Source organism: Blautia sp. KLE_1732_HM_1032, assembly GCF_025147905.1.
Classification (GTDB): domain Bacteria; phylum Bacillota; class Clostridia; order Lachnospirales; family Lachnospiraceae; genus Blautia_A; species Blautia_A fusiformis.
In genome coordinates this window covers 551,146-666,488 of the sequence record NZ_CP102266.1, presented here as the reverse complement: position 1 = coordinate 666,488, position 115,343 = coordinate 551,146, and the positions used below count along the sequence as shown (strand labels likewise).

Genomic DNA, 115,343 nt, shown 5'->3' with positions numbered 1-115,343 from the left:
CACTTAAGTGTTTCTAATGTTTCTCCATCTAAATTATAATCACTATTTTTACTGCTATCACTATGATCATTAATATATAATGTTATAATTACATTTTTATAATCATACTCTATCAAAGCATTGCCAATATCCGTGTTAATTTCATAGCTTTTAAATTTAAGTCCAACTGGTCTGTACATAAATTGGGGAATTGTATTTAAATTTAATTTATTTTTCACTTCATCTAACGCCATCTGCTCATCCTTCTGCGCTCTCTCATTTTCTTCATCATTTTCAATTGAAATACTCGTATCATCCCCAGCCCAATACCTCACAGAATCAATAAAATAACTCCTGTTCGCCTGGCTGGTCATGCTTGCGGCGAAGATACCGGCTGAGCATACAAGTACTGCTGCCGCTACGCGAGCTGTTTTATGACTTTTCTTTTCGGGCAGATAAACGATTTTTACATTCTCTTTATGATCATCAGTTTTAATACTGTCAGTTTCGTCTTCTTTGTAAACACCATCTGCTTTCAGTTTTTCTACAAGCCTCTGATAAGCAGCCTTTGCCTCCTCTTCTGTTTCTCCATCATCAGGAATCACTCCATCTGGAAACAGGATTTTTTCCATCTCTTCGGTTTCTTTTTCATATTCTTCTGCCAACCATTTTTTCAGTTCGGCATCCCTGAAATTTTCCATTATTTTTCTCCTGTAATCCTATCTTTCCTTGACAATTCCTCCGTTAGAGTTCATATTTAATGATAGTATATGACTATTCAGGAGGAATCCAAATGAAACACATCGTACTTACCGGCGGTGGTACTGCCGGACATGTAACTCCAAATATTGCCCTGATTCCAAAGCTCAGGGAGCTTGGTTATAAGATTTCCTACATCGGTTCCTACGAAGGAATCGAAAAAAAACTGATCGAAGAACTTGGAATCCCATATTATGGAATCTCATCCGGAAAGCTGAGACGTTACTTCGATCTCAAAAACTTCTCTGACCCGTTTCGTGTACTGAAGGGATTCAGCCAGGCCAGAAAGATTCTGAAAGAGCTGAAACCGGACGTTGTTTTTTCTAAAGGCGGTTTCGTTACGGTTCCCGTTGTGATCGCGGCCAAACGTTTAAAAATCCCCGCATTGATCCACGAGTCCGACATGACTCCAGGTCTTGCCAATAAACTCTGTCTCTCTTCTGCATCCAGAATCTGCTGTAATTTTCCTGAGACAGTCGCCAATCTTCCAGCTGACAAAGCAGTTCTTACAGGAACTCCGATCCGCCAGGAACTTCTTTCCGGAAATGCGGAAAACGGTCGTAAATTCTGTGGTTTCACTGCTGACAAACCGGTACTTATGGTTATCGGTGGTAGTCTGGGAGCTGCTTCTGTCAATGATAATGTCCGCAAGATCCTCCCTGAACTTCTGAAGGAATTCCAGGTTGTCCATCTCTGCGGAAAGGGAAAAACCGATAAATCTCTCAACGGTACTGCCGGATACGTCCAGTATGAATATATCCAGGACGAGCTTCCGGATCTGTTTGCCATGGCTGATATCGTGATCTCCCGCGCAGGCGCTAACGCGATCTGTGAGATCCGCGAGCTTCATAAGCCAAATCTTCTGATCCCGCTTTCTGCCAAAGCCAGTCGTGGTGACCAGATCCTTAACGCACGATCCTTTGAACGCCAGGGCTTCAGTAAAGTGCTGGAAGAAGAGGAGATCACAGAAGAAAAGCTTCTGGAAACCATCCGCCAGCTCTATACCGATCGTCAGAAATATACAGATGCTATGGCAGGAAACGGCCAGGTAGATTCCATCAGTAAGATCACTGATCTTATTGAAGAATGCGCCAGAGCCTGACTATATTTCCACAACAGCCATATGAAAACTCTGCCACTCCCTTCCGGGCTGGCAGGGTTTTCTTTTATTCGTATACTTTGCGAAATTCTTCCTGCAGCCAGCGCTTCGCTTTATATATCCTGTTATTGACACCACTTTTCGTCAGACCATATTCTTCTGCAACTGTTTCAACGGAAATCTCCAGATATTTGACCTGAATTAAGATCTCATAATTTATCGGCTGTTTCTTTCGAAATCTTCTCAGCACCATATACATAAATTCTTTCTTCCCTTTACGCAGAAATACCTCTTCCGCATCGACCGAATTCTGTTCTTCCAGAAATGCCGCAACTTCTTCCTGACAGACAAACTCATGCTTGGAGCTTGATTTCTTTATATAATCCAAAGCCTTATTCATAGATGCCCTCTTGATCAGAGAAAACATCATCTTTTCATTATCAATATTCAGGCCATCCTTTATAGTATACATTTTGTAAAGTACATCCTGACTGACATCATCAGCAATACTCCAGTCATGGAGAACCCCATACGCATACCCTCTGGATATTTTTCGGTATTTAAGATAAAACTCTTCAAATGTCTGATTATTCATTTTTCCTCTTTAGTGGCTATTTGTCATTCTTTAATTTTCTTTAAGATTTCATCTCTCACCTCATCGCTGAGTTCTCCGGGTTTCCAGGTTAAACCAACACCATCTCCCTCATATCTCGGAATCAGATGCATGTGAAAATGAAACACAGTCTGTCCTGCGATCTCTCCATTGTTCTGCACAACATTAAATCCATCACAGTTCAGTGCATCTCTCAGCTTTCCTGCCATTTTTTTAGCCAGGATCATTGCTTTTCCGGCAGTCTCATCCGGAAGCTCATAAATATTCGCTGCATGCTTTTTCGGCAGGATCAATGAGTGTCCTTTGCTTGCCGGTCCCAGATCCAGAATCACGCGAAATTCCTCATCCTCATAAAGTGTTGCTGATGGAATCTCTCCATTTGCGATTTTACAAAATATGCAATCTCCCATTATTTTGTCCTCCTTGTTTGCAAAATTATTTTATCTATATTCTTATTTTGTCGTATTTTCTCGAATTTTTCAATACTGTTCTTGTTGATATTTGAAATTTCTGATGTTAATATTTTTTCGAGGTGATAATATGTGCAACGATACTACAGTCAGTAAATTGAAAAACGATTTTCATTATACACTTTCAAAATTTTCACATGAACTCCGGAATCCTCTGACTCTTATTAACAGCGGACTCCAGATGATCGCATCTGCACATCCTGATGTCAAAGAATATGAGCACTGGGATGATGTTATGGATAATCTTGATTATGTAAAAGAACTTCTTGATGAACTTTCTGCATTTAATAATGCAGGCCATGTCAAAAGAGAAAACATTGACACCTGCAGCTACCTCCAAACGATCCTTTCCTCCATAAAACCTACTCTGGATTATCTGGAGATCACACTTGAAACAGATATTCCGGATTCATTGCCATCGATGGCTCTTGACCGGATCCGTGTCCGGCAGATGCTTCTGAATCTTCTGAAAAACGCATGGGAAGCCGTTCCTATTCCCGGAGGAAAGATTTCTTTTTCTGTCATTCCGGAAAATTCCGGCATCCGCATTGATATCCGGGATAACGGATGTGGAATCTCAAAGGAACAGCAGGCTACGATATTTCAGCCATTTTTTACAACCAAAGAATCCGGGACCGGCCTTGGCCTTGCTGTTTCAAAACAGATCGCTCAGGCACACAGTGGAGACATCACGCTTGAGAGCGCTCCCGGTCAGGGAACTGTTTTCCATATTTTTCTGGGATGATAAAGAATTACAGCGATCAGGAAACCACTCAACAAACCGCCTATATGCGCTACGTTATCCACGCCTTCACTTGCAAATCCGAAATACAGTGAAAATGCGGCCATGATCAGCATCTGTCTGACAGTCAGATCCGCCACTCTTCCTCTGTGCCGTATGATCACATAGATCATACCGCCCATGACTGCAAAAACAGCTCCGGAAGCTCCTGCAGATAAAGAAGCGTTTCCTGCATACATATCAAAAAACAAAGAGAGCATATTTCCGCCCAGACCACCAAATATATAGATCAGAAAAAATTTTATCTTTCCTGTTACCGGTTCCAGCCTCTGGCCAAGCACAAACAGAACCAACATATTATTGATCAGATGCGGCGCACCAAAATGCAGAAACATACTGCTAAACATCCGATACCACTGTCCCTGTTCCAGGATCAGCGGTGCATAAGCAGCACCGCATTCCAGCATATGCTGCCCGTTCTCCGAGCCGCCGGTAAATTCCACCACAAGAAAGATCAGCGTATTTATGAGGATCAGTAAAACTGTCACAGGTTCTTTTTTTATTTCTTCCAATTCCGGCCTCTTTCCACAGCGGTTCCGGAAATATTTCCCATAACTCGCTGTTATAATCTGAAAATTCGAATTTATTTCATTATTTTAACAGATTTTCATCAGGCGGACAACCTACTGTCCCATGTTAATACGATACAAAACTGGATTTTTCGCTCTGTTATTTCAAAAAAATATAACGGGCCTGTGCAAAATCAACTTCATCCTCATCCTCCAGCAAGTAATCTTCTCCTGTTTTCAGAAGCTGTCCATTTACAGAAGTCCCATTTCTGGAGTTCAGATCTGCCAGATAATATGCCCCCTCCCTTTTTCGGATCTTGGCATGGATTCTGCTGACAGTTGGTATATTGATCACTGCATCCGCCGCAGTTTCCAGTTTTCCGATCACTGTGATATCTCTTTCCAGATAAATGGTAGCCAATTCCCCCGGTTCCCGGCTCACCAATGTAGCAGGACCTTTGGATGCACCTGCAGAAAGAACTACCGTTTCACCAAATCCATCTAAAAAATCTTCCGCTTTTGTCGGAATATTTTTTTTGATCTGTTCCAGTTCTTTTCTGCTGTCATCGGCATTGCACCCGGACAGCGCACCAGATTCTTTCTGATCTTCAGCATATACAGCTGCCTCTTTTTCCGCCGCACCATATTTCTGTTCAGGCACCGGCGTATCCAGTTTTTTCTTTTTTCCACAGACTTTTTTGATCAGAATATAGCTCAGCATCCCCAGTATCATTGCTGCAAGAATTCCCAGAAGAAAAATTTCTTTGCTTATTCTTGGAATATATCCGCCGGCCATTCCTGCCGTAATTCCCAGAAGAAGCACCAATGCTGCACCAAATCCAGCCACTGGCTTCCATATTTTGTTTGTTTTCCGCTTCTGTGAGTCCGCTGAAGATTTTTTCTGTTTTTCATTTCCGGACACACTGGCTCTTTCCCAGCCTTCCACCTGCCACAGATCCTCTGCTTTTTCCTCCTCTGTCATCCTGTTTTCTTCCTGGACCACTGTTTTCTTTTTTTCATATGGAGAAAAATCTTCCTCGTCGCTGTTACATATTTTATATAACTCTTCCTTGATGTATTCCAGATGAAAGCTGTCCTCCAGTGCACGTCTGTATACATTATATCCCAGCATAACCGCTTTTCCGTCTTCATGATCCAGCTTTGGAAGGATATACTCCGCAAGACTCTGAAACTGTTTCTGTATTTCCCCATGAAATCCCGGAAGATAACAAAATCGGACACTTTTTCTTTCCGCATCCAGATAGATATATTCCGGTTCCAGGATCAGCTGACAGGGATTCAAAAGATACTCGGACATTTCTTCCATGATCTGTATAAAGCCTCCCAGTATCACCTGAAGCGACTCCAGATCCATCTTTTTTTCCTCAAAAAGCGCAGTCATGGAATGCCTGGAAGTTATATCATAATACACCATGAATTTTCCGTCGATTCCCTGTATCCGACACTGAAGAAGATCAGGCACAGCATTGGCCACGATCATCCTTACCTGGTAAGAATCTGTATCGATTCTCTCATCTCCTGTCAGGATCAGATAATTATGATTCATATCTCTTTTATATTCCGTTCTCATTTTATGGCGTCACCTCTCCCAGCATATCCACAGTTCCTTTTACCTTGCGGATCCATCCCACAGGCCGCAGAGGCTTTGCCTTACCACTGACTTCCAGCTTCCATTTCTGCCCCAGGAACCCGGCAGGTACTTCCAGTCTGTAAGTTACTTTCACAGTTTTTCCTGCATTTGTCTGCATGCTCAGATTCTCTCCTCCCGGCAGCCCGATATCTCCCAGCATTCTACCCTGTATATCCGCCTTTTCATATATGTTCCCTTTCTTTTTATATCCTTCCATACTGCCACTGACTGCTGCCTCATAAGCTGCCGCAGTGAGATATGCTCTGTCATGTACAAAAAAATCCAGATACAGCACTCCGATCAGTATCATAAGCACCAGAGGCATGAGCAATGCAGCTTCTATTGTAAAGCTCCCCTTTTTTATTTTTCTCACAAAAATATCCCTCCCAAATATCCGATCAACAGAAACGGTACAAAAGGAATTTCCTCACTTCGACTCTTTTTTAGCATAAGATACTCAATGCCTGAGTAGATTCCGCACAACAATAATGCACCACAGAGGATCCCTGCCAGTTCTCCGGCTCCCAGCACAGAGCCCATTGTCAGTATCAGCAATCCGTCTCCAAATCCGACCATTCCTCCACTGATCAAAGCGATCAAAATTATAAATACTCCGATTCCCATGGAAATAATCCCTGCCGGCCAGAGAAGCCCCTGCCTGATCTGCCACAGGATCCCGCCTGCCAGAAAAATAAAAAGCACCGGTAAACAGATTTCTTTTTTTCGGATATCTGTCCAGGTATTAATTACAAGAAGTACAGTCATGCAAATTTTTACACTGCTCATGATCTCTCCCTTCAGCCACATCGTCCGCAGGCACTCATTTCACCGGAAACCTCCGTTTCTTTCACCATCCGTACAGATCGTTTCAATGCGCTGCAACTTTCCCTGTTATGAAAACGGTTACTCTTTTTTGTGATATATACCACTCCGGCCGGTTCCTGCCCACGACTGCACAGCTCACAGGCCTGATACTTTTCTCCATATGCATTTTTTAAAGCTTTAACCGAAGAGCCTGATATCTGCTGAACAGACAGATTCAGATAACTGCACCCCAGTTTTCTGTGATACACACTTCCTGATTCTGTCACATACACCATAGGCTGGCTCTCCACTGTATCCTTTCCATTTTCGTATACCACACCATTCCACGTATGGACCTTTACCGTATTATGGAACCATATTTTAGGAAGCGGGATCAGACCGCCTATGGGCTGATAGGAATATACGTCCGGCAATGTGATCGTTTCTGTACCTGAACCGCCGGCACCATACGCATACATACCTGCTTCCTTTGCTTTCTGGCACAAGCCAGTCAGATGCTCCGTCTGTACCTTGTAAATATCCATAAAAGAAAGCAGCGTGAGCACTCCGAAAAAAAACAGCGGCAAAGCCATCGCAGTCTCCAGAGTGAGACTTGCTTTTTTCAGAAAGGTGCACAGGGATACTTTTCCAGAAAGCGTTTTCCGGCTTATCGGGGAAAGCAGGAAAAAAGCTCTTCGAGAGCGCCTTTCTCTTTTTTGATCCAGTCTGTTTATCTGATTTTTATCTTCTTTTTCTTTCTGAAAAAGCATCCCTGTACACCTCTCTTTCTATTCATACGCATACTGACGTGTAACTGTAAATATTTTCCGTCTGTTTGCTTTTACATCTGCAGACGCTTCCATGGCAGTGATGCAGTGATCCATCTGAAAACCCGGTCTTTTTCCCTTTTCACGTACAGAGCACTCGATCATGTCCATTCCTCTCAGAATTTTATCCTGTTTTCCTTTCGCCATAAGCAGAACCTGAAGATAATCCTCATAAGACATTCCATTCCCTGCATCCTTTCTTGAAGAATCCAGTTTGTCCAGGATATTGGGCAGATTACTCAAAGACAGCTGCCAGTCTGAGGAGTTTTTTATAAGAGGTACATGTCCTCCTGCAAAAAGTTCCCGGACATCCAGAATACTCTCCGCAAATGCCCAGCAAAAGATCAGTGCCGCTTCGATCACTGCTGCCGCCGGTGGGATCAGAAAACCTGATGCAATCGCCAGCGCCAGTGTTTCGACCTGTATCCGTTTTCCACTATCTGAAAGCAGATACGCCATGTTAACCCCCTGACGGATCACCAGAAGTTTTCCTGCCACGGACTTCAGATTTTCCCGATCACTGTTCTTCCCTCCAAGAATATATTCCACCTGATAATTCAACCCCGCCGCTGCCGGTCTTCGATAATTTCCCAGTTTCTTTAGCAGATACTGTCCAAACAATATTCCGGACGTATACGAATTATCGGATCGTATATCCGTATCCAACATTAGTCCTGTCTGGAGCTTTCTTCCGGATGTAAGGCTTTTTCTGTCTGTAAACGCATCCGATATTCCCCGTTCGGATGGTACTACCAGATCAAGAAGTCCCATTTTACGGACTCTTCTGATGATCGGAATAGGATTTTCCACGCTTTCATCAACACCGCCGGTAAAATCATCCCCATTTCCTGCATCCGAAAAATCTCCCTGGTTTTTTTGTTGTTCCTGTTCTTTTTTTGCTTCTTCGCTCTTCTGCGCGGCGTCCGTAATAGCAGAATCATAGGAATCCAACGTTCCTTTATTTTCTGCCTGTTCTCCTTTTTTCTCTGCATCCTCTGTCTTCTTTTCCTGATCCTTCAGTCTTCCGAGAAGAGTCTGTACCCCCTGGCTTCCCAGAGTTTCACGCATATACTGAACAGCCTGCTGGTAAAAAATCTCGCCTTTTCCGTCGCTCAGAAGCTGATAACCATTGAATCCGCCCTGGAGAAGCTCCAGTTTCTGACTGTTCTGTTTCAATACAGGTTTCATATAAGTCTGAAAATCATCATATACAGAAGCCATATCCAGTTCTTCTTTTCCACCTGCATACAGTGCAAACAGCTCATAATCTTCCAAAAGCGTTCGGTCATACTGTCCAAATAAGGAATATAAGCCAATATCCATACTGTTAAGTATCTGTGTCCTGGCAGCTGCCATGCGTACAGATTCAATGCTGGCACACACAAGAGAAAGAACCAGGCTCAAGATCAGAGCCAGAAAGATCGTAATGCTGCCTTTTTTCACATTTCCTGCCAAGGGGTACCTCTCCTTTCCAAAACGAAAATATCAGCAGATATCACCGTTTTTTCTTATTTTCAGATCGTATTGCTTTGTTTTGTGATTTTTGTAAGGATTTTTTTAACAAGTGCTGTAAGCTGTTCCTTAAAGATGATGACCAGACTGATCAGAACCACCAGAATCAGGATGATCTCCACAACACCCACCGCATCCTCTTCCATCGCAAATTCTTTTACATACTTCCACATATTTTCATTTGTCACCTCACATTTCCTTTCTCTGTTCTCCAGTCCTACCCTCCGTAAAAGGAAAGGCATGCCGGAAGCATGATCACCGCCATCACCACCAGGAGCATCAAGACCATCGGAAGAAGCAGTTTTGTTGCTGCTGTATCTCCCAGCACTCTTGCTTTTCTTTTTCGCTCCTCCCAGGCTTCCACGGATTCCTTTTCCAGCAGATCGGCCAGATACCTGCTTCCTTTCTGGAGGTTCTGGATCAGTAGTGTTGACAGAGTTTTATACTTTACCTGTCCGCACCGTTCTCCAAATCTCCGGTAAGCCTCTGCTTCGGAAATCCCACTGTCCATCTCATAACAGGCTACTCGGATTTCTTCGTAAGCCTCACGTTTTTTACCATCTTCTCTCTTTCCGTAATCCAGTGCTATTTTCTGGAACGCTTTTCTGGCAGTTAAGCCTGCCTGCACCAGAAGGGTAAATTTCATGATCAGTCCTGGGTAATCCATCAGCATCTGTTCTCTTCTTTTTATCTGAGCATTCTGTTCTTCCCGTTTTTTTGCAATGACAGCTGCTGCCGCTGCTGCCAGACCAAGAGCTGAAAGCAGGTTTCCTGTTTTGTCTTTTGGCTGCTCCCATTCAAGATGTTTTCCATTCCATTCATCTGGAAGATAATAGTACTGCGGATCGTTTTTTTTCTGATTATATTGTACGATCATGTCCTGCAGCTCTTTCTCGCGCTGCTGTTCTTCGCTAAGTTCTGTTTCCGGTTCTTCTTCGGATCCTTCTGTTTCTTTTTCCGGCACCTGCACATACAGGGAACCGGCTTCTTCTCCGTCTACAGATACTTTGAATTTCTCTTCATAAGCACCTGTCTCCTCTTTTTCCATACGGTATCCGGATGAATAAACCTTATCTCCGCCACTTTGAAATGTCAGGAGCATACCGATGATATTTCCGGTAAGCGCTATCCGTATAAACAGTTTCTTTTCTTCCGGATTTCCGGCTTCCGGAGGCAGCCGCCCCATTTTTCCTGCCAGAAACACCCCAAGGATCACCATAAATATCAAAATATGTATCCACATTATCCTCACCTACACTTCTATGTCTACAATCTTCACACCCAGCCAGTAAGACAAGCCATAGATCACCATGCAAACTGTCATGGCACAGATTCCGAAAGGATTCCCATAAAGTACATCCAAAAATCCCGGCGAAGTCAGTTTCAGATAGCAGATGATACCGGCCGGCATGATACTCATAACCATCTGTTCCGATTTCTTTGCGGCCAGCGTTGCCTCGATCTCTTTTTTTACCTCGATCTTATCACTAAGCATTCTGGCTACTTTCTGGATCACCTGCGTCATATCCCCGCCTGTTCTTTTTGCTGTATAAAATACTGCTGCGAAATTTTCAATATCTTCCACTCCGCTGCGTTTTCCCAGATCCAGGAACAGCTCTTCCACCGGAACACTCAGACGCAGCTGGCTTTCGATATACCGAAATTCATCCAGGATATCACTTCCCTTTTCATAAAGTCTCCCCAGATCCTTTACACTGGCACGCACCGCATTCTCCGCGGAATAGCCGGCCTGTACCGCCACATTCATGGCCGTCAGAGCATCCCGGAACTGGTAATTCAGCTCCCTCTGCTGCCGTGCAGTGCATTTTTTCCTCTGCATTTTCAGAAAAAGCACTGGTATTGGAAGCATAAACAGCAACACAGGAAGGCTCTGATAAAACAGATAGTCGGCTGCAGCGCATACGGCAGCTCCCTCCAGAAGATACTTTGCGGTCTCCTTCCCCGTAAAATGATACATCCTGTAATCTTTCCTCGTAGATCTCCATTTCTGATTCTTTCCTTTCCGCTCTTTCATAGTCTGATTCCTGCCCGTTTCATTTTTTCACAATGCAAAAGTTCTCCGGTTTTTACAAGTCCCTTTCCTTCTTCCCAGCGATACAGCGGCCTGGTCTGGATCTCTCCGTTTTCAAATCCACATACTTCTGTGATTTCCAGCAGCTTTCTGCTTTTATCCCGCATACGCCCGAGATGTACCAGAATGTCTACCCCGGAAGCGATCTGCCTTCGGATTGCTTCCAGGGGAAGATCGATCCCCATCAATGTCATCGTTTCAATTCGGGAAAGCATATCCTGACTGCTGTTTGCATGAAGTGTTGAAAGGCTTCCATCATGTCCCGTATTCAGGCTCTGCAGCATATCCACTGCCTCTCCTCCACGGACTTCCCCTACAATTATCCTGTCCGGCCTCATTCGAAGGGCTGACCGGATCAGATCTCGAATCGTTACTGACACCGCGCCCGCCATATTGGCCATTTTTGCCTCCAGACATACCAGGTTATCAATTCCCCGGATCTTAAGCTCCGCATTATCTTCAATGGTGATCAGGCGCTCATCTTTTGGAATATATTCTGTAACAGCTCCAAGGAATGTTGTTTTTCCACTGCCTGTACCTCCACCGATCACAATAGAATATCTTGCCTGAACAAGTTTTTTTAAAAACTGTGCACATTCTTCGGTGATGCTTCCAAAAGCGATCAGTTTTTCCATTGTGATAGGATCATCCGGAAAACGACGGATCGTCAGGATCGGACCATTCAGAGCAACCGGATAAACCACTGCATTCACACGTGCTCCGTTTTCCAGCCTTGCATCTACAATGGGCATGGACTCGTTGACAACCCGGTTACAGCGCCCTACGATCTGCTGGATCACATCCTCCAGCTTCTCTTCTGACGTGAAGACCTTATTCCATCTGGTCAGTTTTCCTCCACGTTCCACAAAAATATGATCCGGACCATTTACCATGATCTCCGTAACACTTTCATCATCGATCAGTTCCTGCAGAACATCCAGCTTGCGCACAGAACAGAACAGCTCCTGTCTGAGCTCTACTTTCTCCTTCAGTGAAAGAAGCAGTTCCCTTGCCTGAGTTAATATCAGTTCATCGATCACCCCCAGGATCTCATCATCGGACAGCTCTCTGGAAACATCCAGCTGTTCCATGAGCAGATCATACATTTCCCGGAATTTTTCTCTGTTCATGACCGCTCCTTTCTCAAAAGTTCACGGATATAATCTCCCAGTTCACTCCAGACCAGCTGTTCTACGTAAGCGTCAGAAGAGATCCTATCCATATGAAAGGGCAGATGCACCTTTTCTGTTTTTTCCAGGATCTTTTCTTTATTCCAGATACGCAGAAGATTTTCGAATTGTGTCACCTTACAGACAGAAAGTGTGTCATTCAAAACCGGCATATAGATTTTTCTGCACATTTCCAGAAGCCGGAAATCCTCATCTCCATTTTCTCCCATATCCAGGATCAGCACTTCATAGGAACTGTGAAGTACGATCTCCTGCAACAGCCGCTCCCAGTCTTCCCAGTCCACGGTCCGGATATCTGAAGGTGTTCTTACAGGCGGTATAAAATCCAGATTGTTTACTGTCTGGATCATTCCGTTCATTCTATGGATCAGGTTTTCATTTCCCTGGCGAACATAATAAAACAGATCACTCAGATTAGCCGGAAATTTTTTCCCAAGAAGTTCTTCAAAACCAGAATAGGATTCCAGATTCAGATAAAGAACGGCACGTTCTTTCGCCAGTATCTGTCCCAGCGCAAGTGCAAAGGATGTCTTCAGACATCTGCCCAGAGGAGAAAAAACACCGATGATCTCCATTGTCTTTTTCAACACAGGAAAAGTTACCGGATCAAGAGACTTCTCTTCTCCATAGCAGGCCATCACCTCCCTTATCACATCTGAGGAAGATTGATATTTATACACACTTGAATACTGATCCAGTTCCGGAGGATGCACACCCTCTGAAAGAATGATGATCTTTCCGATGCCAAGGTCACGGACTTCTTTTCGCATTGCTTTATCGGAAATCAGCAGCAACTCAATATGATTTTCTTTTCCGTAAGCAATGAGACTTTCCGCCGTGGTAAATGCCTGGATCTCAAACGGAAGATTCTTTTTCTGGTTCAGATAATCCATAAAATTGAAAGCATAATCCACCTCCAGATCACAGACTGCAAATATGTTTTTCTTCAATACACACCTCCTGCATAAAGCACCGCACTCAAAAATATGGGTACCGTAAAATGAAAGTTCTCCGGAAAGCTCATCCCCTTTCTGTAATAAGGACGTATCTCACCGGTACAGTAAAACTCATTCATATACTGATATAAATAAAGGAATCGTCGGCGGATACCGCCTGTAGAAATAAGAATTGCCAGAGAAATGCCTGCACCTGCAAGCAGAGAATAAACAATACATTCCATAACTGTCCGCGGCCCCATGATCCCGCCAAGTGCGCACAGAAGCTTGATATCTCCGGCGCCGATCATATGGAATATAAAAAGAATTCCCAAAAGAAGCACCGGCACAGCCACTCCTGCCAAAAAGATCACTCCACCTTTCGGCCCGTTTTCTGTGATCTGGATCAGGAAACCGATCATAAAAGAAAAAAGGATCCATCCATTGTCTACAGATGCATCTTTAAGATCCATCCAGACCGCCATCGCAGATATCACCACGGATAATTCTCCATAAAGAAACATACACGCCCCCTTTCCTTCTTAAAATATATGTTTATTCAGTTATGATAAAAATGGGATTTCCCGCCTGACCTGGCGGTGATCGATACCAGAAGATCTCTGGTGAAATTAATTATAGAATTTCAGGAGCATTTTGTCCAGCATTTTCGTTCGACAAATTCTGACACGAATTTTGCTGTCATCTGCTCCTGAAATTCTTTTTATCTTTTTATTTTTTATCGCTTTATCTTCTATGAGCTTATCGGATCTTTACTCCGTCCTTGATCACTGCTTTCAGTTCCAGATCCTGATCCAGCAGTACCACATGAGCTTTTTTACCTGCTTCCAGAGATCCGTACTGTTCTTCCACACCAAGGCTTCTGGCCGGATTTATGGTCGCGCAGGCCACGGCTGTTTCCAGCGGAAGCTCCATCTTTTTAACAACTGTACGCATACAGTCCATCAGATTTGTGGCAGATCCTGCGATCGCACCGTCAGATACCAGCGTGGCAAGTCTTCCCACAACCTTAACATCCAGTCCGCCCAGTGTATACTGGCCGTCCGGCATACCGGTAGCTCTCATACTGTCGCTGATCAGGATCATCCTGTCAGCTCCCATCATCTGAAAGGTAGCTCGAACAACAGACGGATGGATATGGATCCCGTCACAGATGATCTCTGCCATAACATCCTTATTATCAAAAACAGCCCCTACGACACCTGGTGCACGATGCGTAAACGCAGGCATTGCGTTATACAGATGGACTGCATGGTTTGCTCCTGCTCTGCATGCTTCCATTGCTGTATCGTAATCTGCATTGGTATGTGCCAGAGAAACATTGACCCTTTCATGAACTTCCCGGATAAATTCTGCTGCATGCTCACTTTCTTCAGGTGCAATCCCTATAAATTTTACCAGACCTTCCGAGGCCTTTAAAAAACGGTCACAGATTTCCACATTACATGGCAGGATATTCCTCGCGTCCTGTGCCCCTTTTTTCGCCGGGCTGATAAAAGGCCCTTCCATATTGATCCCCAGAAAATCCGCCTTACGGCAGTCCTTTGTTTCTTTTTTATATTCTGCAGCTGTATGGAGAATCTGCTCCAGTTCCTCTACCGGTAAAGTCATGGTAGCCGGTGCGATCGCTGTAACTCCTACCGATGCCTCATATTCCGCGATCCTTCCGATCGCAGCCTTGTCTCCGTCGCAGAAATCATCTCCCTTGCATCCATGAAAATGCAGATCGATCAGTCCCGGAATGGCGTAGCAGCCTTTTCCGTCCAGAACATCCCCGTTAAGCTGCGGCGCATCCTTTTCTTCATAAACCTGTCGGATCTTATCCCCATCCAGGATAATCCCGCCTTTTACAAATGCTTTGTCCGGTGTAAAAACATACACATTATCAATGATCATAGTAAAACCTCCCAAAATCCCCATTTGTGATCATAAACAAAAAAGCAACCAGAAACATGTTCTGATTGCTTTCAGTTAATAGCCAGTACGGGAATCGAACCCGTGTTTCCGCCGTGAGAGGGCGGCGTCTTAGCCCCTTGACCAACTGGCCATATTCTTTTGTTTCTGTCGTTTGATTTCGTTTTTTGTTGTTTCCCTCAACCGACTTCGTTAGTATATAACACTTTCTTTCAAAATGCAAGTACTTTTTTTAATTTTTTTAAAAAATTTTCATGTTTTTCACGTTTATTCGTTTTTTACCCATTTTCCGGTATTTCGTACGCTTGACCACTGCTGGTGTAAGTGCTACTATCAAAGCACCAATACGAAAATAATCGACTGCGGATAATTATCCGCCCGGTATAACAGAAAGAAGGAATTGGATGACTCGCATTTTGTGTCTCGGAGACAGTATCACAGATTGCGGACGGCTTTTCTCCGCAGATCCTCTTGGAAAAGGATATGTGAAGCAGCTCTCCTGTCTGCTTCATAACACAGATCACCGATTTTCCATTGAAAATAGAGGTATTGATGGTTTCACCCTGGAACGGCTTCTTCAGAACACAGATTTCTGGCTGGAAAGCTCTGATCCGGATATTGTTACCGTCCTGATCGGGATCAATGATGTGGGGATCATGATGAACACCCGCCGTTCATCTGCACAACAGCAGGATCTGATGAACAAATTTGTCACCCGTTATGAGCTCCTTGCAAAAAAGCTATCCTGCACAAACTCCCGGAAACGAAAGCTCTATTTCCTGGAACCCTTTGTTTTTCCATGGCCACGCTGCTACGCTTCCTGGGCTCCCCTTCTTTCACAGATGTCCGTGCATATTAAAAAGATCAGTCAGGATCATGGAGCCGTTTTTCTCCCGCTGCAGAACGATCTGGATCAGGAAGCTGCACGGTCCGGGCCTGCATCAATAACTTCTGACGGTATCCATCTCACACCACAGGGGCATCAGATCCTGGCAGATAAACTTTATAAATTGATCATATCAGAAAGGTAATACTATGGAAACAACGATCAAAAAAATCGAAGATATGTCACTGAACGCATGGCCTTCCCATAAAATGGAACTTTATGACGGATGGATCTTACGTTTTTCTTATTTCTATACGCACAGGACCAACAGTGTGGAACAGTTCGGAACCTCCACACTTCCATGGCGCGAAAAAATCCCCTACTGCGAACAGGTCTATAAGCGTCTGGGAACTCCTGCGATCTTTAAGATCAGCCCCCTTGTATCCCCGGATTTTGACTATATGCTGGAAAACAGGGGCTATTCCGTTCAGCACATAACAAATGTTATGACTGTAGACCTGGACAATGCCGTTCTGGATGCGCCTGTCACCGATGTGCTTTTTTCCAATGAAATTCCTGATTTCTGGATCCACAGCCTTTTTGACTTGAAAAGAACTACAAATCCGATCCATCGAAGCGTCGTTCCTTCCATGTACCGTGCCATTCTTAAGGAAACTGTCTGCGCTTCCATAACAAAAAACGGCGTGATCATTGCCACAGGTCTTGGAATCCTGGATCGCGACTACATCGGTATCTATGCCATTCATGTACGTGAAGATTATCGCCGCAGAGGATATGCCCGTCAGATCTGTACCGGTCTTCTCAATGAGGGCAAAAAAAGAGGCGCCAGCCACGCTTATCTTCAGGTGGTAAAAAACAATACTTCCGCAGAAAAGCTTTACAGCTCTCTTGGATTTCAGTATTCCTATACCTACTGGTTCCGTGTTCAGCCTGTAGGAACACGTTTTCAGTAAATGCATGGATTTTCCGTAAATCCCTGTAGAAATCAAAAAATCTTTTTGCTATAATACCCTTAATATGTATAAAATCTTTCCTGCCTTCATATACTGATCCTTATCAATCAATAAGGAGACTGATCCGATGAACGATCCGCAGGAAAAAAACACCCAAAATCCCTATCATATTTATTACGATAATTATCTGGATACCAATGCCTGTACTGAATGCACGGGTCTGATCAACCATGGAATCGACAGCCGTGAGCAATGGGATTCTTTCCGCCAGATCTTTGACTTTATACCGGCGTCGGAAACCCATGATCTTACAGATAAACAGGACTGACCGTTATCCCGGGTCGGAGGACACAAATGAAAAAACTGTCTGCTGCATGTATGATTCTCGGCCTTTCCCTTTTTGCGGGAGGCTGCAGCAATGATCAGATCGATGATCATATTATTTCTCTTCAGGATAAAATTTCAGACGTTACTGCTTCAGATTCCACAGAACAGGAAGATCAGGAGCCTTCCACGGAAGAACGTGTTTATATGGATGAGCTTACCGGCACACTGCTGGATTTTGACGGTACACACCTGACGATTTCCAGCAATGGAGAAACCTATGTATTTGATGTTTCCCAGACAAGGCTTGAATGCAAATACGGCGTTGTATCCAGTGATCAGGTCAGTGTGATCTACCAGGGACAGCTTTCCGGAACGGATATCAGCACCATTTCCCCCATCAAAATAACCGACAAATATCATAATGAAACTCCTCTGGAGGACCGCACTTTAAAGGGCAAAGTGAAATCACTCACCTCCAATGCCCTTGTGATAGTTACAGAAAAGGGAAATACCGTAACCTTCCCTGTCACCGGTGTCAGACAATACTACAAAAAAGGCATCAAGGCCGGCAAGTGGGTCTATGTCCATTTTCGCGGTAAATTCATCAACGAAACACTCGTGGATGACAAACAGTATGACGGCAGTTTCACAAAAGTGATCAGTGTCTCCGATACGGATCCACTGAAAGTACCTGCAGCAACTCCTACGCCTTCCCCTGAACCGAAGAAAAAAGAGCAGCATCTCCGTGCAAAGATCGTAAATGTCAGCACCGGCACAATGACTGTCATTCCGCAGACCACAGGATCGGAACTGACTGTTTCGCTTTCCTCGGTTCCTGTATATTTCAAAGGAGGAATGGCTCCGGGATCTTATGTAAACATTATCTATACCGGTAAATTTAATGGTGAATCCACCAGCGGCATGAAGATCCGTGGAATCACCGGGGAGGATCCGGACATACTTTCAGTACGCAACATTACTTCTACTGTAACCGGCACGATCCTGGGCACAACCGCCAATACCGTGCTACTCCAGACATACGACGGCGTAAAGATCCTCTGCAGCCGTGAAAACGTTCCGGACCTTTCCTCAAGCGGAATGGAAGAAGGTGCCGATCTCCGGGTTACTTTCAACCCTGCGAAATCACGCACCTCCAATATTTATACCTGTATTAAATTCGAAGACCCGTGACGGAAGATGGTACGGATCCTTTTTTCTCCATCTTCCATCCAGCTTCGTACTGCCTGCGTATCACCCAGTATATCAAAAAAAGCTCTGCTTTCATCCTGCACACCCTGGCCGTGAAGAACCTGATATGCACCGGCATCGCTTCCTACTGCCACATGAACCTTCTTTTCAAAAGCTTTCTTCAGATTCTGCTCGCCTGTCTTTATAATAGATGCAAGGATCGTATCTTCAAATCTGCCGCAGCCTTTAAGATTCCGCACAGTTACAAGTGTCGGAACCCACACGCTTTCGCTGTCTGCCAGCATGGAAATCGTCTCATCATCCATATAGTTCCCATGTTCAATACTGTCAACACCAGCCTCCACTGCTGCCTGTACGCCATAGCATCCATTTGTATGGCTCATCACGGCAAATCCCTCTTCATGAGCAATATGTACCATTTCTTTCACATCCGTTGCTGAAAGCGACGTTCCCGTAATTTTCCCGTGATCTGCAAAATCCAGAAGCCCTGTAGTCATGATCTTGATAAAATCCGCACCTTCAGCGGCAGCTTCCAGAACTCTTCTGTGATATTCCTTCATGTCTGAAAAGCTTTTTCCAACGATCTTCCCGTAATGCCCCTCTTTATAAATGGCAAAAACCGGTGTGCGATAGTCAATTTCATATTCAGGGGCCAGTCTGGCAGCCCGTTTTGACACACCGTAATGATCTCCTCCGTCTCTCACAAAACGGATTCCTCTTTTCCGGTATTCCTCAAAATGAGCACGGATCAGTGCATCCCGGGGCCCGTTTTTCTGTGTCTCAACGGCTTTCCGGTAATCATAGCCATTGAGAAATATATGTGCATGACATTCCCCAAACATTTTCATCACTGCTCAAAAAAGTTTCGGATCTCTTTCTCAGATGCCTGCACCGACCCCTGTACAAAGAACGGCTTTCCACCTCCGCGTCCGTTTAATTTCGCATTCATCTCTTTTGTAAACTGACGGAGATCGCCGTCTTTTTCACCCATTGCATACTTGTAGCTTCCGTCTGCATTTCCGGAAAATACCGCACAGCAGCCCTGGCAGGTCTGTGTCACGGCGTCTGCAAGCTTCCGCACACTGTCTGCATCCATTCCATCCATAAAGATGAGAACGCTTCCGCTTCCTGCATAACGCTCTGCCTCTTTCCGGCACATGTCGTCTACCAGCTGCCCAACCTGTCCTTTCAGTCGGAAATTCTCTTCCTGAAGGCGTTCCACTGCCTGCGCAGTCTTATCCATTTTTGCGGAAAGCTTTACAGAAATCTGGTGGTTCTGGTCATTGACCATGTTCAGATAATCCAGCACACGTTTTCCGCAGATCATCTCAATACGGACACCTTCACGAAATTTTTCCACGGAAAGAAGTTTCACCATTCCGATCTCTCCGGTATGTGTCACATGAGTTCCGCAGCATGCACAGATATCCACCCCTGGAAATTCTACGATCCGCACCTGACCGGTGAGCTCTTTTTTGCTTCGGTAGTCGATTTTTTCCAGTTCCTCCGCTGTAGGATATATGATCTTTATCTGCGTATCTTCCCATATCTTTTGGTTTGTTTTCCGCTCGATCTCAGCAAGCTGCGCCTCATCCAACGGGCCATTCAGATCTATGGTAATGGTATCGCTTCCCATATGAAAGCCTACATTATCGTATCCGTAAGCCTCGTGGATCAGTCCGCTCACCATATGCTCACCGGAATGCTGCTGCATCAGATCAAATCTTCTTGCCCAATCGATGCGTCCCTGTACTTCTGTTCCGGCTTTCATCGGCTGATCTGTATAATGAAGAAGTTCTCCCTCCTTTTCATGCACTTCCTTTACTTTCACATCGTTGAGATATCCGGTATCGCTTGGCTGTCCGCCGCCCTCCGGGTAAAAAGCGCTCTCATCCAGAATGATATGAAAACCTTTTTTTGCTTCTCTGCACTCCAGGACTTTGGCTGTAAATTCTTTTTTATATACATCTTCATAATATAAACGTTTCGTCTCTGTCATTTGTCTCATCCTTTCTGCATCTCTGCTTTGACGACTTATAGTATAGACCAAATTTTCTCTCCCCGCTATATAAAAACGGCATTTATCCAATGATTTACATATTTTTCTATAAAAGCTGAAGGCTTTCCTTCAGGTTCCGCGTTATAATAAATGAAGCGGGAAGAGAAGGGAGCTGATTGCATTACACGGGAAGAATATCTGGAATATCTGATACATACATACCAAAACTTAATATTTTCCATTTGTCTGAAATCGGTGGGCAATCCCTTTGACGCCGAGGATCTGACACAGGATGTTTTTCTTTCCGCCTACAAAAATCTCTCCCGTTTTGATGGCACCTACGAAAAAGCCTGGCTCAGCAAGATCGCAGTCAGAAAATGTCTGGATCATCTGAAAGCAGCCGGCAGACGTACCATTCCCACAGAGGACACCTATTTTGAACAGCTCCATGATAAAGAGTTTTCCCCGGAGGAGGCATTTCTGGACAAAGATTTCAAGGATCGGATCCGGCATTTATGTGCAGCGCTGAAAAGCCCCTACAGGGAGGTTGCCCTTGAGCATTTCTGCGAAGAAAAAACCGCCGCAGAAATTGCAAAAGCGCAGAATAAAAATATCAAAACAGTCCAGACGCAGATCTACCGGTCCAGATCTATGCTGAAAGCACTGCTGGAAAGGAGTGATTAGATGCACATACCACAAGATGAATTACAGAAATTCCAGGACGGAACCATGAATACGGATGAAATGATCCATTTTCTGGAGCATATGGAGCAATGTGACTTCTGTCTGGATGAACTTCTTCAGAATGAGGATGCCGCTTCTGAGTATGCTCCATCCTATCTGCAGGATGAAATTCTGAAAAAAGCAGCTTCTCCGGAAGTTCAGGTTTCCAGAAAAATACATGAAACTGCTTATTGGATGAAGCTTCTCTGTGCAGGCTTACGGACTGCCGTAGGCATGGGTGTTGCGCTGATCATGCTTTTTTCTGTATCTCAGACAGATTTTACGGCTCTTCATCCTTCACCGGAAACAAAAGTTAAGATTTCTTCATCCCTTGACATTGGTTCCGGCCTAAACCAGCTTTCCATGCAGGTAGGTTCCCAGCTCAGTGAACATTCTCAGAAGATCAGTAATAATCTGAACGATCTTACGAATAAAATTATAAACGGAGGCAAGTAAATTTATGAAAAAACAAAAACATGGTTTCTGGGTATTTATCTTTTCCCTGATCCCCGGTGCCGGGGAAATGTACATGGGATTTAAAAAACAGGGACTTAGCATTATGCTGCTATTCTGGGGATCGATCGCACTGGCATCCATAACCGGTCTTGGATGGCTGGCCATGTTTCTCCCGGTGATATGGTTCTATAGTTTTTTTAATGTCCATAATCTGAAATCCCTGTCAGAAGAAGAATTCTACTCTGTAGAGGATAATTACATTCTTCACATGGATCAGTTTTCCGGTGATATGGGAAAATTCTTACAAAAACATCAGAGTGCAGCTGCATGGGTTCTGATCCTGTTTGGTATCTGCATCCTGTGGAGTCGTTTCACAAGTCTTCTGTACTTCATTGTACCGAATAATATGGCCGACTATGTATACAATATCTGCAACAGCCTTCCGCAGATCGTCATTGCTGTAGGTATCATTGCTGCAGGTATTTATCTTCTTACTCAGCAGAAAAAGAAACTGAAACAGGAAACCGAAACAAAAGATGAACATTACTGGGAACCCTACCGTCCATATCAGCAGCTGACAGAAAAGCCTGTTCATACTTCTGATAACTCAGACAAAGATACAGCTTCTGAAGCTTCTTCCATTACTGATCCGGAAAATACCGAATCTGATCCTGCTTCATCCACAAAATAACAGAGAAAAAAAAGATCCACTGCCAGTTTCCTGACAATGGATCTTTTTATATGATTTAAATTTACTGCTTATGTGTTACTTTAAGACGTGTCATCGCTCTCGCAAGTGCCATCTGGTTCATATGATACTCCTGGATGCTCTGTTTCTGACGAAGCTGCTCTTCTGCACGTTCCTTTGCTTCCTGAGCACGGCGGATATCAATCTCGTCCGGACTCTCTACGCTGAGGCAGAACAGCTTGGCACGGTTATTGATCATCTCAACAAATCCGCTGCTCACAGCAAACACATACTCATTACCGTCAGCATCCTCAAAACGCATCTCACCGGGAATGATGGCAGCTACAACATTCGCATGATGGGCAAGAAATCCCTGCTCACCATCCACTGCCGGGATAATAAGCTTCTGAGCACGTCCTGCATAAGCCAGTTTATTGCTGGCATATATTTCCAGGCCAAATGTCTCACTCATAGCTGCTCCTTACTGCCGGTTCTCCTCGGCTTTTGCTTTTGCAATTACATCATCAATGGTTCCAACATTAAAGAATGCGTTCTCCGGATAATCATCCATCTCGCCGTCAATGATCGCCTTAAATCCGCGGATCGTCTCTTTCAGAGGTACATATTTACCTTTGATACCGGTGAAGTTCTCAGCTACATGGAACGGCTGGGAAAGGAACTTCTGGATCTTTCTTGCACGGAATACTGTCTGCTTATCTTCCTCTGAGAGCTCCTCCATACCAAGAATAGCAATGATGTCCTGAAGTTCTTTATATTTCTGAAGGATCTCCTGTACTCTACGTGCAACCTCGTAATGTTCCTCACCAACAATATCTGCCTCCAGGATACGGGAAGTAGACTCAAGCGGATCTACGGCCGGATAAATACCCTGCTCAACGATCTTACGGGAAAGAACGGTTGTTGCATCCAGATGGGCAAATGTTGTTGCCGGAGCCGGGTCAGTTAAGTCATCGGCCGGTACATATACTGCCTGTACAGATGTAACAGAACCTTCCTTGGTAGATGCGATCCTCTCCTGAAGCTCACCCATCTCAGTTGCCAGTGTAGGCTGATATCCTACTGCGGATGGCATACGTCCAAGCAGAGCGGAAACCTCAGATCCTGCCTGTACAAAACGGAAGATATTATCAATGAAAAGAAGTACATCTCTGTGCTCCTGATCACGGAAATACTCTGCCATGGTAAGTCCTGTCTCAGCAACACGCATACGTGCTCCAGGCGGCTCGTTCATCTGTCCGAACACTAAGGCTGTCTTTTCAAGAACACCGGATTCCTTCATCTCTGTCCAAAGGTCATTACCCTCACGGGAACGCTCACCGACACCGGTGAAAATAGAATATCCACCATGCTCGGTAGCGATATTCTGGATCAGCTCCTGGATAAGGACTGTCTTACCAACACCGGCACCACCGAACAGACCGATCTTACCACCTTTTGCATATGGAGCAAGAAGGTCGATAACCTTGATACCTGTTTCCAGGATCTCAACTGCCGGTTTCTGCTCTTCAAATGAAGGCGGATCACGATGGATGACCCAATGCTCTTCACCGTCCAGGGAATCACCGCCATCTACGGTATCTCCAAGAACGTTGAACAGACGACCAAGTGTTTTATCTCCAACCGGAACCTTGATACCGCTTCCGGTAGCTGTTACTTCTCTGTCTCGCTGCAGGCCCTCGCTGGCTCCCAGCATGATGCAGCGTACGATATTATTTCCAAGGTGCTGGGACACCTCCATAACGCATCTCTTACCGTTGTTCTCGACTTCAAGGGCATCCTTGATATCCGGAAGCTGTCCGTCTTCAAAAACAACGTCTACAACAGGTCCCATAACCTGTACGATCTTACCTTTATTCATAGTCATCACTTCCTTTTTTGTGCTTTAGCACCGCTGATAACCTCAGTGATCTCCTGGGTGATCGCAGCCTGACGTGCACGATTATACTGAATGGAAAGATCCTTCAGCATCGCCTTCGCACTATCTGTAGAGGACTGCATTGCTGTCATTCTCGCACTGTTCTCACTGGCATATGCCTCTACAAGACATCCATAGATCACACCTGTAAGGTAGTTGGGGATCATAGTATCCAGAAGCACATCTGCAGACGGAGATAACACGATCTCCTCCTGATAAATATCTGCCGGGATCTGACCCACCTTAAAATCAGCCTTTTTCAGCGGTAAAAGCTGCATATTCACATTTTCCATTGCCATCGCATTCAGCATCTGTGTATAGACAATGTGAATTTCATCCAGCTCTCTTTCAAGAAATGCCCGTACGATCTCTTCCGTGATAAGGCGTGCTCTGTGCATAGTCGGCTTCTGCACGGTATAATGAAAACTGCCGTCCATATCCACATCTCTCTTGCCGAAATACTGACGCCCTACCATACCAAGGACATACAGCTTGTGATGTCCCGGTACCTCTTCCATGAAATCTTCTGTCATTTTCTGTACATTATGATTGTATGCACCAGCCATACCTTTATCACCTGTAATGACAATGGTACCTACCTTTCTTTCATCCTTCGGAACAAGATGACGCTCACTGAAGAAAGGATGCTGGATGTCCGGCATATGACGGAGGATCCTGGCAATGGCAGCCTGCATATTATAGAAATATGGTTCCGTGTCCTGCAGGATCTTCTTGGCCTTCTGCATCTTGGAAGAAGAAATCATGTACATCGCATTGGTGATCTTCATGGTGTCCTGAATGCTTTTCATACGAGTCTGTATTTCTTTTGCATTTGCCATATCAACACCTACCTGCTCTTATCTCTGAATTCTTCTGCCGCCTTTACGATTTTCTCTACAAGCTCATCAGAGAGCTGCTTTGTAGTCTCGATCTCTTTGCCGATCTCAGGATATACATTATCAAAGTACTCCAGAAGATCCTTCTGATATTTCTTGATCTCTTTCTTTTCTACATCTACCATCAGCTTGTGAGTCGCAACGCAGAGAGTAATTACCTGCTGATGAAGACTTAACGGGCTGCAGAGCGGCTGTTTCAGAAGCTCCATCAGACAGCTTCCGTATTTCAGCTGTGCAGTTGTAGCCTCATCCAGATCTGAACTGAACTGGGTGAACACTTCCATCTCTCTGTACTGTGCCAGGTCGATACGTACACTACCGGAAGCTTTCTTCATAGCCTTGGTCTGTGCAGCACCACCAACACGGGATACGGAAAGACCAACATTGACTGCCGGACGCATACCTGAGAAGAACAGATCACTTTCCAGGAAGATCTGACCATCTGTGATGGAAATTACGTTTGTAGGAATATATGCAGATACATCACCGGCCTGTGTCTCGATGATCGGAAGTGCCGTAATGGATCCGCCGCCTGCCTCTTCACTCAGACGGCTGGAACGCTCCAGAAGTCTGGAATGAAGATAGAATACGTCACCAGGATATGCCTCACGTCCCGGAGAACGCTCAAGCAGAAGTGACAATGCACGATATGCCACTGCATGCTTGGAAAGATCATCATATACGATCAGTACGTCTTTACCCTGATACATGAAATACTCTGCAAGAGCAGTACCAGCATAAGGAGCAATATACTGAAGCGGTGCACAGTCGCTGGCTGTTGCGGAGAATACGGTTGTATACTCCATTGCACCGTATTTTTCAAGATTGGAAACTACCTTTGCAACGGTAGAAGCTTTCTGTCCGATAGCAACATAGATACAGATCACATCCTTACCTTTCTGGTTGATGATCGTATCGGTTGCGATGGATGTTTTACCTGTCTGTCTGTCGCCGATGATCAGCTCTCGCTGTCCACGGCCGATCGGGAACATGGAATCAATGGAAAGGATTCCTGTTTCCAGAGGTACAGTTACAGACTTACGGTCGATGATTCCAGGAGCCGGGTTCTCGATCGGGCGGTATTCCTCTGCCTGGATCTCTCCCTTTCCATCAATAGGCTCACCAAGTGCGTTCACGATTCTTCCGATAAATTTATCCCCTACCGGAATACCTGCCTGCTTGCCAGTTCTGGCAACCTTGGTACCTTCCTTGATTCCTGTATCCTTTCCGAAAAGAATACATCCCATGCTGTTGGCACGGACATCCTGTACCATACCTTTCAGACCATTCTCGAAGGTCACGACCTCACCGTACATGGCATGATCGATGCCATAAACAGTTGCGATACCATCTCCCACGGAGATGACAGTGCCTACTTCCTGGTCCTTGCTGATTTCGTCATAGTTCTTTATTTCTTCCTTGAGAATCGAAATGATTTCATCTGGATTTATTGCACCCAATTCAATTTCACCTCCGGGTTAATTTCTGTTTCAGTTTCTTATAACGTCCGATGAGGCTCCAGTCGTACTCACGATCTCCTGCCCTGAGAACAAATCCACCTACAAGGCTTTTATCCTCTGTAAGGGTAAGTTCCACTTCTCTGGCAGAAAACTGGCTACGGAGAAACTCCTTCATCTTATTTTCCTGCTCTTCGGCAGGACGTGTTACATAAAGAAGCTCTGCCTTGAGAATTCCTTTCTGTTCCCGGCTGTAAGCATCATAAGCTTCAAGGATCTCTCCGATTCTGTCAATCTTCTGATACTTACACGTTACTTTAAGAAAACTCTTCATTTCCTGCGGAAAAACCCGCTCTATTACCTGTTCTTTTTCTTTGAGGGAAACAAGTGGATTTTCAAGCATCTTACCTATCTCAGGTGTATTCTTAAAAATCCTTCCTGTTTCGCAGATTGCCTCCCCCGGGACAGAAAGACCGTATAATGCTTTTGCATAATTAATGGACGTCTCTGTCATGAGGATCACCTGCTCCTTCTAAAAACTGGTCATATAGGGACATATCCTGTGCTTCGTCGTTCTTTTTTCCCATGATTCTGGATGCTGCATCCATTGCCAGCTCAGCCACTTTGCCTTCCATCGCTTTCATAGCAGCTTCCTGCTCAGTGCTGATATCTCTTCTTGCTTTCTCAAGAATCTGACCAGCCTGATCATTAGCTCTCTTCACGATGCTGTCTGCCTGTACTTTTGCCTCGTCCTTAGCCTGCTCTACAATACTGAAGGATTCCTCCTTCGCAGATTTCAGTGCATCCTCATACTGTCCTTTCAGCTGGTTTGCTTCAGTAGTTGTCTTCTCTGCTGAAGCAAACTGCTCATCGATCATAGCTTTTCTCTTCTCCATAACACCAATGATCGGGCCGAAAAGGAACTTCTTCATTAAAAGATAAAGAACGATCAGGTTTATAATAGTAAAGACAAGGTTGATATCAATTTTAATCACCTGGTCCACCTGCCTCTCTTAATCCTGAATTAGTATCTCGTCTTTACCTATTAGCCAAGCATGATGATGATCAGAAGACCGATTACGAAACCGTAAATAGCTGTTGCCTCTGCAAGAGCACATCCAAGAAGAAGCGCTTTACTGATCTTGCTCTCTGCCTCTGGCTGTCTTGCGATAGCTTCTACTGCTTTAGATGTTGCAAGACCGATACCAATACCTGCTCCAATACCTGTAAGAACTGCGATAGCTGCACCAATTGCGATTAACATAGTTTTTTCCTCCTGTAAAATACAATTTTTTTCATTTTTAGATCAAGCGAATCTTCCGCTTCACTACTCAATTGCTTCCTTAATGAACAAGGATGTTAAGAATACAAATACATACGCCTGTATGAATCCGTCGAAGAAATCAAAATACAGGCTGAATGGTATGGGAAGAATGGCCGGACAAACAAACTCCAGCAGCTTCATAACTACGAAGCTTCCCAGAACATTACCGAACAACCGCATGCAGAGAGATGTAGGTCTGATCGCTATTTCCAGAATGTTGATCGGAAGCATGATCGGAACCGGCTCCGCAAAGCTTTTCAGGAAACCCTTCAGTCCCCTTTTATGAAAGCCTGCATACTCGATCAGAATAATGCTCATCAGCGCCAGCGCAATGGTAACATTCATGTCCTTCGTTGGTGGTGTAAAACCAAATACGCCTGCGATATTGGCTATTCCGATGTAAATTACGGTTGACATCAAATAAGGCACATACTGTTTGCCTTCTTCTCCAAGGATACCCATGAAGAAATCCTGAAGAAAACTTACCCCGGTCTCCAGAAGCAGCTGCTTCTTACCCGGATTTTCCACACTGAGATTCCGAACTAAGATCAGAGACAGAATCACAAGAACTGCCATGATGACCCATGTGACTACCACGCATTCTGCAATTGGTATTCCACCAAACGCCGGAATGGTAAAGGCTGTCTTACTGTTTAGTTCTTCTGCCAGTGTACTTGATAAATCTCCCGTTTTTCTCCCTCCTTTTCTCTTGGCGCTGATCGTATCTTTTTATAATTGGTATGACCACGCCTTGTAGTTGACTTTATTTTACTCCGCATTTCCAGAATGTCAATATTATTTTTGCCTGTTTTGCACAAAAAAGGATCTGTTTTTTATACAAAATATACAATTCATTTCAATTAACCTTGATCCGACTTCCTGCGTACAGATACTTCTCCATAAGAAAGCAGGGTTTCTGAACCATCCTGTTCTCTCACAAGAAGCCTTCCATCTGGTGCTATGGATTCTGCATAAGCTTCCCTTGTACACTGTCCGTCTGTGATCACGATCATGTTTCCAGGAATGATATTATTTTCTGTATATTCTCTGGAAAGTCCCGGAGTCTCCACTTCCATGAGAAGCTGATTGACGATCTCCGCCACAAGAATACTGCAGTTTATATGCTCTGCGTCATTCCTGTTTTCAAATAATGCTCCAGCCGTTTCCTGTATATCTTCAGGAAACCCATCTTCCGGCATATACAGATTCAAACCAATTCCTACAACTGCAAACTCAATGTTCCCGCTTTCAAAGTCTGTAACAGCCTCTGTCAGTATCCCACACACTTTCTTATTATGAAAATACAGATCATTGACCCATTTGATCCCAAGGTCGATCCCGCAGATTTTCTTCACTGCACGGCACACTGCAGTTGCCGCCGCTGTAGTGATCAGGAGTCCTTCCTTCAGAGTTCGGTCAGGTCTTAGAACGATACTCATATAAAGTCCTGCATTTTCAGGAGAATAAAAACTTCGGCCTCTTCGGCCTCTTCCGCTTTTCTGTCTGCGCGCCAGTATCAGTGCACCATGACCTGCTTCTCCTGAAAATGCAGTCTCCTTGGCTGCCCGGTTTGTAGAATCCAGTTCTCTGTATATTTTTACAGGGACATCCGGATGATCGAGGTAAAGCCGTATTCCTTCTTCCGATAAACGGCTGCCTCCTCGAAGCACATAGCCTTTGTTTGGTCCAGCTTCTATGGTATATCCCTCTTCACGAAGGGATTTCACAGCTTTCCAGATGGCTGCCCGTGTGCAGTTTAGTTCTGCTGCTGCCGCCTCTCCGGATATCAGTTCATTCTCGTGCTGCTCCAGAAGCTTCAGCATTCTTGCTTTTACAGTCATATCTTCACCGTCCGTAATCTGCCTGAAATGGCAAAATTTATTCCCTCCTAAGAGTCGAAAGCATTATAGCACTTAAGCATCGCGATGTCTATTATCTTTTTTATATATGCTATCTATATTATTTTTATATTTCAGATGCAGCTATTATATGATTTTTCTCATTTTTGTCTGTTTTCATTTATTTTTTTATATATTATTTCTGTTGAAAACCTGCAGACTCAGGAGTGAATTTTCCTGAATCTTTATTATATACAGATTTTCTTTATCATATATTTATCATTTGTAATTAGAAAGACTTTTCTCAAGAAATTCCCGGTACTTATCGCGAACCTCATCCGGTGACGCGATCACCGCATCCGGGCCAAGACTGGCTATCCAGCCAAAGAACTGGTCACTGATATTTACACGAACCAGTGTTTTGAAATGTTCAGGATCCTTCCTGTGTATCATAATATCTCTGCCAAACCGATCCAGCACCACCCCGACCAAGCGGTTATGTGCTTCCAGACATATGGTTACTTCTCTGCTGCCAAACATCCCGAAGGTCCTGAATGTCAGCTCCCCTATATCATAATTCTCAAAAAATTCTCTGCCGCGTCGCACCTCCTTCTCTATACGGATCTGCTGGAGCTTATCTACCTGATACTGCTTAACCCTTCCACACTTCTCATCGTAAGTGATCAGATAATACTCCTCATTCTGCCATACAAGTCCCCAGGGACTGACCGAATATCGTTCTCCCTCATTCTCCGGACGCAGCTTCTTCTCCACAGTCCATTCACAATATTGAAAAGAAATCTGCCTGTCCTCAGTTAATGCACGCTGGATCATATCAATACTGTAATACACATTCTCATTTATAGTCCGGATACGGTTCTCTGCAAATCCCTGTCGCCGCAGCTGTCTGGACTCATAAACACTGGCAAGGCTCTCCAGCTTCCTGATCAGCTGTCGGGATTTCCCATTGGTGATACATCTGGAGGACTGTACTGCATCCACCAGAAGTCTCAGCTCCGGAAGCTCAAATTCCCGACTGGCAAGATAAAAACCGGCCGGGTGCTCCCGACGGTTCAGGATATCCATTCCAAAATTCCGCAGGGTTTCAATATCATCATAGACAGTCTTACGCTCTGCACTGATCCCCAGACTATTCAGATAGGCGATCAGCTCCTTCACGGACATCGGATGCTCTTCGTCCGTCTGCTCCAGAAAAATGCGCATCAGATATAAAATTTTAATCTTCTGGTTAAAGACCCTTGGCATCCTTTCTCCTCCGTTCTGCTACTTGTCTGTCAGTGATGCTACCACTGCAAAATATAATACCATGAATGACAATACAACAGCAACGATATCTGCTCCGCGGAAATCAAAATTAAACAGCATCGCCCCGCCAAGCATGATCTCCATTGTAAGAAGTGCGCCCAGTACCATTGCCATTCCTGAGGAAAGCTTCTGTCTGCCGCAATGTCCTCTCTCAGCTTCCACATATCTTCCTTCTGCCAATACTGCCTTCCTGCTGCTCTCTGTATTCCACATAAGATCCATCCTCCCTGTCCTATGTTCGTCTCACGATTTATCGAACATATTTTCCAAACATATTTTCTGTATGTTTGCATTATAGCTCATTTTTAGTCCAATAAAACGGTACAAATATGGTTTTTCCGAACATTTGTTTATTTTATACAAAAATATGTTCGTCTTTAAAATCCACAAAAAAAGCCTGCCGTAAACGACAGACTTGTAAAATGTAACACTTTGAAAGGGCATTTGAAATCCTATGATATCTGCTTTTACATCATTCCCGCAAACACAGACGCTCCTACAACCGTAAGCAATCCGGCTACGGCAATGGCAAGGCTGCTCATAGCTCCTTCTACCGGGCCAAGCTCCATGGCTTTGGCAGTTCCGATGGCATGGGCAGATGTTCCAAGTCCAAGGCCTCTTGCGATCGGCTCCTCGATCTTTGCGATCTTGTAGACAACCTCTGCAATCATATTTCCCAGAACTCCTGTGATGATGATCACGGCAACGGTGATGGTCACGATACCGCCAAGCTCCTCGGAAACACCCATTCCGATAGCAGTTGTGATAGACTTCGGAAGCATGGTGACATATTCCTGATGATCAAAGCCAAACAATTTCGCCATAAGCAGAATGCTGCAAAGCCCGGCCAGCGTTCCGGAAAAGATCCCGGCAACCACTGCCTTGAGATTTTTTTTCAGCAGATGGATCTGCTCATAAAGGGGCACTGCCAGACAGACTGTTGCCGGGGTCAGCAGATAGCTGATATATTTTCCACCTTCATTGTAATCATCATAATCAATATGGAAGATCAAAAGAACACCGATAACACAGATGATCGAGATCAAAAGCGGATTAAAGATTGCCATTTTAAACTTCTTTTTCAGGATCAGACCGATCTCATAGGCGATCAGACTTATCATTGCTCCGAAAAATGCGGAGTTTTTTATGAATTCCATCATTTTTCAGTTCCTCTCTTTCCCATACGGATCACTCCCTGTGTTACTTTTCCTGTTACGACCATTACGATCACCGTGCTGATAAACGTCATGATGAGAACCGGTACACAGATCGGTTTCAGAGTACTCCAGGCTGTGATCAGTCCCGCACCAGCCGGCACAAACATCACCGGCATGATCTCAACCAGAAAATCTGCCGCACCTTTGACCTGATCCAGCTTCAGAATACCTGTGAGCAAAGCCACCAGCATAATGATCAATCCATAGACACTGGCCGGTACCGGAAGTGGAAGAAAAGTTTTCAGTAATTCTCCAATGACGGAAATCAACAGGATGATGCTGAACTGCTGCACATGCTTCATGTTGCATCCCTCCTGATTCATGTAAAGCGCATATTCACATTTTGCTTTACTGCATACTCATGAACGCAGCTGCGTTCAAATTCTGCGCTCAAACGAATTTTTCAAAAGTGGTAAGACCACTTTTGTTTTAAACGTTTTTTAATTATACGCTACAAATCCAAAATTACAAGGATTGTATCCAATAAAATACAAAAAATCCTTTTATGCATCAGCGTATTCCAGTAATCTACAGAAACGGATCTGCATAAAAGGATCTATAAACAGGGTTATGATTATTTCCTGAAATTTTCCGCCAAAATGATTTTTTCCACCTGATATTTGCCATCCTCCACAGTCATCACCGCCATGGTAACCTCTCCGCCAAAGCGGCTTCTTCCACAGCTTCCCGGATTCAGCCACAGTCTGCCATCGATCATCTTCTCAAAATATTTGTGAGTATGTCCGAAAATGACCACCTGTGTGTCCCCCAGCTCCCACGCAGCGTCTTTTTTGTTATGGACCATAAAAAATTTCACGCCGCCAATGGTAAAGCTTAGACTGGTGCGGAGATTTTCCGCCCAGTCTTTATCATTATTTCCACGGACCACATAGAGATTTCCCATGGAACGCAGTACATCCAGGATCTCGTCTTTATTGACATCTCCGGCATGAAGAATGTATTTGCAGTCTTTTAAGATTTCCAGTACCTCCGGCCGCAGAAGGCCGTGAGTGTCTGATATGATGCCGATTTTTTCTTTCATGATCTCTATCCTGCTCCAATCCTTTATCATTATCGCCTTTTACCTTTTGCAGTTCACGCTATGACCGGCAATACTCTTCACAATACATAAATATTTAACAGCTGCTTCTTTTCACACCATTTCAGAAATTTTCTTAATTGGATCAAGCCGATATTCGCACCCCCGCAGAGGACTTACCTGATTCGGTTAAAACAATTCTATTTTTCCATATTCTCCGTCAGATCCCGGTTTCCGCACCACTTCTCCTGCACGGAGCCGCCGGATGCCTTCCGCCAGAACTTCTCCGCCGGCTTTTCGGATATCTTCCGGCGGAACCTCTCTCAATATGGTAAATTCCGCACCCAGTCTTTCAAGCAGCGCCTCGTACTGTCCCTGAACTTTTTTGCTTGCCGTGGAAAATCCCACGCAGGCGGAGATCACCTCCGGTAGCGGCATCAGGCTTTCATAAGGACGGCCGCTTTCCGGCATGGCCACTGAACTCTCGTCACGATCTGATAACTGCAGGATCCTGTGATCCACACCCATGGTCAGCTTCTTTCCGCAGACCGGGCAAATACCGTTATACCTCTCTGCCTCTTTCGGACTCAGGCACACGCCGCACTTCCGATGCCCGTCAAAATGATATTTTCCTTCTTCCGGAAAAAATTCAATCGTCCCTTCAAGCCCCTTACCTTTCTGCACTGCATTCCAAAGTCCCTGATAGGAAAGCTCTATATCCAGAAGATCCGCTTCCCTTCCCAGCTTCGACGGTGAATGTGCATCCGAATGGGACACCAGCTGATAGCCATCCAGCGCCGAGATCTGCCAGTTCATCGCCGGATCTGAAGAAAGTCCTGTCTCCAGGGCATGGATGTAAGGTGTCAGTTCTTCAAAGCATTCTTCTATGGTATCAAATCCGGACTTCGCCCCGAACAGAGAAAAATGTGGGGTCCAGATATGCGCGGGGATATAGATACCCTCCTCACTGACCTCCAGCATCATTTCCAGAAGATCATGACAGGGCAGCCCCAAAATAGGACGTCCGTCTGAATGGATATTTCCGATCTTTTCCAGCCTTGCGGCAAAAGCATCTGCCTCATTGAATCCCGGAAGCAGGATCAGGCTGTGCACCTTCCTGGTTTTTCCGCCTTTTTTATAGATGGAACTGATCTCACCGGACAGTACGAACCTGGGTGCTTTTCCAGGATAGCGTGACGCCTCCGGCAAAACATATTCCTCTTTCAGCCGGAACAGTCCCTGTTCCGCAGGGATCAGCTTATCCTTCAGCTCCTGCCGCCAGATGGGATGTGTCATATCTCCGGTTCCAAGGAGTGTGATCCCTTTTTTCCGCGCCCAGAGATCCAGCATCTCCGGCGTGCCATCTTTACTGGTTGCCATGGAATATCTGGAATGTATGTGCAGGTCTGCGATCTGTTTCAAAATTTTTCCTCCTGTATCATCTTTTCCTCTGTCCACATGTACATCCTGTCTTTTTTAACAAAAACGCAAACAAAGAAATTACCGTCTTCTTTGTCTGCCTGAATGACCGGATCGTATATAACTCACCAGAAATCCATCTGTAACATGATCAGATATCTTTATAATAAGCCGGTGATATCACATCATACTCCCTGCAGGAGCATCCGTTCTCATAGCTGTCACAGCAGTCACAGTTGGAACAATACATATGCGCATCATTAATATAAAATAAACCGCCGTACTGCATGGAAGTGCGCTGATTCTTGGATTTCTTCTTGCTGTTGTCGTAGTAGGCTCCGTTGGGGATCATCATATTCTCCGGGGAGAAGCTGCTGAAATCAAAGAAATGGGATTCCGTACCATGATGTGGTACCTTAATACACCAGTAATGCTCATGAAGGGGAATCCTGCCATCATAGTTTTCTGCGATCATCCTCATGTACTGTGGCTGTACATCTCCGGTAAACAGAAGATTCAGCTCGCCGTCGCCGGTATTCTGAAATGCCAGACTGATCTTGTGGCGGAACTGACGCAGAAAATGCCCCTGTTTTTCCGCACTTTCCAGAAGTGCCTGAAATTCTCCGGTTGCCTGTAATTCACGGAATTTCTTTTCCAGCTTTTCCGGTTTAAGGCGACGTGCTCTCTCTTTTTCGGCTTCTTCCGGAGCCTCTGCTGTATCCTCAGCTGCTGCGCCTGTATCTTCCATTATAAGCTCCAGCTTCTCCTGCGTATATCCTTCGTTTTCCCCACCAGGCTCTGTCTGTCCTGTCAAAGAGCGCTCGGATCCATCTGTATCCTCTTCCACCAAAGATGCCTCAGACAGTGGAGCAGATTTCTGCTCTGCTTCCGGCATCTCCTCTGTCATGGACAGGAACAGCTGACGTACCTCCTCCGCAATGTTCACAAGCTCGGTCATTGCGTTTTCATGATTCTCGATCAGGGAATTAAATACGTCCTCCGTTTCCCGGCTGACTTCACTGAGATCCGGCCAGAGCGCTGTATATTTCCCCTCAAACTCTGAGCCTCTGGATAAAAGGTCGATCTTTACCCTTCTGGCGCAAAGAGCTTCTGCAAGGGCAAAAAGGCTGACACGTCTTCCGGGAAGACTGGCCTTTTTTGTCACATCCGCAAGGAGCAGAAGCGCCAGTGTGTATTTCATTTCCGGACCGGAAAATACATCCGGAAGATAGATCTTTTCAAATTCATAGGCATCTCTTCGGTAACGCATCATATAAAGCAATCCGGAAACATGGTCCGGATGAAAATGTGTCAGAAGCAGATTTTTTTTGCGGATAGTGGTAAGGTCTGAGATGATCACATCAAAGACCTCTCTCCGTGGCCGCCCTTCGATCTTGCTGTTGGCTGCCCCGAAATCCACAAGCAGGCTGCTTTTTCTGTCACGGATACAGAAACAGTCTCCGAATCCCACATTGTACATTCGTATTCTCATTTATTTTTCCTCTGGTTTCTTATTCAGCTGACCTTTGTTTCTGCAGCTGACTCTTCTTTTTTCTTCTGTTACTGTCTTCATTTCTCAGAACCAGATCTGCATATCATACCAGGTTGCTCCGCCATGACAGGAATCTGCCACACCCAGCTTCTTCAGTCCGTGGCACTCATAGAATGGGATCATATGCTCCTTGCAGGTAAGGATCAGGGCTTTTTTTCCGCGCTCTTTCGCAAGCTCCTTGAAATATTCCACAAGCTCTCCTGCGATCCCCTGATGACGGTATTCCGGGATCACATTCAGTCCGAATACCGTCTGGATCTCCCCGTCCTTTCTGTGAAGCGTGATATCATGATAAAATTCATCCGGGAGTACTGGTTTATCTGTGGTTCCTCCGTTGATAAAGCCTACGATTTGCTCATCCTTTACTGCTACAACGAAATTCTCCTGGAATGCTCCCATACGCTTCACAACTTCCTCATGACTTGCTGCCTCCGCAGGTGGAAAACAGATTGCCTCGATCTCTGCCAGACGGTCCGCCTCACCAGGATCTGCCAGTCTGATCTGTAAATTTTCTGCCATTTTTTGTGTTCTCCTCTATATTTATTCCGTTTTCATCCGGTTTCGATTCTTTTTTAATTATATCGGGTGAGGGAAAATGCGTCAACGTGTAACCTGCAAAAAAGCCCTCAGTATTCGCACTACTGAGGGCTTCGTTCTTTTGTTTTTATCTGTCATTATCACAGCACTGACCGGATCAGCTGCTCCGTATACTCTGTCTTCGGATGCTCAATGATCTCTTCCGGTGTCCCTTCCTCTTCCACATGTCCGTCATGCATCACGATCACCCGGTCGCAGAACAGCTGGACAAGGGCCAGGTCATGGCAGATAAAAAGAAAGGACAGCTGGTTTTCTTTTTTTAACTTCTGAAGCAGCTCCATGATCTGTTTCTGCACAGTCACATCCAGGGCGCTGGTTGCTTCATCACAGATCAGCACTCTGGGTTCCACAGCCAGGGCTCTGGCAATAGCCGCTCTCTGGCACTCCCCTCCGCTGACCTGATGGGGATACCGATCTGCATATTCCGGAGTCAGTCCGCAGGTAAGCAGAAGCTTTTCCACACGGTTCCTGGTTTCCTTCTTACTTATCCCCATATTCCGGAGACTTTCCCCGATTCCGTCCCCAAGAGTGCATCTGGGGTCAAAGGATTCTGCCGGTGTCTGAAAAATCATCTGCATTTCCCGGTAGATTTCCCGGAGATTTTTTCCCCTTGCATGTGTGATATCCCTTTCCATGAGAAAAATTTCTCCGGCGGTGGGTTCTGTCAGATGTGTGATCATCTTCGCCACAGTGCTTTTTCCTGAGCCGGATTCACCTACGATTCCTAATACCTCCCCCGTTTTCAGAGAAAAGCTTACGTCTTCTACAGCCGTGAAGGATTTTTTACCGGTGGTGAAGCTTTTTTTCAAATGATGTACTTCCAGAATGTTTTTGTTTTCTGTCATCATCTGCCTCCATTTCCGGTGCCTGTACGTTTCAGACGAGGTACCGAACTCATAAGCTCTTTTGTATAAGGATCCTCCGGAGCTGTCAGAATCTGAGCTGTTTTTCCGTATTCCCTCACCTTTCCGTTTTTCAGTACCAGAACCTTATCTGCCATTTTTTCCACCACACCGATGTTGTGTGTGACAACGATCATGGCTGTTCCGTATTCCTTACGCATCAGCAGCATTTCCTCAACTACCTGTTTCTGTATGGTTACATCCAGGGCACTGGTAGGCTCATCTGCCAGAAGAAGCGACGGATTCTGCAGCATGGAAATACAGATTCCCACACGCTGATTCATACCGCCGGACAATTCAAATGGATAGCTTTGCAAAACACGTTCCCCATCCTTGAGGCCAATCTTAGCCGTCATCCGGACGGCGCGCTCCGCACACTCTTTACGACTGATCCTTTCATGCTCCCGCATACTCTCATAAATCTGATCGCCCACGGTACGGATGGGACAAAGGGCTGCTCCTGAATCCTGAAAGACCATGGCGATCTCAGGACCCAGAAGTCTGCGTAATTCTTTTTCCGGCATATCCACCACATTTTTTCCCTTGTACCAGATATCCCCTTCTGTTACCATGCCTTCATTTCCCAGAAGTCCCATGATTGCCTTGATGATGGTACTTTTTCCGCTTCCGGATTCACCTACCACCCCCAGGATCTCCCCTTTATTCAGTTCCAGATCCACATCATGTACAACCAGTTCTCCGTTGTAACAGATCGTCACATGCTCAAGCTTCAACAATGATTCCATCTTATTTCACTTCCAGATCTGCCGTGATCTCGTAATAATCACATGGGTGAGCAGTCAGCCCTGACACATTTGACTTTGACACAAGTCCCATATTCAAATGAGAAACAAAGAAATACGCATCATCATCCAGAATGGTCTGCTGTGCTTCCACAGCAAGCTTGCCTCTCTCATCTGTATCAAAGGTCTCATGCAGCTTCGCTACGATATCATCAAGATCTGAATTGCTGTATTTGCCATAATTTTTGGCAGCATCAGATACAACTGTACTTGTGAAGAAATATTCCGGATCACCGGTAGGTGCCGTTGTAAGCGAGCTTACATATACATCAAATTCTCCATTCTTTGCATACGTCGCATGGTCTGCTGTATTGTTGACATCGACCTCAATTCCGATGTCCTTTAAAGTGGACTGTGCATATTCTGCAAGCTTAGGCTGTTCCAGACGGGTCGGATAGGTCAGCCATGTGATGGACAGCTTCTTTCCGTCCTTATCTGCATAGCCATCTCCATCCGTATCTGTCCATCCGGATTCTTCCAGAAGCTTTTTCGCCTCTTCCGGATCATAGGACGGTGCCTTTACTGCATCGTTTCCATAGGAAAAGCTGCTTGGGAAGGCTCCCACTGCCGGAACACCTCGTCCTTCCATGATCACACTGCAGAAGCCGTCCTTATCGATTCCCATCTCAATGGCTTTTCTCACATTCTGATCCTGCATCAGTTCAGACTTCATATTAAACTGTCCGAAGAAACATCGGCTTGTTGCTACAGAGCTGATCTGATAGTCCGGATTTCCGTCAAAAAGCGCATAGTTATCATACTGAAGTCCATAGGTTCCCTGTATATCGCCTGTCTGTAATGCTGCTGTCAGGGCACTTCCGTCTGAGAAGGATTTTACGATAACGTTGTCTACCTTTACATCTCCGCCCCAGTAATCCTCATTTTTTACCAGCTTAATCTCTGTTGGAGATACCTCTGTTGCAACATAAGGGCCTGTTCCTGCCACATTTGCAGAGCCGCCCTCTCCCTGTACGCCATAATCCATATCAATGATAGCACCATATGGATCACCGAGATAATTGATCAGTGCCGGACATGGTTCGGAAGTATGGATCGTTACTGTCATTCCATCTGCTTCGATCTTGTCGATCTTCATATCGTAAGGTGCACGGTCATGGTTTGCGATCAGATCCTCCAGGCATTCCTTTACCGCTTCTCCGTCCATGGTTCTTCCGCTGGAAAATTTCACACCATCACGAAGGGTGATCTTTACTGTATTATCGTCTGTAAATTCATAGTCTGTAGCAAGCCATGGCTCTACCTCCATGTTGTCATTGTACTTAAACAGTGTTTCTCCTACGCCATAACGAAGACAGCTCCATCCGGAATAATTGTCGTGAGGGTTTAATCCTGCATCTCCCATTTCTTCACTATATCCGGTAGTTCCATAAACAAAGGTAGTTCCTTCACTCTTTTCTTTGCTTTTTGCTGCTGCCGAAACTCCTGTCATGCTCATGACCATTGCCGCTGCAAGCACTGCTGCCAGAATCTTTTTCTTCATAATCTCCGCTCTCACTTTCTGTGTTATGCTTATTTATAAGTGCCTGTTATCCTCTTCTCCTGTTTCGTTCCTTCGGATCCATATAATCCCGGATCGTATCTCCCAGAAGATTAAAGATCATTACTGTAATAAAAATCGCCATTCCCGGCGCAAGTACCATCCACGGTGAAATCTGCAGCATACTTCTTCCATCGTTGATCATACTTCCCCATTCTGCCATTGGAGGCTTTACCCCAAGCCCGAGAAAGGAAAGTCCTGCCAGCTCCATCATCATGGTTCCGATATCAAGAACTGACGTAACAAGGATGGGGCCTGCGATATTGGGAAGAATATGTTTGAACAGAAGCTTTCCTGTACTGCTTCCGGAAAGCTTCGCCGCCATAAGATATGCGGAGTCCTTCTGAGTCAGAGTAAGCCCTCTGGCAAGTCTTGCAAACTTCGGCCAGCTGATCACTTCCAGGGCAATGATCGCATTCTGGATACCGCCTCCCAGAACACCTGCTACTGCCAGGGCAAATACCAGTCCCGGAAAAGCCAGGAACAGATCGGAGATACGCATCAGAATGGTATCTGCTTTGCCGCCCTTCCAGCCACAGAAAATACCAATAGCCGTTCCCGCCACAGTGATCACCGCAACCAAGAGCAGCGTTGCATAAATACTGGTCGTACTTCCTATGATCACACGGGAAAGCATATCTCTTCCATAACGGTCTGTCCCGAGCAGATGCTCCAGTCCCGGCGGTTTCTGGGCAAGTGCCAGATCCTGGGCATAAGGATCATAAGGGCAGAGATATTTTGCAAATGCCGCTACAAACAGAAGCAATGCTGTGAGCACAAGAAAAAAGACAAGCTTTGCTTTTGTATGATTTTTCCGGATCTTCTGCTTCCGGACTGTGATATTATTTTTTCCACTCATGCTCTGTCACCTCCAAGTCGTACTCTCGGATCCAGATAGTGGTAAATAATATCTGTCACCAGATTTACCAGAACATAAATAACCGCCATCCAGGCCACATAAGCCTGGATGATCGGATAGTCACGCATGGTGATCGCATCTACCGCCAGTTTTCCGACACCATCCCACATAAAGATATTTTCCACAATGGCAGTTCCTCCCAGAAGATTGCCGATGGACAGAGCCAGCAGTGTGATGATCGTCAGCATGGAAGCCTTCATTACACTCTTCCAGATGATCACACGACTGCGGATCCCTCTTGCCCGGGCTCCGGTCACATAATCCTTATTCAGTTCTTCCAGAACCGTGGCACGCACCTGTCTGGTATATTTTGCAGCCATGGAGATTGCCAGTGTCAGTGTTGGCAGAATGATACTCTGTCCGAGATCTGTATTTGTGACTACCGGTAAAACGCCCAGCCTGATGGACAGAAAATACATCAGGACCATGGCAGCAAAAAAATTCGGCATGGAATTGCCGATAAAGCTTAAAAATCTTATCAGATAATCTACCCATTTGTTGTGCTTTACTGCTGACAGGATTCCCAACGGGATTGCAAGAACAATTGTAAAAAGGATCGATGACAGAGTCAGCATCATCGTTGCCGGAAGCTTTGAAATAAAGGTTTCATAGACATCTCTGTGAGACACATAGCTCTCTCCCATATCTCCGGTTACCATTCCTGCAAACCAGGCAGCATATTGTACAAGGAATGGTTTATCAAGGCCATATTCTGCCTTTGCCTTATCAATGACCTCCTGAGATACTGCAGAGCCTGCATTTTCATACATATAAGTTACTGCATCTCCGCCGGCAAGCCGCATCATGGCAAAAGAAAGAAATGTGATCCCGATCAGGACCGGGATCAGCTGCAGCAACCGTTTTATTATATATTTTCCCATATTTTCCTCTCCGCACTTTGTTTCTCAGTATTTCGAATAACAAAAGTTTAACAACACGGCTGTTCTGCCACAACCCCGGCGGGGGGATTTTACATATTCCATTTTGTCATGCATATGTATTCCATCATGTTCTTATATTCTCACACAGTGACATACGGATAATTCTTTCCAGCCCTCTCCAAGAGACTGTGGCTCTTCATACTCGATCAGCCTCCGTTTTCTCTCTTCCAGCGGATCCGGGATATGGATCGCAGAAAGCAGGGACTGTGTATAAGGATGCTGCGGATTTTCAAAAAGCTCTTTTGTAGGTGCCATTTCTACCAGCTTTCCGTTTTTCATCACACCGGTTGTATCACTTAAAAAACGTACCATGGACAGATCATGAGCAATAAAAAGAAAAGAAAATCTTTTTTCCTGCTGAAGCTTTTTAAAAAGCATGACGATCTGTGCCTGGATAGAAATGTCCAACGATGCGATGGGTTCATCTGCAATGATAAGACGTGGTTCCATGAGAAGGCTTCTTCCTATGGCAACTCTCTGTCTCTGTCCGCCGGAAAGCTCTCCCGGCTTTTTCGACAGAATGCTTTCATCCAGTCCTGTCTCCTTCAGGATTTCCCGAAGCCTGTTCTCCAACATTTCTCTGTCACGGATCCTGCGGCTGATCTTTACAGGCTCCAGCATGATCTGCCGTATGCTCATTCGGGGATTCAGTGCAGCGCCCGAATCCTGAAAGATCATCTGGATCTCAGTCTGCATTTTCTTCCGCATTCTGAAAGGATCCTTTTTATCCGGCACTCTTGCTCCCTGATAAAAGATCTCCCCGCCTGTAGGCCGGTAGATTCCTGCAAGCGTTCTGGCTGTCGTGGATTTTCCGCAGCCGGTCTCTCCCACCAGTGCCATGATCTCACCTTCCCGGATACTGAAGGAAACATCATCCACTGCATGGATCGTATAATCGGAACGGATACGGAAATGCTGCTTCAGATTTCTGGCTTCGATCAGTACAGGCGCCTGTTTCTGTTCTGTTTTCTGTAAAAATGACGCTTCCTTTTTATCCGATTTCTGTTTACGGCCGCTATTTTCCTGTAATCTGTCCTTCAAAATGGAGGGCTTTTCTATTTTCGGAGCTCTTTCATCCAGAAGCCATGTGGCGGCATAATGCGTATCACTGACTTTAAACATCGGAGGAGTCTGTTCATAATCGATTGCCAGTGCCTGGGGATTTCGAACGGCAAACGCATCTCCCGGCGGAGGATCCAAAAGAGAGGGCGGCATTCCGGGAATCGGATTCAGTTCCCCTTTTTCACCTGCAAATACAGGCAGAGAAGACAGAAGTCCCCAGGTATAAGGATGCCGGGGATCATAATAAACATCTTCCGCTGTCCCGATCTCAATGATCTTTCCTGCATACATAACTGCAACTCTGTCTGCGATCCTTGCAACAGCTCCCAGATCATGAGATATGAACACAATACTGATCCCTGTTTTTTCTCTCAGCTCAAGAAGCAGATCCAGAATCTTTGCTTCCACGGTTGCATCCAGTGCCGTAGTCGCCTCATCGGCAAATAATATTTCCGGATCACAGGCCAGTGCAATAGCCAGCACACAACGCTGACGCATTCCTCCGGAAAAAAAATGAGGCTGCAGTCCATAGCGCTGTTCTGCATCCGGAATCCCTACCAGCTTCAGCATTTCCACAGCTCTTTTTTTCGCCTCATCCCCGGATACTTTCTGATTTTTGATAATAGCCTCTGTGATCTGTTTGCCAACAGGGATCGTCGGATTCAGCGTCAGCATAGGATCCTGGAACACCATGCTTACCTTACTTCCGCACAGCTTTTCCATTTTTTTTCTTTTATAGGCTGTGATATTCTCTCCGCAGAGACTGATCTCTCCGCTTTTTACATGTGCATTCGGTGGCAGAAGCTTCATCACGCTACGGCACATAACGGTTTTTCCACATCCGGACTCACCTACGATACAAAGTATCTCTCCTTTTTTTACCGTGAGATCAACATTCCGGACGGCCTGTACCTCGCCGTCCGGTGTGTCAAAGCTTACCGAATAGTTTTTTAATTCCAAAACGGTTTCCTGCATGATCTTTTCCTTATTTTGTAATGGTCCAGTCTTCAATATTCCACATAACACCTACGGAATGATGTCCCAGAACACGTGTGGTATCCAGTCCGTCAAGTCCGGAAACGCCTACATAATCTCCCTGAAGATAAGCAACCAGAAGGATTCCAGGTGCCTTGGCATATGCCTTTTCGAATTCACTATATGCTTCTTTTCTGGCTTCCTCAGTCTCACCGTGACGGCCTTCCTCAAGATATTTATCCACATCTGCATTGGAATAATGCATGTTGTTTCCACTTGCGTCGGTTATAAAGTTTACATATGCCATATCCGGGTCAAACTGTGTTGAATAGCCGGCAAGAAATCCATTGTATCCTGCATCCCAGTCAAATTTGGTAACAAGCTTTACTTCCATTTCCACACCAGCCTGCTTCAGCATATCAGACATGACATTGGCAATATCCACACGCTCTTCTTCGTAATCACGTACCTGTATGGTAAAGTGGAATTTCTGTCCGTTTCTCTCATAGATCCCATCATCACCTTTTTTCCATCCCAGCTCTTCCATCTTCTTTGCAAAGGTATCCAGATCATAGGAGTAGATATTGGCTTCCTTATCTGTTCCGAGAGGGTTTCTCTGGATCGGGCTGTATGCCGGCTCTCCCTGTCCTGCAAGAACACCTGCAATAATGGAATCCTTATCCATCGCATAATTCAGAACGCCGATAGAATCTCCGTTTTCCTTCCAGAAATCTGTGCTCATATCCATGGCTGCTCCACGGTAATCTGCTGTGGTGAACTCCCAGTAATTATATCCGTCCTTATCCTTGAACTGAGAAGCGTAGTTGGAATTCAGCCATGCAAGATCCGCCTCACCGGACTGGAGCATGGTTGCCTTTGTAGTCTCATCCGATACTGTACGATATACAACGGTTTCAATATTCGGAACCTTTCCGTAATAATCTTCATTTCGTTTCAGTGTGATCATTCCACCGGTAGCATCCCAGTCTTCAAATTTATAACGGCCTGTTCCCACCGGATTCTGGTTAAAGGATGTGGTATTCACGTCCTCTCCTTCCAGAAGATGCTCAGGAAGGATTCCCATGGTAAAGTAATCCAGCATGGCAGCATCATATTGATCCAGTGTAAAGATCACAGTCTGATCATCCGGTGCCTCAATACTTGTGATGTCCTGATAGTTGCTGGTGATGCTGGCTCCCAGGGTTTCATCCTCTGTAAGCTCCTTATAGGTGTATACAACATCCTCTGCATTGAAATCTTCTCCATCATGCCACTTAACACCATCTCGAAGCTTAAAAGTATAGGTATTGGTATCCTTGTCAAAGGTATAGCTCTCTGCAAGATCCTCTACCGGCTTTCCATTGGCATCATATTTCATCAGTCCTGAAAAAATAAGATCCGGAAGTTCATCATGGTTATTCAGAAGGGGATTGATCGTACTTTCTGACTCACCTGCATATACCAGAGTTTTGTTTTCTTCTGCCGCAGCTACGGTTACCGCACTGCCTGCAGCTGCTCCTGTACATGCTGCGGTCACTGCTGCCAGTGTTATCGCCGCATATTTTCTTCCATAGTTGATTCCTGTTCTCTTTTTCATTTTGTTTTCCTCATCTTTCCTTATTTTCAAACCGGTTATCCACACTTCGGAATGTTTTATCACGGTTTGCGTCCACATATTTTTTCTGACTGCATCAGAGATTGCTGTAATGGTTATTTACCTCACTTCTCACAAAGCTTCCCATACTGGTAATGCACATTAAAGTAATGACCAGAAAAACTCCCGGGATCACGATCACCCACCAGGTATTCATGATCAGTGCTTTATTTGCCAGTGAGAGCATACTTCCCCAGGAGACTACATTTGCCGGAAGCCCGAGGCCAAGAAAACTTAATGTAGATTCCATGGTAATACAGCTGCTTATCGAAGAGATCACCACAAACATGATCGCCGAAACAAAATTCGGTATCAGATGGTGATACATCACATATCCAAAACTTCCTCCGCAAAGTCTTGCATACATCACATAATCACTGTTTCTTATCTGCCGCACTTCACTTCTTACAATACGTGCCAGTGCAAACCACCCGGTAATACCGATGATCACAGATATGCTGATCACATCATTGGCCTGAAGGACCGCAGACAGGATCAGGATCAGCAGAAGCGTCGGAATACTTCCGCACATTTCCGTAAACCGCATCAGAACTGAATCCACCTTTGGACCTGCTGTTCCGCTGATGCATCCGTAGGTAACACCGATCACAGTAATGATCGCAGCTCCCAGAAGCCCGATCACCAGAGAAACCCGTCCACCATACCAGATCAGTGAATAAATATCTCTTCCAAGCGAATCCGTTCCAAAGATAAACTCCTTTCCCGGCGGTGTATTCAGATTCTGGAGATAAAAACCTGAGGGATCATGATTTGCAACAACATTTGCAAATACACAGCCCAAAACGATCAGAAAAAGCAGGACCATGGAAAATACCGGTTTCCCCTTCAGCTTTTCCCGAAATGTTTTTTTTCGTTTTTCAGATCCTTGCTGTTTCCACCCGGCACCAACTACCTGAAAAAGCTCAGCTTCTGAAAGCTTCCGGTCAGCTACCATACCCTCACCTCCGAATCCTTCATTCTTGGATCGATCTCTTCATTGACAGTCTGTGCAACAAAGCTGCTTAAAAATACGATAAATCCCGTGATCAGCACATCGATCATCAGCAGATTATAATCATGATATTTTGCAGATTCCACTGCAAGGTTTCCAATTCCCGCATAATTGAAAACAGCTTCCACAGTTACAGTCCCACCGGTTACATGGGGTACCGAAACTGCCATGATACTCACGATCGTCGGCATTACATTTCGAAGACAATGCTTCCACAGGATCTTTCTTTTGGAAAGTCCCTTGGATCTGGCAAGAAGTACATAATCCTTCCGCACCTCATCCAGAAATTTGTTACGTATCATATATGCGTAATACCAGAGATGGCTGAAGATCATTACTACCAGCGGAAGGATCATATGCTTCATACGATTGCCGATACTATCTGCCATTCCCACATCATAGGCACCGCTGCTTGGGAACCATCCAAGATTTACACTGAAGATCAGGATCAGTACCACACCAAGCCAGAAAGCCGGCACATAATAGGCTGCTGTTCCGATCTTGCAGATCAGCCGGTCGATCCACTGATCCTCATGGAGCGTACAGAATATGGCGATCAGAACTGCCAGTATAAAGATCACAATATAAGCAATTCCTCCCAGCACCAGAGTATTTCCGATCAGCGGTTTGATCACATTCATAACCGGCTGCCTGTATTTCAGCGACAATCCGAAATCACCATGGACTACATTGGTAAACCACCTTACATACTGCACCCCGATCCCCTGATCCAGACCCAGTCTCGTTCTGGCCGCAGCCACTTCCTCGCTGGTCATCATTTCCAGGGAATCTCCGTAAAAGGACTGCAGGGGATCTCCCGGTGCCAGTCTCGCCAGCCAGAACACCACCACAGACAGCAGAAACATAACCACAGCAAGCAGAAGGATCCGCTTCAGGATCCGGATGACGAGTTTATTTTCTTTGTTCATAATTTTCCTTTCCCACTGCCCTTTACAGTTCAGACAGACATTCGTATTCCGCTCTGCTGCATGCTCATGAACACAAATCGTGGAGCGATTTGTGTTCATATTTCAAAAGCAGTTATGGCATCCAAAACCATAACTGCTTTTGAAAGGGTCGTGTTATTATTCAACAAAACATTTGTATGCACAAATAGGAGTGCGCGGAGGTTATGTGCATCACAGTGTTTTTATATTCAGCACGCGGAGTGTGCTGCTGATATTATTTTATCATTTAACAGCTTTCGGACAACCCCGGTACGGGGATATTGGACAGTCGGTTTTAGCATGGATGTGTATTCCATATAAAAAACGGGACTTTTCTGTATCAGGAACCTGTGTCCCGTGCAGAAAAATCCCGTCTGGTCTTTTGCTTTATTCTTTTATCACTTCCCGGAAATCTGAAGTCTTTCCTTCACGAATCCCAGAAAATCCTTTCCCTGTTCACTAAGCTCTTCACCTCTCCGGCAGATGCACCCGTAAACAAGTTTCTGGCCTTCTCCCGGAAATGTATATTTCACGGAGGAATATCCCGGATCACGGCCGGAAAGATCCGCACCACTGATATTACACAACTCTCCGGACCCAAGAAGACGTTCCACGATATAATCACTGTTTGTTACGACTACAGTCTCTGCCTCCACTGCGGAATGACCGTTTTCCTCTACAAGGTTCCGGTAATTATCCGGGGAAAATTCATCGGGAAATCTCTGGATCAGCCTGAGCTGGGACATATTAAAATCTCCCTCATCTGCTGTATCTGCTTTCCCTTTCCCGGTATAAATATTTACCTCGGTTTCCGTCAGCAGCTCAAATTCCAAGTAATTCCGGGAAAGAAAATACTGGAACGCCGCCAGCTGATTCTGCATCACATAGGCGAATCCCATATCATCCTGTCTGCCTTTCACACGTTTTATGATCTCATGGGTATCTGCTGCGTAAACCTGATAATGAAGATCATCGCACTTATGTGCTTCATAATACGTTACGAAGATATCCGCAAACCAGGAGCTGGGATGAAAGCATACACACAAGCTGCTTTTTGCAAGTGGCTGTGCCTGCATTTCCAGTTCATCTATATTTTCCAGGATCCTCTGCACATGGATATATGCACGCTCTCCTTCCGGTGTCAGCTCTATGCCCTTTGCATGACGGACAAACAGCTGGGTACGCATATCATCTTCCATGGAACGGATTACCTTGCTTACATTTGACTGCGTGGTAAAAAGCAGCTCTGCAGCCTGGCTGAAGGAGCCTGTTTTGGCACAGGCCGCAAAATACTGGATCTGTTTGATATTCAGCATGCTCCTACCTCGGTTTCTTCGCAAAGATCAAAAACATCGGGGTCGGATTATAAAACTCGTCTTTTTCTGTATAAATACGTTTGCTGATACCAAGATCAAAGGAAAATTCTTCCACACCTGTACGGCTCAGCGTTTCCAGATCCCATGCCGGACGCAGAAAAGAGCTGATAGGCAACTGCCGCTTGATATCCTCACATTCCTGCATCAGTTCATCCTGAATCTGATGATGGGCATGATTCTCCGGAAGATCCGCAGTGTCCGCAAAGTCTGCTGCCCCGTAATTTGCATCCAGATTTATCATCACTCCGCCCGGTTTCAGTACGCGGAACCATTCCTGATAAGCATGCTCCGCGTCCGGAAGTGTCCAGGTAAGATTCCGGGATACGATCACGTCAAATTCCTCATCCGGAAAATCCGGAGCTTCTGCATCCATCACCATAAACCGGCAGTCTGCTTTTTCTTCCTCAGCCAGCTCTTTTGCATGGGTGATCATATCCGGTGTCAGGTCGATTCCGGTTACCTGATGGCCTTCTTTTGCAAGAAGAATGGTGAAAAATCCGGTTCCGCATCCCACATCCAGGATCCTGAGATTCTTTTTCTCCGGCAGGTGCTTCTTAAGCTCGGTCATCCATCTGCCTGCAAGGGCGCTGTGAAGTTCCGCTCTTCTCTGTTCCAGAAAGCTGTCGCTGCGCCTGGTCCAGTACTGGGCGATCCTTGTTTTCCGCTCGTCTTTTTCTCTTACGATATTTCCGTAGGTGATCACAGGGCCGCCTTCCACAACCTGAAGGCTTGATACCTGATAAAGGATCACACCATCCATATCTGCACGACAGATTTCCTGAACATTTCCCTCATAATCACGGATCTCTCCAAGATACTCATCCTGATGAACGATATCGCCTGGTTTCTTCACCGGATACCAGAGACCGTTGACACTGGCGCACTGATAACGCACATCATCCATTTTCAGCGGATAGTACGTACTGTGGGAACGGATTCCGTTATAGGCTCCGATGCTGCAGAGGATATTTCTTACATCTCTTCGCATGGAATCCACTTCCTCCCGTTCCCAGGTTCCCATACAGCCGCGTTCCAAAAGGACCGCCGGAATATGGAAGGTACTTGCCGCATAATTGTAGGCGCCGCCTGTACTCACATTTGACTGTACCATATATGGGACATCAACCTGCTCTGCCATTTTTCGGGAAGCTTCCACGATCTCCGGCTTTGCCACGCCTGCAAAATATACATACGGAGTCAGCTCCTCATAATCATCACCGCCGTGAAGATCGATATAATAATCTGCCTTCCGGATCAGGGATTCTGTGATGGCCGCTGCCAGTCGTTCCATTTTTGTGCCATCTTTTCTGCCAGGGAAAACACGGTTCAGATTTTTTCCGTCTTCCCAGCTGATGCTGCCTGCACGCTTCTCAAAATCTTCCCGGTTCAGCACCTTTACCAGAACCAGCTGGCCCTTTACCTTTTCCGGCTTCAGCCGCTTCGACAGCTCGATCAGAGTCTGGATCCCCACATACTCTCCTGCATGAAGACCTGCTGTGACGAGAACGGTTTTTCCAGGATCTTTTCCACGGATGATGGTTGCAGGAAGGACAAATTCTCCATCTCCGAGCTCGAGAAAGCCTTCTGTTTTTTCTCCTGCCACAACCGGAAGATTCAGGAAATGATCCGGCTTTACACCAGTTACCATAAACATTGGTGTGGACTGATAATTTAATCTCTCCTCCTCACTCCAGACCGTTTTCCATATTTCTGTGTCTGTGCGGATCCCAAGAAGTCCTGCTTCTCTGAGAGTTTTTACATCCCACTGGGGACGACTGATCTTTGACAGCGGTACCTGGAGGGCGATCCGCTCCATGCGCTCAATATCCGTACAGAGATAGTGATCATCCAGGCTGTTGTTTTCCACATTTTTCCGGTCGTTTTCGTATGCCTTACGCTGCTCTTCCTCATAAAGATAACCGTACCAGTTGGCATCAAAATTCAGAAGTCTTCCTCCTACCTTCAGTACACGGACCCACTCTCTGTAAGCAACATCAGGATGCTCCAGATTCCAGGTAAGATTTCGGGAAATGACCACGTCAAAGGTATTATCCTCAAAATCCAGCTTCTGTGCATCCATCCTCAAAAAGCGGATATTCCGGCAAAGGTCTCCTGCATTTTCCTTTGCCTTTTCCAGCATTCCTTCCGTATAATCCACTGCATCTACATGATATCCGGCTTCTGCCAGGATCACAGGAAAAAATCCGGGGCCTGTTCCGATATCCAGGATACGGATCTCTTCCTTGGGTTTGTCCGGAAACTGACTGGTCAGCACCTTAAGCCATGCGTTTTTCTGCGTTCCTGCAAGCTCTTTATGATTCACTTCGGAGTACCCTTCTGTACGGGTGCTCCAGTAAGATTCGATTTCATCGAGAAGTTTTTCCACGTTGATTCCTCCGCACTTTTCTATTTACGTGAGGGAGATCAGGTCCCTCACAGGTCACGTTTAATGTACCAAATTGTCAGGGTATTAACAAGCCCCTGGGGGGGATTCCCAAAATTACTCTGCTGATAAAATTCCCAAATGCCACTCACTGCTTCTGTACTCCTGTCCACCTTGTAATTCTCCGAATGCTGTGGTATCATCCTGGCTGTAGTAATTCAGTAATATAACCGAAATTGAAAGGATGGTTCATATACAAATGACAACACAGGAACTGGCCTATGAAGTTATCAGCCGTTTAAAAAAGGAATATCCGGATGCAGACTGTACACTGGATTATGATGATGCCTGGAAGCTTCTTGTAAGTGTCCGTCTGGCAGCTCAGTGCACCGATGCCCGGGTCAATGTAGTTGTTCAGGATCTCTATGCAAAATACCCGGATGTGGCAGCCCTGGCAGCAGCAGAGCCGGAAGCGATCGAAGCCATTGTACGTCCCTGCGGCCTTGGAAAAAGCAAAGCCCGGGACATCAGCGCCTGTATGCGCATTCTCCACGAACAGTATCACGACAAGGTGCCGGAAGACTTTAACGCACTTCTGAAGCTTCCCGGTGTGGGCCGAAAAAGCGCAAACCTGATCATGGGGGACGTATTCGGCAAGCCCGCCATTGTAACAGATACTCACTGTATCCGCCTTTCCAACCGCATCGGCCTTGTCCATGACATGAAGGATCCGAAAAAGGTGGAAATGGCTCTCTGGAAGATCATCCCTCCGGAAGAAGGCAATGATCTCTGCCACCGTCTTGTCAATCATGGAAGAGAAGTCTGTACAGCGCGGACAAAGCCTTACTGCGACCGCTGCTGTCTCAATGATATCTGCGAAAAAAATGGGATCTGAATGTATGCAGTTCTATAAACCTTCAGACCTCGGAAAGGAAAAACATAATGAATTTCAAAAAACTGGAAAATAATCTCCTGGATATGATCCAGGAACAACAGGTAAAGATCGGATACATGAGCGGAGTTACCCGTTTTTATTATCCGCTGCAGTCTCTGAACCGTCTTCTTGGCACAGAGCTTACGGAAGAAGAAATGCAGCATGCAATGGAAAAATTCTCAGATCATGCCTGTGACCGTCTTGGAAAAGTAACGGCTTCTTCCAAAAACGGGCGTTTCTGCATCACCCTGCCGCCTCAGGCCTCGGACTACGTTCACGAAAACCGGAAGCCGAGTGAATTTCTGGTACGCTTTATAGGCACGGTTGCCCGTCATGGCTGTACTCTGGATGAAGTGATGGACGTTTTTCATGCTTATTCCGAACATGTACACGTGGAAAAAACAACCGGAACCGGATTTGATTATCTCGTATATTTCGAAGACGGGATCCCGGATGACTACCGGTATTGTCTGTCCCTGGAGGGTGAGCATATGATCTATCATAAGTTTACACCGGAGGACTATGAAGATTTCGGATTCTGATCTCCGAACACCGAACAGGTTCCCACCCACTGCTTATTGCTTTTCGCAACCCTGCAGGAGACTCCCTTGATTTGATCAAAAAACCGCCGATCTGCAGACAGATCTTTAAAAAATCCTCTGCAGATCGACGGTTGTTTTTATTTTCTATGCACGGAATTTCTTCTGCATCTCCCGCACCATATCTTTCCTCTTAAACAGGAACAGCCATATCAGCATCAGAAAGCTGACGCATATACAGATCAGCGACGGATACAGCACCGTTACCACACCGGCAGCCAGCAGGATCACAGGGATCACTCCTCCGAAAGCTCCTGCTTCCAGAAGATAGATCATATATTCCGCCACCTCCAGCTTCTGTACCGCAGTGATCACCCACATGGAGCAGATCACAGCAAGCGAAGCCAGAGGAAGCAGATAATCCACAGACCAGCCACGCCAGCCGGTAAACACATCCCAAAGCACTCCTGCAACAGCTGCGATCACCAGCTGCCACATCTCATTCTTCAGAAGATTCCGCCGCTTCACATAAGCCACTGAAACCATCAGCCAGGTGCAGAACGCCCCTGCAGTCACAAACCAGGCCCAGCCTATATGACCATCCAGCAGATAATCGATCAGATTACATACCACAGCCAGCACAATACACAGAAACGTAAAGCTCTCAAAAAGCTTCATCTGCTGCTTCTGCTCCTCTTTTTGTCCCGGAAGATCATTCTCCCGAATTGTACAGGATACCTGCTCATTTTTCAGTCTCTCCACAAAATTCCGCTCAATATTTCCATTGGGGATCTTGGACGTAAAGCTTAAAACCATCTCATCTCCAAAAGAACAGGAACACAGCTGCAGACTGTCCGTGCTTGCAAAAAGTCCGAATCTCTGAATATATTTCCGATATTCCTCCGGCATCCGGATGATCCCCACATTGGAATAGATCGCCGTGATAGACCTCCCTCCGAGAGTCGTCCCGGCAAGAAGGAACGGGGTTTTGATCTCCAGTGGTACCAGACGCAGGATCGGATTTTTCTCCAGGCTTACCAGATCATTCAGCTTTGCTTCGATCACGTCCTTACTCAGTTCCTTTGCAAACTGTTCCTTTACGGATCTCAGAATATCCTCAAAGGCTGTATCAGGCTGAAAATAACAGCTGATCTCGATCCATCCGAAAAAATTTGCCATAGACCGGGACGGAAAATAATTTCTCAAATTTACCGGGATCATCAGACCAATGGGCTTTTTCGCCTGATTCTGAGGTACTTCTTCATGGATCGCCCAGATAAGTGCTGCCGTAAGAAAAACCGTGATCGATACACCGGCCGCTTTTGCACGGGCGTGGATCTCTTTTACCGGAACACAGACTTCCGTGATATTCATATCCTCCTGCCTGAGCTTCTCGCCTTTTAACTGGAAAGCAGGCTTCTTGGACTCTCTCTTTCTTGGCGCGTCGGAGGAATAATACTGGGAAAAGCTGTCCTCCTCCATATCCCTGCCCGTAATGTTTTCATCCGGAAAAAGCTCCGGAAGCTCTGCGGATGGGTGCGTCTCCTGAAGATAATTTTTCACCAGCTCCATCAGAAAATGCATGGCTCCCGTTCCATCCGTCAGCGCATGAAATACCTCGAAATTGATCCTGTTCTTATAATAGCTCACCCGAAAAAGAAGCGTTTTTTTGTCCGGAATATAAAGTCCGCTGCAGGGTGCACCTGCTTCTTTCTTTACCACTGCCGGAATATCACGTCTCTCCAGATAAAACCAGAACAGTCCCTTTCTTAAAACTGCACGGAAAAGAGGATATTTTTCCAGTGTCCTCTCCAGGGCTTCCTGCAGGTTTTCTTCTTTTATCTCTTCTTTCAGTTCACAGTAAAAACGAAATACCCTGGTGTCATTCTTTCCTGTCACCGCCGGGAACGCCAGCGCCGCATTGTCAAGTTTTCTCCACTGTGCATATTCGTTCTTCATGATGCTTTCCTTCTTCCTGTTCCTCTGTTTCCAGAAAACGATTTACATATGCAAAGCTCTCCTGCACATGCAGAAATTTGATCCCCAGTGCAAAATACCCATGAAACGCACCTGCGATCCTGTGCACTTCCACACGATTTCCCGCTTCCTTCAGTTTTTCACCAAATGCCTCACCTTCATCCCGAAGAGGATCGAACTCAGCGGTAAGTATCAGTGTATCCGGCATATTTCGAAAATTCTTCTCCAGGATCGGCGCAAAATAGGGATTCCTCCTGTCTTCCGGACAACTCTCATAGAATTTCAGATAATCTTCCATCTTCTCCGCTGTGAGAAGATAACCGGTTCCATTTGTTTTTACGGATTCAAAAGGAGAGTCTTCCGTATAACAGTTGTTCAGTGCCGGATAAATAAGGATCTGTTTTTTGGGAAAAAAATCTCCGCGATCTCTGGCCATCATACATACAGCCGCTGCCAGATTTCCGCCTGCACTATCTCCCATAATGGTGATACGATCCGGATCCGTATTCAGAAGAAAACGATTGGTGTAAAAAGTCTTCGCAGCTGCATAACAATCCATCAGTCCCACCGGGAAACGGTATTCCGGTGCCAGCCTGTATTCAACAGACGCCACGATCTGACCGGTAGACTGTGCCATTCTAGCACAAACCCGCTGATAATTCTCTACACTTTCCGTAACCCAGCCACCGCCATGGAAAAACAGAATCACCGGTGGTTTTTTTCCGGAGGCGGCACCGTTTTCCATGTCCTCTTCTGTTGGAAAAAACAGACGGATCGGCACTTTATAGTCTCCGTTATAAACTTCCGCATCCAGTGTCCTGTAAAAGATCCTCATAGGATCCATCTTCTTAAGATCTGCCAGCTTTCTGGAAGCCTCCACTTCGATCCCGCCATAGGAAAGAGCATGGAGCACTGTCCGCACGGCACGTGGCATAGCCGTTTCTCTCCCGGTCGGAATGCCCGGAACTATGACTGGGCGGCTTCTTCTGTTTTCTTTTCTTGTATAGATATATTTTGTTTCTGTTTCATATCTTCCAGGAATGCAGACTTGTTTCACGCAGGTACGCCTATAGGCAATCCTCTTCAGGATCTCATGATCTGTACGGATGATCACTTCCGTTCCCTTATAGCCCCGGATATAATATCTGTTTTCTTTCTTTTTTATACGTGGTTGTCTCAATCGCAGTAAATATTTTCTGATTACTTTTTCCTCCGTGGATTTTTCCTTTATTTTCACCTATGATAGCATCCGCAGTCTATGAGTACAAGTCATAGTAAAAAATATACTGCTGCATGATCCCACGCATTCCTCTGTATCTGCGGTTGGGAAATCCTCTTTTGTAATGCACGTCCATGACCTGACGGATGTGGGTATCTATGGGAAAAGCATCCATATGATGCAGTGCAAACAGGCAGATACATTCAGCTACCTTTTCTCCCACACCACAGAGCTTCATCAGCTCCTTCTTTGCCTGAGGGTAACGCATATCATAGATTTTTTCCAGAGAGATCTGACCGGATGCAATGGTCCTGGCCGTTACTGCGATATATTTTGCCCGGTATCCCAGGCCGCATCCTCTTAACTCCTCTTCCGTTGCCTGACTCAGCGCCTCTACAGTCGGAAAAGCGTAGTATTCCACACCTGCAGATGAATTTTTTCGCTCTCCGTACTTCCGGCAGATGGTTTCGATACATTTGCGGATACGCTTGATATTGTTCTGCTGAGATATCAGAAACGTAACGATCATTTCCCAGAGATCCTGTCTTAATATCCGTATCCCGTCTCCTGCCTTTATTGCGGCACCTAGATATTTATCTCGTGGATTAGCAGCATTCATGTAAGCTTCATAATCCGTATCCAGATCAAAATACAGCACCCAGTAACAGATAAATTCCTCCTGAGAGCAGCAGAAATCCACCACTCCGTCTTTCTGATACATTTCCAGATACTGGTCTCCCGCCACCATGGAAAAATGTCCGTCTCCAAGCTTTCTCATCCGGAAGCACTGTCCGGAATCGCATATTTTATCAAGGCTGAAATGTTCCAGCTCTACTGTGATCATGTCTGTTCCTCTCGTAAATATTTTTCCTTATATAATGTTCTGTATTCTCTTGGTGTCATCCGGTACCGTTCCCGGAATACCCGGTTAAAAGTCCTCTGACTTTCAAATCCCGGGATCTGCACATACGCCTGTTCCACTGCAAGATTATCATCCTTCTCCTTGCGGTTTGCCCTGAGACACCGTACCGCATTTAGAATATCCGGATGCACCTGCTCCTTTTTTATAACCGGGTCTTCCGGACAGCTGTTCTGGATGATATCCGCAAACTGACCAATCAATACCGGCTTTGCCCAGAGATAGACTGCTTTGTTTTCTCCCGGAGAGAACACCTGATAGTGATGGATCACATCCGGAAAGATCACTGCAAAATCTCCCTCTTCCATATGATAAAGCTCCTGTCACATACCAAGCTCCAGAGTTCCCTCTGTGATATCGATAAACTCTATGGAGTTATGAAGATGGGGTGAAGCATGGGCTAAGGTCCGCAGATGAATATGGAGATTCTTCTTTTTTTCTTCGTATACTGGAAACATGGATTTTTCTCTCCGCAATATTTGACTACTTTTTCTGTGTTTTTGGCACGTAATATTTCCGAGAGTTTATTATAATGCATTTGTAAGTTAAAGAAAAGAGGAGGAAAATAAAATGAAAAAAATCATAGAATTTATCAAATATGCGATCAAATGCTACATAGAGATCAATGCAAGAAATCCATACTTCCACTAAGAAGATCCACAATAATATCTGAGGTCACGGATATTTTGTGTGGATCATGCGCATGAAAAAACTGAATAAAAGTCAATAAATGACTTGTGCGAAAATAATATCACCTGGCATCATGAAGTATCTCCAAAGCCCGTTTATATCTTCCATGCAGCCGTGATATCTGTTCAGCAGACATATTTTCGCAGTCAGAAAGACGTGTTACATCAGAATTGTGGAGCAGATCAGCCTGCTTCACTTTTTTTGCGATCGGATTCTTCCGAAGCTTCCGGATATAATCGAAATAATTCATATTCTTATCTCTTGTAAGACAACGTAATGCCTCCACAACCTCTTCCGGAAATTCTCCGGTAAGATCCTCAAATGTGATCTCTGTATCTTCTATCACATCGTGCAGAAGTGCCGTACATACACTGAGTTCATCATCCATTTGCTCCGCTACATAAAATGGATGAAAGATATAAGGTGTCCCGCTTCGATCTGTCTGTCCATGATGTGCCTCGTATGCCACCTTCATAGCTTTTTTCGTCAAAGCTGTATAAATCATAGCTGTGCCTCCCGTCAGGTCTTTCGAACCCCCGTTCATACTCTGTATTACACAGTATAGCATCTATATTTCCTACATACAAGGATAAAAAGTTTTATATATCTATCATTTTTACTTATATACGACAATTTTCTGATTATAACATTTTCAAAACTCTGCTGTTCTTATTTAGATCTTTCATTGGATCATGAACTCGCTTGCCCTCATTCTGAAATTGGTATATACTTACTAGTACAGCGAAAATTAAGTTTCTGCTATATTGACGCAGGATGATTTCTTCATCTGCAAGGCGGAGGAATGAGGCGTAGCGGTGGCTACGACGATTGACGACAACGCAGCAGATGAAAAATCAGACAAGTCAATATGGCGGTTACTTAATATTCGCTGTACTAGGTCAGGTAAAACTATCCATATTCATGGTATTACACGAATCACTTCATTTTAAAAAAGAAAGGAATCTTACCTATGAAATTTATATATCCCGCAGTTTTCCGTCCCACAGAGGATAAAAAATACAATGCTTTTTTCCCGGATCTTGCCTGCTGTGAAGCCAACGGTGACACGCTGGATGATGCCATCGAAAATGCCAATGCAGCTGCATACGACTGGATCTACACAGAGCTTATGGAATTTGAGGGAAAGCTTCCTCCGGTTTCCGATGAGAGCGATCTGGAGCTTCAGGAAGGAGACGTTGTCCGCAATATCTCTGTAAATATCCGCTTCCAGGATGGCTGGGACGAATAAACTCTCGTATCACAAAAACAAAGGCGACATTTAATATCATTTTCAATAAATGTCCGTGTCGAAAATGCCTGTTATGCAAAAAGCATCCGGATCGGTAATTGTCCTTTATTACCGATCCGGATGCTTTTATTATACATTTCTTCATTGTTCATGATACTGTCTGAAAAATTTACGCAGTCCGTCCAGTGCTTTTACCAGCACGTCTGTCTCATTCTCATTCAGCTCTGCGATCACCGCTTCTGTCATCTGCCTGTGAAACTCCGCATGATGATGATATGCCATACGTCCCTTATTTGTAAGCTGGATAAATACCACACGCCGGTCCTTCTCACTTCGCTCTCTCTTCACATAGCCTTTTTTTACAAGACTGTTCATAGATGTTGTGAGGGAGCCTACGGTGATCTTAAGCTTGGCTGCAATGGAGGACATGTTCCCCCCTCCAAGACCTACAGCCTCGATAATGTGCATATCATTGTTGGAAATATCTTTATATTTATCTGTGATGATGGCTTCCTCCTCCAGTCGGAGGATCTCATTGAACAGATTCACCAGCACGTCATTTATAACTTCCCGATTGTCCACTCTACCCGCTCCTGTTTCTCCGGAGCAAAAAGGCTTCTCCGGTTCTCTGTTTATGAAGCCATCGTAACATAAATATGGCATTTTTTCCACTGGATTTTTACTTTGCGGGCTACAAAATCACTGCACTTATTGCTTCTACATTTTCCGGAAACGTTCATAGCGATGTTCCAGAAGCTTCTCCGGCTCTTCTTCGCCATATTTCTCAAGAAAATCCGCAATTCCGTTTTCCAGATAACCTGCGATATCATTTATGTTCTCACGGCTTACAGGCTCTGCTTCCGGAATCACATGCTCGATCATCCCCATCTGGTAAAGGTCTGCAGCTGTGAGCTTCATCACTGCTGCTGCTTCCTTTGCCTTTTTGCTGTCTTTCCAGAGAATGGAGGCAAAGCCCTCCGGGGACAGGATGGAATAAACGGAATGCTCCAGCATCCATACCTCATCTGCCACCGCCAAGGCAAGGGCACCTCCGCTTCCGCCTTCACCGATCACAACGGAAAGCACCGGCACTGTGAGACCTGCCAGTGTATAGAGATTTTTTGCAATGGCTTCACCCTGTCCACGTTCCTCTGCTTCCAACCCGCAGAATGCGCCTGGTGTATCTACAAGGCAAATCACCGGACGGTGAAATTTCTCTGCCTGCTGCATCAGGCGCAGGGATTTCCAGTACCCCTCCGGAGATACCATTCCGAAATTCCGGGTAATGTTTTCCTTTGTACCCTCTCCTTTTTCCTGTGCAAGGACAGTTACCGGCTGTCCGTGGAAAAATGCCACACCACCGATCACTGCCGGATCATCCCCGCAGTGACGGTCTCCGTGAAATTCCATGAAATCGTCAAAAAGCGCTTCGATGTAATCCTTTCCTGTAGGGCGTGTTTTGGCTCTGGCAAGCTGGACATGTTCCCAAGGAGTGAAATCTCCGGATGGGACGAAGTCCGGCCAGATCCTATTATCTTCCTCAACAGTTTTCATCGATTCCTGATTGTCAGACTTGAACCCATTTTTAATATCCTTATTATTGGACTGTACATTATTCAGGACTTTATCCTGATGTAATCTCAGAATATCCGCCAATACGATCCTCTGCTCCTCACGCTTTACAATCTTGTCCACAAAGCCGTGTTCCAGAAGAAATTCCGCTCTCTGGAAGCCTTTGGGAAGCTTTTGCCCGATGGTCTGTTCGATCACTCTGGGACCTGCAAAACCGATCAGCGCTTTCGGCTCTGCTAGGATAATATCTCCCAGCATAGCAAAGCTTGCCGTCACGCCGCCTGTTGTCGGATCTGTGAGGACCGGCACATAAAGAAGTCCGGCATCGCTGTGCTTCCGGATGGCCATACTGGTTTTTGCCATCTGCATCAGGGAAACCAGGCCCTCCTGCATTCTGGCACCGCCGGAACAGATATAGAGGATTACCGGCAGCTTCTCCTCTGTGGCACGTTCAAAAGCCCGCGTGATCTTTTCCCCCACGACTTCTCCCATACTGGACATCATGAAACGACAGTCACAGACACCAAGTACCACAGGTGTCCCTTTTATACTACACTTTCCGGTAACTACAGCCTCATCAAGCCCTGTCTTTTCACGAAGCCCCTGAAGCTTTTCTTCGTAGCCTCTGTACTGAAGGGGATTCTGTTCTTCCATGTGAGCATCCCACTCCACAAAGCTCTTTCTATCTGCGATCAGTTTGATCCGACGATAAGCGGGTACATGGAAATAATTTCCGCAGTGGGGACAGATGTATTGATTCTGCTTTACCTCGTCTACAAAAACCGCCGCTTTGCAGGCGTTGCATTTACGCATCAGGTTATCCGGCACCTCCGGAATGTTTTCCTGTTCCTCACCCCGGATATCCCTGACTGTTTTTTTGAACATGTGCTTAATTCTCATTGATCTTCACTCCCGCAATGATATGGCTGGCAAGAAAGCCAGTGTCAAAGTTTCCGGACTGATAATCCTCATCTTTCAGGATTTCGTACTGATAGTCAATATTTGTATCGATTCCGTCAATGATCACCTCACCAAGAGCACTCTGCATTTTTGCAATGGCTTCTTTCCGGTTACCTGCATGAACGATCAGCTTCGCAAGCATGGAATCATAATATGGCGGGATCTTACAGCCGTTATACACACAGGTATCCACACGGATCCCGTTTCCTCCCGGAAAATGCGCTCCCTGGATAGTTCCCGGCGAAGGGCGGAAATTTTTCTGAGGATTTTCAGCATTGATCCTGCACTCAATGGCGTGTCCCTGGATCCGGACATCCTCCTGAGCGATCTCAAGAGGCATTCCGGAAGCGATCTTCAGCTGCTCCTTTACAAGATCGATACCTGTTACCCACTCTGTCACCGGATGCTCCACCTGGATCCTTGTATTCATTTCCATAAACCAGAATTTTCCATCCGGTTCCAGAAGAAATTCGATCGTTCCCGCATTTACATAACCGGCTGCTTTCGCCGCCGTCACCGCCGCATGCCCCATTTTTTCTCTTAATTCCGAAGAAACTGCAGCACTTGGAGATTCCTCGATCATCTTCTGATGATTTCTCTGGATGGAGCAGTCACGCTCTCCCAGATGGATTACATTTCCGAAGCTGTCTGCAAGGATCTGAAACTCAATATGTCTCGGATTTACCACGAAATGTTCAATATACATGGTTCCGTCGCCAAAAGCGATCTCAGACTCTTTTCTGGCAGTTGCATAGGCTTCCGGAAATTCCTCCGGTGTGTTTGCCACACGCATGCCTTTTCCGCCGCCGCCAAGAGCTGCCTTGATGATCACCGGATAACCGATCCTCTCAGCTTCCTTAAGACCGGTTTCAATATCCTCCACATCCCCTTCGCTGCCCGGAACTACCGGAACACCAGCTGCGATCATGGTGCTTCTTGCAATTTTTTTATTGCCCAGCATACGGATGACCTTTGATGGAGGACCCACAAATGTGATCCCGCATTTTTCACAGAGCTCCGCAAATCTGGCATTTTCAGAAAGAAAGCCAAATCCCGGATGAATGGCATCCGCACCGGAAACCATGGTTGCACTGATGATCTGTTCCATATTCAGATAGCTCTGTGCAGATGGTCCCGGTCCGATACAGATTGCTTCGTCCGCCAGCTGTGTGTGAAGGCTTTCCTCATCTGCCTCAGAATAAACCGCCACTGTGGCAATTCCCATTTCTCTACAGGCACGGATAATACGCACCGCGATCTCGCCTCTGTTGGCGATCAGTAACTTTCGAATCATACAATCACCTTACCCGATCATAAATGTAAGCTCAGCCTCTACGGCAACCTCGCCATCCACAGATGCCACTGCAGAACCAATGCCTACAGGACCCTTTCTGCGGATGATCTTTGTTTCAAGACGGAGCTTGTCTCCCGGAGCTACCTTTCTGCGGAATTTACACTTGTTGATGCCTCCGAAATAAGCGGTTTTTCCCTTCATGTCCTCCAGGGAAAGAATGGCTACCGCACCCACCTGTGCCAGCGCTTCTACCATCAGAACACCCGGCATTACCGGCTCCTGGGGAAAATGTCCCCGAAAAAAATCCTCGCGGAAGGTCACACATTTATATCCGACAGCAAATTCACCCGGCTCATAATCTTCAATATAGTCCACAAGCAGAAACGGATGTCTGTGTGGAATGATCTCCTCGATCTGTTTTACATCAAGATGCTTCATTCTCTATCCTCCTGAAACAATAATTTTTCTTATTCTCTGATTCTGATCTGAAGGTACTTATCGGATACGGAAAAGCTTCTGACCGTATTCTACCGGCTGTCCGTTCTCCACATAGATCTCTGCGATCTCGCCGTCAAAATCACTTTCGATCTCATTCATCAGCTTCATAGCTTCCACGATTGCAAGAACCTGGCCTTTTTTTACCTTGTCTCCCACCTGAACGTAAGGCGGAAGATCCTGGGACGGTGCAGCATAGAAGGTTCCTACCAGCGGAGATGTTACCAAGCTGCCTGTCTGATCTTCCCCGCTCTGTGGTACGGTTTCCGACTGCTCAGTACCTTTCACTCCCTGTGCTTCTGCCACAGTTTTTCCTGTCACTGTCATTTCATCTGTTGAAGCCGGTACCACAGGATCTTTGCCCGCCACCGGTGCTGTATTCACTGCCCTGCGGACTTTTCCACCGGTCATTCCTACTGCCGGAATGTTTTCCACAGTTTCTCCTATAACCCCCTGGATGATCTGTGGCTTTCCATGCTCCATACTTAAGGTCAGATCTGCTGTCTCATATGTAAAGGCAGTAAGCTCTGATGCAGATACGTGATCAATAAGTTCAAGGATCTGGTTAAATTCCATAGCTTCAGTCCTCCTCATACTTCTTTACAAGCAATGTTCCGTTGTGTCCTCCAAATCCAAGGGAATTGCTCATTGCATAACGAACTTCCTGTTTTGCCGGAGCGCCGATCATATAGTTCAGATCAAGCTCCTCCTCTGTTTCTGTTGTTCCCACTGTCTGATGGATAAATCCGTCCAGAATGGATTTTACGCATACGATAAACTCAACAGCTCCTGCTGCGCCAAGAAGATGGCCCACCATGGATTTTGTGGAATTGATCTTTACATCCTTGGCAGCGTCCTTAAACGCAAGCTTGATAGCTCTTGTTTCAAACAGGTCATTGTGATGTGTTCCGGTTCCGTGTGCATTGATATAATCTACCTGCGCCGGTGCAACACCTGCTTCCTTCATGGCATTTTCCATAGCACGTGCGGCGCCGCTTCCGTCCTCGGCCGGAGATGTGATATGGAAAGCATCTGCAGTTGCACCGTATCCCACAACCTCTGCCAGGATATTGGCATTTCTCTTTTTGGCATGCTCAAGCTCTTCCAGAACAACCACACCTGCACCCTCGCCCATAACAAAACCGCCTCTGTCTTTATCAAACGGAATGGATGCACGCAGCGGATCCTCACTTGTGCTCAGTGCAGTAAGGCTTGCAAAGCCTGCGATACCGATAGGGCAGACAGCTCCCTCTGTACCACCGGCAAGCATTACATCTGCATCACCATACTGAATGGCACGGAAAGCATCTCCGATACAATGTGTTCCTGTCGCACATGCCGTTACCACGTTGGTGCATTTTCCTTTTGCGCCGGTAGCGATAGAAACATTTCCGGCTGCCATATTTGTGATCATCTTCGGAACAAGAAGCGGATCCACTCTTGAAGGACCTTTTTCCATAAGCTTCTTCTCATTGGTCTCGGTAGCCTGAAGACTTCCCACACCGGAGCCGATGATAACGCCTACCATGTACGGATCTTCCTCTTCCATCTTAAGCCCGGAATTTTCCACTGCTTCCAGTGCTGCTGCTACCGCATACTGGGAAAAAGGCTCCATTCTTCTTGCAGTTCTCGGATCCATGCGATCCTTTGCCACAAAATCTTTAAGCTCTGCTGCCAGTGTTGCCTTGTATCCGGTCGTATCAAAACGGGTGATCGGTCCGATCCCCACCTTTCCTTCTTTTACTCCGTTCCAGAAGCTTTCCACATCATTTCCGATCGGTGTTACTGCTCCAAGTCCTGTTACTACTACTCGTCTTTTCATCAATCTATCCTCCTGACTCCGGGGAGCCTTCTTTACATTGCCATTCCGCCGTCTACGCGAAGTACCTGTCCTGTGATGTAACGTGCACCGTCTGATGCCAGAAATGCAGCTGCCTTTGCCACGTCTTCTGTTGTTCCCATGCTTCCCATGGGGATAGATGCCGCAATATTTTCTTTTACTTTGTCAGAAAGCACGTCCGTCATGTCTGTTTTGATAAATCCCGGTGCAATGGCGTTGACCGTGATCCCTCTGGATGCCAGCTCCTTTGCAGCGGATTTTGTAAGACCGATGATCCCGGCTTTGGATGCCGCATAATTGGCCTGTCCTGCATTTCCACGAAGGCCTACCACCGATGAAAGGCTGATGATCCGGCCGCTTCTCTGCTTCAGCATCATTCTGGACACATGACGGATGCAGTTGAAGGTTCCTTTCAGATTGATGTCAACAACTCTGGAAAAATCTTCCTCACTCATTTTCATGAGAAGTCCGTCCTTCGTAACTCCGGCATTATTTACCAGGATATCAACACGTCCGTATTTTTCTGCAACAGCTTTGAAAAAAGCTTCACATGCATCAAAATCTGCCACATTGCACTGCAGGATATCTGCCTGGCCGCCGGCTGCCTCAATCTCTGCTTTTGTTTCCCGGGCTTTTTCTTCTGAGCCGTTATAATTGATCACTACAAGGTTTCCTGCTTTTGCAAGCTCCAGGGCGATGGCTTTCCCGATCCCACGTGCACCGCCTGTTACAACTGCGATTTTTTTCTCTGACATATGAATTCCTTTCTGATGTTATGCGGTCATCCGTGATCCGCATTTGTTACCTGACATTTCTGTCTGCTGCACTATGCCTGCTTTATTTTTGATTCTTTATCTTTTTTTCCAATATTTATACCAGTTCCTGGCAGACCTTCTCTGCATCTTCTACGGTCTGGATGTTATATACTTTTACATTTCTGTCGATCTTTCTCATAAATCCGGCAAGGGTTCTTCCCGGTCCGATCTCAACAAATGTATCTACTCCCTGACGGATCATATTTTCCACACTCTGCTGCCAGCGCACGGAAGAAGAAATCTGTTTTTCCAGAAGTGCTTTTGTTTCCGCCGGATCTTCCACATACTCTGCGGTCACGTTTGTCACATACGGGATTTTAAGTTCATGAAGTGTGACACCCTCCAGAACCTTTCCCAGTTCTTTTCCTGCATTGGCAAGCATTGCGGAGTGGAACGGTCCGCTGACATTTAACGGGATCACTCTTCTTCCTCCGGCTGCCTTCAGCTTTTCAGAGGCTTCCGCAACTGCCTCCGCAAGGCCTGTGATCACGATCTGGCCGGGACAGTTGTAGTTTGCAATGCTTACATCTGCAATGTCTGCAAGCACTTCCTCGATCTTCTCTGTCTCCATTCCCATAACTGCTGCCATGCTTCCCTTACCTGCCGGAACTGCCTGCTCCATAAGGATTCCCCTTTTTCTCACGGTAGTAACAGCATCCTTCAGCTCCATGCCGCCGGCAGCTTCAATAGCGCAGTACTCGCCAAGGCTTAGTCCTGCAGTTACATCTGGATGAAGTCCCATCTCCTCTACCACCTTCTCCATGGCAAGACAGGTAGTGACCAGTGCAGCCTGTGTATATTCAGTCAGGTCAAGCCTGTCATTTTCTTCAAAGCAAAGTGCTTTCATATCCAGATCCAGCCACTCACCGGCAGAGTCGAAAACATCCTTTGCTGTATCGTATTTCTCATAAAAATCTTTTCCCATTCCGGCCTTCTGTGCACCCTGGCCCGGAAAGATGAATGCTGTTTTTCCCATTTATTATTCCTCCACAAGAAAACTGTTTTTCTTTACAGTCTCTTTTGTCTCTCTGATCAGTCTTGCCATCAGCTCCTTACAGGTCGGTACATCCTTTACCATACCTGCGATCTGTCCGGACATAACGCTTCCGGTTTTTACATCGCCGTCAACAACAGCCTTCCTGAGGCCACCAAGTGTCAGCATTTCCAGTTCTTCAAAGGATGCACCTGCAGCTTCTTTCTCCAGATATTCCTTTGTCATAGGGTTTCTTAAGGTACGGACCGGATGACCTGTGGTACGGCCGGTTACTCTTGTGTCGATATCCCTGGCTTTCAGAAGGAATTGTTTGTAATTCTCATGTACGTGACATTCCTCTGTTGCCACAAATCGGGTTCCCATCTGTACGGCTTCTGCCCCCAGCATAAAGGCTGCCGCGATCCCACGACCGTCTGCAATTCCACCTGCTGCAATTACCGGGATCTTTACTGCATCCACGACCTGCGGTACCAGCGCCATAGTGGTTGTCTCACCGATATGTCCGCCGGACTCGGTTCCCTCTGCTACCACTGCATCTGCGCCACAGCGCTCCATTCTTCTTGCAAGAGCTACAGATGCAACAACCGGGATCACCTTTACTCCGGCAGCTTTCCATGCTTCCATGTATTTTTCCGGGTTTCCGGCACCGGTTGTTACTACCTTGATCCCTTCTTCTACTACGATCTTCGCAACCTCATCGGCACTTGGACTCATCAGCATGATGTTTACACCAAAAGTCTTATCTGTCAGTTTTTTCGCCTCACGGATCTGCTCACGCACCCACTCTGCCGGTGCATTTGCCGCTGCGATCAGTCCCAGGCCGCCTGCCTCGGATACTGCTGCCGCAATGTGATGATCTGCCACCCAGGCCATACCGCCCTGGATGATGGGATATTCAATACCAAGTAATTCTGTAACTTTTGTTTTCATCTTTTACCTCCGGAAAATTAAATCAAGCGGATAAAAGCATCCGCGGTTTATTTGGATCAAACGGATAAAAACATCCGCATTCACTACGTAGCCTTATTTTAACAATTCATTAACAGGGGCTTTAATACTCGATCAGGCTTGCTCCGTACGTCAGTCCGCCGCCGAAGCCTGCAAGGACCATTCTGTCACCCCGCTGCAGTTTTCCACTTTTTTTCATCTCATCCAGGAGGATAAGAAGACTTGCGGAAGAAGTATTGCCGTATCTGTCCATATTCATAGGGAACTTGGAAATGTCTTCGCCCAGCCGCCTTGCTGCAGAACGGATGATGCGCTCATTTGCCTGGTGGAGAAGATAATAACTGATATCTTCACAGGAAACCTGCTCTCGGGAAAGAAGCTCCTTCACAGCCTCCGGTACCTTGCTCACGGCAAAGCTGAACACTTCCTTTCCGTTCATCTGTATGTAGGTTTCCTTTGCCTTCGGATCATTTTCATAACGGATCTGATTTCTGCTCTGTAAGGTAAGTGCACCGCCTTTTTTTCCAATGGAATGGGTTACCTGTGCATAGCTTCCACCCTCTTCTGCTCTCAGCACGACTGCTCCCGCACCATCCCCGAAAAGAATGCAGGTGCCACGATCTGTCCAGTCCGTTAAACCGGACAGTTTTTCCGCTCCGATCACAAGGGCATTCCTATATATTCCCTGGGCCAGGTATGCCTGCGCAGTGTTCAGTGCCAGAAGAGATCCTGTGCAGGCGCCGTTCAGATCAAAGCAGGTAGCCTTTTCCGCTCCGAGCCGCTCCTGCACCCCACATGCCACACAGGGCATGATCTCTGTTGGAGAAATGGTTGCCACAAGGATCAGATCGATTTCTTCTGCCTTCATTTCTGCGTCTTCCAGAGCTTTTAATGCTGCCCCCGCTGCCATCGTCACAGTATCTTCGTCCTCTTTTGCAATATGTCTCTGTACCACACCGGTTCTTTCCCGAATCCACTGATCACTGGTTTCCACCATCTTTGCCAGATCGTTGTTATCCCACACTCTGTCCGGTGCCCACGAACCGGTTCCACATATTTTACCTGTCATATTTTTCTCCATGATATCTGTCTTAAATCAGTCTGTATAAATCTGTACTGCTGTTCTCTGAATTATCTTTTATCTTAAAATATTTTGATTATCAAATTATATCATCATAAAAGTATTTGTCAAGAAGGAATTTTTGAGCATCCTTTTATGAAAAAAATAACAGCTGCCCCAGGCGTGGAGTATTGGTCTCTCCTCTGTCCTGTGACAGCTGTCTTATTTTTTTCAGACAGGTATTGTATTTATGGTTATTGCATTTATAGTTATTGCCTTCATAGTTTTACTTCATCACCCACTGTACCAGGCACACCACACCAATCTGCACCAGCAGTATCACCGGTACACCAATTGCAAATCTGGCTTTTCGGGTTTTGTGGTGAAAAAATCTCATGCCAAGGATCGCCCCGACGCTGCCACCGATGACAGCACTTAAGATCAAGGTCTTCTCCGGGATCCGCCATTTATTACGACGGGCTTTCTGCTTGTCAACTCCGAAAAGCACAAAGGCCAGGATATTGACTGCAAGCAGATAATAATATATGTAATCATTCATGATAGCTCCCTCCAGGCTCTGTGTCCTGTATTTCGGACAGTAACCGATTTATGTATTCATTGCAGTTTGATGATCAGCACCGGTATGGGCGGATCATTAGGCCGGTTTGCATATTCCGACAGGATCACCAGATATTTATGAGGATCCAGCTGACGGATAAACGCAAGCATCTCATCCCGTTCCTGATATCCTGTATCCCCGCCACTGTAAATACAAAGTGTCATAAGTCCGCCCTTTTTCAGAAGCTTAAGTCCGCTTTCCACCGCTCTTATGCTGCTGTCTGCTCTGGTCGCCACCGAATGGTCTCCGCCGGGAAGATATCCCAGATTAAAGGTGATGCAGGACACGGTTTCTTCTTCTGCATAAACATCCATATTCTCATGAGACTCCAGAAGAAGCTGATAATTTTCCGGACAGTTATCTCTTTTCAGTCGCTCCTTCGTATGTTCCAGTGCCTGCTTCTGAATGTCAAAAGCCAGAACCCGTCCTCTTTTTCCTGCAAGCTGGCTTAACAGAGCCGTGTCATTGCCATTTCCCATTGTTGCATCGATACAGATGTCTCCCGGCATGACCTGCTGCCGTATAAAATGCTGCATGTATGCAGTGATCTGAAGATTTTTCATTTAAAAATCCTTTCAAAATTCTCTTACAGTTCATGATAATACGGACAGATATCCTCATAATGTCCATCCTTCATACGGAACCCCTTCGGGATCACGCCAAGCTGGGTAAATCCAAGTCTCTCATAAAGATGTCTTGCAGGAACATTGCAGGCCACAACCGCATTAAACTGCAGGACACCAAAACCATGCTCTTTTCCCCGGGTCAGACAGTCGGATACCAGCTTTTCTCCAATGTGAAGTCCTCTGGAATCTCTGCTTACCGCATAGCTGGCGTTACAGATATGACCGCATCTTCCGATATTATTCGGATGAAGAATGTAAAGTCCGTAAACTTTTCCGCTTTCCGCATCTACTGCTGCAGCTGTATAGGTCTGTTCTGAAAAAAAAGCTTTTCCTGTCTCTTCGTTAAGGCATTCTTCCTGTGGAAAAGCCACACCGTCTTCTACAACCTCATTCCATATCCGGATCAGATCCGGAAGATCTTTTTCTTCGTATTTTCTTACTGTAACATTCATGATGATCTTCTCCTCTATTTAAGCAGCTCCACATTCCGTCCGTTTCTTCGGATCACACCCTCATCCGAAAGATTTTTGATCTCCCGCATCATGGCACTACGGTCCACACTTAAGTACTGGGCCAGTGCGGTATAGGACATGGGCAGCTTGAATTTCCCGGCATTTTTTTCCGCAGCCAGAGAATGCAGATAAGCTATCAGCTTCTTTCTGGTGGAGGATCGTGAAAGCATGTATATCCGATCCGTCTGCTGCCTGGAACGGAGGGCTGTCATCTGCAGAAGATTACTGACCATCTGGCTGTGATGATGACAGGCATTTTCACAGCGCTTGATCACATGCTCATAATCAATAAACAGCACCTTCGTCACGGTAGTGGCACATACATAATAATGCTGGGAATCTGACGGAAGCAGAAACGGTTCGCCAAATACACTGTCCCTATTCAGTTCATCGATGACATACTCATTTCCATCCTCGTCGCAGCAGTAGAGAACTGCTCTTCCCTCCTGGATCAGACCGATCTTTTTCATGGAGCTGGAATATTCCATGATGGTTTCTCCATTCTGAAAAACTTTCTCCCGGACTTTAAAGCAGACACGCATTCTTTCCTGTTCTTCGGGCAAAATATCCGTAAATAAAGTGATATGCTCCATAAATTTTCCTCCCACCGGCAAAATACTCTTCCGCATATCTGTACTTTCCTCTTTGTATACAAGACTATGTAAGAGGACTCTCAAAGCAACTATCCGCATTTTATTTTGCTGCATGTTTCTGATTTTATACCAGCACGAAAAAAATGTAAAGTCTGGAAATTTTTCCTGTTTTGTTGTATTTGCAACAGTTTTTGCCATCAATTTCTGTTATATTTTTATCAAAGTTAAGAAACAAACAAATCACTGAAGCATATAAATAAATCCACCATAGAAAGAAAAGAGGAATCGCTCATGAAAATCACAGATACCATCAAATATGTAGGCGTTAATGATCATCAGGTTGACCTTTTTGAGGGCCAGTACAAAGTGCCGAACGGCATGTCCTACAACTCCTATGTGATCCTGGACGAAAAAATTGCGGTTATGGATACGGTAGATGCAAATTTTACTCACGAATGGCTTGATAATATCCAGAAAGTTCTGGGCGACCGGAAACCGGATTATCTGATCGTACAGCATATGGAACCGGATCACGCAGCCAACATCGCAAACTTCCTGAAGGCTTATCCGGACACCATCGTTGTTTCCAACAAAAAAGCCTTCGCCATGATGCAGAACTTCTTTGACCTGGATCTGGAAGGTCATCAGATCATCGTAGATAACGGCGGAACCCTTTCCCTTGGAAAACACGATCTGACTTTTGTATTTGCACCGATGGTTCACTGGCCGGAGGTTATGGTCACTTATGACAGCACAGAAAAGGTTCTTTTTTCCGCAGACGGCTTCGGAAAATTCGGCGCCCTGGATGCAGAGGAACCATGGGACGATGAGGCAAGAAGATACTATATCGGCATCGTTGGAAAATATGGTGTGCAGGTGCAGAATCTTCTGAAAGTAGCCGCAGCTCTGGATATCCAGACCATCTGCCCACTCCACGGACCGGTTCTTACTGAAGATCTTGGACATTATATTAGCCTCTATGATACCTGGTCTTCCTACACACCGGAGGATGACGGAATCGTGATCGCCTACACTTCTGTATACGGTCATACAAAAATGGCCGTTCAGCAGTTGGCCGATAAATTCCGCAGCAAAGGATGTCCAAACGTTGTTGTCTATGATCTTGCAAGAGACGATATGTCCCAGGCACTGAGCGATGCTTTCCGTTACTCCAAGCTGGTTCTCGCAACCACCACATATAATGCAGGCATCTATCCGTTTATGAACGACTTTATTACCCGTCTGACAGAGCACAACTTCCAGAACCGCACGGTAGGACTGATTGAAAACGGAACCTGGGCACCGCTGGCAGCGAAGGTTATGAAAGAAATGCTTTCCAAATGCAAAAAGATCAGCTGGCTGAATACCACAGTTAAGATCATGTCTGCAGTAAATGAAGAAAACCGCAGGCAGATGGAAGCTATGGCTGATGAGCTCTGCCAGGAATACATTGCAAAAAGCGATGATCTTGCCAACAAGAATGATATGACTGCTCTGTTCCGCATCGGTTACGGCCTCTATGTGGTAACCTCCAACGATGGCAAAAAGGACAACGGTCTGATCGTCAATACCGTTACACAGCTTACCGACAACCCATATCGCGTGGCTGTCAACATCAACAAGGCAAACTACTCTCACCACGTGATCCAGCAGACCGGTATCATGAACGTAAACTGCCTGTCCACAGATGCTCCGTTCTCTGTTTTTGAGCAGTTCGGCTTCCAGTCCGGCAGAAGCACCGATAAATTTGCCGGACAGAAAGTAAACCACTCCGACAACGGCCTGGTATTCCTGGACAAATATATCAATGCTTTCATGTCCCTGAAGGTAGAAAACTATGTGGATCTCGGCACTCACGGAATGTTCATCTGCAGCGTCACAGAGGCCCGTGTCATGAGCGATCAGGATACCATGACTTACACCTACTACCAGAAACATGTAAAGCCAAAGCCACAGACCGAAGGCAAAAAAGGCTGGGTATGCAAAGTCTGCGGATACATCTATGAAGGCGATGAACTTCCGGAAGATATCATCTGCCCGCTGTGCAAGCATGGCGCTGTGGATTTTGAGCCGATCGAAGGATAAGACTGAAATCCCCATAAATTGATTTAATCCGGTTACAGCTCCCTTATTTTTACAAATTATAAACCACAAAAAAGACAGGCTTCTGAGGTGGCCTGTCTTTTTTGTATTATCATCCAATGTCTTCGCAGCGTCTTTCACCAAATTTATTCTTACAGCAGATCAGACACTCACGCTCTGTATTTCTGCAGGAATCCTGAAATTTACGAATCATATGCCTTTTATTTATTTCATCAGTCTGATAACCTGCTCTGTAGTATCTGCCAGATTCTGCTTTGCATTCTCATTTTTCATGGCCTCCTCCAGAGTTACCACTCCGCGGAGGATCGGGAAAAAGGCATCGATCCCTGCATCGTTGCAGGCTCTTGCGTCACGCTGTACGGCACCTGCAAAGGCGATCACTTTTTTGCCATATTTCTTTGCAAGCTTTGCAACACCTACCGGCGCTTTTCCCATGGCTGTCTGTCCATCCATACGTCCCTCACCTGTGATCACAAGATCCGCGTCTTTGATGTAGTCCTCAAGTTTTGTCTCATCCAGCACGATGTTGATCCCGGATTCCAGGACTGCATCGGTAAAGGTCAGGAATGCAAATCCCATTCCGCCGGCAGCACCTGTTCCCGGATACTTTGGATCTGCTTTCGGAAAACGCTCCTTTGCAAGCTCTGCGTAAGCACCCAGCCACTGATCCATGTCCTGGATCATCTCCGGCGTAGCACCCTTCTGCGGTCCGTAGATGGAACTGCATCCAAGCTCTCCGCAAAGAGGATTTGTGACATCACAGGCAACACGGAATTTACATTCTGCAAGCTCCGGGATCACATAGGCAGCTGTGATCTCTGTGATGTCTTTCAGGCCCCTTGCTCCCGGAAGGACCTGCTTTCCGTCTTTATCTAGAAATGCATAGCCAAGTGCCTGAAGCATTCCCACACCACCGTCATTGGTGGCGCTTCCGCCGATACCCACAATAAATCTGCGGCAGCCTTTTTCGATGGCGTCCTTGATCACCTCACCGACACCGTAGGTTGTGGTATAAAGAGGATTTCTTTTTTCGTCCGGCACCTGCGTGATCCCTGCTGCACCAGCCATTTCGATCACTGCGGTCTTTGTGCTTTCGATGATGCCATACTCACAGATCACCGGCTCGCCAAGAGGCCCCGTAACCTTTACGTGCTCTGTTTTTCCGTTCATTCCTGCGACAAGGGCTTCCACGGTTCCCTCTCCACCGTCTGCCAGTGGTCTTACCTGAACTTCTGCGTCCGCATCCACACGATGGATACCTTCAGCAGCTGCAAAGCCTGCCTCCATGGATGTCATACTGCCCTTAAAAGAATCGATCGCTGTTACTACCTTCATTTTATTTTCCTCCTGTATAATTTTTATGTAAAACTGATATCCGTACTCTCCGTTCTATCATTCCGTGTACCTGAAACGTGAAATGTTCCTTTACGTGTCAGGCGGATATTCTCTGCGCAGCTCTGCAGCCAAATAACTGTTCTGCTGTTTGGTTATCAGCTGTCCCCGGATGAAAAGAACCTTCTGCGAACTTATTTTTCCCTGGAAATGTCTCTGGCTGATGCCGCAGAGAAGCTTTTTCTCCACAAAAATACTCTTCAATATAAATTAAACCACATTTATAAAAAATGTGGTCTCAATCCCCGAAAATTCCGGGACGCTGTTCTGTTGTATCTGGCACTGGAGCTGGAATGAACCGGCCATTTCACTATCCTCTCACATGAAAGCCAAACTCCTCCTCCAGTGGAATTTCCCTCTCTTCAATCCCCTCGATCTCCACAAAGCTCTGCTGAGAAAGGCGTTCTACCATCTCCCGGATTTCTTCTCTGGTTCCCTGTACTTCCATTTCCACACGATCATCCCAGAGATTCCGTACCCAGCCGGTCAGTCCCATGGACTGTGCAATATAATAGGAGCGGTAACGAAAGCCTACTCCCTGTACTCTTCCTGAAAAATAAAAATGTTTCCGAATCTTTTCCATCTGGCACCTCATATTTTCTGTCTTAACTATTCTGTCTCTGTATCTTCACCCGAAATTCTCCCGCATCCGCCGCAGGAATATCATAACCAGATTATATAATATTTCTTTATAAATTGTAAAGTTATATCCTTCTATCTATTGGAAACTATAATCATCTGCGTTATAATGGTTTTTATCAGAATAAAAAGAAATTTACTTTCTTTTGCAGAAAATATTTTCAACAAAATTTAACATCAGGAGGTAATGATCATGAATGAAAGCATCAAAAATCTGTTAGAGCGCAGAAGCATCCGCGCCTACAAAAAAGAGCTTGTTCCGAAAGAAACTCTGGATACGATCCTGGAGGCGGGAGAATATTCCCCCAGCGGCATGGGACAGCAGAGCACTCTTATGGTAGTGACACAGGATCCGGAGCTGGTTGCAAGGCTTTCCAAAATGAACGCAGCTGTTATGGGCAGCACCTCAGATCCGTTCTACGGCGCCCCAACTGTGATCATTGTCTTTTCCGACAGCAAAATGGGCACCTGTGTGGAAAACGGAAGTCTTGTGATGGGAAATCTCATGAATGCCGCACATGCTCTCGGCGTGGACTCCTGCTGGATTCACCGTGCAAGAGAAGTTTTTGACTCCGAGGAAGGAAAAGAGCTGAAGAAGCAGTGGGGTGTTCCAGAGGAATATATCGGCGTAGGCCACTGTGTTCTTGGATACCGTGACTGTGAGTATCCAACAGCCAAACCGCGTAAGGATGGTTTTGTGATCCGTGTGTGATCGGCTTGCAGAATAAAATTTCCACTGCCAAAAACTTTTAATGTAAATAAAAATCTGACAGATTCCTGCATGATACGCATCGCTACGTATCTGAGAATACACAGGGAAACAACCCTCCGGTATCATAAATACCAGAAGCTTTTCCCGTCTTCTCCAGCAGTGATCTGTCAGATTTTATTTTCTTTTATTTCAGTGCTTTATCCTTATATCTGGAAATCTCCTCCAGATATTTTTTCCCAAGGGCACTGATGTTAACACCCTTTCTGGCAACATAACCGATCGTCATGATCTCATCGGAATCCAGCTTCACAGCACAGTAATCGGAACCATTAAGATCCTCACAGATAATACCGGAGCATAAGGTATATCCATTCAGTCCTACCATCAGGTTCAGCATAGTAGCCCTGTCATCGGCTTTGATCAGCCGTTTGTATTCATAGGTGCTCAAAACCTCCTCAGCAAAATAAAAAGAGTTATTTCCTCCCTGTTCAAAGGACAGACACGGATATTCCTTCAGTTCTTCCAGCGTGATCTTCTCACGCTTCGCTAGAGGATGCCCCTTCCACATATAAACGTAGATCCGACAATTGAGAAGTTCGTGAAACTCCAGACCATACTCGTGAAACATTTTTGTAAGTACCTTACGGTTAAAATCATTTACGTAGAGGATCCCGATCTCACTCTTGAAATTACGGACATCCTCGATGACCTGATGCGTCTTGGTCTCGTGGACCGCAAATTCGTACTCATCCATGCCGAATTGCTTTACCAGCTCCACAAAGGCATTAACTGCAAAGGTATAATGCTGCATGGAAACACTGAATTTTTTGCGTGACTGTTCCTTGGAAATATATTTGGCTTCCATCAGTTCGTACTGTTCCACCACCTGCCTTGCATACCCCAGAAATTCTTCGCCTGCAGGCGTTACGGCGATTCCTCGGTTCGTTCTTCGGAAGATCTCAACACCGGTTTCTGCTTCCAGCTCCCGGATTGCCGTGGAAAGACTGGGCTGAGAAATATAAAGGCTTTTTGCTGCCTCGTTCATAGATCCGGCTTTTGCAATTGCTATGGTATATCTGAGCTGTGCCAGAGTCATCTTTCTGCCTCCCCGTTTCTTGTTCCGGCTTTCTGTTCCTCTTCAGGCAGATCCGGCAACAAGCATCCTTTATCTTTTTATTTAAGGTAGTTCTTATCTACATATCCTTCTTTTCCAAGCTTCGGAACATATACATACCAGTAAGTACTGTCTTTCTTCTCAATGACTTCTACAGTATCTCCGTTATTCAGCTGGGCGATCTCATTGTCCTTGTCATACGCCTTTGTACTGCGCAGAGCCAGATAGCCGCTTTCCACTTTAACAGTCATGGATGGAGTTGTTGTACCTGAGCCTCCGGTAAGATAATTCCTGTCAACATAACCGGTCTTATCCAGCTGCGGAACATATACATACCAGTACTGATCGTTGCTGGTGTCCTTCACCTGAACCGTGTCACCGGTATTCAGCTGTCCGATCTCATTGCTTTCATTATAGGCTGCCTTGTTGCGAAGGGCAAGATAACCAGTTTCTACTTTAACTGTCCACAGACCACTGTTGTAAATATACCGGTTATCCACATATCCGGATTTATCAAGCCCCGGAGCATATACGTACCAGTAAGTAGAATCACTGCTGTCCTTTACAAGAACGACATCTCCGGTATTCAGACGTCCGATCTCGTTACTGTCATTGTAAGCTGCGGTACTTCGAAGAGCCAGATAGCCTTTTTTTACCTTTACTGTCCAGGAATCGTTGGAAGCTGTGGCGTTCTCTGCTATCTGGATATAGTTTTTGTCCAGATAGCCGGATTTATCCAGTCTTGGCACGTATGCATACCAGTAAGTAGCGTCCTTCCGATTTGTAACTTCCACAAGATCTCCTGTATTCAGCTGTCCGATCTCATTGCCTTTGTCAAAAGCCTTCTCACTCCGAAGAGCCAGGTATCCATCTGTGACTTTGACTTTAAAAGTGGTTCCTGCTGCTGCCTTTGTCTCCCGGATCGTCGCCGGAAAAGCTGCTGCCAGTATAAGTGTCAGAAGTACCAGCCTTTTTACTGCCTTTATATGGGACAGAAGAGTTCTTTTTCTCATATTATACGCCTCCTTTTCTTTTTTGGATCTTTCTCTGATCTGCTGCTCTCTCTGTTTTTTATTTACTGAGCAGACCGCACCGGAATTTATGGTAGTATTATATCATATTTTTAGCTGATAGCTGTAAGAATCATATCTCTTATTTCAGTCCAAAATGTTCTTTTTCACAATGCAGGTATTGACACTTTTAATTAGCAGTGTTATATTACATGTAGAACAAGATAAAAGTAATGCCCCCGGGATTTTTCCCGGGGAATTTTATACGCATACGTTCAATATATGACAGTCCGGGAGATCTGTCCTCTGAGAGGACAGATCGATCATCCGGGACGCTGCAGACTATAATATAAGGGAAGGTGAATACCATGGCAGTAAAAAGAGATTATTACGATGTTCTGGGCATTGACCGGAACGCAGATGAAAAAACAATAAAAAAAGCCTATCGTAAACTGGCCAAAAAATATCATCCGGATACAAACGCCGGTAATGCAGATGCCGCAGATAAATTTAAAGAAGTAAACGAAGCCTACGATGTCTTAAGTGATCCAAAGAAGAAAAAAATGTATGATCAGTTTGGTCATGCCGCATTTGAAGCAGGAGCTGATCCTGGAGCCGGCGCAGGTGCCGGTGGATTCGGCGGATTCCAGGGTGGCGGCAATGGCAGCTATCAGGAATTTCATTTTAACGGTGAAAATATGGACGATATTTTTGGTGATATCTTCGGAAATATGTTCCACGGCAGTCACGGCGAAAGCCGCGGTTTCGGCAGCAATGGCACATATGAGCATTTCACCGGTAACGGTGGCAGCTTTCACAGTGGATTTGGCGGAAGTGGCTTTCACAGCGGCAACGGCTTCGGCGGATTCCATCAACAGGATTTTCCGCAAAAAGGCTCTGATGTGAAGGCCAGCATCAACGTTACCTTTGATGAGGCAGCTTTTGGTGCAGATAAAAGGATCTCTCTGTCCGGTCCGGACGGAAGCTCCGGTGCACCGCAGACACTTCAGATTCATATTCCGGCAGGTATTGATACCGGCAAGAGTATCCGTCTGAAAGGAAAAGGCATGCCCGGAACCGGCGGCGGTGAGCCTGGTGACCTTCTTCTGAAGGTTACCGTAGGAACACGTCCTGGCTATGAACGAAAGGGATCAGATGTTTATACCACCATTTCTATTCCTTACACAACCGCTGTTTTCGGCGGTGAAGCCACCGTTCCCACCCTTTACGGAAATGTTATCTGTAAGATCAGGGAAGGTATGCAGTCCGGTTCCAAGATCCGCCTGAGAGGAAAAGGCATTGTTTCCATGAAGAACCCTTCTGTCCGCGGTGATCAGTATGTAACCATTCAGATCCAAGTTCCTCAGGATCTGAATTATTCCGCAAAAGAGAAACTCCATGAATATGCAAGGGCCTGTGGACTGGAACGGAGTAATGCCACCGGATCACATGTAGCATAAAAGTTAAAATAAAAGAGTATCACAAAGCTCATCACTATCAATGAGTTCCTGTGATACTCTTTTTTGATTTTAAAGTAAGATCTGATATAGCTTATGACAGCGTCATATCTCCATCTTTCACCCATCCGAGCTTACGTACAAACATATTGATCAACGGGCAGAGAACTGCCGGGAGAATAAAAGAGATCAGGAAAAGTCCTGCCCAGTCCATAGCTGTAACAGCTGTCTTGGTTCCTTCTGCAATATCATTCATCCATCCTGTATACACACCGATCTGACCTACAAAACCGCAAGTACCCATTCCTGAGGATACAGCAGTTCCGTTCATCTGAAGCCTGAACAAGCAGGTTGCAATAGGTCCTGTGATAGCAGATGTTACGATCGGAGCGATCCAGATCCTTGGATTTCTGACAATATTACCCATCTGGAGCATGGAAGTTCCAATTCCCTGAGAGACAAGACCACCCCATTTGTTTTCCCTGAAGGACATGACCGCAAAACCTACCATCTGCGCACAGCAGCCCGCTACTGCAGCGCCGCCTGCCAGTCCGGTAAGTCCCAGAGCCGCGCAGATCGCAGCAGAAGAGATCGGCAGCGTTAGTGCGATTCCAACAAATACAGAAACCAAGATTCCCATAAAGAATGGCTGCAGATCTGTTGCCCACATGATCACGCTTCCTACCTTCATGGCAGCTTTTCCAAGAGCCGGTGCCCACCATGCGGAAAGACCTACGCCCACACCGATGGTTACAAGAGGCGTTACAAGGATATCGATCTTTGTTTCCTTTGAAACTGCCTTACCGATCTCAGCTGCAACAATGGCAACAAACAGTACAGCCAGAGGACCGCCTGCTCCGCCAAGTGCGTTGGAGGCAAATCCAACGGTGATCAGCGAAAACAATACCAGCGGCGGGCAATGCAAGGCGTAACCGATGGCTACTGCCATGGCAGGGCCGCTCATGGCAGATGCCAGAGAACCTACTGTATACTGGGTATCATTGACTGTGGCAACTGCCATAGTCAGAAACGGAATGTGAAACTGTGTGCCAATGGTGTTGATGATCGTACCGATCAGCAGGGAACAGAAAAGTCCCTGTGCCATAGCTCCCAGTGCATCGATACCATATCTCTTCAGAGAGATCTCGATATCCTTCCGTTTTAGAAATGCTTTGAATTTTTCCATTTTTAAACTCTCTCCTTACCCTGATCCGCTTCCTGCCGGATCAGTTCCTTTATTTGCAAAAAGCCTCGCTTACTTTCTCAAGTTCCTCGCGGATGGAAATATGCTGCGGACATACTTCCTCACACTGTCCGCATTTTATACATTCATCTGCACGCTTTCTGCCATGACTGACTACCAGCCAGTCTTCCTGATGCGCTGCGGCGGCTTTATTTCCGTACAATGTCAGATAATTCATTGCTGTAAAAGAACCGGAAATTCCAATTTCCATCGGACAGACCTTTGCACAGTAGTTACAGGTTGTACATGGGATCAGAGGAATTTTGCTCATAGCCTCTCTTGCCTTATCAAGAGTCTCCTTCTCACTGTCAGTAAGGCCATTGAAATCCTTCATAAAGGAAAGGTTATCCTCCATCTGTGCAACATTGCTCATTCCGGAAAGTACGGTGATCACGCCTTCCAGATTTGCCGCAAAACGGATCGCCCAGGATGCTGTGGATGCTTCCGGCTCTGCTTCCTTCAGAAGCTTTTCCACTGCTTCCGGCGGAGTTGCAAGCATGCCGCCTTTTACAGGTTCCATGATAATGACCGGTTTTCCATGTTTTCTGGCTACCTCGTAGCAGGCTCTTGACTGGATCACCGGATTTTCCCAGTCTGCGTAATTGATCTGCAGCTGTACAAATTCCATTTCCGGATGTGCAGTGAGAAGTGCATCCAGCTCCTCCGGTGTGGAGTGGAACGAAAATCCTGCATGTCTGATCAGACCGGCTTCCTTCTGTTCATGGATCCAGTCCCATAAACCGTACTCATCAAAATATTTTGTTCTGTGCTCTCCAAGATTGTGGAGAAGATAAAAGTCGAAATATCCTGCCTTTGTTCTCTCCAGAGATGTTTTAAACTGTGCAAGAGCTTCATCTCTTGTCTTGCAGTTGATCCAGGCTGCCATCTTGGTGGCTAACTGATATTTTTCTCTCGGATAACGCTCTACCAGCGCTTCGCGGATAGCATCTTCGCTTCCTGCATAAGCCCATGCTGTATCAAAATATGTAAATCCGGCTTCCATAAATTTGTCCACCATGACTTTGGTCTGCTCCACATCGATCACACCTTCTGATTTCTGCGGAAGTCTCATAAGGCCAAAACCAAGTTTTTTGATCTCTTCACCTAAATATGCCATATCTTTCTCCCTTCTTATTACATACCGGAAAATTCCTCATATCATCTGATATATCACCGGATAAGCAATATTTCTGACACAGATATCTCCCGGACCGTTATATTTTTGCCGCAGAGAAACTGCGTTTCTCCTATTATAACGATATTTTTCCTGGTGGTAAACCTTTTTCTTTTACAAGTGTCAAGACAATGCCTGCATTACGTCTGAATTTTTGCAGAAAACAGAAAAACAGCTGCCACACGTTTATCGCACGGCAACTGTCTTTTGTCCTATCAGTTCATCTTTGTTCTTTACACCTCAGATCAAATATTTTAAACTGATATTACTTATAATAACCATATATCGAAAGGCAGAAAACTCTCATGAAAAACAAGCAGGTCATGAACCGCCAGACTTCATCAAAAGAACTTCATCTTATTTCCTGCGGCTGGGAAAAATGTACACCGGAACAGTCCTACGGCCCTGGTGTCCGGCGATATTACACCATCCATTTTGTGCTGAGCGGACAGGGATATTTCTATATGAACAACCGGAAATATACCTTGAAAGCCGGACAGTGCTTTTTCATTCCTCCTGTGACCAGCTCTCTCTACAAAGCGGAACCTTCTGATCCCTGGACTTATATCTGGATCTGTTTCAACGGGGAAAACGCTCCAACGCTTTGCGAACACTGCCATCTTACCGGGGAAACTCCGGTCCAGCAGCTGAATTCGGTTCTTCCATATCAGGAAACTATTCTTGAAATGATGGCTCATCCACAACTGACGCCTTCCGGTGAGGCCTATATCCAGAGCGGTCTTTACCGGATCATTGCCCTGCTGGAGGAAGAATTTCATGCGTCCTACACCACCATGGAATCCAATGAGAATTTTTACATCACACAGGCTGTTGATTACATCAAAAAAAGTCCGCTACAGAATATCACTGTGACAGATGTTGCTGACTATCTCCATATCAGCCGCAGCCACCTTTACGGACTTTTTAAAAAACATCTTGGAACCACACCCCAAGCATTCCTGACTTCAGCCAAGATCATCAACGCCCGGGAGCTTCTGACCATCACGGATATCCCTGTCTCCAGCGTGGCGTTCTCCTGCGGATATCAAAATCCATTTGCCTTTTCCCGTGCCTTCAAAAAAGAAACCGGCATGACGCCACGGGAATACCGGGAAAAATATCATCATGCCGAGGATCTTCTGGATTGCTGAACCACTTTTCCTGATTTACGGAACAACTACCTTGGCATTATAGTACTCCACCGTAGCATCCATGGTCGGACCTTCGTTGTCAAACCAGTCATAAGTGATAGTTTCGCCGTTTTCTCCCCATACCTCCGGGCAGTCGATTTCTTCCCAGTCAAGCGGAACAAAATGCTCTTCCTGTTCTGATGCACGCAGCATGATCTGATGCAGCTCCTCAAATTCCTCCGGATTCAAAACTCCAGGTTTTGCGGATACAAACAGTGGTGTACCGCTCTTTGCAAGAACGTCTGCCCACTGACGATTTTTCTCCCATGGGATCATTCCGAAAATACCGACACAGTCTGCATCAATATGGTAAAACGTATTGTGCTGCGGAAGACGGAATGCCAGCGTATTTACGCCCATTCGTCTGGTACGCTCCCAGATACGTCCGCTGGTATCGTCACCGGTCCGGTTCAGATGCATCAGGCCTGCGCCGAGATGTCCGATGGTATTGCAGCCGATGATCATTGCGTTGTTGCTCCGGGAAGCATCATAAATCTCCTGATAAAGCATTTTTACGATTTCTGCGCTGGTTTTGGTCTGATCATAAAAATGCCATTTCTCCATGGAATTGTCTCTTAAATTCGCCTCAAATCCCCATTTCCCAAAGAGATCAAAGGTAGAAAAATCATGCTTGATCAGCGTGTATCCCCAATCACAGATCCTCTCGATATCTTTACGGATATATTCCAGTGCATCCGGGTGGGACGGATCGAGACAGTCATTATAGGAAATTCTCCACTCATCCGGGATATTCTCATCTTCATTAAGAAGCAGACGGACCCAGATACCCGGGCGGACACCTTTTTTCTCCAGCTTGTCTGCAAGACCTTTCATATCCGGAAATCTGGCATTGCCTTTTGTCCAGGGTCCACCGTTGTATTCATCCAGGCGGTGATGCTCCTGCCAGCAGTCATCAATGACCATGAACGGAGGATTTTTTACACCTTCGGTCAGTTTCAGGATATAATCGGTATCACTTAAGATCTCCTCTTCGGAGCTGTCACCGTAAGCATAATACCAGTTATTGCTTCCATATACCGGAAACTCCGGGAAGATCGGATCTGTACACATTTTTTCACAGAATTTCTGTGCAGTTTCAAAAGTATCTGCTCCTTCTGCTTCCATGCCGACGATCTGTGCGGCACACAGCTTTCTTCCTTTCAGCTGTACTCCTGTATTTCCGCAGCGAACATCCAGAAACAAAGTAATTCCTTTGGTATCCACCTGCCAGCAGCACATAGCAGAAGGACGGACCTTTACACCAAAGCAGAGAACCTTCTCAGAAAACTTCGCCAGAAAATACCATGGCAGATAACGGTTTCCGCTCATTCCATGCCATTCCGCATCACCATAGGTACGTTCCCAGGCATCTCCCAGAAATCTGGCTGATTTCGGGATCTTATAGTTCCATCTCAGTTTCACACATCTCACTGCATCCTCGGATGTGACAAATATATCCTCATGTTCACCTGCGTCCTGAAATTCCACAGTAGTTGCACCGGCAGCTACTGTCGTCTGCCCTCCCTGGCACACAAGTCTCTCCTCTTCTGTTTCCACTGTTACATAATCCGGTACCCCAAGCTTAAAATCTGCATATTTTTTCTGCATTATTCTCTCCTCCTGTACTTTTTCATTTACATTTTGCTTTACCTGCATACTCATGAACACTGTCTTTCTATCGTCTGTTCAACTCAGAAGAATGTACGAAAAATTTTTTTAATACATTTTGTCTATATGCCTTATTATATTGATTTTTTTGGTTTTTTCTATGCTTTAAAGTTATTATAACATTGCAGAATGTTCAATCTGCATAAGCTTTTCAGACCTTGTCCGATTCGCTTTTTAATATAAGAACATAAAGGGCTAAAGGTGGAAATTAGTTTTTCATTTTACGGAACACAAATTCTTCACAACTTTTTAGCACTCGCCTCTTGACTTTGCTAGCAACAGGTGTTATATTACATATAGAACAAAGGAGAAGATAAAAAAGAACTTCCAGATGTTCAGAATAAAACCAAACGATCACCACTGCGGAATAACCCGAAGTGGTAACTATATACCGGCAACAGTTGGATTTCTTGATCCACCGGAACGGCTTTTCAATTTGAAAGGAGAAATGACTTATGATGTTCCCGAGTGTATTTGGAGAAAACTTATTTGATGACTGGATGGATGATTTTGGATTCAGAGATAATTTCTTTAGCGGAAAGAACCCTCTTTATGGCAAACATGCAAAAAATATCATGAAAACTGATGTACGTGAAACAGATAAAGGCTATGAGCTGGATGTAGATCTTCCAGGATTTAAGAAAGATGAAGTACAGGTACAGCTGAAGGATGGTTATCTTACCATCTCCGCTGCCAAGGGTCTTGACAAAGACGAGGAAGACAAGAAAGGCAATTATATCCGCCGTGAACGTTATGCCGGCAGCACAAGCAGAAGCTTCTATGTTGGTAATGGTGTAAAAAACGAAGATGTCCATGCAAAATTTGAGAACGGTGTTCTGAGACTTTCTATTCCGAAAAAAGCAGCTGAAGAGATTGAAGCTGATAAATATGTATCTATTGAAGGCTGATATTGACTCACTCTCACAGGGGGAGGATCCTTAGGGATTCTCCTCCTCTTTTTTATACGCAATAATACATATGACACTCTCTTTCCAATTTACTACGTACTCACAAGTACTTTCACTCTATAGTAATGATCCTATTGTCAAAGTTTTCATGATATTGGATATTTTTTAACAAATACGCTTGATTTTTTGAATATTTTTTATATATTTTGCATTATATTATTTCATTTTTTTGAAATTAATGGTATAATATGCACAGCTAATCGGATATTTGCAATCCGCATTCGGTTAAATAAATCTGTTTCGTAATCCTTCAGGATAATTCTCCTGAACAACCACGTAAAACACGATCACGACAGGAGGTTTTTATTATGGATCAGGACAACATCATAAAAATTTATGCACGCACTGACAACCGCATACAGCTTAAAATGATTCCGGGACACTTCGTAACATCCCAGTCCCATATCACACACTACCTGGATCTCACTACTATGAAATCCAGATGCGCTGAAGCACAGCGTATTGCATCCGCTCTCGCAGCAAATTACGAAGCATCCATTCCGGTAGACACCATCGTCTGCATGGACGGACTTGAAGTGATCGGTGCTTATCTCGCCGAAGAACTGACCAAAGCCGGCGTCCTTTCCATGAACGCACACCAGACCATCTACGTCATCACCCCTGAGTTCAACAGCACCGGGCAGATGATCTTCCGCGACAACTATGAACCAATGATCAATGGAAAAAACATCCTCGTCCTAAATGGTTCCATCACCACCGGATCCACATTGAACCGAGCTATCGAAAGCGTTCTGTACTATGGCGGTAAAATCCGCGGCGTGGCAGCCATCTACAGCAGTGTAGACAGTGTAGCCACACTCCCTGTCCACTCTATCTTTCAGGCCAGAGACATCCCGGACTATCACTCCTACCGCTCTGACAACTGCCCACTGTGCAAAAACCGCCAGAAGATCGATGCTATTGTCAGCAGTTACGGATATTCTGTATTATAAGATTCAGATCAATCAACGAATCCCCCATGGATAGCAAAACCAGTGGGGGATTCTCTTTATCTTTTCTTATTATAATTGATATTCTCTGTACATAGCTTCACGCATTTCTTTATCTGTAACAACCTTCTGAATCTCATTACCACGATTATCAAGTATAAGCCTGTTGATCAGAACACTAAGTCGTTCTTCCCCCTGGGCCATTCCCTGAGCCATTCCCTGAGCCATTCCCTGTTCTCGCCCCAGTGCTTCAGCCTGTTCTTTAGCTTCCGCCATCAGTCTTGCCCTTTTCTCAGATTCCAGTTCCAGAACATGTCCACCCATAATCTCACCTATTCCTTTCCGGACTTTCTCCTCATTTCTGAAAATATGATCAGATATCCGAGTTATCAGTCCAATCAGATCACTGAACAGTTCAGACCTTCCAGATTCAGTGATCTCTACCTCCAGTTTACTCCGGATCACTTCATATTCATTCAGTAATTCCTGAAAAAGTTGTGGATTCTCACTCATCTCATGCCCTCTTTTTTCATATCGCATGATATAAAAAGGAAGCAGCATAAGAAGACTCTTTTCAAATATCTTATCTTTTGTATAATTCTCTACTTTAATGGCAGGCACTCTGTACAAATGACATCCTCCATCCGGAAAAACCACATCCACTTCCAGAAAATCCGGCGTATTCCTACTATTTCTCAGATACAACACACAAGAACGTGGAAACTCCATCCGATACCTCCGTCCCTGCTTTCTGGCAAACTCAACAGCAGTTGCAAAATCATACTCTATCATCCGTACAGCCATTGTCGTGTCATCCGTACTCTGACATTCTATATGATAAATCCTGTTTCCGATCAACAGCCGCGAATCCGTAATAATCTCACCATCCACCCGCTGATACTCATTACGCAGCTGCACAATCTCCACATCAGCCGGGTATGATGTATGAAAAACATCATTGATCAAAGGCACGACCAGAAACGTCATTTTCTCCATCATAGTACGAAAAACATCATCAAAAATCGTATTATCTCTCAAACAATACTCCTTCTGGTATATACAATTATACCATCAACCAAACACTTCAGAAACCCTGTATACAGTTTTTATAAATATTTTTTGAAAAAACGCTTCAGACATTGAAGCAAAAAGAAACCAAATAAATGGATAGATCTTATAAGATATACAAATCATACCACACATCCCACCACAACACCACAAAAAACCATCTCCAAATTTCGACACCACCTTCCAGCGTCCAGCAACGCACCGACATTCACAACCTCCCTCCAAACCACATGGAATCTCAACCTTCCAAACTACAGGCGTCCAGCAACGCGCCGACGCTCACAACCTCCCTAACAAACACATAGAATCTCAGGCTTCCAAACTACAGGCGTCCAGCAACGCACCGACGCTCACAACCTCCCCGGCAAACCACAAGGAAACTCAGCCTTTCCTCCCAGCCATCCAGCGCAGCGCTGATGACTCATCCAACTCCCGTCAGACCACTCTATCCCTCCCACCATGACCGCACAGTGTGAGGTTTGCAGCAGAAGTCCGGGTGCTTTGGAGTGAGCCTTGGTCCATACTTAGCGTCTGAGGTGGTTCACGGAGAGGTACCCGGCGGCCACAAGCCGCAGGGTAAGGCCCATCTGTCTGAGCCAGGTACGCATCAGCGTACATGGCGAGTTATGGGCCGGCCGCTCCGTGAGACACCTCAGACGCTTAGTATGACCAGGCGAAACGACGGCACCCGGACTTCTGCTGCAAATCTCACACGTCCGTCCGCGTCATCTTGCCCCCACCAAACACCTGTGCTATAATCAAACTAATTAAAAAACCGAGGTAAACCACACATGAACAAAAAAGAAATCGCAGAAATAAAAAAACAATTCACCCCTGACCGCTGCTCCATCACCCGCATCTGCGGCTGCTACGTAGACGGTGAAAAAAACAAAAAAACCGAACTCAAAGAAGCCTTCTTATCCTTATCAGAGGAAGAAACCTTCAAATACTTCGACATCTTCCGAAAAACCCTCACCGGCACCATCGGAAAAAACCTCATCAACATGGAATTTCCTCTGAATCAGGAAACCGAAGGCGGAACCCAAAACTTCCTCATGAAACTCCGCAAAAGCAAACTCACCGACGACACCCTCACCGAAGCCTTCTACGACAGAATCATAGAAAACTACGACTACGGTGAAAACTACTACATCATCCTCATCCACGCAGTCTACGACATCCCCGGCAAATCCTCCGACGGTGCCGAAATGTTCGACGCTTCCGATGAGATCTACGATCACATCCTCTGCAGTATCTGCCCGGTCAAGCTCTCCAAAGCAGGCCTGCATTACAATGCAGAGACAAACAATATTGAAGACCGTATCCGGGACTGGCTGGTAGAAATGCCTGACTGGGGCTTCCTTTTCCCACAGTTCAACGACCGCAGTACCGATATCCACGGACTTCTCTACTACACCAAAAACGCCGAAAATCTCCGCTCCACCATGATGGAAGAAGTCTTCGGCTGCACCACACCACTATCTGCCGGAACCCAGCGTGACTCCTTCAATGCTCTGGTGGAAGAAACCCTTGGTGACGACTGTGCCTACGACACAGTCCTTGAAATCCACGAAAAACTCAACGATCTCATCGAATCCCAGAAGGACGAACCGGAACCTGTTGTCCTCACCAAATCCGAAGTCAAACGTCTCTTCGAAGAATGCGGCGTAGAAGACGAAAAGCTCCTGAACTTCGATGAACAGTATGAGCTTGCCGCAGGAGAAAAATCAGCTCTGGTAGCATCCAACATCACCAACACCCGGAAATTTGAGATCAAAACCCCTGACGTGGTGATCCACGTAGCACCGGACCGGGCAGAACTGGTAGAAACCCGCATCATCGATGGTCGAAAATGCCTTGTGATCCCCATGGAAAGTGAAATAGAACTCAACGGCATCCGTGTCAGCACACTGAACTCTGTTGAAGATACATCCGCAGAACCGCTTCCTGTTAATGATATTACTGACATTGATAACAGTAACACCGAAGAAGAAATCCCATTTTAAAGGAGACCTTATGAACGATAAAAAAATCCTGTTCTTCGACATAGACGGCACACTGCTTACGCCTCACCCCTTCAAGGTTCCGGAGAGCACCAGCCGCGCCCTCACAAAAGCCCATGAAAACGGTCATCTTCTTTTCATCAACACCGGCCGCACCAAAGTAATGATGCCCTCTGCACTCTCAGAGCTTCATTTCGATGGCTATATATACGGCTGTGGAACCCACATTTATATGGACAACAAATTGCTTTTTTTCCGCACAGTCCCAAATCTTCTGTGCAAGGAAACCGTAGACCTTCTCCGCAAATGCAAGATCGAGGCAATTTTTGAATCCAACACTGAGATCCTGTATGATGGCGCATCTCCGGCCCAGTCCGAATTCGGAGTCAAAATGCGAAAAGAAATTCCAATGGTCGACATCACGAAATTCAATCGGGAGGATGCCTGCACTTACTCCTATGACAAATTCCTGGTACATATGCTGCCGGATTCCGATGTCGAAAAATTCCGCAGCTTCTGTAATGATCATTACACCTATTTTGATCACGGAGACGGAATCTGGGAAGTCACACAAAAGGGTACCAGCAAAGCCACAGGCATGGAATTTCTCCTGGACCGCCTTTCCATCCCCAAGGAAGACTGCTATGCATTCGGAGACAGTCCCAACGACCTTCCCATGCTGAAAGCTGCCGGAGTCGGCGTTGCTATGGGAAATGCTTACGGAGGCATCGAAAAGCACTGCACATACCAGACAAGCGCAGTCGACAGGGACGGGATTCTTCACGCACTGGAGCATCTCGATCTGATCTGATGATCCGTAAAGCAGGCATGAGCATTACAAAAAACGAGCCGTGTACGATAAATCCGTACACGGCTCGTTGTCTTTTCTCTTATCATTCCATTGTAAACATTGTATCTTATTTCTCAGCTTCCGGTGTAGCAGCTGCCTCAGATTCTGTACTGTCTGCAGTCTCCTCATCAGCCTTTGCAGAATCTCCCTCTGTCTCCGGTGTCTCAGTCACATCGGTCTGCTCCTCAGCTGCCGGTGTCTCGGTTGCCTCAGCCTCTGCAGAATCTGCTGTCGGTGTCTCAGTTACATCCGGGTCCGGTGTCGGAGTTGGAGTCTGGATCGTAAAGCTGTGATTATCTGTGATCTTGATCTTCTTGATCAGTTTTTTCTCTTCTTTGATATCTGCTTTCTTCTTCCAGCCATCTGTTGTATCATTATAGAAATCATCCTTCTTAGTGTTTGTCAGAGACTCTTTCTTACTCTCCGTTGCAGTTTTATCATTCTTGGAATCCAGTCTCACAACATACCATACGGAATCTGTCTTTATGATCTCCTCGTTCAGTGCACCTTCATCCAGCTTTCTTAAAGCGGTACGAACCTCATCCGGATAAGTAGTTCCATTGGCAGCACTGTCATCACCTTCCTCATAGGTAGGGCATGTTCCGGTTGTTGCGGTCATATCCTTGGAGATCTCATCTCCAAGAGTATTGAAATCTGCAGCCGGATCCTCTTTAACCTTGTCATAGAACTTCTGAAGATTCTCTTTATTCTTCTTGATATCATCATCGGAAAGATCATCTCCGCTGACCTTTGCACTTGCATAGCTGAAGGACATCTGCTGATATTCTTTCTCATCCAGCTTCACGTCCGCTTTGGCTTCAATGGCATCCTTCATCTTCACATCGTATGTTTCAAGCTCGAGGAAAGTCTTCACCATATCTTCATCAACTGCAAGCTCTGCAATTGTCTCATCGGAATTGGCAGCCATAAAGTTCTTGGCAGCTTCCTCAAGAGCCTTCTGCTCATCATCTGTGATTTCAACATCATACTCGGAAGCGTGTTCTTTCTCCAGACACATCTTTTCAACAGTTTCAACAGAAGTTGTTACCGCATTTTCACCGTAAGTCTCATCGGAATCATCATCCATTTTGGTACTCCAGATAGACATATCGCTTCCGCCGCCAAGATACATCTTGTACATTGCCTCAGCCTGTGCCTGCTGCATACGTGCTGCCAGACTTACAACGCCAAACGGGATTTCCTGCTTATTGACTGTCACTGCGATCTTTGTACCATCGAGTTTTTTATTTCCGCAGCCTGCCATCATTCCTGCCGCTGTAACGCAGACAAGAGCAGTAACTGCCGCTTTCTTTACTGAATTTCTCATTTCATCCTCCATCTATCCGTCCATAAGAATCACGGTCCGGCTCTTATTCCATAATACTTGATTATAAACGTTTTCACCTTTAAGAGCAAGGAATTTCACGAACTTACACGACATTTCACAAATTATCCACAAGTCTTTCCGGGAAAATATCCGGTATCCACAAACCGGATGTTTTTTCCCGTGGATAACCCTAAGCTTAGCTGATTCTTCCCTTTACTCCAGTGGCTCTGCCAGTTTTGCCAGCTCCCCCGCAAACTTCATCAGCTCTTCGATCAGCCTTCCCTGTGGTGTCAGGATAAATTTCGGCTCATGATCAGCCTTAAACTGCAAACCTCTCCGGTACTGCGCCATAATAGCTGGAATACCTGCGGGATCCAGCTTGGCCTTTTCATAGAGCGTGATCCGGACATCTTTTCCAAGCTGCTTGATCTCCGTCACATATCCCTGATGGGCAAGAGCCTTCAGCCTTGCAATGGCAAGAAGATTCAACACAGCTTTTGTCGGCTCACCAAAACGGTCGATCAGCTCCTCCAGCATGTCATCATACTCCTGCTGGCTTTCAATACCGGCAATACGCTTATAAATATCCAGCTTCTGGAACTCGTTGCCGATATAGGAATCCGGGATAAATGCATCAATGTTGAGATCAATGGTCGTCTCAAAATCATCCATAGTCCGGATTCCCTTTGCCTCCTTGACAGCCTCACTGAGCATCTTACAGTAAAGGTCATAACCAACTGCGTTCATATGCCCATGCTGCTGCGCACCGAGAAGATTTCCTGCTCCACGAAGCTCCAGATCCTTCATAGCTATCTTAAAACCGCTTCCAAGGTCTGAATACTCCCGCATGGCGCTGAGCCGTTTCTCCGCGGTCTCCTGGAGCATCTTGTTTTTGGTATACATCAGGAATGCATAAGCAGTCCTGTTGGAACGTCCTACACGCCCACGGAGCTGATAAAGCTGGGAAAGGCCATATCTGTCCGAATCATGGATGATCATGGTGTTTACGTTGGAAATATCCAGTCCTGTCTCAATAATAGTGGTGGAAACCAGTACATCCACATCTCCATTGATAAAATCATACATTACCTGCTCCAGTTCCCTCTGACTCATCTGTCCATGTGCAAAATCCACTCTGGCCTCCGGCACAAGTCTGGATATCCGAAGGGCTACTTCGGCAATGTCATTGACTCGATTATATACGTAATACACCTGTCCACCCCGGCGAAGCTCCCTGCGGATGGCTTCCCGAACAGTCTCCTCATCGTACTCCATAACGTATGTCTGGATCGGCACACGATCCATCGGCGGCTCTTCCAGAACGCTCATATCACGGATACCGATGAGACTCATATGAAGAGTCCTCGGAATCGGCGTTGCCGTCAGCGTCAGTACATCCACATCTTTTTTCATCTGCTTGATCTTCTCCTTGTGAGTAACACCGAAGCGCTGCTCCTCATCAATGATCAGAAGTCCAAGATTTTTAAATTCCACATCTTTTGAAAGAACTCTGTGGGTGCCGATCACAATATCTACCTGCCCCTTTTTGATCCCTTCGATGGTCTTTTTCTGCTGGGCAGATGTCCGGAAACGGCAGAGAAGCTCCACCTTCACCGGAAATTCTTTCATACGCTGTACAAAGGTATTGTAATGCTGCTGGGCAAGAATGGTAGTAGGGACCAGATAAACCACCTGCCGGCTTTCCTGTACTGCCTTAAACGCAGCTCTTAAAGCCACCTCCGTCTTTCCGTAACCAACGTCACCACACACAAGACGGTCCATGATCCTGGTGCTTTCCATATCTCTCTTGGTATCCTCAATGGCTGCCAGCTGATCCTCTGTCTCCTCATAAGGAAACATCTCCTCAAATTCCTTTTGCCATACGGTATCCGGTCCGCAGACATACCCCTCTTTCTCCTGGCGGACTGCATAAAGCTCAACCAGCTCTTTTGCGATATTTTTTACTGCACCCTTAACACGGCTCTTGGTCTTATTCCACTCCTGACCGCCAAGCTTGTTCAGCTTGGGCGTTTTTGCGTTTTCGGAGGATCCTGAATATTTCTGCAAAGCATCCAGCTGGGTTGCCAGGATATAGAGATTACTGCCGCCCCGGTATTCGATCTTGATGTAATCCTTCACAACACGATCAACCTCTACCTTTTCGATTCCACGGTAAATACCCAGTCCGTGCTTTTCATGAACAACAAGATCACCAATGGAAAGCTCTGCAAAATCCTGGATCCTGTTTCCGCTGTACTTTTTCTTTTTTTTGCGCTTTTTCTGCTCTTTGCCGAAAATATCGGTTTCCGTCATCACTGCAAATTTGATCAGCGGATACTGGAAGCCACGTCTTGCGTGACCATAGACCACCATGATCTCCCCGGGACTGATGATACGATCCATGTCCTGGCTGTAAAAAGCATTCAGTCCTTCCTCTGAAAGATCCTTTGCCAGACGCTCCGCCCTGGTCCTGGAACCGGAGAGCAATGCGATCCGGTATCCCTGACTCTTATACTGAAGGAGATCCTTTACCAGAAGTTCAAAGCTGCTGTTATAAGAATCTACAGACTTCACCGTAAGATCAAATTCCTCATTGATCTTCCATCCGGAACGTCTGGGAGAAAGTGCGGATACAGCCACACAATTCCGTCTGTTCAGCTTCTTCTGCAGTTCCTGAAAGCCACATAGCCACTGCTCCGGAAGATTTGCCTCGCCTTTTTCCTCTCTGTGCATACGACTCTGACGGTACTCTTCCTCCACACCCTCGCCGTTTTCTGCCAGGTGGTTCAGTTCATCCAGAAATACCAGTGTTTTTTCTTCCGGAAAATACTCCAGAAAGGATACCATATCTTCTCCGTCCATCTTTTCTGCGGCCGGATAAATCGTAATTTCATCTACATTTTCCAGAGATCTCTGACTTTCCGCATCAAAGCTCCGGATAGAATCCACCTCATCATCCCACAGTTCAATACGCCAGGGATTATCCTCTGTCAGCGAATAGATATCAATGATTCCTCCACGCACAGAAAACTGCCCCGGAAGCTCTACCTGACCAGTGCGTTCATACCCCAGCTCTACCAGCTCTTCCTTCAGCTGATCCAGATCGATCACACTGTCACTTTTAAAATGAAGAAGTCTGCTTCTGATCTTTTCCAGCGGCATCAGGAAATCCATACATCCGTCGATGCTGGTAACAACGGTCACTTCTTCCTGTTCCAGAAGTGCCCGGATCACACGCATCCGCTGCCGGATCAGAAGATTTCCGTGAATATCTGCCTGAAAAAACAGAAGATCCTTTGCCGGATAAAAATATACATTTTTGTCATAGAAGCGGTAATCCTCATAGATTTCCTTTGCGTTGCGCTCATCATCCGCAAGGATCAGATGATATGGAAAAAGCCCGGAAAGTCCATACATCAGATGGACCTTCTGGGACTCCATGCATCCGGAAACATTGAGAATTCCGCAGTTTGCGCCACAGCGCTTTTTTATTCCTTCAAACTCTGCAAGACCCTGCAGAGGATGCAAAAATGCTTCCATACAAACCTCAATTCTTAGGCTTTTTCCTGTTATATTTATTCATCGCCGCATCTACGCCCTCGGACAGGATCATCTCCACAGCCTCTGCCGCATCATTGATCCCTTCATCCACAAGCTTGCGGTCACTGTCCGAAAAATGACCCAGCACAAAATCTGCCAGATCCCAGTCTTTCGGTTTTGCACCGACACCAACACGGATGCGGATAAATTTTTCAGTTCCAAGGCGGCGGATAATATCCTTGATCCCGTTATGTCCGCCTGCACTGCCTTTTTTGCGGATACGAAGCTGCCCAGGCTCCAGATCGATATCATCGTAGATCACGATCAGCTCTGTCTCCGGATCGATCTTGAAATAGCCGGACATCTCCTGGATCGGACCGCCGCTTAAATTCATATAGGAAAGCGGTTTCATCAGAATAGCTTTTTCACCGCCGATGATACCTTTTCCATACATGGCATTAAATTTTACGCCGCCCTGCGGGATATTATGCTTCTCCACAAGACAGTCAACGGTGTCAAAGCCCATATTGTGGCGTGTAGCCTCATACTGCTTTCCCGGATTTCCCAAACCTGCAATTAAATACATAAAAACTCCTCAGCTGTAATCTACCTGTTTCAATGTCAGGCCTTCTTATGCCTTAAGGCATACAAATGCTCTGATCGTATCAGTTGAAATATACCATCTCATCAGCAAGTGGCTCACAAACTTCTACATGCTCTGCGTAAAGTACGATTCCCTCTCCCTGATATTCCATTCTCTTCTCAAACGCAACCTTCGCAGTAACATCCACCCACTGGCCTTCTGCGATCTTCGGAGCAAAAGCGCTCTTGCAGATGTAACCAAGGAATGTGGTATCATCTGCACAGCATGTCATGGCTGTTCTTCCGGGAACAAAGAATTTGCTTCCCATTCCACGCGGCTTCAGGGCACGTGCTTTAAAGTGAACGGTTTTTCCGACATAACGGTCCGGATGATCCATGGAATCCACAAACCAGATACCATAATCCTCCGGAAGGATATCGATCACCGGGGCATCAATATCAAATGGCATCTCATCCTCAAAAAGATCACCAAGCTCACCCTCTTCATCCTCAAAGATGATCTCCGCACGCTGGTTCACCACCTTGATGCTTCTTCTGTAAGAAGGAAGCGGATCGTTCTCCTGGCAGCGGTTAAAGATAACCATATCCGCATTGCGGACCATGTCCATAAAAAGGGACTTCATATTCGCCATATAGACCTGGAATGTACTTGCATCCACACAGGTGATATGCTGCTCCACGCCCCAGCCTTCCGGTTTTTCCATTTCTTCGAATTTACTTACCAGCCACATGCCATTATACTCAATGATCACCCGCTCCGGCTGATGCAGGATCTCCATTGCCGCAAGTCGTTCCGGTGTAAGCTCTTCCTCGCTGTCAATGCTCTCCACAACAGTATTGCACTGTTTCAGTGCTTCCTCATCATATTCTTCCTCACCCTCTTCGCAAAGGATCAGCAGTGTTTTTCCATCGATCTGAAAGTAATCCTGCTGCAGGGTAAAGCTCAGGAAAGAGGTCTTGCCGCTTTCCAGAAAACCTGTGATCAGATAAACGGGTACTCTGGTCTCTTCCATAAATCCATCCTATCAGATACTGTACGATTTAATGTATAGTATCTGTTTCCTTTCTGTAACAATCTATATCTGTATTCCGCTTTGGCTTTGCGTCAAAACGGACATTTATTTTATCATATGCTTTATGCGATCCCGAAAAGCTCCTCCAGTGCATGCTCGTCAAGCTTAGAACCGATCACGCACAGACGGCCTGTATATTCCGGTGCACCCTCACGGATCTCAGTTTCTTCCGGAACCATATCAAAATAGATCCATGTTCCGTCTTCTGCCGGAAGCATTCCCTTTGCACGGAGGATGATACCGTATTTATCAGACTCGGAAAGTGCCTCAAGGATCTTCTCAAGTCCCTCACGTGTATATTTTTTAATAGTCTCACGGCCCCAGCTTGTGAAGACCTCATCTGCATGATGATGGTGGTGGTCATGTCCACAGCCACACTCTCCGTCGTGGTGATGGTGATGCTCATGCTCTTCATGATCATGGCCGCAGCCGCACTCTCCGTCGTGGTGATGGTGATGCTCATGCTCTTCATGATCATGGCCACAGCCGCACTCTCCGTCATGGTGATGATGCTCATGCTCTTCATGATCATGGCCACAGCCGCACTCTCCGTCGTGGTGATGGTGATGCTCATGCTCTTCATGATCATGGCCGCAGCCACACTCTCCGTCGTGGTGATGATGATGCTCATGCTCCTCCTCAAGCATCTCCTGCTCCAGGGATACCGGATGCTCCATAACCTCTACCAGTTTCTTACCGTCAAGATTCTCGATCGGAGTTGTAATGATAGCAGCATCCTTATTCAGGCTGCGGAGAAGCTCCAGGGACTCCTGAACCTTTTTCTCACTTGCAATATCGGTACGGCTCATGATGATAGCACCTGCATACTGGATCTGATTATCAAAGAACTCACCGAAGTTCTTCATATACATTTTGCATTTTTTTGCATCAACAACAGTTGTATAGCTGTTCAGTTTAATGTCAACCTCGTCCTGAACACCCTGTACAGCCTTGATAACATCAGAAAGCTTACCAACTCCTGACGGCTCGATCAGGATCCTGTCCGGATCATATTTGGTAACAACCTCTTTCAGAGAGGTTCCGAAATCTCCTACCAGAGAGCAGCAGATACATCCGGAGTTCATCTCACGGATCTGGATCCCTGCCTCTTTCAGAAATCCGCCGTCAATACCGATCTCACCGAACTCGTTCTCGATCAGAACTACCTGCTCACCCTGAAATCCGTCCTTCAGAAGCTTTTTGATCAGAGTTGTTTTTCCGGCGCCAAGGAAACCGGAGATAATATCAATTTTAACCATTTTGTATACACTCCTTTTAACGTAGTTTGACCAGGAAGTATTATACCCCCTGGTTGTATCCTGTTATGCTCATGATGACAGAGAAAAAAATACCTGTTTCTGTATCTGCTGTCATTATATCCATTTTACAAAACAGACATTCCTATTCTGCTTTATATTCAGATTAATAGAGGGATGTGAAAAGCTCACATCCCTGAAAATCGTTCTTCCTATCAGCCGTTGATCATAAAGCTCATAAGCTTGTCGATATCCTCTTTCTCTGCTGCAACGATCTCAAGCTCCGGGATCTCACCAGCGGAAAAGATGTTTGCAAGAGATACATACTGGGAAAGCTTGGATTTCAGGTTCAGTCTGTCTCCCTCTCCTGTTACAAGCTCTACTCTACCCTTGCAGCTGTCAATTACCTCAAAAAATTTATCAATATCTGTAATATGTGTTACTTTCATTTTAAAAATCTCCTTTCTTATTAAAGGGCTGTTCTTAACTCTTTCCGTTAGATTATACCCCAGTGTTTTTAAAAAAGCAATCCCTGCCGGGCAAAAACACTTCACAGATATTCTCTACGGATCTATATATATTTCGTCATATTTCTTCAATTTCAACGGTACAGTCTTTTCTTCCCTTGTTCCATTTCATGAGATAAACCTTAAATCCCAGAGAATCTCTGGCAATGGTAAACGGTTCTTCCCTGAGTACTTCGGATCCCATACCCTGCTCGTTCAGCTCTGCCTGCTTTGTCCTGGCTTTTTCTGTAAGAACTCTAAGTTCTTCATCGGCTTCTTTTCCAAAAGAACGATTCCCATATCCGGATGAAGCTTCCCGCAGCTTTTCAGAAAGGCACATCGTTACCTGGATGTGTTTTGTACGGTGAAGCATTCCTGCCAGTTTCCGTGCTACCCATTTAAACGGAAGTTTCCGGTAAATTTCAAGCCACCTGACAAAGGTACGGTCTCCTGCCTGCCTTGCGATCTCTCCCATTACCTCAAATGCCTTTTCCGAGGGAATCCACGGATTTTCCCTGGGAACAATATACTTTTCCGGAACAGCAGGATAACAGCAGTAATTCAATGGCGGAAATTCCACCAGTGCAGAAAGCTTCTCCTCCAGAGCGTTGCAGCTGTCCCCGCCTATATAATCATATTTGTCGCGGAGGATCGCCAGCCGATATTCCAGCTGCCGTAAGTATTCATACCCTTCTACCCAGAAATGACCGATCCGGCTGTAATCGTAGAGATGTTTTTCCAGAGACAGAGTTTCAAAAAACAAAGTCACCACCGAATCATCCTGGTGGACCACAAGGATATATTCTCTCCCCTGCCGGCTTAAATCTGCCAGGATCTCGCCCTCGTAATCCGGTTTGTATACACCTGTCATACGGGCATTTCCAAAAACAAGAAAGCTTTCTACCGCATCATTCATAAGATACACAAGACGGATTTCGCCGTTTTTTACATAAGAATCCACTCTGTACATATTGTCATCGGACTTTTCCGCAATTGCTTCCGAAAAAGCACTTTCTGAAGCTGCTTTCTGATCCTGCGGATCTTTCTCATCATTCACTGCCACCAGTTCAAACTGATCTTCTCCAAGCAGCTCTGCAAGCTTCTGAAAGGTATCTGGCAGCTCTTCAAAGGCCTTCTCTGAGACATATCTCTCCGGTGCTGTTTTTCCTGCAGTATTATTTCCAGTATCCATCAATTACCTCTTTATTCAGTTTCTCCCCAATAACGATCATGATCTCCTGTCCCAGCTTTGCCGGCCGGATGCAGATCTCATGGCGGGTAGCATTCAGCTCCAGCCACTGTCCATCTTCTTTTCTGAGAAAACCTTTTACGCGAAAAACATCTCCGCAAGATGGATCATTCAGGATCCTTTCTGCAGTTTCATGAAGTTCCTCCTCGCTTTTATGAACGTTCATAAAAAACAGAGAATCAAATCCGCCGCCTTCCGCATAGGATTCCTTCACGTAATCCTCTGCCACATACCCGCAATCCAGGATCTTTTCCAGGTCTGTGTCTGTGAGATCATCCCAGTTTCCGGTGAGAATCTCACTGTCCAGACGGCGCCTGCACTGAATCTGGCCAAGTGCACGGTTGAGATGCTCTTTTGTGCTGCTGATCTCTTCCACCGTGGCTTCCTGGCTCCTGCTCAGTAATACATAGCCTGCATCTGCCACCTCGGAAGCCAGCAGATAATCCGCTTCCGCAGAAAGATCCTCTGCCAGCTTCGCATCCACAATGGCGATCACATTTCCGATCTCATACCATTTATCCAACGGTTCCTCATGGAGGGCGTCAAAGAACTCATCCACATCAAAGATTCCGGATGGTTCTACGATGACACGGTCGTAACCGCACATTCCCATGGCGATCAGCTTTGTCTTAAATCGCCGTCTGTGACAGTCCGCATCACAGCCCCCGGAAACCATCTCCAGCTCACAGTTGTCTCCCATTAGATCCTGAAGCAGCATCATATCCACATTCACTGCCCCGAAATCATTTTCCAGGATCCCGATGTTCATGCCTTTTTTCAGAAGATAGGAGGCATATTTTTTTATAAATGTTGTCTTTCCGGATCCGAGAAATCCGGTTATCAGATCGATCTTTATCATATTTCTTCCTTTACCTTATCAACTCTCCGGAGCATACAGTAAAATAAATGCAAATATATGCTTTACTTATGTTCCGGTCATATTTCAATAATCTCCTGCCCAACAAATGCCGGACTGCTATCAGTATATAATCTTTTTTCCGCAAAGAAAAGAGGCGGTCCTGAAAAATCCTCTCAGAACTACCTCTTTCCGGCTATTTTATCTTTTTATAAACATATATGAAGATTACTTTGTAAACAGATCTACCAGATCCTGACCATCATTATAGCCCTGTTTTTTCAGTTCCTGAACAAACCAGTCATCTACACCGTCTACTGCTTTCTTAAAGGAATCGATATCCATGTCCTTTTTCTCTGTGAAGGTCACACTGTTTTTGTCTGCCCAGCGTGCTTTGATCTCATCATCACTGGAACGGTTGATGTAACGCTCATACTCAACAGCTTTCTGACCACACTCGTCAACAACAGCCTGCTGCTCCGGTGTCAGCGCATCATAAATATCCTGGTTGATGCAGAAGAACAGGCAGTCATAGATTGCATCCCACATGGAGCAATATGGCTGTACCTCCTGTACACTGGCTGCATCGATGGCGGGCAACGGATTCTCCTCGCCCTCTACCGTATTCTGCTGAAGTGCTGTGTAGGTCTCGGACCAGTTCATATTTGTAGCATCTGCCCCCCATCTCTTATAACACTCCATAAGAAGATTAGAGCCGGCTACACGAACCTTCAGATTCTTCATATCATCTACAGATTTTACCTCATGCTTGCTGTTTGTCAACTCACGAAATCCGTTCTCTGCAATACCCATACAGTGAAGTCCGTAGCCGTTAAGGATCTCCTTCAGCTTGTCTCCGGCCTCTCCGTCAAACTTCGCATCTGCATCATCATAGGAATCATAGATGAACGGCAGGGATACCACATTGAAGCGTGGATCAAATGCAGAATAGATCAGATTGGAATGCATGGAGATCTGTACCGGGTCTCCGTTCATCAATGCCTGGATTCCCTCGGACTGATTTCCGTTTGTCAGCTGATCCGCTGCGTAAATGTTAACCTTGACCTTTCCTCCGGTAGCCTTTTCCATGAGTTCACCGAACTTACGTCCTCCATCAGCCCAGGTACTTGTCTCCGTTGTGGAGCATGCAAAGTTCCAGGTTGTCTCAGGCCAGTTCAGATCACTGTAATCCTCCACGGTATCTACCGAATCCTCTGTAAACAGATCTACAAGATCCTGTGCATCGTCATAGCCTTCACTCTTAAGCTCCTTTACAAACCAGTCGTCGATTCCGTCTACTGCTTTCTTGAAGGAATCGATATCCATATCCTCTTTCTTTGTAAAGGTCACACCGTTGCTCTTCTCCCAGCGGCTCATGATCTCCTCGTCGCCGGAACGGTTGATATAACGCTCATACTCAACGGCCTTCTGGCCTGCCTCATCAACAACCTGCTGCTGTTCCGGTGTCAGGCTGTCATAGATATCCTGGTTGATACAGAAGAACAGACAATCATAGATTGCATCCCACATGGAGCAGTACGGCTGTACCTCCTGTACACTGGCTGCGTCGATCGCAGGCAACGGGTTCTCCTCACCCTCTACCGTATTCTGCTGAAGTGCTGTGTATGTCTCAGACCAGTTCATATTTGTGGCATCTGCCCCCCATCTCTTATAGCATTCCATAAGAAGGTTGGAACCGGCCACACGAACCTTCAGGTTCTTCATGTCGTCTACTGTTTTTACTTCATGCTTGCTGTTTGTCAGCTCACGGAAACCATTCTCTGCGATTCCCATACAATGAAGTCCGTACTCACCAAGGATCTCTTTCAGCTTTTCTCCGGCCTCACCGTCAAATTTTGCATCCGCGTCATCGTAGGAATCATAGATAAACGGCAGGGATACTACATTGAATCTCGGGTCAAATGCAGAATAGATCAGATTGGAATGCATGGAGATCTGTACCGGATCTCCATTCATCAGTGCCTGGATTCCCTCGGACTGATTTCCGTTTGTCAGCTGATCTGCTGCGTAAATATTAACCTTGACTTTTCCGCCGGTTGCTTTTTCCATAAGCTCACCAAACTTACGTCCTCCGTCAGCCCAGGTACTTGTTTCAGTTGTAGAGCATGCGAAGTTCCATGTCATCTCCGGCCAGTCAAGATCACTGTAATCCGCGATGGTATTAAAGGAATCACTTCCGTCTCCGGAATCCTTGGAGCTCTGGCTTTCTGTGTCAGAAGACTGGTCTCCTGTATAGGAGCCCTCTTTTGCAAGAGCCTTCGGAAGAGCTGTGGAAACAGCCGGAATATAAGTGATGATCAAAAGAACTGCAACGGATGCAGCGATCATCGGCATAACTGCTCTGGAGATCTGCTGAAGAGTAACCTCCAGACCTTTTTTGATCTTGATACTAATGGCAACGAAAAGATTTACACCTACCGGAGGTGTTACCTGTCCGATCGCAAGGTTAACTGTTGCCATAACACCGAATGCTACCACATCATAGCCCAGAGCCTTACATACCGGAAGCATGATCGGTACAAAAATGTACATTGCAGAGTTTGCATCAATGAAGCATCCTGCGATCAGGAAAATGATGTTTACGATCAGAAGGAAGGTAAACTGATTATGTGCAATGCCGGCAAGAAGCTCAGATGCCGCATTTGCAATACCAAACTTGGTACATACAAAAGAGAACAGGGAAGCACTCGCTACGATCAGCATGATTCCACCGGTTGTCTTTGCAGAATCCACAAGAATGTCAAACAGATCTTTGAGCTTAACCTCACGGTAGATCACCATACCAACAAACAGACCGTAAACAACAGATACGGCTGCAGCCTCAGTTGGTGTAAAGATACCGCCGTAAATTCCCCCGAGGATGATAACCGGCATCAGGAATCCCCAGAATGCATCTTTAAATGTATCCCAGCGCTCTTTTGCGGAAGCTTTTTCACGGGATGGCTGAATGTTATGTTTCTTTGCCTCGATCATAACGATGATCACAAGAGCAACACCCATCAGAAGTCCCGGAACGATACCAGCCATAAACATATCTGCAATAGATACCCCTGTGATAGAAGCGTATACAACGAATGCGATACTCGGCGGTATGACAATGGCGATGGAACTGGAGGTTGCCATCAATGCCGTGGAAAACGGTGCGGAGAAACCGCCCTGCTCAACCATAGCCGGGATCAGAACTGCTCCAAGTGCCGCAACCGTTGCAGGGCCGGAACCGGAGATCGCTCCGAAGAAGCAGGCTACGATAACACATACAATGGCGATACCGCCCTTTTTATGTCCTACGCAGGTATCTACGAAGTTGATCAGTCGTTTGGAAATACCGGCTTTTGCCATAATGTTTCCGGACAGAACAAAGAACGGGATAGCAAGAAGCAGGAATTTACTGATTCCGGAGTACATATTTGTAGCTACGATCGTCAGAGATGTACCGGAATAAAGGATGGCACATACAGATGACAGACCTAAGCAGATCGCAATGGGAAGTCCCAGGATCAGGAAAACAAAGAAGGAGATAAATAAGATTGCACTGATCATTTATTTGTCCTCCTTTTCATCATCTTTTTTCAGGCAGAAGTCGAGGCAGTACTCAATAAAATGAAGGATCATACAGCCTGCTCCGATCGGCACGAAGGACCAGAAGATCCACTCCGGCCAGTTCAATACGAAAGTTCTCTTGCCGTTTGCCAGCTGTGTAAGAACCTTGTCCATTCCATATTTAAATAAAATTGCGGAAAAAACAATGCTCAGGACCGTGATCAGGATCACAGATGGTTTTTCCAGTTTTTTCGGAAGACGGTCCGTAACCAGTGTCAGACTTACCAGCCCTCCTTTTTCACGGCAGGCAAGTGCTGCTGCCAGAAGTGTGATGAGAACAAACACCGCTACAACAAGCTCTTCTGTAAAAGACCATGAGCGATGGATGACCTTACGGGAAAATACATTTCCCACAGTCAGCACAAGGATCAGCAGTGTGGAAATGACCAGTACGATTTTTTCTACTGCTGCAAGTGCGTTCATGAGTTTTTTGTACACTTTCATACTCTTTCCCCTTTTGTATATTTTTCCGGTTTCAGATCCTTACCGCGTGGTTTAAAATGTTTTGGATAAAAAAAATCCGTCCCCTTTCAGGGACGGATATAAAATTCCGCAACCACCCTGTTTCTCCATTGAAACAAGCACGATTCTGCAACGTACCGGCATACGCGACTTCTGTAACGGGAAGCACCCGTGAAAACCTACTTACTTGTCTGAAACTTTCGGCTTTCCTTCTCAGGGATGATATTCAAGGCAGTTCCGACGCTGCATCACACCAGTCACAGCTCTCTGAAGACGGTTCCTCTGTCTTTACTGATTCCCTTCATGGAATTTACTTCTGTTATGTGTTAACTCTTTAATGAGTTAAACCAATTCTAACTCTGTTTGTTTTGATAGTCAAGTTTTTTTTTCAAAAACTCCTTCAGGCGTTCTTTCCTTCTCCGGCGAAGTACTCCTTCACAAGCTTTACAACCACACCGGAAAGCAGGAATACTGCGATCAGGTTAGGGATCGCCATCAGACCGTTGAAGGTCTCTGCGATACTCCAGAGAAGTCCAAGGTCAACAGTTGCGCCGATGATCGCTACCAGAGAGTACAGTACCATAAAAGGTCTGATAGCTTTTTCCTTAAAAAGGAACTCCGCACATCTGGCTCCGTAAAGTCCCCATCCAATGATAGTGGAAAATGCGAAGCAGCACATGGCAACTGCTGTAAAGATGGAAACCCAGTTTCCGTATGTACTGGTAAAACCGCTGATGGTAAGCTCCGCTCCTGCTGCTGCGCCATAACCAACCGGCACCCCGCTGCAGAGGATGACAAGCGCTGTCAGCGTACAGATCACGATCGTGTCCGTGAATACCTCAAAGATCCCGAAAAATCCCTGTTTTACAGGTTTTCTGGTGTCTGCACAGGCATGTGCGATGGAACCGGTACCAAGACCTGCCTCATTGGAAAAAATACCTCTGGAAACACCTTTTTTCATACTCATGAAAAAGCTTCCTACTACGCCGCCTGTCACAGATGCCGGATTAAATGCCCCTCTGATGATAGCGCTGAAAACACCCGGAACATTTTTCCAGTTGATGATAACTACACCGACAGCAAGAATAATATAAAACAATGCCATAAACGGTACCAGCTTTTCTGTAACCTGGCCGATCCTTTTGATTCCGCCAAGCAGGATCATTGCCACAAGGATCGCAAGGATGATCCCCATAACAAGGTTTACCGTAGAAGTATTGTCTGCAGCGATCACATTGTAATTGATCAGTGCAGAATCAATAGCTGTTGTAATGGTATTAACCTGGGTTGCATTTCCGGTTCCGAAAACAGTAAGCACACCAAAAGCGGAAAACAGATATGCCAGCCAGTGCCAGTGTTTTTTTAGACCATTCTTAATGTAATACATTGGTCCTCCAACCAGATCTCCGTTGGCATTGGTTTCGCGGAAATGTACCGCAAGTGTTACTTCTGAAAACTTTGTACACATTCCAAGAAGTGCAGAAATCCACATCCAGAATACGGCTCCCGGTCCTCCGATGGCAATAGCACCTGCCACACCTGCAATATTTCCCGTTCCCACGGTAGCAGCTAACGCCGTACAAACAGCCTGAAACGGTGTCAGACTTCCATCGGAAGCTTCTCTTTTCCGAAGCATACGTCCGATAGTGACCCTGATGGCATAGGGAAATTTCCGAATCTGGAGAAAATTCGTGCGGATACTTAAATAAAGACCTACACCAATAATACAGATCATCGCAGGAACGCCCCAGATAAAATTGTTTACAGCAGCATTCACTGATTCAATAACAGATAACATTCTATAATCCTTCCCTTATTTAATTTTGTCTTTTTGGATTGTACGTTTGTCTGTACAAAAAGACGATTCGTTAGATTATATCACATTTTTTGTCGAATGTATAAGAGAAAAGCTTTATAATTTTACTATGATAAAGAAAGAAAGTGAATAAAAGCTGCCAATCCTGTTGTTAAATATGTGATATACCTGTAGTAAAAATACTTATCTGTGATCAATATCATTTTCCGTATCGTCCAGGAATGTAAATATATATCCCCAGTATTTCTCCAGGATCTTACCTCTGCTTCCATAGATCTCATGCTTTGTTCCGATCATATGGATATAATCACAGCTTGTTTTTCCTTGGCGATTGATCTTTCCGGCAAAATTTTTCAGGGCACGGACAGACACCAGATCTTCCGTCTGGGCCTGGATGAGCAGCATTGGTGCCGTATATTTTTTCCATCCGTAGAGACGCAGATACCAGCTCATTTCCGCAGAAGCCCAGAGCCAGCCGTAGGATGGAGACCAGGTCTGGAGCTCCTTATGTTCTGCACGGAGATTTTTGTATCGCTCGTATCTTGGTTTTGATGTTGCGGAGCTTGTCTCAAAAGAACCGCTGCCATCGTAAGGCTTTCGGCCAGCTACATATTCCTCATCTTTTCCGAAAATGCATTTCTCCAGAGCTATGCCGGTGGCTGCCGGCCACGGAACATTATCTGTAAGAGGACGGATCATCGGAGAAGAAAGGATCACCTTGTGAAACCAGTCCGGCTCCCAGGCTGCAGCAATACCACCGATGGCTCCACCCATGGAATGTGCATACAAGTTAAGTGACAGATCCGGATGTGCTTTCTTTATGTAGCGGCATGCTTTCAGAAAATCGCGGATATATCTTCTCCATGTATCGATGTGGACCAGAGACGGGTCTGCGGTAAGACGATAGCTGCGGCCATGGCCGCAATGCTCCGGAATATATACATGATAGCCTTCCTTAAGAAAATAATAGGCCACTTCATCATATTTTACTGCTGATTCTGTGAATCCGTGGCTGATGACTACCACACCTTTAGGCATATCAATATCAGACAGATACTGCAGCATATGGATCTTACCTGTGATCCGTTTGCTTTCGTTACGAAACGGATAATCCGCACCCGGTACATAAAGTTCCCTTCTGTGAGACAGAAGATATGGCATTACGATATTTTTCATGGTTTCTTCGTATTCATTTTCATGTATGATCTGCATATTGGTTAAAAACCTCCCTTGCTTTTACTGTATTGCTTTTTTGCTTCTCCCAAACTCTGCTTTTCAAAACCCTTCCATGTTGTCACAGCTGTTTTCTTACAGGATAACAGAATTCACTCTTCCAGGCAATCCTTTTTAGACCATTTTGCTCTTTAATTTCCATTAAAAAATGCCCGAACATTTTGATATGTACCGGGCATTTCTTCTATTATTTAATAAAATCTCACAATATCTTCCACATCTTTACGTTTCGGTCTTGCAGGCTCTTCGGCTGCTTTTCCGATGGCGATCACTGCCATTACCGTTTCTGTTTCCGGAATGGAAAGGATCTCACGGAGCTTGTCTCCGGCACGAAGTCCCATGATCAGGGTTCCATATCCAAGCTCCTTTGCCTTCAGGATCAGATTCTCGTTCTGAAGTCCCAGATCATAGCAGCCCCAGCCGTTTCCAAGCTCATTATCCGGTGTTCCGTCTTTCTGAAATCCGGCATGGTTATGTACAAAGGTTGTAACGATCAGGGAGGCATTCTCTGCTTTTGCCTGGTTCATTTCCGGCAGACATTCTCTGCTGACCTTCTCCACCATCTCTTCGGACATTACACAATAATATCTTCCGGTCTGGGAGTTTTTCCAGCTGGGTGCTTCCTGAGCGGCCCGGATCACTGCAAGAAGATCTTCTTTTGTGATCCTGCTCTCCGGGCTGTATTTACGGATGGTCCTTCTCTCTTCGATCAGTTTCTGAAATTCCATATTTTTCCTCCTTATCTGTCCGGTGCAGGATATGCTTCCGGATCCTGCAGTTATTCCGGCATGGATTTTTATGTTCACATTTTTTATGAAGCTATTTTAACACAATGCCGTATTGAAATCAATTTTCAGAACTCCGGCATCGTTACTGTTCATTCTGCGACCGTTACTGTTCACTCCGTTCTCAGCAACACGCTTCAAAAAATATTGCCTGGGAACAATAACTGCAATACCACTTATGAAGATTTTTTTTGATTTACCACATAAATTCCCACACAGACAAGAAACAGTGCGATGAGACTTCCCATATTAAATGCCTGACGTACCTCTCCCAGAACCAGTGCAGACAGGATCACACTGAACAAAGGATTTACAAAACCAAAGATCGCTACCCTGGATACATCATTCCAGGCAAGCAGCACTGACCACAGTGTATAGGCCACTGCAGACACCATTGCCAGATAAAAGATGATCCCGATACCGGCGGCATTTACCACTCCGAAATGTCCTCCCATCCCTTTTCCGATCAGGAACAGAATGATCCCGCCCATGGTAAACTGCGTTCCGCTGAGTACCACCGGAGATACCTTTCTGGAAAAAATATTGATCAGCACCGTGGACATTCCGTAAGAAAACTGCGCGATCAGAATAAATCCTTCTCCTGTAAGCCTAAAACCTGCATCCAGAGAATTTCCCATGAGATTTATCACGACCACGCCGGCAAAACCGAGGATGCAGCCAAGCATCTTTCGCCCGGTCATTTTTTCCTTGTGAAAAACAAGGCAGGACAGCAGGATCGCAATAAAATTCCCAAGACCTGTGATAATAGCGCCTTTTACACCGGAGGTATGTGCCACACCTATATAAAAGAAGAAATACTGACATACCGTCTGAGCCATACATACCGGCACCGCATATTTCAGAACAGTTCGATCCGGAAGCAGAACCTTGCGCTCACGCAAAGATGCAAAGATCAGTACAAGGATTCCTGCCAGTGCAAAACGCACACCTGCAAAAACGATCTGACTTGCCGTATCTGCAGAATCCATCTGCATCAGACGGTATCCTGTCTTGATCAGCGGGATCGCACTCCCCCAGAGAAGACAGCAGACGCAGGCAAGCGCTGCCACCACCCAGGTTTTTTTTAATATTGTTTTTGTTTGTTCCATTTGTTTATTCTCTCTTTCTCAAAACTTCTTCCATCTGACTGATCACAGCTTTTATTTCATTTATTGCACTGATACTTACGTCCCGGAAATCAAGCTTTTTCCCCTTTCCGTATAATTCCGCCTCATAAGCGCTGGCTTTCTCTTCATCTTTATCCTTGTATCGGGCTTTTCCGATCAGCCAGGCACTGGAATCCGCACAGTCCGGATATTCCGTATTTCCCCGGATCAGAAAATCCTCTGAAGCTTCCGTCAATGCTGTTCTCAGTTTTTCTGCTTTATCCAGAAATTCTTCCGTTGTCTGCGGATAATGTTCTTTTATATAGAGGAGATTTTTATGAATACAGGTGGCACTTTTTTCCATTAGTTTCCGTTCTTCCGGATCTTTGAAATTATCATATTCCCCAGACCGGACTTCCCATCCGCGGATGGATTTGCTTAATTCCATCAGCCAGTATACATGACGGGAAATATCGTCCGGAAACATAAAATACGTAGAAAATTCATGATCGATCATAGGTGCAAGACTTATGATCCCGCCATCTTTATCACAGAGAAATGCTACATTTTCATAATGATAATTCTGGTCTCCCTTCAGGACAGAGATCAGTACCTGCATGGCAAGCTGTTCCGCCATTTCCTGATGCTCCTGCAAAAAATCAGCTTCAAAAATATCTCTATAATCATAAAACATCTGGCAATAGTTTACATAATTATCTATATCTACCTTTTCATCCGGATATTTCCTGAAAAACTCCAGAAGATTCAAAAGGGATTCCCCTTCTTTATAGGCCATGGGTACTGCCGTTCCGTAGTCAAGATATTTTTCATTTACTGCCTCATACCCTTCACAGATGGCCAGTTCATACCTGGGCGCAGGCATAAAATATTCATTAATGATCGTTGACCAGAACACCTCTGCATAAGCATACAGTGGCGTGGAAAATGGTTTGGATTTCGTCAGTGGCTTGAAAATCATATTTCCAGGAAATATGGGGAAATGTTTTTCCCCGCTTACCACGCCTACAGCTTCAGACTTAAGATTTCCGATTCGATTTTTGTATTGATAGTGTCTGACTTTATAATACATAGCAGTCATATCGTATTGCCTTCCCCTTCAATGTATAAGACGGCTCCCGGCCGGCAAGACATTCACTTTTCAGCGGACGCTTGACGATGATCTTATCCGGATTTGCTCTGATAGCTGCATCAAAAAGATCCTTTTCCCCGGAACACGGTGGTTCCAGCTTCTGGATTAATTGAAGTTTCTTGTTGATCAGGCTGGATTTCTGTCTTGCCGGAAACATGGGATCCAGATAGATCACGTCTACAGGATCAAGAAGCTTTGACATACCTTCTACACTGTTTCCCTCGATCACCTTCATACGACCGGCAATATCTTTCAGATCCATATTTTTCTTGGCACGGCGAATGGCATCTTTAAGAAGGGCTGCGATCACCGGATTCTGCTCGTACAGCGTCACCTCATAGCCCTGGGCTGCCAGAAGAAAGGCATCCTCACCCATTCCTGCCGTAGCATCGATGGCCTTCCTTCCCTCCTTATCTGACTTCACCGCCTTCACCAGCATCTCATGCTGAAGTCTGCCTCTGGTAACTCTGTGAAGCATCGTCTCCACAAAATCCCCCTGATAGGTCAGCCCGAAACCAGACAGCGAAACGCCCCTGGAATCAAACCGCACCGTCAGAAAATCTCCCGGCTTATCCTGAAGCTGCGCTCCGGTCCTCCTGCAAAAGGCTTCCGCCATATCTCTCTGTCCGCCCTTTCCAAGACAGACTGCGATTTTATCATTCATTTCCTGATTCTCTCTTTCATGACTCTTTTTCATAAGCTCTTTCATTCTACAATTTTACAAAAAAAATTGCAATTCATCTCAAAAAAAGATGTCCGCAGACGTACCAAAATACGCTGCGGACATCCAATGTCTGATCCATAGTCAGGCGGTTACTTAATGCTTGCTGTCCTAAAACAGAAGCTGAAGTCCCATTGTAATGATCCACATATATGCACAGGTCTTTGGGATCATCAGGCTTCTTATTGTCCGCACTCTGGATCCTTTCGATCAGACCTCTGCTCTCCAGATTTTTCAGAGAAGAGGACACGTGGGATTTCGTCGACTTACGGACCTTAACGATCTCAGCCGTATATTTATTTTAAATTTCTCTTTCCTTTTCTGACTTTGATCCTGCGGATCATCCTTCGGATCAAAAATACCACAAGCACAATGATCACGATAAAGATCAGACAAATACCTGCGATCATTGCCGAAAACTTATTCGGCTGCTTCACCAGATCAATGATATTTCTGCTGTCCTCCACAACCTTACGTCCATGTGTCGTCTCATAATATTCCGGCACATTGGCAATTCCGTCGCCGTCTGTATCCGCAAAGGACTGCATATATCTTGCGATCGCATCCCAGGCCTTTAATTCCCTGTCATCCTCCATGATCGCCTGATCTTCCAGATTTTCAATAGGATTTCCATCCCTGTCCTTCGGTTCAAGAGACAGCAGTCCATAGGACATTTTCATCACAGAACCAAGCATCTGGCCGGTATACAGATCTGTCACAACATGATACAGCTTGTCATCCTGGATCTCGATCCGCTCTCCGTCTGCCCTGGTGAGATAACAATCTGTCACCTTATTCAGGATCATCCGATGTGGATTGTATGCAAAATTCAATCCACTGCAATATAACCTTGCCGTTGTCATAAAATCCGATACAGAAGCGTCCACCTCCGCTGCCAGCTTCAGCTCTTTTCCGGTCAGGTATGCACTGATCAGCGGATATCCGGCAACACCGTCCTTTCCGATCCCTAGTGAAAAGGAATTAAAAACATCCTCTACTGTGATATCGCCCTTTGTGTATGTGTCCCGCACGGTTCCGCTTGGAACAACGGCAACATCAACCGGATCACCATCATAATACTCGGAATTTTCCACTGCATATATGTATGCATCGGACATGATATCACCAAGATTCAACTCTTCGTGCTTCGTGCCCATTTCTTCCAGACTGTTGAATTCAACATCATTTTCAGCAAGAACCTCTTCCCTTGTATAGCCGAAATCGGCAAGATAATTCTTATCCACCGTATCCATCAGGGCATCGATCTGTTCCTGTGTCGCCTGGTCCGGTTTTACATCCTCAGAAACAGGGATCAGCTCATAGGATGTCAGCTCCCACCGTCCGTCCTGCTTCTGTGTCATGGAAAGTGATCCCAGATTTCTTCCGTATTCGCCGCAGGATACGATATATGTGTTCCCATGCTGAATTGCCTCTTTCAGCTCTGTGTGCGTATGTCCGCTAATGATCAAGTCGATATCCGGCACCTCTTTTGCAAGGATCTCATCCTCCGATTTGTTCTCATCCTCCCAGGTTCCTCCATGGGACACACAAGCGATCATATCCACTTTTTCATTTTTTCGGATCTCTTCTACCGTCTGTTTTACGGCCTCAACCGGATCCTTGAACTTTAATTCACATGTCGGTGCACATTCCAGGGCATCCTTACCGAACACACCGACTACTGCAGCTTTTACATCTCCTTTTTGAACTACTACATAATCCTTCACACCGTAGGCTTCAAATGCCGACCGGATCTGCTTCTGACCATCGCTTAATCCATCCTGCTCCATGCTGTCCCAGTCCACGTTGCACACTACCAGTGCCGGCACTGTCTCACCGGAAGCCTTCGCAGCCTCCAGCATATTTGCCAGTCCCTTTGAACGATAATCATATTCATGATTTCCCAGAGTCGTCACATCATACCCAAGATATCCCAGCATCCGAAGCTCTGCCGCCTCCGTTTCGTATACGGTCTGAATCAGGGTTCCCATGGAAAAATCGCCGCCATCCAGCACCAGGGTGTCCGGATCTTCCTGCTTCTTTTCATCGATCAGGGTTTTGATCCTTGCAAATCCGCCAACTTCTTTTTGCTCTCCATCTACGATGGTTGAAAAGCTGTTCAAATGCGAATGTGTATCATGGCTGAACAAAACATCGATCTGTTTTGTCTCGGCTGCTTCCACCGGGACATTCCATGCAAGAGGAAGCAGCAATGCAGCAATAAGCATGATCGCCAGCAGCCTTGCTGAAATTTTCTTTCGTGTTTTCATAACACTCTCCTTTTGTATATAGTTTTCTTATGCCTTTTTACAAAACCATCAATAATGTTCCCACACCGATCAAAATACATCCCATCATCGATTTTGCTGTGAATTTCTCATGTAAAAAAACAAATGCCAGTACCAGTGTGATCACGACACTCAGCTTGTCTATCGGCACAACCTTCGATGCATCGCCTATCTGCAGAGCACGATAATAGCATAACCACGAAGCACCCGTTGCCAGACCTGAAAGGATCAGAAAAAGCCAGCTTTTTTTGCTGATTGCTGCGATCCCGCCCTGGGTATTTGTGAGGAAAACCATTCCCCACGCCATAACCAGCACCACCATCGTTCGAATCGCTGTTGCAAGATTCGAATTAACACCGGCAATACCTATCTTGGCCAGTATGGAGGTCAGCGCCGCAAATACAGCAGACAGCAAGGCAAACACAAACCACATAGTAACTCCCCCCTTAAATATAAGATTTTCTTAACTATCCCAATACAAGTCCATCATATCATTTCCCCTCTGATATGTCACTATTTACAATTTCCTCCGCCGTATATTCCTCTATTTCTGTCTTTGTCACCTGTTTGATATGCTTTTTCTTCAGGCGCAGATATACGAATTCCCGAAAGATAGTATAGAACACGGAAAGCAGCGGAATGAAAACAAGCATACCTACAATTCCCATAAGGTTTCCGCCGATCGTAACTGCTGCAAGAACCCAGATCGACGGAAGTCCTACGGATTCACCCACAACATGAGGATAGATCAGATTTCCCTCTATCTGCTGCAGCACCAGAAATACTATAATAAATAAAATTGCCTGTTTCGGATTTACCATAAAGATCAAAAAGCTTCCCACCGCA

At 45.7% G+C, this 115,343-nt stretch carries 111 protein-coding genes, 1 tRNA gene, 3 pseudogenes and 1 other annotated feature (2 of these 116 only partly in view); of the genes and pseudogenes, 21 read left to right on the top strand and 94 right to left on the bottom strand.

The features are described 5' to 3' along the window. On the bottom strand, window positions 1–680 hold the 5' portion of the coding sequence (locus tag NQ489_RS03340) for a DUF4367 domain-containing protein (protein ID WP_021652844.1). 163 nt of this gene lie to the left of the window's left edge; 680 of the gene's 843 nt are visible here — the first part of the coding sequence; it begins with the start codon at window positions 678–680; its stop codon lies beyond the left edge, outside the window. A 92-nt stretch (window positions 681–772) separates the two neighbouring features. Here NQ489_RS03340 and NQ489_RS03335 point away from each other — a divergent pair, with 92 nt between their 5' ends. Next, window positions 773–1,840, top strand: a complete 1,068-nt coding sequence (locus NQ489_RS03335) for an undecaprenyldiphospho-muramoylpentapeptide beta-N-acetylglucosaminyltransferase (protein WP_044962288.1) — start codon at window positions 773–775, stop codon at window positions 1,838–1,840. Window positions 1,841–1,904: 64 nt separating this feature from the next. Here NQ489_RS03335 and NQ489_RS03330 read toward each other — a convergent pair whose 3' ends face one another. Together NQ489_RS03330 and NQ489_RS03325 are read right to left on the bottom strand one after the other, a co-directional pair. Next, window positions 1,905–2,432, bottom strand: coding sequence for an RNA polymerase sigma factor (locus tag NQ489_RS03330; RefSeq protein WP_021652842.1), 528 nt, complete (start codon window positions 2,430–2,432; stop codon window positions 1,905–1,907). Window positions 2,433–2,455: 23 nt separating this feature from the next. Next, entirely contained in the window at window positions 2,456–2,860 is a 405-nt protein-coding gene (locus NQ489_RS03325) for an HIT family protein (RefSeq protein ID WP_015525628.1), read from the bottom strand. Between the two features lie 130 nt (window positions 2,861–2,990). Between NQ489_RS03325 and NQ489_RS03320 the strand changes: the two genes are divergently transcribed. Next, a complete protein-coding gene (locus NQ489_RS03320) occupies window positions 2,991–3,665 on the top strand; it encodes a two-component system sensor histidine kinase NtrB (RefSeq protein WP_044962286.1) in 675 nt (224 codons plus the stop codon). Here the strand turns inward: NQ489_RS03320 and NQ489_RS03315 are convergent. The 14 genes from NQ489_RS03315 to NQ489_RS03250 all read right to left on the bottom strand — a co-directional run bounded on the left by NQ489_RS03315 (window position 3,632) and on the right by NQ489_RS03250 (window position 15,307). Next, a complete protein-coding gene (locus NQ489_RS03315; RefSeq protein WP_021652840.1) occupies window positions 3,632–4,234 on the bottom strand; it encodes a rhomboid family intramembrane serine protease in 603 nt (200 codons plus the stop codon). The two genes, NQ489_RS03320 and NQ489_RS03315, sit on opposite strands and share 34 nt — an antisense overlap. Before the next feature lie 157 nt (window positions 4,235–4,391). Beyond that, a complete protein-coding gene (locus tag NQ489_RS03310) occupies window positions 4,392–5,822 on the bottom strand; it encodes a DUF6382 domain-containing protein (RefSeq protein WP_021652839.1) in 1,431 nt (476 codons plus the stop codon). A 1-nt stretch (window position 5,823) separates the two neighbouring features. Further along, entirely contained in the window at window positions 5,824–6,255 is a 432-nt protein-coding gene (locus NQ489_RS03305; protein ID WP_021652838.1) for a TadE family protein, read from the bottom strand. Continuing rightward, the gene (locus NQ489_RS03300) at window positions 6,252–6,668 is read right to left on the bottom strand and encodes a prepilin peptidase (RefSeq protein WP_156906941.1); all 417 of its coding nucleotides are present in this window, start codon (window positions 6,666–6,668) and stop codon (window positions 6,252–6,254) included. The genes NQ489_RS03305 and NQ489_RS03300 overlap by 4 nt, the downstream gene beginning before the upstream one ends. 11 nt (window positions 6,669–6,679) lie before the next feature. Beyond that, on the bottom strand, window positions 6,680–7,456 hold the full coding sequence (locus NQ489_RS03295; RefSeq protein WP_021652836.1) for a hypothetical protein: 777 nt from the start codon (window positions 7,454–7,456) through the stop codon (window positions 6,680–6,682). Window positions 7,457–7,474: 18 nt separating this feature from the next. Beyond that, window positions 7,475–8,968 carry a DUF5702 domain-containing protein gene (locus NQ489_RS03290; RefSeq protein WP_227945583.1) on the bottom strand — a complete coding sequence of 498 codons (1,494 nt, stop codon included), beginning with the start codon at window positions 8,966–8,968 and terminating at the stop codon, window positions 7,475–7,477. A gap of 59 nt (window positions 8,969–9,027) precedes the next feature. After that, window positions 9,028–9,198 carry a Flp1 family type IVb pilin gene (locus NQ489_RS03285; RefSeq protein ID WP_044962312.1) on the bottom strand — a complete coding sequence of 57 codons (171 nt, stop codon included), beginning with the start codon at window positions 9,196–9,198 and terminating at the stop codon, window positions 9,028–9,030. Between the two features lie 44 nt (window positions 9,199–9,242). Continuing rightward, entirely contained in the window at window positions 9,243–10,268 is a 1,026-nt protein-coding gene (locus NQ489_RS03280) for a type II secretion system F family protein (protein WP_021652833.1), read from the bottom strand. Window positions 10,269–10,277: 9 nt separating this feature from the next. Continuing rightward, a complete protein-coding gene (locus tag NQ489_RS03275) occupies window positions 10,278–11,060 on the bottom strand; it encodes a type II secretion system F family protein (RefSeq protein ID WP_021652832.1) in 783 nt (260 codons plus the stop codon). Continuing rightward, window positions 11,057–12,247 (bottom strand): CpaF family protein, encoded by a 1,191-nt coding sequence (locus tag NQ489_RS03270; protein WP_021652831.1) that lies wholly within the window; start codon window positions 12,245–12,247, stop codon window positions 11,057–11,059. Before NQ489_RS03270 ends, NQ489_RS03275 begins: the two co-directional genes overlap by 4 nt. Next, window positions 12,244–13,257: a hypothetical protein gene (locus tag NQ489_RS03265; RefSeq protein WP_021652830.1), complete on the bottom strand. Its 1,014-nt coding sequence runs from the start codon at window positions 13,255–13,257 to the stop codon at window positions 12,244–12,246. Before NQ489_RS03265 ends, NQ489_RS03270 begins: the two co-directional genes overlap by 4 nt. Beyond that, a complete protein-coding gene (locus tag NQ489_RS03260) occupies window positions 13,254–13,766 on the bottom strand; it encodes a prepilin peptidase (protein ID WP_021652829.1) in 513 nt (170 codons plus the stop codon). Before NQ489_RS03260 ends, NQ489_RS03265 begins: the two co-directional genes overlap by 4 nt. Before the next feature lie 235 nt (window positions 13,767–14,001). Next, window positions 14,002–15,156 carry an N-acetylglucosamine-6-phosphate deacetylase gene (gene nagA, locus NQ489_RS03255; protein WP_044962282.1) on the bottom strand — a complete coding sequence of 385 codons (1,155 nt, stop codon included), beginning with the start codon at window positions 15,154–15,156 and terminating at the stop codon, window positions 14,002–14,004. Window positions 15,157–15,235: 79 nt separating this feature from the next. After that, window positions 15,236–15,307 (bottom strand) — tRNA-Glu (locus NQ489_RS03250). Window positions 15,308–15,578: 271 nt separating this feature from the next. On the opposite strand from NQ489_RS03250, the gene NQ489_RS03245 reads away from it, so the two are divergent. The 4 genes from NQ489_RS03245 (at window position 15,579) to NQ489_RS03230 (ending at window position 18,492) form a co-directional block, all read left to right on the top strand. Continuing rightward, on the top strand, window positions 15,579–16,205 hold the full coding sequence (locus NQ489_RS03245; RefSeq protein WP_021652827.1) for an SGNH/GDSL hydrolase family protein: 627 nt from the start codon (window positions 15,579–15,581) through the stop codon (window positions 16,203–16,205). A 4-nt stretch (window positions 16,206–16,209) separates the two neighbouring features. Further along, window positions 16,210–16,974, top strand: a complete 765-nt coding sequence (locus NQ489_RS03240; RefSeq protein WP_021652826.1) for a GNAT family N-acetyltransferase — start codon at window positions 16,210–16,212, stop codon at window positions 16,972–16,974. Between the two features lie 127 nt (window positions 16,975–17,101). Further along, window positions 17,102–17,302 carry a hypothetical protein gene (locus NQ489_RS03235; protein ID WP_021652824.1) on the top strand — a complete coding sequence of 67 codons (201 nt, stop codon included), beginning with the start codon at window positions 17,102–17,104 and terminating at the stop codon, window positions 17,300–17,302. Window positions 17,303–17,328: 26 nt separating this feature from the next. Beyond that, window positions 17,329–18,492, top strand: coding sequence for a hypothetical protein (locus NQ489_RS03230; RefSeq protein WP_021652823.1), 1,164 nt, complete (start codon window positions 17,329–17,331; stop codon window positions 18,490–18,492). Here the strand turns inward: NQ489_RS03230 and NQ489_RS03225 are convergent. Together NQ489_RS03225 and NQ489_RS03220 are read right to left on the bottom strand one after the other, a co-directional pair. Further along, window positions 18,462–19,352 carry an amidohydrolase family protein gene (locus NQ489_RS03225; RefSeq protein ID WP_044962304.1) on the bottom strand — a complete coding sequence of 297 codons (891 nt, stop codon included), beginning with the start codon at window positions 19,350–19,352 and terminating at the stop codon, window positions 18,462–18,464. The genes NQ489_RS03230 and NQ489_RS03225 overlap by 31 nt on opposite strands. A 5-nt stretch (window positions 19,353–19,357) precedes the next feature. Next, complete coding sequence (locus NQ489_RS03220; protein ID WP_044962280.1) at window positions 19,358–20,509, bottom strand: serine-tRNA(Ala) deacylase AlaX; 1,152 nt, start codon at window positions 20,507–20,509, stop codon at window positions 19,358–19,360. Between the two features lie 150 nt (window positions 20,510–20,659). Between NQ489_RS03220 and NQ489_RS03215 the strand changes: the two genes are divergently transcribed. The 3 genes from NQ489_RS03215 to NQ489_RS03205 are packed head-to-tail and all read left to right on the top strand — an operon-like array spanning window position 20,660 to window position 22,379. Then, entirely contained in the window at window positions 20,660–21,193 is a 534-nt protein-coding gene (locus tag NQ489_RS03215; protein WP_021652820.1) for an RNA polymerase sigma factor, read from the top strand. Continuing rightward, window positions 21,194–21,688 (top strand): hypothetical protein, encoded by a 495-nt coding sequence (locus NQ489_RS03210; RefSeq protein ID WP_021652819.1) that lies wholly within the window; start codon window positions 21,194–21,196, stop codon window positions 21,686–21,688. It abuts the gene before it with no gap. A 4-nt stretch (window positions 21,689–21,692) separates the two neighbouring features. Next, a complete protein-coding gene (locus NQ489_RS03205) occupies window positions 21,693–22,379 on the top strand; it encodes a hypothetical protein (protein ID WP_021652818.1) in 687 nt (228 codons plus the stop codon). A gap of 61 nt (window positions 22,380–22,440) precedes the next feature. Here the strand turns inward: NQ489_RS03205 and atpC are convergent, their stop codons facing one another. From atpC to NQ489_RS03060, 28 genes and pseudogenes are all read right to left on the bottom strand, one after another. Next, window positions 22,441–22,848: an ATP synthase F1 subunit epsilon gene (gene atpC, locus NQ489_RS03200; RefSeq protein WP_015525582.1), complete on the bottom strand. Its 408-nt coding sequence runs from the start codon at window positions 22,846–22,848 to the stop codon at window positions 22,441–22,443. 9 nt (window positions 22,849–22,857) lie between these two features. Then, entirely contained in the window at window positions 22,858–24,255 is a 1,398-nt protein-coding gene (gene atpD / locus NQ489_RS03195) for a F0F1 ATP synthase subunit beta (RefSeq protein WP_015525581.1), read from the bottom strand. A 5-nt stretch (window positions 24,256–24,260) separates the two neighbouring features. After that, complete coding sequence (gene atpG / locus NQ489_RS03190) at window positions 24,261–25,151, bottom strand: ATP synthase F1 subunit gamma (RefSeq protein ID WP_015525580.1); 891 nt, start codon at window positions 25,149–25,151, stop codon at window positions 24,261–24,263. 8 nt (window positions 25,152–25,159) lie between these two features. Next, window positions 25,160–26,668: a F0F1 ATP synthase subunit alpha gene (atpA, locus tag NQ489_RS03185; protein ID WP_021652816.1), complete on the bottom strand. Its 1,509-nt coding sequence runs from the start codon at window positions 26,666–26,668 to the stop codon at window positions 25,160–25,162. 7 nt (window positions 26,669–26,675) lie between these two features. After that, on the bottom strand, window positions 26,676–27,179 hold the full coding sequence (gene atpH / locus NQ489_RS03180; protein WP_015525579.1) for an ATP synthase F1 subunit delta: 504 nt from the start codon (window positions 27,177–27,179) through the stop codon (window positions 26,676–26,678). Continuing rightward, entirely contained in the window at window positions 27,160–27,660 is a 501-nt protein-coding gene (gene atpF, locus NQ489_RS03175) for a F0F1 ATP synthase subunit B (protein WP_022427145.1), read from the bottom strand. Before atpF ends, atpH begins: the two co-directional genes overlap by 20 nt. 50 nt (window positions 27,661–27,710) lie before the next feature. After that, the gene (atpE, locus tag NQ489_RS03170; protein ID WP_021652814.1) at window positions 27,711–27,929 is read right to left on the bottom strand and encodes an ATP synthase F0 subunit C; all 219 of its coding nucleotides are present in this window, start codon (window positions 27,927–27,929) and stop codon (window positions 27,711–27,713) included. Window positions 27,930–27,992: 63 nt separating this feature from the next. Further along, entirely contained in the window at window positions 27,993–28,622 is a 630-nt protein-coding gene (locus NQ489_RS03165; protein ID WP_326929029.1) for a F0F1 ATP synthase subunit A, read from the bottom strand. A 227-nt stretch (window positions 28,623–28,849) separates the two neighbouring features. Then, window positions 28,850–29,830, bottom strand: a complete 981-nt coding sequence (locus NQ489_RS03160) for a biotin--[acetyl-CoA-carboxylase] ligase (RefSeq protein ID WP_021652812.1) — start codon at window positions 29,828–29,830, stop codon at window positions 28,850–28,852. Between the two features lie 276 nt (window positions 29,831–30,106). After that, window positions 30,107–31,093, bottom strand: coding sequence for a helix-turn-helix transcriptional regulator (locus NQ489_RS03155; RefSeq protein ID WP_021652810.1), 987 nt, complete (start codon window positions 31,091–31,093; stop codon window positions 30,107–30,109). An 18-nt stretch (window positions 31,094–31,111) separates the two neighbouring features. Beyond that, window positions 31,112–31,366 (bottom strand): hypothetical protein, encoded by a 255-nt coding sequence (locus tag NQ489_RS03150; protein WP_015525575.1) that lies wholly within the window; start codon window positions 31,364–31,366, stop codon window positions 31,112–31,114. A 254-nt stretch (window positions 31,367–31,620) separates the two neighbouring features. Beyond that, window positions 31,621–32,313 carry an LrgB family protein gene (locus NQ489_RS03145; RefSeq protein WP_021652807.1) on the bottom strand — a complete coding sequence of 231 codons (693 nt, stop codon included), beginning with the start codon at window positions 32,311–32,313 and terminating at the stop codon, window positions 31,621–31,623. Then, window positions 32,310–32,672: a CidA/LrgA family protein gene (locus NQ489_RS03140; RefSeq protein ID WP_015525571.1), complete on the bottom strand. Its 363-nt coding sequence runs from the start codon at window positions 32,670–32,672 to the stop codon at window positions 32,310–32,312. Before NQ489_RS03140 ends, NQ489_RS03145 begins: the two co-directional genes overlap by 4 nt. A gap of 272 nt (window positions 32,673–32,944) precedes the next feature. Continuing rightward, entirely contained in the window at window positions 32,945–33,412 is a 468-nt protein-coding gene (locus NQ489_RS03135) for a metallophosphoesterase family protein (protein ID WP_044962278.1), read from the bottom strand. A 189-nt stretch (window positions 33,413–33,601) separates the two neighbouring features. Further along, a pseudogene (locus tag NQ489_RS03130) lies at window positions 33,602–34,789 on the bottom strand (endonuclease Q family protein); the annotation flags it as partial. A gap of 190 nt (window positions 34,790–34,979) precedes the next feature. Continuing rightward, complete coding sequence (locus NQ489_RS03125) at window positions 34,980–36,320, bottom strand: MBL fold metallo-hydrolase (RefSeq protein ID WP_227945582.1); 1,341 nt, start codon at window positions 36,318–36,320, stop codon at window positions 34,980–34,982. Window positions 36,321–36,404: 84 nt separating this feature from the next. After that, window positions 36,405–36,899: a GNAT family N-acetyltransferase gene (locus NQ489_RS03120; protein ID WP_021652802.1), complete on the bottom strand. Its 495-nt coding sequence runs from the start codon at window positions 36,897–36,899 to the stop codon at window positions 36,405–36,407. Window positions 36,900–37,057: 158 nt separating this feature from the next. Beyond that, window positions 37,058–37,822, bottom strand: coding sequence for an ABC transporter ATP-binding protein (locus tag NQ489_RS03115; protein WP_044962277.1), 765 nt, complete (start codon window positions 37,820–37,822; stop codon window positions 37,058–37,060). Beyond that, entirely contained in the window at window positions 37,822–38,625 is an 804-nt protein-coding gene (locus tag NQ489_RS03110; RefSeq protein WP_021652800.1) for an ABC transporter ATP-binding protein, read from the bottom strand. The genes NQ489_RS03115 and NQ489_RS03110 overlap by 1 nt, the downstream gene beginning before the upstream one ends. A gap of 1 nt (window position 38,626) precedes the next feature. Beyond that, the gene (locus NQ489_RS03105) at window positions 38,627–40,183 is read right to left on the bottom strand and encodes an ABC transporter substrate-binding protein (RefSeq protein ID WP_021652799.1); all 1,557 of its coding nucleotides are present in this window, start codon (window positions 40,181–40,183) and stop codon (window positions 38,627–38,629) included. A gap of 46 nt (window positions 40,184–40,229) precedes the next feature. Next, window positions 40,230–41,099 carry a nickel transporter permease gene (nikC, locus tag NQ489_RS03100; protein ID WP_021652798.1) on the bottom strand — a complete coding sequence of 290 codons (870 nt, stop codon included), beginning with the start codon at window positions 41,097–41,099 and terminating at the stop codon, window positions 40,230–40,232. Then, complete coding sequence (gene nikB, locus NQ489_RS03095) at window positions 41,096–42,040, bottom strand: nickel ABC transporter permease (protein ID WP_021652797.1); 945 nt, start codon at window positions 42,038–42,040, stop codon at window positions 41,096–41,098. The genes nikC and nikB overlap by 4 nt, the downstream gene beginning before the upstream one ends. Before the next feature lie 132 nt (window positions 42,041–42,172). Further along, on the bottom strand, window positions 42,173–44,137 hold the full coding sequence (locus NQ489_RS17605; RefSeq protein WP_084449195.1) for a dipeptide ABC transporter ATP-binding protein: 1,965 nt from the start codon (window positions 44,135–44,137) through the stop codon (window positions 42,173–42,175). 10 nt (window positions 44,138–44,147) lie between these two features. Then, complete coding sequence (locus tag NQ489_RS03080) at window positions 44,148–45,734, bottom strand: ABC transporter substrate-binding protein (protein ID WP_049947027.1); 1,587 nt, start codon at window positions 45,732–45,734, stop codon at window positions 44,148–44,150. 94 nt (window positions 45,735–45,828) lie between these two features. Next, on the bottom strand, window positions 45,829–46,746 hold the full coding sequence (locus NQ489_RS03075; RefSeq protein ID WP_021652794.1) for an ABC transporter permease: 918 nt from the start codon (window positions 46,744–46,746) through the stop codon (window positions 45,829–45,831). Continuing rightward, complete coding sequence (locus NQ489_RS03070) at window positions 46,740–47,732, bottom strand: ABC transporter permease (RefSeq protein ID WP_022427159.1); 993 nt, start codon at window positions 47,730–47,732, stop codon at window positions 46,740–46,742. Before NQ489_RS03070 ends, NQ489_RS03075 begins: the two co-directional genes overlap by 7 nt. 416 nt (window positions 47,733–48,148) lie before the next feature. Beyond that, window positions 48,149–49,066 carry a LysR family transcriptional regulator gene (locus NQ489_RS03065; RefSeq protein WP_021652791.1) on the bottom strand — a complete coding sequence of 306 codons (918 nt, stop codon included), beginning with the start codon at window positions 49,064–49,066 and terminating at the stop codon, window positions 48,149–48,151. Window positions 49,067–49,070: 4 nt separating this feature from the next. Continuing rightward, window positions 49,071–51,512 carry a methyltransferase domain-containing protein gene (locus tag NQ489_RS03060; RefSeq protein WP_021652790.1) on the bottom strand — a complete coding sequence of 814 codons (2,442 nt, stop codon included), beginning with the start codon at window positions 51,510–51,512 and terminating at the stop codon, window positions 49,071–49,073. Window positions 51,513–51,768: 256 nt separating this feature from the next. Here NQ489_RS03060 and NQ489_RS03055 point away from each other — a divergent pair, with 256 nt between their 5' ends. Next, on the top strand, window positions 51,769–52,404 hold the full coding sequence (locus NQ489_RS03055; protein WP_022427162.1) for an endonuclease III domain-containing protein: 636 nt from the start codon (window positions 51,769–51,771) through the stop codon (window positions 52,402–52,404). A 47-nt stretch (window positions 52,405–52,451) separates the two neighbouring features. Beyond that, window positions 52,452–52,985, top strand: coding sequence for a DUF3877 family protein (locus NQ489_RS03050; protein WP_021652787.1), 534 nt, complete (start codon window positions 52,452–52,454; stop codon window positions 52,983–52,985). 144 nt (window positions 52,986–53,129) lie between these two features. Here the strand turns inward: NQ489_RS03050 and NQ489_RS03045 are convergent, their stop codons facing one another. From NQ489_RS03045 to NQ489_RS03020, 5 genes and pseudogenes are all read right to left on the bottom strand, one after another. Further along, complete coding sequence (locus tag NQ489_RS03045; RefSeq protein ID WP_015525553.1) at window positions 53,130–54,941, bottom strand: DUF6320 domain-containing protein; 1,812 nt, start codon at window positions 54,939–54,941, stop codon at window positions 53,130–53,132. Beyond that, window positions 54,907–56,196 carry an alpha/beta hydrolase gene (locus tag NQ489_RS03040; RefSeq protein ID WP_021652786.1) on the bottom strand — a complete coding sequence of 430 codons (1,290 nt, stop codon included), beginning with the start codon at window positions 56,194–56,196 and terminating at the stop codon, window positions 54,907–54,909. The genes NQ489_RS03045 and NQ489_RS03040 overlap by 35 nt, the downstream gene beginning before the upstream one ends. A gap of 19 nt (window positions 56,197–56,215) precedes the next feature. After that, on the bottom strand, window positions 56,216–57,022 hold the full coding sequence (locus NQ489_RS03035) for a DNA-3-methyladenine glycosylase family protein (protein WP_021652785.1): 807 nt from the start codon (window positions 57,020–57,022) through the stop codon (window positions 56,216–56,218). Further along, a pseudogene (locus tag NQ489_RS03030) lies at window positions 57,019–57,555 on the bottom strand (cupin domain-containing protein). The gene NQ489_RS03035 and the pseudogene NQ489_RS03030 overlap by 4 nt, the downstream one beginning before the upstream one ends. A gap of 293 nt (window positions 57,556–57,848) precedes the next feature. Beyond that, window positions 57,849–58,292, bottom strand: a complete 444-nt coding sequence (locus NQ489_RS03020) for an HD domain-containing protein (RefSeq protein ID WP_015525548.1) — start codon at window positions 58,290–58,292, stop codon at window positions 57,849–57,851. A gap of 465 nt (window positions 58,293–58,757) precedes the next feature. On the opposite strand from NQ489_RS03020, the gene NQ489_RS03015 reads away from it, so the two are divergent. Beyond that, on the top strand, window positions 58,758–59,036 hold the full coding sequence (locus tag NQ489_RS03015; RefSeq protein ID WP_015525547.1) for a type II toxin-antitoxin system HicB family antitoxin: 279 nt from the start codon (window positions 58,758–58,760) through the stop codon (window positions 59,034–59,036). 141 nt (window positions 59,037–59,177) lie between these two features. Here NQ489_RS03015 and NQ489_RS03010 read toward each other — a convergent pair whose 3' ends face one another. From NQ489_RS03010 to NQ489_RS02945, 14 genes are all read right to left on the bottom strand, one after another. Further along, the gene (locus NQ489_RS03010) at window positions 59,178–59,618 is read right to left on the bottom strand and encodes a MarR family winged helix-turn-helix transcriptional regulator (protein ID WP_044962274.1); all 441 of its coding nucleotides are present in this window, start codon (window positions 59,616–59,618) and stop codon (window positions 59,178–59,180) included. A 135-nt stretch (window positions 59,619–59,753) separates the two neighbouring features. Then, window positions 59,754–61,508 carry an acetyl-CoA carboxylase carboxyl transferase subunit gene (locus NQ489_RS03005; RefSeq protein ID WP_021652779.1) on the bottom strand — a complete coding sequence of 585 codons (1,755 nt, stop codon included), beginning with the start codon at window positions 61,506–61,508 and terminating at the stop codon, window positions 59,754–59,756. Further along, window positions 61,498–62,862 (bottom strand): acetyl-CoA carboxylase biotin carboxylase subunit, encoded by a 1,365-nt coding sequence (locus NQ489_RS03000; RefSeq protein ID WP_021652778.1) that lies wholly within the window; start codon window positions 62,860–62,862, stop codon window positions 61,498–61,500. Before NQ489_RS03000 ends, NQ489_RS03005 begins: the two co-directional genes overlap by 11 nt. Before the next feature lie 9 nt (window positions 62,863–62,871). After that, window positions 62,872–63,300, bottom strand: coding sequence for a 3-hydroxyacyl-ACP dehydratase FabZ (fabZ, locus tag NQ489_RS02995; protein WP_015525544.1), 429 nt, complete (start codon window positions 63,298–63,300; stop codon window positions 62,872–62,874). A gap of 57 nt (window positions 63,301–63,357) precedes the next feature. Further along, window positions 63,358–63,933 carry an acetyl-CoA carboxylase biotin carboxyl carrier protein gene (gene accB / locus NQ489_RS02990; RefSeq protein ID WP_044962272.1) on the bottom strand — a complete coding sequence of 192 codons (576 nt, stop codon included), beginning with the start codon at window positions 63,931–63,933 and terminating at the stop codon, window positions 63,358–63,360. A gap of 4 nt (window positions 63,934–63,937) precedes the next feature. Continuing rightward, entirely contained in the window at window positions 63,938–65,179 is a 1,242-nt protein-coding gene (fabF, locus tag NQ489_RS02985) for a beta-ketoacyl-ACP synthase II (RefSeq protein ID WP_015525541.1), read from the bottom strand. A 32-nt stretch (window positions 65,180–65,211) separates the two neighbouring features. After that, complete coding sequence (gene fabG / locus NQ489_RS02980; RefSeq protein WP_015525540.1) at window positions 65,212–65,952, bottom strand: 3-oxoacyl-[acyl-carrier-protein] reductase; 741 nt, start codon at window positions 65,950–65,952, stop codon at window positions 65,212–65,214. Between the two features lie 115 nt (window positions 65,953–66,067). Then, window positions 66,068–66,988: an ACP S-malonyltransferase gene (fabD, locus tag NQ489_RS02975; protein ID WP_021652776.1), complete on the bottom strand. Its 921-nt coding sequence runs from the start codon at window positions 66,986–66,988 to the stop codon at window positions 66,068–66,070. Between the two features lie 3 nt (window positions 66,989–66,991). After that, the gene (gene fabK, locus NQ489_RS02970) at window positions 66,992–67,936 is read right to left on the bottom strand and encodes an enoyl-[acyl-carrier-protein] reductase FabK (RefSeq protein ID WP_021652775.1); all 945 of its coding nucleotides are present in this window, start codon (window positions 67,934–67,936) and stop codon (window positions 66,992–66,994) included. A 121-nt stretch (window positions 67,937–68,057) separates the two neighbouring features. After that, window positions 68,058–69,023 carry a beta-ketoacyl-ACP synthase III gene (locus NQ489_RS02965; RefSeq protein ID WP_015525537.1) on the bottom strand — a complete coding sequence of 322 codons (966 nt, stop codon included), beginning with the start codon at window positions 69,021–69,023 and terminating at the stop codon, window positions 68,058–68,060. Window positions 69,024–69,300: 277 nt separating this feature from the next. After that, entirely contained in the window at window positions 69,301–69,573 is a 273-nt protein-coding gene (locus tag NQ489_RS02960; RefSeq protein WP_015525536.1) for a DUF1294 domain-containing protein, read from the bottom strand. 56 nt (window positions 69,574–69,629) lie between these two features. Next, window positions 69,630–70,196: a class I SAM-dependent methyltransferase gene (locus tag NQ489_RS02955; protein WP_021652773.1), complete on the bottom strand. Its 567-nt coding sequence runs from the start codon at window positions 70,194–70,196 to the stop codon at window positions 69,630–69,632. A 23-nt stretch (window positions 70,197–70,219) separates the two neighbouring features. Then, complete coding sequence (locus NQ489_RS02950; protein ID WP_021652772.1) at window positions 70,220–70,711, bottom strand: GNAT family N-acetyltransferase; 492 nt, start codon at window positions 70,709–70,711, stop codon at window positions 70,220–70,222. Window positions 70,712–70,725: 14 nt separating this feature from the next. Then, on the bottom strand, window positions 70,726–71,364 hold the full coding sequence (locus NQ489_RS02945; RefSeq protein WP_022427177.1) for a Crp/Fnr family transcriptional regulator: 639 nt from the start codon (window positions 71,362–71,364) through the stop codon (window positions 70,726–70,728). A 291-nt stretch (window positions 71,365–71,655) separates the two neighbouring features. Here NQ489_RS02945 and NQ489_RS02940 point away from each other — a divergent pair, with 291 nt between their 5' ends. Continuing rightward, window positions 71,656–73,449, top strand: coding sequence for a flavin reductase (locus NQ489_RS02940; protein WP_021652771.1), 1,794 nt, complete (start codon window positions 71,656–71,658; stop codon window positions 73,447–73,449). 222 nt (window positions 73,450–73,671) lie between these two features. Here the strand turns inward: NQ489_RS02940 and NQ489_RS02935 are convergent, their stop codons facing one another. Next, window positions 73,672–74,802 carry a glycerate kinase family protein gene (locus NQ489_RS02935; protein WP_021652770.1) on the bottom strand — a complete coding sequence of 377 codons (1,131 nt, stop codon included), beginning with the start codon at window positions 74,800–74,802 and terminating at the stop codon, window positions 73,672–73,674. Window positions 74,803–75,009: 207 nt separating this feature from the next. Between NQ489_RS02935 and NQ489_RS17805 the strand changes: the two genes are divergently transcribed. Then, window positions 75,010–75,156, top strand: coding sequence for a helix-turn-helix domain-containing protein (locus NQ489_RS17805; RefSeq protein ID WP_021652769.1), 147 nt, complete (start codon window positions 75,010–75,012; stop codon window positions 75,154–75,156). Between the two features lie 13 nt (window positions 75,157–75,169). Here NQ489_RS17805 and NQ489_RS02925 read toward each other — a convergent pair whose 3' ends face one another. After that, window positions 75,170–75,442, bottom strand: coding sequence for an acylphosphatase (locus NQ489_RS02925; protein WP_022427179.1), 273 nt, complete (start codon window positions 75,440–75,442; stop codon window positions 75,170–75,172). 249 nt (window positions 75,443–75,691) lie between these two features. On the opposite strand from NQ489_RS02925, the gene NQ489_RS02920 reads away from it, so the two are divergent. Then, window positions 75,692–76,210 carry a nitroreductase family protein gene (locus tag NQ489_RS02920; RefSeq protein WP_015525528.1) on the top strand — a complete coding sequence of 173 codons (519 nt, stop codon included), beginning with the start codon at window positions 75,692–75,694 and terminating at the stop codon, window positions 76,208–76,210. 184 nt (window positions 76,211–76,394) lie between these two features. Here NQ489_RS02920 and NQ489_RS02915 read toward each other — a convergent pair whose 3' ends face one another. Together NQ489_RS02915 and NQ489_RS02910 are read right to left on the bottom strand one after the other, a co-directional pair. Then, on the bottom strand, window positions 76,395–77,306 hold the full coding sequence (locus NQ489_RS02915; RefSeq protein ID WP_015525527.1) for a LysR family transcriptional regulator: 912 nt from the start codon (window positions 77,304–77,306) through the stop codon (window positions 76,395–76,397). A 77-nt stretch (window positions 77,307–77,383) separates the two neighbouring features. Continuing rightward, window positions 77,384–78,337, bottom strand: coding sequence for an SH3 domain-containing protein (locus tag NQ489_RS02910; protein WP_021652766.1), 954 nt, complete (start codon window positions 78,335–78,337; stop codon window positions 77,384–77,386). 365 nt (window positions 78,338–78,702) lie between these two features. On the opposite strand from NQ489_RS02910, the gene NQ489_RS02905 reads away from it, so the two are divergent. Then, window positions 78,703–79,794: a DnaJ C-terminal domain-containing protein gene (locus tag NQ489_RS02905; protein WP_021652765.1), complete on the top strand. Its 1,092-nt coding sequence runs from the start codon at window positions 78,703–78,705 to the stop codon at window positions 79,792–79,794. 91 nt (window positions 79,795–79,885) lie between these two features. On the opposite strand, the gene NQ489_RS02900 is transcribed toward NQ489_RS02905, so the two are convergent. Beyond that, complete coding sequence (locus tag NQ489_RS02900; protein ID WP_015525523.1) at window positions 79,886–80,977, bottom strand: PTS transporter subunit IIC; 1,092 nt, start codon at window positions 80,975–80,977, stop codon at window positions 79,886–79,888. A 49-nt stretch (window positions 80,978–81,026) separates the two neighbouring features. Continuing rightward, the gene (locus NQ489_RS02895) at window positions 81,027–82,151 is read right to left on the bottom strand and encodes an aldo/keto reductase (protein WP_021652764.1); all 1,125 of its coding nucleotides are present in this window, start codon (window positions 82,149–82,151) and stop codon (window positions 81,027–81,029) included. Window positions 82,152–82,513: 362 nt separating this feature from the next. Between NQ489_RS02895 and NQ489_RS02890 the strand changes: the two genes are divergently transcribed. After that, the gene (locus tag NQ489_RS02890; protein ID WP_044962271.1) at window positions 82,514–83,359 is read left to right on the top strand and encodes an AraC family transcriptional regulator; all 846 of its coding nucleotides are present in this window, start codon (window positions 82,514–82,516) and stop codon (window positions 83,357–83,359) included. 15 nt (window positions 83,360–83,374) lie between these two features. Here the strand turns inward: NQ489_RS02890 and NQ489_RS02885 are convergent, their stop codons facing one another. Next, complete coding sequence (locus NQ489_RS02885; protein ID WP_227945581.1) at window positions 83,375–85,006, bottom strand: glycoside hydrolase family 36 protein; 1,632 nt, start codon at window positions 85,004–85,006, stop codon at window positions 83,375–83,377. Window positions 85,007–85,521: 515 nt separating this feature from the next. On the opposite strand from NQ489_RS02885, the gene NQ489_RS02880 reads away from it, so the two are divergent. After that, on the top strand, window positions 85,522–85,974 hold the full coding sequence (locus tag NQ489_RS02880) for an Hsp20/alpha crystallin family protein (RefSeq protein WP_015525518.1): 453 nt from the start codon (window positions 85,522–85,524) through the stop codon (window positions 85,972–85,974). A gap of 368 nt (window positions 85,975–86,342) precedes the next feature. Continuing rightward, complete coding sequence (locus tag NQ489_RS02875; protein WP_021652759.1) at window positions 86,343–86,987, top strand: hypothetical protein; 645 nt, start codon at window positions 86,343–86,345, stop codon at window positions 86,985–86,987. Window positions 86,988–87,056: 69 nt separating this feature from the next. Here the strand turns inward: NQ489_RS02875 and NQ489_RS02870 are convergent, their stop codons facing one another. Further along, window positions 87,057–88,022 (bottom strand): hypothetical protein, encoded by a 966-nt coding sequence (locus tag NQ489_RS02870; protein WP_044962268.1) that lies wholly within the window; start codon window positions 88,020–88,022, stop codon window positions 87,057–87,059. A gap of 821 nt (window positions 88,023–88,843) precedes the next feature. On the opposite strand from NQ489_RS02870, the gene NQ489_RS02865 reads away from it, so the two are divergent. Together NQ489_RS02865 and NQ489_RS02860 are read left to right on the top strand one after the other, a co-directional pair. After that, window positions 88,844–90,058: a DUF4317 domain-containing protein gene (locus tag NQ489_RS02865; RefSeq protein ID WP_021651296.1), complete on the top strand. Its 1,215-nt coding sequence runs from the start codon at window positions 88,844–88,846 to the stop codon at window positions 90,056–90,058. 10 nt (window positions 90,059–90,068) lie between these two features. Further along, on the top strand, window positions 90,069–90,866 hold the full coding sequence (locus NQ489_RS02860) for an HAD family hydrolase (protein ID WP_044961449.1): 798 nt from the start codon (window positions 90,069–90,071) through the stop codon (window positions 90,864–90,866). Window positions 90,867–90,972: 106 nt separating this feature from the next. On the opposite strand, the gene NQ489_RS02855 is transcribed toward NQ489_RS02860, so the two are convergent. From NQ489_RS02855 to NQ489_RS02760, 20 genes and pseudogenes are all read right to left on the bottom strand, one after another. Then, the gene (locus NQ489_RS02855) at window positions 90,973–92,232 is read right to left on the bottom strand and encodes a hypothetical protein (RefSeq protein ID WP_049946995.1); all 1,260 of its coding nucleotides are present in this window, start codon (window positions 92,230–92,232) and stop codon (window positions 90,973–90,975) included. 213 nt (window positions 92,233–92,445) lie between these two features. Then, a complete protein-coding gene (mfd, locus tag NQ489_RS02850) occupies window positions 92,446–95,772 on the bottom strand; it encodes a transcription-repair coupling factor (RefSeq protein ID WP_021651299.1) in 3,327 nt (1,108 codons plus the stop codon). A 7-nt stretch (window positions 95,773–95,779) separates the two neighbouring features. Then, complete coding sequence (gene pth, locus NQ489_RS02845) at window positions 95,780–96,358, bottom strand: aminoacyl-tRNA hydrolase (RefSeq protein WP_015525511.1); 579 nt, start codon at window positions 96,356–96,358, stop codon at window positions 95,780–95,782. Window positions 96,359–96,437: 79 nt separating this feature from the next. Beyond that, the gene (locus NQ489_RS02840; protein WP_021651300.1) at window positions 96,438–97,388 is read right to left on the bottom strand and encodes a TIGR03943 family putative permease subunit; all 951 of its coding nucleotides are present in this window, start codon (window positions 97,386–97,388) and stop codon (window positions 96,438–96,440) included. Between the two features lie 122 nt (window positions 97,389–97,510). Then, a complete protein-coding gene (locus tag NQ489_RS02835) occupies window positions 97,511–98,707 on the bottom strand; it encodes a CobW family GTP-binding protein (RefSeq protein ID WP_114001534.1) in 1,197 nt (398 codons plus the stop codon). 212 nt (window positions 98,708–98,919) lie between these two features. Beyond that, window positions 98,920–99,153 carry a hypothetical protein gene (locus NQ489_RS02830; RefSeq protein WP_044962326.1) on the bottom strand — a complete coding sequence of 78 codons (234 nt, stop codon included), beginning with the start codon at window positions 99,151–99,153 and terminating at the stop codon, window positions 98,920–98,922. Window positions 99,154–99,289: 136 nt separating this feature from the next. Then, complete coding sequence (locus NQ489_RS02825; protein WP_021652868.1) at window positions 99,290–100,402, bottom strand: DUF3878 family protein; 1,113 nt, start codon at window positions 100,400–100,402, stop codon at window positions 99,290–99,292. After that, on the bottom strand, window positions 100,386–101,318 hold the full coding sequence (locus NQ489_RS02820) for a GTP-binding protein (protein WP_015525506.1): 933 nt from the start codon (window positions 101,316–101,318) through the stop codon (window positions 100,386–100,388). Before NQ489_RS02820 ends, NQ489_RS02825 begins: the two co-directional genes overlap by 17 nt. 225 nt (window positions 101,319–101,543) lie before the next feature. Then, on the bottom strand, window positions 101,544–104,876 hold the full coding sequence (locus NQ489_RS02815) for a TRAP transporter large permease subunit (protein ID WP_021652866.1): 3,333 nt from the start codon (window positions 104,874–104,876) through the stop codon (window positions 101,544–101,546). Beyond that, window positions 104,877–105,380: a TRAP transporter small permease gene (locus tag NQ489_RS02810; protein ID WP_015525504.1), complete on the bottom strand. Its 504-nt coding sequence runs from the start codon at window positions 105,378–105,380 to the stop codon at window positions 104,877–104,879. It abuts the gene before it with no gap. A gap of 85 nt (window positions 105,381–105,465) precedes the next feature. After that, window positions 105,466–105,712 (bottom strand) — a binding site (T-box leader). Between the two features lie 86 nt (window positions 105,713–105,798). Beyond that, window positions 105,799–107,196: an alanine/glycine:cation symporter family protein gene (locus NQ489_RS02805; RefSeq protein WP_015525503.1), complete on the bottom strand. Its 1,398-nt coding sequence runs from the start codon at window positions 107,194–107,196 to the stop codon at window positions 105,799–105,801. A 201-nt stretch (window positions 107,197–107,397) separates the two neighbouring features. Beyond that, complete coding sequence (locus NQ489_RS02800) at window positions 107,398–108,426, bottom strand: alpha/beta fold hydrolase (RefSeq protein WP_021652865.1); 1,029 nt, start codon at window positions 108,424–108,426, stop codon at window positions 107,398–107,400. A gap of 212 nt (window positions 108,427–108,638) precedes the next feature. Continuing rightward, window positions 108,639–109,175: a nitroreductase family protein gene (locus NQ489_RS02795; RefSeq protein ID WP_015525501.1), complete on the bottom strand. Its 537-nt coding sequence runs from the start codon at window positions 109,173–109,175 to the stop codon at window positions 108,639–108,641. A gap of 233 nt (window positions 109,176–109,408) precedes the next feature. Then, window positions 109,409–110,341 (bottom strand): DMT family transporter, encoded by a 933-nt coding sequence (locus NQ489_RS02790; RefSeq protein ID WP_021652647.1) that lies wholly within the window; start codon window positions 110,339–110,341, stop codon window positions 109,409–109,411. Window positions 110,342–110,345: 4 nt separating this feature from the next. Then, window positions 110,346–111,437, bottom strand: coding sequence for a hypothetical protein (locus NQ489_RS02785; protein ID WP_021652648.1), 1,092 nt, complete (start codon window positions 111,435–111,437; stop codon window positions 110,346–110,348). Further along, a complete protein-coding gene (locus tag NQ489_RS02780; protein ID WP_044962204.1) occupies window positions 111,418–112,152 on the bottom strand; it encodes a class I SAM-dependent methyltransferase in 735 nt (244 codons plus the stop codon). The genes NQ489_RS02785 and NQ489_RS02780 overlap by 20 nt, the downstream gene beginning before the upstream one ends. Before the next feature lie 235 nt (window positions 112,153–112,387). Further along, window positions 112,388–112,498 (bottom strand): annotated as a pseudogene (locus NQ489_RS17800) (MarR family transcriptional regulator); the annotation flags it as partial. 7 nt (window positions 112,499–112,505) lie between these two features. Further along, complete coding sequence (locus NQ489_RS02770) at window positions 112,506–114,479, bottom strand: bifunctional metallophosphatase/5'-nucleotidase (RefSeq protein ID WP_021652651.1); 1,974 nt, start codon at window positions 114,477–114,479, stop codon at window positions 112,506–112,508. Between the two features lie 37 nt (window positions 114,480–114,516). Then, on the bottom strand, window positions 114,517–114,930 hold the full coding sequence (locus tag NQ489_RS02765; RefSeq protein ID WP_021652652.1) for an EamA family transporter: 414 nt from the start codon (window positions 114,928–114,930) through the stop codon (window positions 114,517–114,519). A gap of 58 nt (window positions 114,931–114,988) precedes the next feature. Further along, window positions 114,989–115,343 carry the end of an AI-2E family transporter gene (locus NQ489_RS02760; protein WP_242827006.1) on the bottom strand. Its footprint extends 860 nt past the window's final position, so only the last 355 of its 1,215 coding nucleotides appear in the window; the start codon falls outside the window, past its right edge — the gene reads right to left on this strand; its stop codon occupies window positions 114,989–114,991.

What these genes read in the sequence shown, in the direction of transcription:
- NQ489_RS03245 (WP_021652827.1), top strand. Translation starts at nt 15,579, where the DNA reads ATGACTCGCATTTTGTGTCTCGGAGACAGTATCACAGATTGCGGACGG.
- NQ489_RS03035 (WP_021652785.1), bottom strand. Translation starts at nt 57,022, where the DNA reads ATGATCACAGTAGAGCTGGAACATTTCAGCCTTGATAAAATATGCGAT.
- NQ489_RS03105 (WP_021652799.1), bottom strand. Translation starts at nt 40,183, where the DNA reads ATGAAGAAAAAGATTCTGGCAGCAGTGCTTGCAGCGGCAATGGTCATG.
- NQ489_RS03325 (WP_015525628.1), bottom strand. Translation starts at nt 2,860, where the DNA reads ATGGGAGATTGCATATTTTGTAAAATCGCAAATGGAGAGATTCCATCA.
- NQ489_RS02940 (WP_021652771.1), top strand. Translation starts at nt 71,656, where the DNA reads ATGAAAATCACAGATACCATCAAATATGTAGGCGTTAATGATCATCAG.
- NQ489_RS03275 (WP_021652832.1), bottom strand. Translation starts at nt 11,060, where the DNA reads ATGAAAGAGCGGAAAGGAAAGAATCAGAAATGGAGATCTACGAGGAAA.
- NQ489_RS02795 (WP_015525501.1), bottom strand. Translation starts at nt 109,175, where the DNA reads ATGGAATTTCAGAAACTGATCGAAGAGAGAAGGACCATCCGTAAATAC.
- NQ489_RS17605 (WP_084449195.1), bottom strand. Translation starts at nt 44,137, where the DNA reads ATGCAGGAAACCGTTTTGGAATTAAAAAACTATTCGGTAAGCTTTGAC.
- NQ489_RS03330 (WP_021652842.1), bottom strand. Translation starts at nt 2,432, where the DNA reads ATGAATAATCAGACATTTGAAGAGTTTTATCTTAAATACCGAAAAATA.
- accB (WP_044962272.1), bottom strand. Translation starts at nt 63,933, where the DNA reads ATGGAATTTAACCAGATCCTTGAACTTATTGATCACGTATCTGCATCA.
- NQ489_RS03120 (WP_021652802.1), bottom strand. Translation starts at nt 36,899, where the DNA reads ATGGCAGAAAATTTACAGATCAGACTGGCAGATCCTGGTGAGGCGGAC.
- NQ489_RS03335 (WP_044962288.1), top strand. Translation starts at nt 773, where the DNA reads ATGAAACACATCGTACTTACCGGCGGTGGTACTGCCGGACATGTAACT.
- NQ489_RS03150 (WP_015525575.1), bottom strand. Translation starts at nt 31,366, where the DNA reads ATGTGGAATACAGAGAGCAGCAGGAAGGCAGTATTGGCAGAAGGAAGA.
- NQ489_RS03140 (WP_015525571.1), bottom strand. Translation starts at nt 32,672, where the DNA reads ATGAAGCATGTGCAGCAGTTCAGCATCATCCTGTTGATTTCCGTCATT.
- NQ489_RS02835 (WP_114001534.1), bottom strand. Translation starts at nt 98,707, where the DNA reads ATGGTTAAAATTGATATTATCTCCGGTTTCCTTGGCGCCGGAAAAACA.
- NQ489_RS02875 (WP_021652759.1), top strand. Translation starts at nt 86,343, where the DNA reads ATGGATCAGGACAACATCATAAAAATTTATGCACGCACTGACAACCGC.
- fabG (WP_015525540.1), bottom strand. Translation starts at nt 65,952, where the DNA reads ATGTCAGAGAAAAAAATCGCAGTTGTAACAGGCGGTGCACGTGGGATC.
- NQ489_RS02820 (WP_015525506.1), bottom strand. Translation starts at nt 101,318, where the DNA reads ATGATAAAGATCGATCTGATAACCGGATTTCTCGGATCCGGAAAGACA.
- NQ489_RS02825 (WP_021652868.1), bottom strand. Translation starts at nt 100,402, where the DNA reads ATGGATACTGGAAATAATACTGCAGGAAAAACAGCACCGGAGAGATAT.
- atpE (WP_021652814.1), bottom strand. Translation starts at nt 27,929, where the DNA reads ATGTTAATCGCAATTGGTGCAGCTATCGCAGTTCTTACAGGTATTGGA.
- NQ489_RS03065 (WP_021652791.1), bottom strand. Translation starts at nt 49,066, where the DNA reads ATGCTGAATATCAAACAGATCCAGTATTTTGCGGCCTGTGCCAAAACA.
- NQ489_RS03285 (WP_044962312.1), bottom strand. Translation starts at nt 9,198, where the DNA reads ATGTGGAAGTATGTAAAAGAATTTGCGATGGAAGAGGATGCGGTGGGT.
- NQ489_RS03015 (WP_015525547.1), top strand. Translation starts at nt 58,758, where the DNA reads ATGAAATTTATATATCCCGCAGTTTTCCGTCCCACAGAGGATAAAAAA.
- nagA (WP_044962282.1), bottom strand. Translation starts at nt 15,156, where the DNA reads ATGATCATTGATAATGTGTATGTTTTTACACCGGACAAAGCATTTGTA.
- NQ489_RS03050 (WP_021652787.1), top strand. Translation starts at nt 52,452, where the DNA reads ATGAATTTCAAAAAACTGGAAAATAATCTCCTGGATATGATCCAGGAA.
- fabD (WP_021652776.1), bottom strand. Translation starts at nt 66,988, where the DNA reads ATGGGAAAAACAGCATTCATCTTTCCGGGCCAGGGTGCACAGAAGGCC.
- NQ489_RS03235 (WP_021652824.1), top strand. Translation starts at nt 17,102, where the DNA reads ATGAACGATCCGCAGGAAAAAAACACCCAAAATCCCTATCATATTTAT.
- NQ489_RS02950 (WP_021652772.1), bottom strand. Translation starts at nt 70,711, where the DNA reads ATGAATGTTACAGTAAGAAAATACGAAGAAAAAGATCTTCCGGATCTG.
- NQ489_RS02890 (WP_044962271.1), top strand. Translation starts at nt 82,514, where the DNA reads ATGAAAAACAAGCAGGTCATGAACCGCCAGACTTCATCAAAAGAACTT.
- NQ489_RS03070 (WP_022427159.1), bottom strand. Translation starts at nt 47,732, where the DNA reads ATGAACAAAGAAAATAAACTCGTCATCCGGATCCTGAAGCGGATCCTT.
- NQ489_RS02860 (WP_044961449.1), top strand. Translation starts at nt 90,069, where the DNA reads ATGAACGATAAAAAAATCCTGTTCTTCGACATAGACGGCACACTGCTT.
- NQ489_RS02905 (WP_021652765.1), top strand. Translation starts at nt 78,703, where the DNA reads ATGGCAGTAAAAAGAGATTATTACGATGTTCTGGGCATTGACCGGAAC.
- NQ489_RS03000 (WP_021652778.1), bottom strand. Translation starts at nt 62,862, where the DNA reads ATGATTCGAAAGTTACTGATCGCCAACAGAGGCGAGATCGCGGTGCGT.
- NQ489_RS02815 (WP_021652866.1), bottom strand. Translation starts at nt 104,876, where the DNA reads ATGATCAGTGCAATCTTATTTATCTCCTTCTTTGTTTTCCTGATCCTG.
- nikC (WP_021652798.1), bottom strand. Translation starts at nt 41,099, where the DNA reads ATGAGTGGAAAAAATAATATCACAGTCCGGAAGCAGAAGATCCGGAAA.
- NQ489_RS03125 (WP_227945582.1), bottom strand. Translation starts at nt 36,320, where the DNA reads ATGAGAATACGAATGTACAATGTGGGATTCGGAGACTGTTTCTGTATC.
- NQ489_RS03080 (WP_049947027.1), bottom strand. Translation starts at nt 45,734, where the DNA reads ATGAAAAAGAGAACAGGAATCAACTATGGAAGAAAATATGCGGCGATA.
- NQ489_RS03310 (WP_021652839.1), bottom strand. Translation starts at nt 5,822, where the DNA reads ATGAGAACGGAATATAAAAGAGATATGAATCATAATTATCTGATCCTG.
- NQ489_RS03020 (WP_015525548.1), bottom strand. Translation starts at nt 58,292, where the DNA reads ATGATTTATACAGCTTTGACGAAAAAAGCTATGAAGGTGGCATACGAG.
- NQ489_RS02855 (WP_049946995.1), bottom strand. Translation starts at nt 92,232, where the DNA reads ATGAGAAATTCAGTAAAGAAAGCGGCAGTTACTGCTCTTGTCTGCGTT.
- NQ489_RS02805 (WP_015525503.1), bottom strand. Translation starts at nt 107,196, where the DNA reads ATGTTATCTGTTATTGAATCAGTGAATGCTGCTGTAAACAATTTTATC.
- NQ489_RS02945 (WP_022427177.1), bottom strand. Translation starts at nt 71,364, where the DNA reads ATGGAGCATATCACTTTATTTACGGATATTTTGCCCGAAGAACAGGAA.
- NQ489_RS02830 (WP_044962326.1), bottom strand. Translation starts at nt 99,153, where the DNA reads ATGAAAGTAACACATATTACAGATATTGATAAATTTTTTGAGGTAATT.
- NQ489_RS03270 (WP_021652831.1), bottom strand. Translation starts at nt 12,247, where the DNA reads ATGAACAGAGAAAAATTCCGGGAAATGTATGATCTGCTCATGGAACAG.
- NQ489_RS03210 (WP_021652819.1), top strand. Translation starts at nt 21,194, where the DNA reads ATGCACATACCACAAGATGAATTACAGAAATTCCAGGACGGAACCATG.
- NQ489_RS02920 (WP_015525528.1), top strand. Translation starts at nt 75,692, where the DNA reads ATGAATGAAAGCATCAAAAATCTGTTAGAGCGCAGAAGCATCCGCGCC.
- NQ489_RS03220 (WP_044962280.1), bottom strand. Translation starts at nt 20,509, where the DNA reads ATGACAGAGACGAAACGTTTATATTATGAAGATGTATATAAAAAAGAA.
- atpD (WP_015525581.1), bottom strand. Translation starts at nt 24,255, where the DNA reads ATGAATAAAGGTAAGATCGTACAGGTTATGGGACCTGTTGTAGACGTT.
- mfd (WP_021651299.1), bottom strand. Translation starts at nt 95,772, where the DNA reads ATGGAAGCATTTTTGCATCCTCTGCAGGGTCTTGCAGAGTTTGAAGGA.
- NQ489_RS02885 (WP_227945581.1), bottom strand. Translation starts at nt 85,006, where the DNA reads ATGCAGAAAAAATATGCAGATTTTAAGCTTGGGGTACCGGATTATGTA.
- NQ489_RS03045 (WP_015525553.1), bottom strand. Translation starts at nt 54,941, where the DNA reads ATGAAGAACGAATATGCACAGTGGAGAAAACTTGACAATGCGGCGCTG.
- NQ489_RS03260 (WP_021652829.1), bottom strand. Translation starts at nt 13,766, where the DNA reads ATGTTTCTTTATGGAGAATTATCCGTGGTGATATCTGCGATGGCGGTC.
- fabF (WP_015525541.1), bottom strand. Translation starts at nt 65,179, where the DNA reads ATGAAAAGACGAGTAGTAGTAACAGGACTTGGAGCAGTAACACCGATC.
- fabK (WP_021652775.1), bottom strand. Translation starts at nt 67,936, where the DNA reads ATGAAAACAAAAGTTACAGAATTACTTGGTATTGAATATCCCATCATC.
- atpC (WP_015525582.1), bottom strand. Translation starts at nt 22,848, where the DNA reads ATGAGTGAGACATTTGGCCTGGAAATATATGCCAGCAATAAACTGGCT.
- NQ489_RS02780 (WP_044962204.1), bottom strand. Translation starts at nt 112,152, where the DNA reads ATGAATGATAAAATCGCAGTCTGTCTTGGAAAGGGCGGACAGAGAGAT.
- NQ489_RS02925 (WP_022427179.1), bottom strand. Translation starts at nt 75,442, where the DNA reads ATGGAAAAGATTCGGAAACATTTTTATTTTTCAGGAAGAGTACAGGGA.
- NQ489_RS03005 (WP_021652779.1), bottom strand. Translation starts at nt 61,508, where the DNA reads ATGAGAATTAAGCACATGTTCAAAAAAACAGTCAGGGATATCCGGGGT.
- NQ489_RS03240 (WP_021652826.1), top strand. Translation starts at nt 16,210, where the DNA reads ATGGAAACAACGATCAAAAAAATCGAAGATATGTCACTGAACGCATGG.
- NQ489_RS03110 (WP_021652800.1), bottom strand. Translation starts at nt 38,625, where the DNA reads ATGGAATCATTGTTGAAGCTTGAGCATGTGACGATCTGTTACAACGGA.
- pth (WP_015525511.1), bottom strand. Translation starts at nt 96,358, where the DNA reads ATGTATTTAATTGCAGGTTTGGGAAATCCGGGAAAGCAGTATGAGGCT.
- NQ489_RS03075 (WP_021652794.1), bottom strand. Translation starts at nt 46,746, where the DNA reads ATGGTAGCTGACCGGAAGCTTTCAGAAGCTGAGCTTTTTCAGGTAGTT.
- NQ489_RS02785 (WP_021652648.1), bottom strand. Translation starts at nt 111,437, where the DNA reads ATGACTGCTATGTATTATAAAGTCAGACACTATCAATACAAAAATCGA.
- NQ489_RS02895 (WP_021652764.1), bottom strand. Translation starts at nt 82,151, where the DNA reads ATGGCATATTTAGGTGAAGAGATCAAAAAACTTGGTTTTGGCCTTATG.
- NQ489_RS17805 (WP_021652769.1), top strand. Translation starts at nt 75,010, where the DNA reads ATGTCTCTGGCTGATGCCGCAGAGAAGCTTTTTCTCCACAAAAATACT.
- NQ489_RS03320 (WP_044962286.1), top strand. Translation starts at nt 2,991, where the DNA reads ATGTGCAACGATACTACAGTCAGTAAATTGAAAAACGATTTTCATTAT.
- NQ489_RS02880 (WP_015525518.1), top strand. Translation starts at nt 85,522, where the DNA reads ATGATGTTCCCGAGTGTATTTGGAGAAAACTTATTTGATGACTGGATG.
- NQ489_RS02960 (WP_015525536.1), bottom strand. Translation starts at nt 69,573, where the DNA reads ATGAATGATTACATATATTATTATCTGCTTGCAGTCAATATCCTGGCC.
- NQ489_RS02935 (WP_021652770.1), bottom strand. Translation starts at nt 74,802, where the DNA reads ATGAAGGTAGTAACAGCGATCGATTCTTTTAAGGGCAGTATGACATCC.
- NQ489_RS02765 (WP_021652652.1), bottom strand. Translation starts at nt 114,930, where the DNA reads ATGTGGTTTGTGTTTGCCTTGCTGTCTGCTGTATTTGCGGCGCTGACC.
- atpH (WP_015525579.1), bottom strand. Translation starts at nt 27,179, where the DNA reads ATGACAGAGACGTCCATTAATTATGCAAAAGCATTATACGGTCTTTCT.
- NQ489_RS03145 (WP_021652807.1), bottom strand. Translation starts at nt 32,313, where the DNA reads ATGATGGAATTCATAAAAAACTCCGCATTTTTCGGAGCAATGATAAGT.
- NQ489_RS03160 (WP_021652812.1), bottom strand. Translation starts at nt 29,830, where the DNA reads ATGACTGTAAAAGCAAGAATGCTGAAGCTTCTGGAGCAGCACGAGAAT.
- NQ489_RS02800 (WP_021652865.1), bottom strand. Translation starts at nt 108,426, where the DNA reads ATGCAGATCATACATGAAAATGAATACGAAGAAACCATGAAAAATATC.
- NQ489_RS03300 (WP_156906941.1), bottom strand. Translation starts at nt 6,668, where the DNA reads ATGAGCAGTGTAAAAATTTGCATGACTGTACTTCTTGTAATTAATACC.
- NQ489_RS02910 (WP_021652766.1), bottom strand. Translation starts at nt 78,337, where the DNA reads ATGAGAAAAAGAACTCTTCTGTCCCATATAAAGGCAGTAAAAAGGCTG.
- NQ489_RS03225 (WP_044962304.1), bottom strand. Translation starts at nt 19,352, where the DNA reads ATGTTTGGGGAATGTCATGCACATATATTTCTCAATGGCTATGATTAC.
- NQ489_RS03055 (WP_022427162.1), top strand. Translation starts at nt 51,769, where the DNA reads ATGACAACACAGGAACTGGCCTATGAAGTTATCAGCCGTTTAAAAAAG.
- NQ489_RS02915 (WP_015525527.1), bottom strand. Translation starts at nt 77,306, where the DNA reads ATGACTCTGGCACAGCTCAGATATACCATAGCAATTGCAAAAGCCGGA.
- NQ489_RS02790 (WP_021652647.1), bottom strand. Translation starts at nt 110,341, where the DNA reads ATGGAACAAACAAAAACAATATTAAAAAAAACCTGGGTGGTGGCAGCG.
- NQ489_RS03280 (WP_021652833.1), bottom strand. Translation starts at nt 10,268, where the DNA reads ATGTGGATACATATTTTGATATTTATGGTGATCCTTGGGGTGTTTCTG.
- NQ489_RS02900 (WP_015525523.1), bottom strand. Translation starts at nt 80,977, where the DNA reads ATGGAAAAATTCAAAGCATTTCTAAAACGGAAGGATATCGAGATCTCT.
- atpG (WP_015525580.1), bottom strand. Translation starts at nt 25,151, where the DNA reads ATGGCAAATGCAAAAGAAATACAGACTCGTATGAAAAGCATTCAGGAC.
- NQ489_RS03215 (WP_021652820.1), top strand. Translation starts at nt 20,660, where the DNA reads ATGAAGCGGGAAGAGAAGGGAGCTGATTGCATTACACGGGAAGAATAT.
- NQ489_RS02840 (WP_021651300.1), bottom strand. Translation starts at nt 97,388, where the DNA reads ATGGAAGAGACCAGAGTACCCGTTTATCTGATCACAGGTTTTCTGGAA.
- NQ489_RS02770 (WP_021652651.1), bottom strand. Translation starts at nt 114,479, where the DNA reads ATGAAAACACGAAAGAAAATTTCAGCAAGGCTGCTGGCGATCATGCTT.
- NQ489_RS02955 (WP_021652773.1), bottom strand. Translation starts at nt 70,196, where the DNA reads ATGAAAAATCTTCAGATCACTGCATACATGCAGCATTTTATACGGCAG.
- fabZ (WP_015525544.1), bottom strand. Translation starts at nt 63,300, where the DNA reads ATGAAGCATCTTGATGTAAAACAGATCGAGGAGATCATTCCACACAGA.
- NQ489_RS03115 (WP_044962277.1), bottom strand. Translation starts at nt 37,822, where the DNA reads ATGACAGAAAACAAAAACATTCTGGAAGTACATCATTTGAAAAAAAGC.
- NQ489_RS02965 (WP_015525537.1), bottom strand. Translation starts at nt 69,023, where the DNA reads ATGACAGGTAAAATATGTGGAACCGGTTCGTGGGCACCGGACAGAGTG.
- NQ489_RS03205 (WP_021652818.1), top strand. Translation starts at nt 21,693, where the DNA reads ATGAAAAAACAAAAACATGGTTTCTGGGTATTTATCTTTTCCCTGATC.
- NQ489_RS03295 (WP_021652836.1), bottom strand. Translation starts at nt 7,456, where the DNA reads ATGCTTTTTCAGAAAGAAAAAGAAGATAAAAATCAGATAAACAGACTG.
- NQ489_RS03135 (WP_044962278.1), bottom strand. Translation starts at nt 33,412, where the DNA reads ATGAAAGAAAAAATCGGCATCATATCAGACACTCACGGCCTTCTGCGG.
- NQ489_RS03230 (WP_021652823.1), top strand. Translation starts at nt 17,329, where the DNA reads ATGAAAAAACTGTCTGCTGCATGTATGATTCTCGGCCTTTCCCTTTTT.
- NQ489_RS03155 (WP_021652810.1), bottom strand. Translation starts at nt 31,093, where the DNA reads ATGCCAAGGGTCTTTAACCAGAAGATTAAAATTTTATATCTGATGCGC.
- nikB (WP_021652797.1), bottom strand. Translation starts at nt 42,040, where the DNA reads ATGGGAAAATATATAATAAAACGGTTGCTGCAGCTGATCCCGGTCCTG.
- NQ489_RS02810 (WP_015525504.1), bottom strand. Translation starts at nt 105,380, where the DNA reads ATGAAAGTGTACAAAAAACTCATGAACGCACTTGCAGCAGTAGAAAAA.
- NQ489_RS02865 (WP_021651296.1), top strand. Translation starts at nt 88,844, where the DNA reads ATGAACAAAAAAGAAATCGCAGAAATAAAAAAACAATTCACCCCTGAC.